The organism is Aliiglaciecola sp. NS0011-25, assembly GCF_040370605.1.
GTDB classification, from domain to species: Bacteria; Pseudomonadota; Gammaproteobacteria; order Enterobacterales; family Alteromonadaceae; genus Aliiglaciecola; species Aliiglaciecola lipolytica_A.
On the sequence record NZ_BAABWR010000018.1, the window covers coordinates 1 to 109,125 of the forward strand.

Consider the following 109,125-nt stretch of genomic DNA (forward strand, 5'->3'; position numbering starts at 1 on the left):
ACATTAAATTTTATACTTTACGCAGAATTGAGGCCGCAATCTGGTATTATTTGTAAATCTACTATTAAATGGCATTAAATCAGCGTGTTAAGTACGATTCTTAAGGTTTTCTTTTCCATCGCCATCATTTTTTTGTTTTTGTGGGTAGGAATAACCCTTCAAGCTTTGTCTGGCATTTCCTTACCGGGCAGTATCATCGGAATGTTGTTATTATTTTTTTGCTTATCAGTTGGCGTTATTCCGGTTCGATTGATGGAAGACGGTGCTAAATTAATGCTAAAACACATGTTGTTGTTTTTCATTCCTATTGCTGTCGGATTAATGAATTACTTTGAGCTAATGTACCAGCAAATAGGATTAATATTGGCCTGTACAATAGCGTCTAATATTGTTGTCGCGGTAATATTGAGTTTGCTATTTAAACAACTCAAGGCTAAGGAACATCAATAATGTGGATAGCACTAACCCTAGTGGTTTATTTACTATCGGTGTACTTTTTACATCGAATCAAAATTCCTTTTTTAAATTCTTTATTGATCAGTATGATTGCCATTATTGCTATTCTTTTAGTGTTGGACGTTCCCTTTGAAACTTATTACGCGCAAACCAATTGGATAAACTACTTTATGCAAGCCGCAGTGGTAGCCTTTGCTTATCCGTTGTATGAACAGCTACCGCAGATTCGCTCCAACATGAAGTTTATTTTACTGTCGTGTTTAGCAAGCTGTTCATTGGCAGTGCTATTTACCGGCTTTGTTGCTTGGTTGTTTGATGCTCCTGCACCTCTTTTAGCATCCCTTTTAGTTAAATCCATCACCACACCCATTGCCCTTGAGATTAGCGGGAGTCTAAACGGACAAACTTCAATCGTGATTGTTTTAGGGTTATTCGCAGGATTAACAGGCGCTATTCTTTTCTACCCAATCTTCAAATTGTTGGGCGTAAACGAGTCTGTGCAAAGAGGAATTATCGTAGGAAGTCTCTCACATGCTATTGGCACTTCCGCCACTGTAAAACACTCTTCTGAGGATACCGCATTTAGTTCAGTTGCATTGATCATTGCTGCGATATTCTCATCATTTCTAGCGCCAATGGCGTATCAATTTTTCACCTGGATTTAATCAGCCTGCCAATGAAATAGGTTTTTTCGGAATCGCATTTTAAGAAAAAGCAAAGAAGCGCTCTGGTATAAATTTCGTTATTACTTCATTCTTCCATATCTTGTTTTAGGAAAGCCAAAATGCCAACGATTTGTATTTAGGCTTTAATTGCGGTTGATTCATTTTTTGAAGAGGCTTGAATAAAACCTTTTTACTTGTAATGAATTTATTTTATCGCCTATTAATTAAGGGGACTAAATGCTTAAATTTAATCAAAAAACACTGTTGTCTAGTTTAATCTGTTACACCGTAACTTCGGTTTTAATTGGCTGTAAAACAGCCGATATCCCCCCTCAGCCCGCCAATGCAATAGCAACACAGCAGCCCGACCAAGTAATTCAGATTAATCAACTGGGATATTTTGTAAAGGGTGAAAAAGGTGCAATTGTGCCAAACACCCAAGAGACATCGTTCAGGTTACAAAATTTGCGTGGTGACACTGTGTTTGATGGCCCATTGAGCGAGTCCAAAACCTGGTCAGCGCAAGGGCCTGATAAGTTTAAATTTGCTGATTTTTCGGAATTTTCTCAACCCGGTACTTATAGCTTAACGATTAAGCAAGTTGGTGAAGGCGTTGAACTCTCACGGCAAATAAAAATTGATAGCCAGATTAATCAACTGGCACATAAGGCAGCATTGAAATATTTTTATTTTAATCGCGCTGGAATGGCCTTAACAGAACCCTATGCAGGCAAATTTCAACGCCAAGCAGGTCACCTTGATCAAAACGTCATTGTGCATCCTTCTGCTGCCAGTCCTAGTCAACCCGCCTTCAGTACCATCAGTTCACCGAAGGGGTGGTATGACGCAGGTGACTACGGTAAATATACCGTGAATGCCAGTATCGCAACTTATACTTTGTTAGCCGCCTATGCTGATAATCCTAATTATTACCACAATCTTGCTTTGGCGATTCCTGAGTCTAATAATCAGCTTCCCGATATTGTTGATGAACTTATGTGGAACCTTGAGTGGCTGCATACTATGCAAAATGATGAAGGTGCGGTTTATCATAAACTCACTACCTTGCAGTGGCCGGGTAAAGATATGCCGGCAGATGACAACGCAGATCGTTATGTAATTGGTTTCTCAACATCCGCAGCATTGGATTACGCAGCCACGCTTGCAGCAGCGAGTCGAATTTTACGTCCGTTGTTTTCAGAGAATCCAGAACAGTTGGATACATGGTTAGCAAGTGCGCAAAAAGCATGGCGTTGGGCGATGGCCCATCCGAATTACGTATATCAACAACCTGCAGATGTCAGCAGCGGTGAATATGGTGATAATGATTTTTCAGATGAATTTGCATGGGCTGGAGCAGAGTTGTTTTTAGCCACAAAGAATGCAAAGTATTTGCACGCATTTCAACAATACAACAAACCTCTTAAAGAGCCCGATTGGAGCAATGTGGCAGCCTTGGGTTACTTTAGCCTTGTCAGAGAAGGGAAGCCGTCTTTAACGTCTATCGATTTTCAAAAGCTGCAATCTCAGCTGATTGACTACGCTGAAGCAAGTTTACAAATATATGAAAATAATGGTTACGGTGTGGCGATGAACTCAGACGATTATGTTTGGGGAAGTAATTCGGTTGTTTTAAATAAAGCGATTATGTTGCTGAACGCATTTCGAATTACCGGCGACGAAAAGTATCGTCAAGTTGCCCAAGGTAATCTCAATTTTGTATTCGGTCGCAATCCCACAGGCTATTCTTTTTTAACCGGGTTTGGTGACATCAGCCCACAAAATCCTCATCACCGTATTTCTGCCGGTGACAAAATCGACGAACCTGTACCCGGCATGCTTGCGGGAGGGCCACAACCAGGACAACAAGATAAATGCGATTATGCAAACAACTTTGCTGCTGGTAGCTATGTTGATGACTGGTGCAGCTACGCAAGTAATGAAGTAGCAATTAACTGGAATGCGCCTCTGGTTTACGTGCTTGGTAGCCTTCTCGCGGCGGAGTAAATAAAGGATATGACAAACTGAGTTTTGCGCGATTTAAACTACACAATTTTCAACAATCCCAATGAAATGCTTTGGCTTTATTAGTGTTAATTTAATTGTTTCGTTCTACTATTAGGGGAAAGCTGTGTAATTGGGAATATTCGCGAAAATGAGTTCAAACAAAACAGGCAAAATAAGCAAAACATTGTCTCATCAATATGAGCTCAATGATCCGCTTCACCAATTGTTTGACGCCGTTAAAGTGATTTCTGTGCAAGGCTATGATGATGATCGCAGAGTTATCTATTGGAATGAAGGCAGTGAGGTACTTTATGGTTATTCCAAGCAAGAAGCGACCGGACAAAAATTAGAAGACTTAATCATTCCACCCTATATGCGAGAAGGAGTGGTTGAGGCCCATGGAAATTGGCTCAATCAAGGTGTCGAGATTCCGGCGGCCGAGATTACCTTGCAGCATAAAAGTGGCGCCGAAGTATCGGTGTTTTCAAGCCATGTAATGTTCACCAATCAATACGGTAATAAACAAATGTACTGTGTTGATATTGATCTGACGGATATCAGAAAAGCTGAAGCCCAGGCATTGTTCAAAGAACACATGCTAGAAACCATTTTTGAAGCTATTCCAGATCTATTCTTTTTGATGCAAAAAGACGGGACCATTATTGATTATCATGCCAGTAAACAAGAAAATCTCTACGTTTCTCCTCAGCAATTTATTGGCAAAAACATGGCGGATGTTATGCCTGAGGAAGTTACCAGCAAGTTTCAGACGTACATTGAAAAAGTCATAGAACAGCGGGAGATGATTAGCTTTGAATATGATCTCACTATGCCACAGGGCATTTCATATTTTGAAGCAAGGTTGGCCTATCTGAGCGAATATAAACAGGTAATGGTTGTTATACGCGATATTACTGAACAGCATAAATCGGCAGAATTAATTCGTCATCAAGCCTATTTTGATAGCCTTACTTTATTGCCTAATCGTTTTTTAGCCCTCGACCGTTTGTCTCAAATTCTCATTGAAGCTAAACGAAACGATCAAAAAGCCGTGGTCATTTTTATTGACTTAGACGACTTTAAAAAAGTAAACGACTCTTTGGGTCATGAAATCGGTGACAAACTATTAATCAGTGCTGCCAACCGATTAAAACAAGTTGTACGAAAAGAAGACACCGTTGGGCGTTTAGGTGGTGATGAATTTATCGTTTTATTGAAAGGTTTAGCTGAACCAAATGATGCGTTAGCCATTGCTGAGAACTTACTAAAAACCTTTAGAAAGCCATTCCAGTTAGCTGGAAGAGAATTAATTTTAACGTTAAGTATTGGCATAGCCGTTTACCCAGAAAACGGCAATAGCGCATCTGATTTATTGCGCAACGCCGATACGGCAATGTACCAAGCTAAAGCATTAGGAAGGAATACTTTTTCATTTTTTACCAGCGAAATGAATAAGGTTATGCAACGCCGTTTTGCAATCGAAGAGCAGATGCATGTTGCTCTCGAGCGTGGTGAGTTTGAAGTGTATTATCAGCCTAAATTCGAGATAAACAATAATGCAATTGTGGGTGCAGAAGCATTGCTGCGCTGGCATAACCCGTCATTGGGCGAGGTCACACCCGACGAGTTTATTCCAATTGCCGAACATACTGGATTAATTGTGCCTGTCGGTGAGTTTGTGATCAATCAAGCTCTAGCTTTTTTAAAACATTGGCAAATTTGCGATCAACAGTTTTATACAATGGCAATTAATTTGTCACCTCGTCAATTTCGAGAGCAGGGGTTACTCTCGAGCCTTAAAAAGGCATTAGAGGTTACGCAAATTAGTGCAGAATGTTTAGAGCTTGAAATTACCGAAGGGGTGTTAATGAATGGTCAATCTTACATTCATGAATCCATTGCTGAAATCAGTGCTTTAGGAATTAAATTATCTCAAGACGATTTCGGGACGGGATATTCATCATTAAGTTATTTAAGGCAGTATCCTTTTAATGTTCTTAAAATAGACCGCAGTTTTATTCATGGGATCACATTAAACAAGTCAGATTGTGACTTAGTTAAAGCGACCATTGCCATGGCAAATAGCCTCGGGCTAACTGTGGTTGCCGAAGGTGTAGAAACGGAGCCACAACTTACTATTTTGAAAGATTTAGGTTGTGATTTGGTGCAAGGATTTTATTTTAGTAAACCATTAACTGCTAAACAGCTACTTAAATTTTCTAGCCAACATTAAAAAATTAAATCTACATTCCAACGATTATTCATAACGTGTTTTTGACCACCGGCAATGCTTGATATGAAAAAGTGTTTTTTCTACTGCTTTCTATAAAGTCCCGCCATCAATAACAGGAACACACCAAAAGCGGATATGGCTGTTAGCACAAACTTGTTTAATATGTGCTAACAGTTCTTGGTAGTGGGCTGGGTTATGCAATAGTTCAAATCGATAGAAATCCCTATAGCCTTCAACTTGTTCTTGAATATTGTATTGATGATTCTCACGACTATAGCCTTGAATTTTGCTTAAGCTAAAACCTGATAAGGCCTCTAAACCAATTAAAGTATCTACTAAATTATCCTTTAATTGTTGTGGCACAATCGCTATAAGCAATTGAATATTATTTTGTTTTTGCATTTCGACGCTCCATCCAATTATACAACACAGGTAATAAATACAAAGTGGTTAGGGTAGAGGTAAATAAGCCTCCAATCACAACAATGGCTAGTGGTTTTTGAATTTCTGCGCCAGGACCTGATGCGAAGACTAGTGGAGCTAGCCCAAACATGGCAGTCATCGCTGTCATCAATACTGGTCTTAAACGTCGAGTTGCTCCATCAATAATGCGGATGAGAGTGTCGCTAATCTCCATTTTTGTTTGTTCAAAGTAGCTTACCATTACCACCCCATTTAATACGGCAATTCCCAATAAAGCGATAAAGCCCACCGATGCGGGAACTGACAAATATTGGCCACTAATAAATAAAGCGAAAATTCCGCCCATCACGGCAAAGGGGATATTTACTAAAATAAGTGCAGATTTTGCTAACGAACCAAAAGTAGTAAACAGGATGATTAAAATCAGCAATAATGAAATGGGCACAACCATCATAAGGTTATTGGTGGCTCGTTGTTGGTTTTCGAACTCACCACCAAAACTAAGTACGTAACCAGACGGCAGTTCCAGTGTGTTGGCAAGGGTCTTTTTTAACTCTTCGACAAAACCCACTATATCGCGCCCAGACACGTTGGTGGTTACCACTGAAAAACGATTACTGTTTTCTCGTTCAACTAAAATAGGTCCTTGCTTAAAGCTTATTTCAGCGATTTCATGCAGAGGTACTAAGCTAGCATCTGGTAACAAAATTAGATTGTTTTTGATCTCGTGTAATGTGCCTGGACGCATTGCAGAGCTAGCAGAAGTAGCGAATACGACAGGGGTTTTACGTTTGCCCTGAATTATTTCTGATATTGCAACAGTTTCGAATTGTGAACGTAAATAACTCGACAATTCGGTAATGCTCATGGCATAGCGCTGCGCAATTTCTGGTTTGAGACGAATATTTAAAAACTCACCTCCTTCGGTGACCGCAGTATTGACATCAACACTCCCCGCAGTGGACTTAGTTATTTCGGAGATACGTGAGGCCAATTTAGCTAACTCGGTTAAATCCTGTCCAAACACCTTAATGGTTACATCTCCTGTGCTGCCAGTAAGCATTTCTGAAACTCGCATTTGAATAGGTTGGGTGAATCCAAAGTTAATACCGGGAAACTGTTTTAGCACATCTCGAATGGCGTCGACTAACTTTGATTTAGAACTGAATCGCCATTGTGCTGGTGGGATTAATTCCATAAAAACATCTGTTTCATTCAAGCTCATTGGATCCAAACCTATTTCGTCGGCACCGACTCTGGCGACGATTTGGCTTATTTCAGGCACCTGTTCAAGCAATGCATTTTGAATTTGTATATCCAGTTCCGTGGAAGCCGTTAACGTTATGTTTGGCGTTTTTTCAAGCTGTACAATTATGTCGCCTTCATCGAGCACAGGCATAAAGGTTTTACCTAAATATACGAACTGCACGGCACTAGCGATTAATGCTAACAGTATGCCGATAATTAGCGGAGCAGGGCGGGCTAACGTTTTAGATAAGGTGGTGCGATAATTGGCTTTGAGTGTGGTTACAAAACTAGGCTCAGCGGAATCATGTTGTTTAATTAATATTGAGGCCAGTGCTGGAATAACGGTTAGTGATAACAGCAGTGCACAAAACATCGCAAATACAATCGTCATCGCCACGGGCTTAAACAATTTACCTTCCAAACCGGTCAGTGTCAGTAAAGGCGAAAACACTATTATCACTATGATTGTGCCGGAAACCACGGGTACGGCAACATCTTTACAGGCTCGAAAAACCAGATGTAACTTGGGTAAGTGGTTTTTTTTACTTAGCTGATTAACAACATTTTCGACGACGACTACGGAAGCATCTACAAGCATACCGATTGCGATAACCAGACCGCCTAGGCTCATTAAATTGGCCGACATATTGACACTATTCATCAGCCAAAATGTGCTCAACGCGGCAAGGGGTAAGATCATGGATACAACTAGTGCGGCTCGAATATTTCCTAAAAACAAAGTTAACACAATAATCACCAATATCACGGCAATCAATAATGCTTCTTGAATGGTTCCTATTGCTGTGTCGATTAAGTTCTTACGATTATAAAAAACGTTTATTTGTGAGCCAGTAGGTAGGCTCGTTTCAATTTGTTTTAACTTTTCACTAACGCCTTCTATTACTCTTGCCGTATTGGCATTTTTCAGCGATATAACGATGGCTTCAGTGGTTTCTTCACCATTGCGGGTAACAGAACCATAACGGGTTAAATGACCCACGCTAACATCCGCCACATCAGATAATCTAATAGACTGTTGAAGACGGTTACTGATTCCCATGTCTCGAAGTTGATCTAAGGTATCTATGCGTCCTTCACCACGAATAATTAGCGCGTCGTTACCTATATCTAAACGACCAATATTCCCGTTCAAATTGTTTGCTTGAATCTGTTGAGCTAATTGGTTTAAGGTTAAGCCTAAAGTTGCTAGCTTTACCGGATCTGGTGTGATCTGATAAGTTTTCGCAAAGCCACCCAATATATTTACGTCGGCGACACCATCTATGGTTCTAAGTAAGGGCCGAATCTCCCACTCCAGTATTTGTCTGCGTTCAAGTAAACTTAGCTGCGGATTTTCCAGTGAAAACATAAACATTTCACTCAAAGGTGTACTCATCGGTGCAATACCGCCTTCAAGATCTGCGGGCAGCGAAGTCCAAATATTGTTTAGGCGTTCCGCCACTTGTTGTCTAGCCCAGTAAATATCAGTGCCCTCAACAAAATCAAGGGTAATGTCGGTAATTGCGTACTTGGTGGTCGATCGCAATACTTGTTGGTCAGGGATCCCCAATAACTCTGTCTCTACGGGGAGAGTCACCTGCGCTTCTATTTCCTCAGCTGTCATTCCTGGCGCTTTCAGTATTACTTTAACTTGGGTAGGCGAAATGTCAGGGAACGCGTCTATAGGGATATTCATCCACGAGACAATGCCGGTGAGCATGACTCCTACCGCCATTAGTAGAATGAAAATCCGCTGGCTAAGGGATAATCGAATCAAATTAGATAACATTATTCATTCCCCCAGCCCGAGCAGTATACCTTGAGCAGCGCTCACGGAGCTGATGAGTAGATGACTGTTAATAAGTGATTCTTGACTAGTGACTGTATAATTTTCAGCAGCACTGCTAACGAGCGTGACTTTAACTGCGGTTAATTGATTACCTGATTTCACAAATACAAACTGGGCTCCGTTCATCGAAAAAACCGATTGTTTGGGAACTAAATAAGCGTGCTGCTTAAAAAATGGCGTGACTGACAAGTTCTGCCCTAAATTGTAAGGACATTCAGTGTTCAAGGGGTCGCTCCAAACCTTGCTAGAAAGTCCCGCGGTAACAAGTTCGATACTACTTATGTTTAACTTACACTGAGAGTTTGATGCGGATAAGTAAGCCAGGTTTTTTGCTTCCTTGTTAGTAATATTAAAACTCAACCTGATGCTTTCTAAAGGAGTGACCTTAGCAATTACGCTGCCTTCTGTCAGCGATTCAAATCTAGTGTATTGCACTACGCCCTTGATTGGTGTTTTTAAGGTTAACGTTTCTGTTTCGTCATTAAAGCGGGCAACTAACTCAAAAAAGTGCTGCACTTCATCATACTCTAGCTTAGCTGCGAAATAGGCGTGAGTGATGTCAAGCCAGGCCTGTTGAGAGATAGCAGACTGAGCAAATAATTTTCTATTTTTTTCATACTGTTGCTGAGTAAGTTCAAACAACGATTTTTTTACCTGATACTGGCTATAATAGTGATGTACTTCCGGACCACTTAGTTCAACAAAATCCACTCCAATATTGAGCTTAGTGCCTACAGGGTGCAGAAATCGTACTTGCTGAGCCGTTAAAGGTGAACGGACAGTGTAAGCTTGCCCCGGCAATTCTGACACTTCACCCAGAGTAGGGCGACCTGCATATTCATTTATTTGTTCTACCCGTTTTGTCTGCAGCGCTAAATTGTTGAGATCTTTTACATCAAGACTAAACTGTTCTGCCGAAGTGGAAGTGATAACCAGTAAACTGGTGGCAATAAAGATAGATTTTACGAAACCTTTCATAAAGATTTTCCTGCTGCTTGATTAAGGGTGGCTATATTTTTGGCCAAATTAATTTGATTTATGGCGTATTGCCCTTGAATTTCGACAATCTCTAGCGTCCTTCTTAAGATCCACTCTTGATCGGTTATATTGGATGTCAGCAATTTATCTAAGGTTGGCTGTAGTTTCTGGGTTATCTGCAAAGATTGATTAAGCAGTGTTTGCCGTGCTTTACTAATTTCCAGCTGGGCGGCTGCATCGCTGATGGATTGCCGAATTAGTTGCTGCGTCTGTTTCTTTTCCATCGCGTATTGAGATTGAGCGGCTATAAATTCGTTATACTGAGTAGCTGTATAGTTGTTGCCTACCGACAAAGGGATTTCAACGCCTAGGCCTATTTGCTTGTCAGTGATCCCTGCGGTTTCGTTCTGCTTAGCAAAAATTGAAAGGTTCCAAGGTTTAGCATGATTTGAAGCCCCATTAAGTAGGGCAATATTTAACTGCCAAATTGCATCTAATGCCTGCACGTCAGGATGCATGTTAAGCACATCTAGATTTTTATTGTAGACGGTTTCATTGGTATTATCGGGTAGTGCATGTAAACCAGTAAGCTCAGTGTATTGTGCCAATAAGGTTTGGGTTCTATTTTGATGTGTTAACAAAGCGAGTTGAACCTGAATACGTTCTTGTTTTACGAGTAAGGTTAGGTATGAAGGGGTGTTACCAGCTTGTTCGAGTTGTTCGTAATGGCTTAGTAACCTATTTAGCACTTTGAGTTTTTGCTGCGCTTGTTCACGGTAAACATATTCGAGTTTATATTCCCAAATTGTGAAGCGGATCAGCCCAGATAAGAATAGCGCTTGTTGTTGCAACGCATGGCGCTGAATTAAGGGAGCAGTACTTTTTAATTGCTGGTCAATGTCAGTCTGTAAACGTGATTTAATTGCTAAGTTTAAACTGATTTCTGTTTCTTTAGAACCTAGGCTTTGCTGGTTGTGCATATATAAAAGTCCAACCGTAGGAGGACTAGCAAACCAAGAATCAGAAGGTTGTTCAATTTTACCCTTTAACAGATTTTGTTTGTTATCCTGTTGGTGAATCTCTAACGCAGCATTTAATACATCATTGAGTGTCAACTGCGCGGCAAAAATAGATGAAGGCCAAATAAAAAATAATATGAAAAGTGGTTTTGGGATTGCTGATAGATAAAACATTATTTTGCGCTGCTTACTGGTTAGGTCAGTGCGCAAATTATTGATGTTAATCGGTTATGGAACAATAAACACATGTAGGACTTGGCATCGAACATATGTTCGATATAACCGGAATTGGTATTAAATTTAGAGAGTTGGAGAGTAAATGAAAGATCGAATTATCATTTTAGTGCTAATTACCATCATGATACTCAATGCGATGGATGTCTTTGTTGATATACAATTAAATGTGCCTATTTGGCATGTGTTAGGGGAAAGCATAATTGTTATTGTTTCGGCCATTGCAGCTTTACTTCTCATCCATGATTTGCGGTTACGTTCTAGATCATTAAACCGCTTAGCGACAAAACTTAAAGATGCCAATATACAAATTCAGACGCTCAGCGGAGAAATCGCTAGCGAACGTAAACATTATGCTCAGGTTATTCAGGCGCAGTTTAATGACTGGGGTTTGACAGTTGGAGAGCAGCAGGTAGCGATACTTATTTTAAAAGGTTTAAGCTTAAAAGAAATTGCCTCCGTTAGGGACACGAAAGAGGCCACTGTTAGGCAACAAGCCTCTAGCTTATATTCGAAAAGCAACTTACAAGGTCGACATGAATTGTCAGCGTGGTTTTTAGAAGACTTTCTTAATTAACCGTATTTTCGTTAGGTTTTAGCGCATGTTTCCGGTTACTGAAACATGCGCTTGCCCCACTGCACCTTGTGCACCGCGGAGGTAACTATTGGACTCACTCTCGTTTAACGGGCTTCCGGTGAACTTAATGTCAGCTTACTAAAAGTCACTTGGGTATAGTCACCATTCATTTTGTCCGTTTGCCAATCCCCAGTTCCTAAACATCCTGCATACCAAAGAGTGCCTGCTTGGTCTTTTGTGCTGCATTGGTTATACGCTCCGGCTTTAAAGTAATGAGAGTCACCAGCATAACCTAGTGGATTATCTTTCGGGTCAATCTTTCCGTAAGCGTCAATATTATTAGCGAGGTTTATCTCGTATTTAACATCGTCTTTGCCTTCTGCGCTAAAGGTTAGGTACATGGTATTTTCGTACACATTGATGCTATAGCTAAATTCTTCTCCTAATGCGATGCCAGTATTTCCAGGTTCATTTGGGTTTTCCCAAGTATTTCCCCATACTGGATAGGCAATATCGGTGCGATTCGGATCAGTTTTTGCCAAGTTGCGCTCATAATTCCAAAAAACAGAGCCTTTTTGATGATTTGGCCACTTTTTAAAATAGATTTTTATCGGTTCATTACCCCAGCCAAAACCTTGATTTTTAGCGATTACCTTGTCATCTTTCACCGCATGAATTTGACCCACTACCACTGAAAATGCAGCAGGTGTGTCGGGGTTTTTGGCCCGCAGGGCTACATGATCTACTTTTAGTGTTGCATCTACTTTACTGCCAATAGCAGCAAATTTAGAGGCTAAAGGATGGGCTGCCAAAGCAAAGTTATTTCCCGGAGCTTTAGTCTTAATTTTTTTATTTACACCTCGGAAGGTTTGGCGTAGTTCGCTACGCGTATTACTTGATGAAGCAGTGGTGATTGCTTTATTCGGAGTCGCGAAAACCATGCCGCCATTTTCATCTAAATAGAAAAAATCAGGGTGAACATAGGTTTGCATTTCAGCCACGTCGATTTCATCAATTTTGCCATTGTTGTCGATGTCCACCGGCACGGTAATTTTCCAATTAGATAAATCAAATTTGGTTGCAGGAACATTAGCAACGGATGAGACAGGACTACTAGAATCATCTTGCATACTATTGTTTGAACAAGCTAAAACAAAAGATATCGACAAAGGTAATATGACACTTGCTTGCGCAATTTTTTTAATTCGCGGTTTATTCATTTAGTTCTCTTATTAAAGTTCTCAATAATTTGCCTACTATTTTAGACAAATCCATAACAAATACTTAATCAATTGATTATGTATTAATTTAACTGGGAATTAGCTGGAATGCATTAATTGTTTACAAGCAGCATTGTTGTAATTAGTTAACCGTATAATTATGTTAATCTGTGGGTTTGTTTTCAGAATATTTTTTTAAGGGCAATTCATGATCCCATGGACCCAGTTAGGCACTGCCAATATCCCTAATGGTGGCGGTGAAATGAAACTATCGCAACGAGGTGATGAATTTTCAATACGTTTGTCAGGTATTCGTGGCGAACTGATGAATAGTCGAGTCTATAATTCAGAGAAAGAGCTTTCTAAGCTAGGCTGTGCTTATTTAAAGTCAGTTGATGATGCTCAAGTATTAGTGGGTGGGTTAGGCATGGGGTACACACTCGCAGAAGCCCTAAAAGCTGTACCCTTGTCAGCACAAGTTACGGTAGCTGAATTAGTTCCTGAAGTGGTTGTCTGGAATCAGGGGCCATTAGGAGAATGTGCTAAGCGTCCACTCGATGATCCTCGCACTAAAGTGGTAGTGGGCGATGTTAAAGCGCTGTTATCAACTAATAAACCGACCTTTGATGCTATTTTACTGGATGTTGATAATGGTCCTGAAGGGCTTACTCATGCCAATAATAATTGGATTTATTCAATACAGGGAATTCAAGATATCTATCAGGTATTACGACCTAAGGGGATGCTAGCGGTTTGGTCGGCAGGTCCTGATTATCTGTTCAGCGTGCGTTTAAAAGATGCTGGTTTTGATGTTGATACCCGTGTAGTGAGAGCGCGGCAAGGTAAGGGAAGCAGGCATACTATTTTTCTGGCTAGAAAACCCTAAGAACCAGCTAAATCTACCAGTAGAGCTAAAATCGAGTTTCGATTTTAGCTCTACTGAAGTCTTTGTTAGCTTTTATTGTCAGTAACCCATGTTTGCCATATTTGCTCAGTATTCCATTGCGCCGTCCATGCAACTATATCCTGAGCTGGCATTGGTCGGGCAATACCATAACCTTGTGCTAGGTCACAACCAAGTTGAAGTAACGTAACGCCGTGGGCAACAGTCTCTACTCCTTCGGCAATAACATTCCGATTGAAAGATTTAGCCAGGGCGACTATACCCGCGACTATGGCTCTGTCGTCAGGATCGATTAACATGTCTCGCACAAAGATTTGATCTATTTTGATTAAGTTGGCAGGTAATCTTCTTAAATAAGTGAGTGAAGAATAACCGGTTCCAAAGTCATCAATCGCAAAACTCACCCCTAAATTTATACAGTTTTTCATTGTCTCTGACGCATCTAACAGATCTTCTAAAGCACTGGTCTCTAAGACTTCTAGTTGTAATAAGTTGGGTGCAATATCAGGATAGGCAAGTAGTAGCTTTCCTAGCCGCTCAGCAAAATTATTCTGCTGAATCTGCAGTGCACCAATGTTGACGCTAACAGGGATCACAAGATCATCTTTTTGCCATTTACCTATTTGCTGTAACGCTTCCTCAATTACCCATTCGCCAACGTCTATGCTCAGCTGATGGTTCTCAATGAAAGGTAAAAACTCCGCCGGAGACAGTAGTCCTAGCTCAGGATGCTGCCAACGAATTAATGCTTCGGCGCCAATAACTTCTCCGGTTCTCATATTTACTTTAGGCTGGTAAAACAGCACAAACTCGCGGTTGTCTAACGCGGTTCGAATATTTTGTAACCTTTCATGACGCACCTTGATAGCATCTTCAGATTTGATATCAAATAGGTGGTAGCAGTTTTTGCCTTTTTGCTTGGCCAAATACATTGCTTGGTCAGCATGACGAATAAGTTGGTCGGCGTCGGTCTGGTCGGCAGGGTACAAAGTAACACCTATACTTGCTGAGACTTTTAGGGTGATATTGCCTAAAGTTACTGGTACGCAAGCGGCTTTTAACATCCGGTTTATGATCGGTTGGAAATCTTGTAATTGCTCCAAATCTGCTAATACGGCAACAAATTCATCACCACCGAAGCGTGATAATGTGTCGCAATCTCGCATGGCCTCTTTTAGTCGAGATGCAATAACCACTAACAAGTCATCACCTAAACTGTGCCCATGGGTATCGTTTACTTCTTTAAACCCATCTAAATCCAAAAATACGACAGCCAATAATCTCTGATTGCGTTTGCTTTGGGAAATTGCCTGCCTTAACCGGTCTGCCAATAGTGTGCGATTGGGGAGGTTAGTTAAAACATCGTAATGGGCCATGTGCTCAAGTTTATTTTGCTGCTCTTTAAACTCGGAAATATCGGTAAATATAGCCACATAATTTTTTACATTACCATTGGCATCATTTACGGCGCTAATGGTTAGCAGTTGGGCATAAACATCATTATTCTTACGTTTATTCCAGATTTCTCCGCACCAAAAACCGTATTCTGAAATTGCTTTCCACAGCTTTTGATAGAAATCTGTAGATTGTTTATCTGATTTTAGAATGCTTGGATTTTTACCTAAAACTTCTTCTCGTGAATACCCTGTTATATTGACGAAGGTTTGATTGACGTCGATTATATCTCCCTTAATATCGGTGATGATGATGCCTTCGCGGGCATGGGAGAAAACACTGGCAGCTAACTTGAGCTGTTCTTCAATCTGCTTATTTTTGGTCACATCTTGGACCAGCGAAGTTACGCCAATAACAGTACCGAATTCATTTAAGATTGGTGTACTGTGCCATTCACAAATTATAACGTTGCGGTTTTTAGTGAAGTTCTCATTGGTATTACATCTGCCTCCTTTTTGATCTAGCAGTAACTGATAAACATTGATGAGTTCTTCTTCTAATTCGGGTAGCAAAATAAGATCTGAGGCATGTCTACCTATTGCCTCATTCGCAGTATAACCAAATATATTTTCTGCAAATTTGTTCCACTTAGTACAAATAAGGTTTTTATCCCAAGAAATGCAGCCAAGTGAGGTATTCTTTATGTGTTCAGAAAACTCTTTTTCACTTTTTAATAGGGATTGTTGACTTTCTTGCAGTTGTCTTTCAGCGTTTAAGCGAGTTTTGGCCATCAGCATAAAGCGGTGTTGCAATTCTATAAGCTCAGATGAACCTTGCTCAGGTATATCTGCGATATCTTTACCCAACTCTAAATCTTTTGTTGATTGCAACAGGTTTCTTAAAGGGATAACTAAAGTCTTTTGAATACCCCAACTGGCGATGATAATCATTAAAAATACAATCAGAAGTAGCACAATACCAGTGATGATTAAACGTGAATTGATCGCGTTAAGCTCTTCTCCGAAAGGAATACCGACGAGAATATTAATAACTTCACTATCATTGAATAGTGGCTTTTCAACAAAAATTCGCTGTTGGTTATCGACCTTAAAAGTAGAATCGTATTTTTGAAGATTACCTTGAATAATTGAAATGTCCGAACCCAGTAAGTTAGCATCAGCAGGAAAGGCGGCCAGTATTTTTTGTTCATGATCCGTTATGTACGCTACTGAATTTGGCGGTAAACGAGAATCGGAAAGTTGTTTACTCCACCAATCAAGCGAGAGCACGGCTACCGCAGCTCCAATGACATCATTATTTTGCGGATTTAAGACGGGATACGCAAAGTTAATACTGGCTACTTTCGCTGCTCTATCTACTTGATATTCACCAATCGAAAATTGTTTATTTGCCATCGCTTGTTGGATATAAGCACGGTCAGCGACATTTATCGGTTGCTTGAGTGGTTTAGCGTTACATACCAACTCCCCACTAGCGTTTGGTACACCAATGTTTATGTAGGTATCTTTAATTTTTACTATATCGGCTAACAACGCGCTACATTCAGCTGAATCTGGCGTTAACACCGCGCTAAATGTCGCTAGGTGCTTTAAAAATTTCTCAGTTCTTTTAATCAACAAAGATTGAAAATTTGTGGTGATATCTATCGTTTTTAGTGCTTCCTCTTGGGCCTCATGAATTGCATGCTCGCGCTCAAGGATTGACATATAAACAAGAGCCAATATCCCCGGAAGAGCAACCAAAAAAATGAGTAACACTAACCTCGATTGTATTGACTTTAAAAATCGTCTCATGTTTATCTAATTAAATCCAAAATAGGTAACCACAGCGCAAGGTTTCAAACCTTATATACATAGAATTGTACAGCATATAAGAAAGAATATATTTTTCTTTGGTTTTAGTGGAATCTTGGTCGTCACAAAAAGCCTCAATATTTTATCTAAATGAAATATTGAGGGCTTAATTTGTTTTATAGATGACTCTTGATTGTAGCGATGAGTTGTTCAATTCGCTCAGCATTTTTGCCGAGATCACTTCTACCAACACGGGATTTGCTGCGGATATCAACAATGGTGTCTGGTCCTTTACTAGCAATGCGAACAACCACATCATCTTTGAAGCCAAACCAGGCTGTAGTATCTGTTGCTTCAATAATACCTAATGTTTTGTCAGCATTAACCAATTCCCAACCTAAATCTTTAATGGCAGCTTCTGTAGCACTGAAGACTTGCAAACTAGGCTGAGAGAATGTTTGAGGGGTTAATTGCGGGTAGGCTTCTCGTTGTTGTTTAGCCGTTTCTTCACCGGCGTACTCAACTGGATTAGGCGCATCTGCACGTAAGTCTGCTATGGCGATAAATTGAGGAGGATTGCTAAGATCAGTTGAAATATCATGAATCGGAGGTACAGATTTAGCTTTATTCATAATGCTAAGGGGTAAACCAACGGCAACTAATGCCAAAACAGCAGATACTGTTACACTTGCCCAACTGATGTTTTTACGTAAAAAAATCACTTGAATTAAAATCAGAATAATTGCCCCAACACCGGCGAAAACTCCGTAGCGCAATGCTGTAAAAGCTGGACCGAGCTCTAAAATTCCATATTTGTATAACGGGCCAGGTAGTGCAACAAGTAAAATAGCGAGAAAGCTAATGAGGCTAACCAAGGTCTTCATAGTGAGTACTCCGATCTTATTGTAATATCCATGTTTTATAGCCTTATGATATATGAACAAATAGGTACGGTCAGTAATTGTTTTAGACTTAGTTTTGAAATCTGTTTAACAATGGTATTGAATCAATATGCAAAATGAAGCATGGCTGCGAATGGGTAGCTTTTTAACGGTCTTAGTGATCATGATGTTGTGGGAGGCGATATTGCCCAATCGGGTATCTCCTGTAGCGCGATCGAAAAGATGGCTCAGCAACTTTTTTTTGGTGTTCTGTGGTGCACTTGTGGGGCGGCTATTCGTTCCTGCCGGGCTGGCATTTGTCGCTATTTTCGCTGATAACATGCAATTTGGTTTACTTAATATTCTAAGTATGCCCGATTGGTTGGTGATTTCGCTGGCCGTGATTATACTAGATTGTTTGATTTACTGGCAGCACCGTTTATTCCATCGTGTGCCTATTTTATGGCGTTTACACAAAGTTCACCATGCCGATCCCCATTTAGATGCTTCTACTGGATTGCGTTTTCACCCGATTGAAATAGCCCTAAGTTTATTGGTTAAGGCTCTGGGGATTTTAATCTTAGGCGTGCCGGTTGAGGCGATTTTAATCTTTGAGATATTGCTCAATGGAAGTGCGATTTTTAATCACAGCAATATTAAATTGCCCAGTTGGTTAGAATGGCCTTTGCGTAAATTGGTGGTTACCCAAGCCATGCATCGTATTCATCATAGCCAGGTAGTGAAAGAGACTGATAGCAACTATGGCTTCTGTTTGTCTATCTGGGACCGTCTTTTTAATAGTTACACTAAACAAGCCGAAGCAGGAGACGATGGGCTAAAATTGGGATTAAAAGACTACCCCAATGAGTCTAGCAATACAGGTATTGGAACTGTGCTGTTAATGCCTTTTCGGGATAAACCTAGCAACCATAGTGATTAATCTTTGGTTGCTAGCAAAGTGTTATAACCTACCCAGATGCGAATAATTGCCGTTAACCAGCAAATGACCGCAAACACACTGGCGATCAGTACAAAATGAGTGGGCAACAAACAAAATAGACACAAGACTAAAATCGTTTCAAAACCCTCTGCTAGGCCACCCATATAATGTAAGCTTTTTTGTGGATAGTTAGGACTGTCTATACCATGTTTGCTGGCCATAATGGCAAAGGCTAAAAAGCTCCCCCCAGTGGCCATAAAAGACAACATTAGAAAACTGCCAGCAATTGCATTTTCCAGTGGATTGACACATACAAATGCAAAAACAATGGCAGAATAAAAAATAAAATCTAGGGTAATATCTAAAAAACCACCGGCGTCAGAAGGGGCCGTTTCTCTGGCGATAGCGCCGTCCAATCCATCTCCTAATCGGTTTAACAAAATTAAACTTAATGCCACATAATAGTGCTCGAACATAATCGCCGGTATCGCTAACATTCCAACTATAAAACCCACAAAGGTTATTGAGTCTGCAGTAATACCCCATTTAATTAGCCGTTTCGCTAGGCAACAAAGAGGTTTTTTCAAAAGCCGATTTAATAGAGGGTCAATCATGGTTTACCTTGTTATTAGTGGTTTTCACTTATGAATGGCTTATCATTTTTTTAAAAGTGAATTTATTATTATAGACTGCGATAAAAATCAGCTAAGTCTAAGTGTTGGGCTTGTGCAGGAATATTATCTAGGTCGTGACTGACCATAATAGTTGGCACTCCTCGAGTTTGAAGTTGCGCAAATGCCCATTGACTCACTTGGGCGCTGGTTTTCGGATCCAGTGCTGCAAAAGGTTCGTCCATTAGCAGTGCTTTCGGCTCATTTGCCAGTGCTCTTACTAACCCCACTCTTGAGCGTTCGCCACCACTTAGTTGTTCAACGTAATGCTTGGCGACGTAACCCATATCAATCTTATTTAGCATGGCTAAAGCTAGATCACGACGTTGATGCTTATTTAATTTATTAGGGGGTTGGTTTGTTAGATGCTTAGGTAGTGCAAAACAAATGTTATCTAGCACGGTTAAGTGAGGGAATAGATGTACATCTTGCATCAACAAACCTATACGGCGCTGTTCTATCTTGACAGCGTTAAGCTGCACATCGTTCAAGGTTATATCACCACTGACTTTAGCATGCTCTGGTGTGTCTCCTAACAGCCAGTGCAAAAAAGTAGATTTTCCCATACCACTTGGGCCAGTCAATACCAACAACTCGCCGTTTTTAAGGCGTATTTCTGGAAGTTCGATGCATCCGTTTTCCATAAAAATTTTACAGTGGCTAATGTGTAACATCGAAACTTCCCCGGACACGTTGTGCCATTATACTGGCGGTAAAAAAGGCAATAAAAGGCAATGAAGCTTGAACTAACATATAGATCGCAGTGATATTTTGTTCGTTACCAGAGGCTATCGCAACCGCTTCAGTAGTGATTGTGGTCACGCGGCCGGCTCCGATCATTAAAGTTGGAATATATTGGGCAACACTGACGGAAAAAGCGATCGCTAGAGCACTTAACATTGCGGGTCGCAGCAACATCATGCGAATTTTCCAAAATTGTTGCCAGTAATTGTATCCAAAGCTGGCGGCGACTAATTCAAAATGGCGATCCAGACTCTGAAACGGGCCGCGCAACACAAGGTAGCTATAAGCAAAGGTGAAGGGCAGGTGTGACAGGATTATCCAACCGCTATGATAACCGCCATTCAAAGCTGTATGTGATATTTGCCAACCATATACCATGCTCAGTTGCGGTAAAAGAATCGCCATTAACCAAATATAATCGGGTAAATAAACTGTGCTTTGACGTTGTAGCTCTAAGGCTAAAATTGCCATGAACACACCTATGACACCACTTAATAAAGCAATGTAGAGGCTGTTCAATAACGGCCCTTGCATAAAAAACCATTCGTCTTGCCATAATCTGAAAGACCAATTTACGCTGCTTAAGGTGTTAATTGTTCCTTGATTGTTCCAGCCTAACGACCAGACCAAAAAAGTCACTAAAATAGCAAGGGTTAACAGGCTAAAAAAACCTAACCAATGGGTAAATAGACGGCTAATTCGAACGATTTTTAAATTAGTTCCTTTTACTGCGCGATTGCGTAAACGTTTGACTGCCCACCATTCATGCAGATAAATGCCGACAATTAAAAGGGCTAACAAAACTAAAAGTACAAGATTACCAACAAAAGCCAAGGTTTGTTGTTCAGCAGTAAAACCGGTCTGCCAGTTATATAGCACGACAGCATAAAGTTCCGGAATATTAGGGCCTACCAATAAACTTATATCTAACACGGACAAGGAATAGGCCATAGCGGCGAGCAACGCTAAACGTGATTGTTTTAAGATGATAGGAAATACCAACAGCCACCAACTAGCACTTTCGCTGTGTCCTAGTGCTCTGCCTTGTAACAACCAATTTTTAATCGCTAACTGACGACCTAAGGCACTGAATATTAATAAAAAGAATGGAACTTCTTTAATACTGATTGCGAGCAACATTGTGACTAAGCTTTTGTGTGGTAAACCTAGCCATTGTGGTGGGGAATAGCCAAATACTCCCCAAAGGGATGACCACAGCATACCACCAGAACTAAATAAATAAACTAAACCCAAGGCAACGGCTAAATGAGGTAACGATAATAGCGGGGCGAGTCGCTTTTCTAGCGCTTGCCAACGAGGGTTAAAACGATATTGACTGTACACCATAAACGCAATGTAAAGCGCCAATAAAGGAGCAAGTAACGATAACGCCAGTGTGCTTAACACCGTAGATGCTAAGCCGTTGTATGCAAAAAAACGCGCTATATCACTCCAAGATATAGCGACTGAAGGCCATATACCGACGATGATTCCAAATAGGGGAAGTCCTGCCACTAATGTAACAATCAACCAGCCGGTACTAAGCGTTAAGCGCCGTATTTTTGTTGCCATTGATCTTCAATAACTTGTTGCCATGAGCTATGCAGTTCTTGTTGCGAGGGGAGCGTTGATGCGGGATCTAATAACGGCCTAATCACCGCAGGATCACCCCAACTGCCATGTAATTTTTGATTCTGTGCTTCTTCACTTAATAAGAAGTTGATCACAACCTTTGCCCCTGATGGGCTTTGTGCGCCCTTTGGAATAGCCAAATTGTGGCTGTTAGTAATAGCGCCTTGAGTGAAATATAAACGTTGTGCCGAGACCGATATGCGCTTTTCCTGCTGCTCTTTGTTTAATTGATTTGGATTGAAACTGACGGCCATATCCAATTTGTTTTGTTGAAACAGCGAAAGTTGCTCGGTGTTTGAACTCGGAAAGGCACGACCTTGTTGCCAGATTAATGGATGCAATTGGTCTAAATATTCCCACAGCAAGGGGAGTAGTTTTGTTTGGGCTTCTGGGGTTGCGAATTCAAACAATCGTTTATCGTTGTTGCTAAGAGCCACTATAAGTTGCTTCAAAAATGTTGTGCCATGGAACTCTGGCGGTCTTGGATAACTAAGTCGGCCAGGGTGTTGTTTAGCAGCTTGCAGAATACTTGCCGGTGTGAAGTTTAAGTTCTGTTTGTCAGCACTGTTAAGTGCAAAGATATTCTGATTGGCAATAATGTTGTACTGGCCTACGCCCCAAGGTACTTCAAATTCTTCTATGGCTACACCAAAATCACTCTGTAACGAAAGTTGTTCGGTGGCCAGCATTGCACTATTGGGAATGGTTGACCACAAATTACCGAGTAACAACTGTTGTTGTTTTAAGTAGCTGAAATTTTCGCCGTTTATCCAAAGCAAGTCGATGGCACTTTGGTTGCCTGACTCGGCTTTTAAACGGCTCACGGCTTCGCTAATATCCGCAACTTTAACGTGGCGCAGACGGATCTTGTAACGACTGGCAATTTCCCGCGCTGCCCAGCGCAGATAGTCATTGATTGGCTTTGAGCCACCCCATGCGTAAAAATACACGGTCTGGCCTTTAGCTTCAGTTAAGGTTTTTTGCCATTCTGGGCTAGTGGTCACTATGGTCGCGGTTGCACGCTGAGTTTCTTGCCCATGGGCAAACGGCATTACGCTACTCAACACAAGCAATAGCATTGTTATTGGCAGGGTAGCTCTGCTCATCATAGACGTTGTTACTGCCACGTTAAAAGTTCGCCACATCATTCAATCGCCAGTCATAATCTTTAAATGTGATGGGATAGTTTCCTTTTTTAATGATATCACGCTGGATTTGTGCGTTGCTATCACTGTCCACTAATGCGTCACTATACATATTAAGCACGTCGTATAATGAGCTAAATCCTTGCTGTCCTTTTTCAAAATCTTCACGGTACCATTGGAAAATTGAAGAAAGCGATGCTTCACCTTGTTGTCCTTTTACGATGATTTCGTTACGACTATTATCCGCTAAAAATAAGTGCATTTGACTATCAAGTTGAGCGTTGAGGTTATCTGCTGTAAAAGCTTCATTGCGAAGGGGAGGGCATGATACTGCAGCACAAACTAATGCCGCATGAATACGGGGCTCTTTAAACCACTGACGAATCATTTCATGCTCAATGTCGTCTAAATTGTGCTTTTTATCCAACAGATTAAAAAATTTCTTACTCCAGGGGGAGCTAAAAAATGAACCTAAGTCACGAATGGATTGAGCGTCGCCTTGTTTAAATTGCTCCCAGTTATCAACAATTAACTTTAAAGTGTAACCGTTGTAAGCGTTGATTAAAAAACTCAGTTGTTGTTGCTCATTCCAACCATCATATTGGCTCTTAGTTACACTTGAAAACGCACTTAAAGCTCGTTCTAACGCATCTTTTTTGAGAACCAATTGTTGGTATTTTACTCGGGTTTGCTTTTTGTCATCGGAGACTTGCACAACGTGCGCTAATAATTGGTTGTAGTTGTCAAAACCATGATCGAAGTCAGCAGCGTAGGATTTTGCACACACTAAAACAGCAAATAATACACTTGCCATAACACTGTTGATAACGATGCTTTTAATTTTACTTAAAGACGTGAACATATTATTTTCCGTTAAACTATCATTCATAAAAATGCGTCAAAAAGAACAAATTCGCAGCGATTAACCACTAGGTTAATCGCAACGTTATTATTACCTTAAAACATTGGTAGGGCGCAGGCATGCTAACTAGCAAGTTAGATATTTGCTTTGCAACAATTCAAAAACGCCGGATACCCATTTATTTACGTCGCCAAGCGTGAAAACGCTCAACAAATGCCAATAGTTTTTGCGGTGCGTTATTTTTCTTCCAGTTGCCGGCCACGTTTTTATTGGCTTCAGCCATCGTTGGGTAAATATGGATCGTACCTAATAGTTTATTCAATCCTAAACCATGTTTCATGGCTAAAACGAATTCGGCTAATAGTTCGCCTGCATTTGCCCCTACTATGGTTGCACCGAGTATTTTGTCTTTCCCAGGTTTGGTTAACACTTTAACAAAACCGCGGGCGTGATCATCAGCCAGTGCCCGATCTAGCCCACCAATGTCATACCGAGTCACTTCTACTTGAATACCTTTTTGCTTAGCGGCTACTTCATTTAGACCTACTGTGGCAATTTCTGGCTCAGCGAAGGTCGCCCAAGGGATAACGCTGTAATCCACTTTAAAGATTTTAAAAGGTCTGAACAACGCATTCACTGCTGCATACCAAGCTTGATGGCTCGCAGTGTGAGTGAATTGATAAGGACCTGCAACATCACCAGCGGCCAGAATATTAGGGTACTTGGTTTGTAAAAAGTCATTGGTGATTATAGTACGGTCTGTTTCGATACCAAGTTTCTCTAAACCAAAACCGGTTAAGTTCGCTTGGCGACCAACAGCGACTAAAATTTTATCAAACGGAATACGTTCTTCTTTACCTTCGTACTCAACAACTAACACATTGCCTTCGCTGGTGGTTTCCACCGCCATTGCGCTCGTGTTGAGGCGTAAATCGATACCGTCTTTTTCAAGCTGAATTTGTAAATGCTTGGCTGCATCTGGATCTTCTTTACTTAATACCTGCTCGCCACGTTCTATTTGTGTCACATGGGTGCCTAAGCGACCAAACGCTTGTGATAATTCACAACCAATTGGACCTCCACCAAGCACTATCATGCGTTTAGGCTGTTCTTGAATCTCCCAAAGATTATCTGCAGTTAAGTAGTCAATATCTTTTAAACCTGGGATATCAGGCACAAATGCACGAGCTCCGGTAGCAATAACAATATTGCGGGTGGTCAGGGATTGCACGCCATCTTCGGTTTGAATATCAACCTGCCACGGAGAAACAATGGTGGCATTACCAATGGCCACATTCACGCCCAAGGATTCGTAGCGTTCAACAGAATCATGAGGCTCAATAGATTTAATCACGCTATGTACTTTGTTCATCACCGCTTTAAAATCTACTTTTGGCGCATCATAGGTTACGCCTGCATTTTGCGAGGTGTGGTGAATGTGGGCTAATTTACTAGCATGTAATAAACTTTTAGATGGCACACAACCGGTATTCAGACAGTCACCACCCATTTTATGACGCTCAACTAAGGTTACTTTTGCTTTGATTGCTGCAGCAATATAAGCGGTAACCAAACCGGCTGAACCTGCTCCAATAACAACTAGGTTGCGATCGAATTTTTTGGGTTTTTTCCAGCCCTTATAGACACGACGTTGTTGCAATGCACTGAGCATGAATTTAGCGAGAATAGGGAAGATACCCAATAGCACGAAGGATAAAATCAAATCACCAGAAATGATGTCAGACAATTGATTAATTTCGACTAACTGGGTACCTGCGTTAACGTAGACCGCGGTTCCAATCAACATGCCTATTTGGCTAACCCAATAATAAGTCCAGGTTTTGATACTGGTAACACCCATTACTAAATTAATGATAAAGAAAGGAAATATGGGAACTAAGCGCAAACTAAGTAGGTAAAACGCACCGTCTTTTTCGATCCCTTTGTCGATTGACTCAAGCTTTTTCGAAAAGGTACTTTTAACCCAATCACGCAATAAAAAGCGAGATGCTAAAAATGCTAAGGTTGCGCCAATACTTGACGCGAATGAGGCAAGTAACAAACCCCAACCAAACCCAAATAATGCGCCTGCACCTAGCGTCAGAATGGCTGCGCCTGGTACACTCAAGGCCGTTGCTACAGCGTATATAATTAAGTAGCCAAAAAATGCCACTAACCAGTTAGCTTCAATGTATCCAGCCAATGATTGTTGATTGCTCTTTAAGCTTTCTAGGGTTAGGTATTGGTTAAGATCAAAGATAAAAAAGCTGGCGATTAATGCTGCAATTACTATGACCAATATTAAACGTTTACTGTTCATGTTGGGTTTAAGCCTTAAAATTGTATGTGTAGGTTAACTGAACATTTCTCGGAAGTTCAGGGAAAACTAGAGTTGATCCAAAATAGCCGCCCTCAAATACCGGACGCCAATTCTTTTCGTTGGTTAAATTACGCACTTCGAAGCGCAAATTCGATTGCTCAGAAAGAGCAATATTAGTGTTAATGTTAATGGTTATTTGATCCCGTATAAGTACGCTAGCAAGGTAATCCAGAGGGTAACTTTTAGTGTAAATCGCCGAACCTGAGACATCCCAATTATCCAATATCTGATAGCCTGCACTGGCCGAAATTGTCTGCTGTGGAATACCTTGTACTCGTTGGTTTGAAGCTGCAAAACCGGCAAAGTTAGGTGCACCTATACCCGTGCCTTGAATGATGTCAGGACGAGAGTTGTCAAATGCATCAGCCACTTGCTGAGAATCTTGTGCACTGGCAGAATTATCATATCGAGCATCTAAATAGCTATATCCTAGGTTGGCCCATAACGCACGTCCTTGATAAAATACTTGGGCTTCGAAGCCGTCAGCGATAATGCCTGTGTTGCTGCCGTCGCGATTGCGTAAACTGCGAGTTTGTTCGAAGATTGACGCATCTGCATACCAAGGAGTGTCGGCAGGAGAGTATTTCATACCCAATTCGTACAACGTGTTTTCGGTTGTAAAGTTCAGTGGACTGATTTTGTTATCTGCACCTAATACTGTGCCGCCGCCCATGCTGTTTGAGGTTGCTTCGTTATAACTGTATGTCGCATAGGTCACCACAGAATCGGTTAATTTGAAACGCGCAGAAGCTGATCCTGAGTATAACCATTTAGAGAATGTATCTTGAGCTGCAATTTGTTCTTGTGGCGGCAAAGCATCTCTGGCCTCAACATTGTAATGATCGGCGCGAATACCAAGGGTAGTGCTAAAGCGGTCGTTCCAGTCACTTTCCTGTTCAGCAAACAACCCTGTTTGCCAAGTTGTGGAGTCTGTGGTGTCAGATAATGAAAAGTCATTTACGCCATCTCCATCTACATCGTAGTTGGCGCCGGGAGACACAAATACCCCTGGTCGTAACTCAACTAATCGAGATTTTTGCGCATCTGTCAGCGGAATTCGACGCTGTTCAATCGTGCCCAACAAATCAATCGGCAAGTCAGCTTCAGTGGTAAATTGACTGTATCCCAAAACATCGTTGTAACGAATATCAATGCCCCAAGTTGTTTGTTGTTCAGCCTGCCAAATTGAATTTATTTCAAGTCGGTTTTGAGCTGTTTTGGCACCATCGATAATTTCGACAAAACTGTTTTGTGCGATTTCTTCGCGCTCTAAATATTGAAAATAACTACGGTTAGTTAAGCTATGAATTGAATTTAACTCTCGCTGGTAAGTGCTATGAAAAACATAGGTTTGTGCCGTATTGATATTATCTGGATCGGTTAGTACAGTGCTGCGGGGAATCTCCACTTCGCCGGTTGGCGATACAACCGCAAATGCACCGGGAATTAGTGAGCCGTTTGGTTGCACCCCTTGACCGGTAATATACAGGCCATTGTCGATTAAGTTCTGAGTAGGCCGGTTAATTCCTGCATTATCAGTGAAATCCACGTCATAATATTCGAAACTGATATCCCAGCTCGATTTGTCATCGGGGAGCAGGCGTAATGTCACGAATAAATCTTCACTCTGAAATCCGCTATAGTCGAAGTAGCTATCGTTATCGATATACTCGGCACTCACGCGAATCCCACTTTTGCCTTCTTCAATGGCGGTATTTATATCTAACTTAGCGCGATAGTGTTGCCAACTGCCTGCATTGGCCTGAAATTTGATATCCGTCCCTGATAAAGAAGCGACTTTGTTGTTTAGGTTAACAAAACCACCGTTTCGTTGACTTGTCCCTAAAATGACAGAGGGAGCTCCTTTTACTACATCAATTTGTCCCACGCTGTTAAAAGACAGTGGAATACCAAAGCCGTTGTTACCTGCTTGACGTCGCATTCCTTGTTGGAATAATTCCCCTAATTGACCACGAATTGTGGGTAGACTCGGTGCGCCAAAGCCACTTGCTGAGTAGGTGTTTGGCACTAACGTCAGCACGTCTTGCAAATCATCAATAGACAGTTGCTCTAGCATATCAGCAGAAATTGAAGACACTGAGCGAGCGATTTCCGTTAAGTTTTTATCTTTCCCAAATGGGCCATCGATGACTGCATTTTTAGGCGATAAAACAAGGGCGGGCTGCACTTCGCCTGTCACTATTACATGTTCAATATTATTTTCTTGAGCTGCAACGGGATAGGTCATAATCAAACTAACACCGACTAACAACTGCTGTGATTTGGTTACCATTGCTGTTCCTATAATTAATCACTCTGAGCCTAGAGACCTAGCGCCGCCGATTTTTATTGCACACTTATTCCAAATAATTGGAAATTTAGTCATATATATGAAAAATAATTATGCCTTAGGTTGCCCTATAAGAGACTAATTTCCTAATCCCATTGGCAAATACCCATTTATAAATTGGCGTTATACAAAATCCAATTGCCGTTATTGGTCTCTAAAAATCCACTACTTAGCGTGAAAGCTATATTGAATTTAAAAAACCTGAAAGAAAAATTAGAAAACTCGGTCTGATGTTATTCCTGTTCTCAGGTCGATGGCAGTAGAGGGGGCTTAAATCTTACCTACGCCAATAACTGCGTCGATAAAAGACGTTTAACAATATCAAAATCAACTGTGCTACTAAGGAATTTAAATGAGTGAAGTACTTCCTAACGAAATTCGGAGCCGCTTACAGTGGTCTCTTTTATCACTAAGACTAGGGGTTTTCCTCGTCATGTTTGTTTGGACATTAGATAAATTTGTCAATCCAGGACACAGTATCAAAATTTTTGAGCATTTTTATTCTATACCGGGGATGGGAGAAACTATGGCTTATGTGCTAGGCGCATTACAGCTTATTTTAGTGTTCGCTTTTTTAGCCGGTGTGAAAAAACGTTTGACGTACGGACTTATTTTCTTACTCCATGGCGGCTCAACTTTATCTGCAATGGGTCAGTATTTTGATGCCTTCAATAACTTATTGTTTTTTGCTGCATGGCCTATGTGGGCAGCGTGTTTCGCCCTTTATTTACTGCGCTCAGAAGATACTAAGTTTACCCTCGCCAAATTATCATAATAACGCAATATTTTTTGATTCAAGTAAAGTCGCTACTCCAGCGACTTTATTTTAATTTAGTTGTGTCGTTGCCAAAACAGCTATGTAATAAAAGTTCGCTTGGATGAGGCCCTTTGCCGGCAGCTTGATAAATTAAACCTGACATTTTTTTGCCGTCAGATTCAAAGATTAATTCTTTACAGCTCGCTGCATCATTACTAAGTGACTTTGCATAAGTGAGGTGGGACAAAGCTCAATAAAACTAACATGCAGAGCAGAGGTGTTTGTGTAAAGTGTTTCATGAACTTCCCTTGTTGATATTGAAGTGGCCAATATCATATGCTGGATAATAACGAATTATCTTATTCAATATTTACACATATTAGAATGAACCAAAAAACAATTGATCGCGGCTATTGTCTTGATTGTGATAAGTTGATGGCGTTGGCTAATGTGAGTTTCAAAGAATCCCATTCACATCTACTTAGAAAGTTGAGGCTCTGGCTGACTTTGATTACGGCCGTTTTGTTTGGCAAGATAGAGTTGTTTATCAGCTCGACTAATTAACATTTCCAAATTGTCCTCAGCTGCTGGAACCATAGATGCGTAGCCCACACTTAAAGTAATATACGGATGGTCCTGTAGATCATCGCGCGGAATGTTTTCTGTAATTACTGCTTGGCGAATTTTTTCTGCTATTTCCCACGCGCCTTTTTCATCAGTTTGCGGCAATACCAATATAAATTCTTCGCCACCGTAACGGGCAAGTAAGTCGGTAGGACGTTGAATTTGCTTTAGAATACAAGTTGCCACTCGAATCAGAGCGGCATCACCCTGTTGATGACCATAGTTATCGTTGAACGCTTTAAACTGATCAACATCACATAAAATAATTGCCAAAGGGGTTTGTTGACGCAACGCCAAGGCCCATTGAAGTGCATAGGTTTCATCGAAAACTCTTCGATTAGCAATGCCGGTCAGGGGATCTCGCTGAGAAAGCGCGAGTAATCTTGCATTTGCGTTTTCTAGTTCTATGGTGCGTTCAGCCACCCGTTGTTCAAGCTCAGCTATCGATTGGAGTTGAGCTCCTGCCAAACGAGCTAAGCTTGCCGACAAGCCTCGAACTTCCGGTATAAAACTATGTTGAAAAGGCGCTTTTTGTAACTCACTCAAGGCTCCGTCTAGCGCCATATTACTGATATTTTCTATTGGTTTGGCAATCAGTTTAGTGAGTGCTGCTCCTAGCGCAACCATGGACAATAAGGTCACTATCATCAGAATAATCGTGTTTGAGGTCTTACCTTGAATCACTGAAATGGTCACATCAAGAGGTTGTAAAACAGCTAATTGCCATACTTTTCCATAACCTAGTTGAATATCTTTCAGCGTTAAAAGGTAATCGCGACCTTGTATCTCGATAAGTTGTTCTGAAGATTGGTAATGCTGATATGTCGCCAACTTTTTTAAAACAGTGCTAGGGTGGTTACTCAGCGTAAAACGTGTATTTTTTTGCGGATCGGCTAGCAAATAATGCTGGCTAGAAGAGGCAAGTAGAGTGCCGTCTTGTTCAAACAAGATGGCGATACTGTCGTTATTTAATTTGAGTTTATTTATATATTCATTTAGGCGCTCTAAGCTAAAGTCAACGGCGGCAACGGCAATTACCTCGCCTTGTTTATTGGTAACTGCTTGCGAGAAACTAATCGCGTATTTTTCCCCTTCGAGATACTGATAAACATTGCCCCAACAAGGTATTTTGGTTTGGGTTACCGCACAACGCATAAACGGCCGTAGTCGCGGGTCGTAGGGACCAATGTCTTTAGTCTGTTTATTTGGCAAGTCTTGATCATTTATTGAAAAGCCTTGCAGGTGGCCATCACTATTCAATATGTTTGTGGCAATTTCTAAGGAGTTGCTATTTAGAGGTGGTCTGGAGGCCGCGATGTAACGTCCATCATTAAAAGCTAAGGTAACAAAGTTAAGCTGATCAGACTGGCGTAATTGACTAAGTAGCCAAGGAGAATTGTGAATTGGTTTATCGCTGGAAAGAACCCCCTTTTTTAATGCTTGTGCATTATTTAATACCAAAGCAGGCATCATTTCTGTCATATTATTAATATAATTTTCGACATGTTGAGTAATTAATTCATTGAAGGCATGGGCCATTTCCAACGCAACTGCGCGATTATTGTTGTATGACACCGCAGCGAAAACAACAGTTGCAATGATAAGCAAACATGTAAAGGGCACTATGATTAAAATGCGTAACGGTAATGAGCGCGGTATTTTCATAAAAATTTTTATCTTTGTGCAACTAAGGTAAATCTAAAAGGTTGGCTATGATATGAATTCCCTGTATTTACGAATAAGTATGGGGATTCTCGACAGCATTAATTTTGTGCTCAATAATTATACTATTACTTAAGGGCAAATATGTTATGGGGTATTAAGTGTAAGTATGAATGCGGCGATTTTATCACTACATAAATAAGAATGGACAGCACAACATGGTTTTTATTAAATTAACAACAACGGAAACATGAACACAGTAAAAAAGCGTTTGCGGCTGATAAGAACTCCATACACGTTAACTTTCAACGTTAGGTACTTGTTTTTAATCCAGACAGAATAGCGAAATTCCAGACAAAGAATATTATACATTAGTTGAATAGCGTTGCTTTGCAACAGTACATTCGCTATTAAATAAATCGTTTGTTATCGACAATACATATATTTGAGGATCGATAATACGTATGACGGGTTTTGAGTTGATTGATGATGTTGTTGGGTTTCAATCACTAAATTAATCAATAAATTTAGTTTAAGCCTGCTCAAGTTTTTTTGCTGCTAACAGCATTTCTTATTAAGGGGAGCAGCAATAATATAAGCAAGCCTATATTTATCGCACCACTTCCAGAGCTTGTATCTGTTTCGACATCATCGGCATCCTGAGTTACCACTAATTCTAGCTTAGAGGCCGTTTGGTTGATGGAAATTTGTAAGCCTTGTTCGCTTAAATCAGCAACGACTAGGTTATCAAACTCACCTGAAATCTGTTCTGCCAACAGCAATTCGAAGGTGTCGCCACTATTTAAACTGAGGTTATCCGACAAGCTTACTTGCAGTGTTCCTGCCAACGTGGCAATTGCACCAACATCTATTGATGTATAACTTACTCCTCGTTCTGCTCCTTCAATTTCTATGTGAAGTGAACTATTTTCAGTTAAATTCATGTTGCCTTGAATGGTCAATAGGCTTGGCTCATCAGCTAACTGTATATCGCCATTAAAAGTGACGGTGCCATCACCTTGAATCGTTTCTTTACCTATAAAACTCGAGAGAAAATGTAAATTACTTGCCCCATTAACGGTAATCATGCCTTCGTTGGTCGTCTCAGCGGATATCGTCAACGATTGATTTGCTAATACCTCTATTAGACCTTCATTTAACACCGCTGAATCTAAGCTGCCTTGTCCAAAAATGCTTGAACCAAAATGCACTGTCAAACCTTCAGTCACGCTCAAAATACTATCTTGCAGGGTAAGATGAACACTGCCGGCACTGCCACCTAAAGTAAGTGATTTGATTGTTGTGTCGGCAATGGGACCTAGCATGTCGATATTTTGCTCAGGATTGATAATCACATCGGTAAATTGGTCAGGCAAGCCTCCAAAATGCCAACGTGACACATCATCCCAGTCTCCTTCTTGTGCATCGGTTCGCCAACCAAAATCCGGTGTCCAAGCAAGAATCCCTTGATGACCATCCTCATATCTTACTTTGTATGCCACTGTACCTGTATCGCTTAAACCATTCGCTGGACCAACAGGATTATTATTAAAAAAAATCTCACTGATAACTTTACCGTTATGTTCTCGTCCTTCACGTTCTATGGTTTCATAATGAATACCATCAGTGATAATCAAAATATCTTCGGTGCGTAAATAAGGGCCTTCATCATCGAACACTTCTTCTAAAGCTAAATCGGCCTGAAATACCACTAAGCCATTATTGTTTATTGCCGGATCTTTAAAGTTTCGCAAAGTGCCGTCTTCATAGCTCATGTGTTTTCTTGCTATTTCGATCACCTCTGTTTCTGATGCTCTAAACACTCCGTCAATTTGCGAAGTTTCTGTTAATAAATCGACGATTAGCGCAAATTGCCCTAAATCGTTCAAAGCGGCACGTGGTTTAGCTGAAAAGCGGCTGAGTAAGTCGCCGTATGTGGCAGTGCCATCGGGGGTTGTTTGCCCTTTTAGTAAAATCATTTTGGTTGATAAGGTGTCGGCTAAGAATAATCCTGAGCCGTTGGCTAAACCGTTTTCATCTCGTAACAACGCCTTAAAGCCTATTTGCTGATGATTATTAATGCGAGCATCATATAATTCAGAAAAATAGCGATTTTCTATTTCACCGGTGGGAGCTATGTCACCTTCATGGACAACAAGGGAGTAGCTGGTGCCGGAAACTTTATATAAACCTGAATTGTTATAATCGTCTTCTGAGTCATTTAAACCAGAAAATACTCCGTCGCCATAATCGTTAGTTTGTAGCCCGGCAGGGTGGGTTAAAACCCCACCATTTGCGGGATCACCTTTACGGACAAGTTCGACAATTGAGTTGTCGTTAAAACGTTTAAAGTACGCTGTATTGTCTAGTGTGTCATTTTCAGTGTTGTTTAATGCGGAAAAAAATATGACGTTATTGTTGCTACTAATCCCAGCTAAACTAGCGATATTAAATTCACGGTATTCTCCATTAGATGATGGGACAGTAGCGCCTGCCTCGGCAACAAGAACAAAGGCGTTTACTGATTCAACAGCAATAATTGAGTTACCCAGGTCGTTAGAACCCGGCACCAAAGGTAACACCAAGGCCAAATTCGTAAAATCGCCAGCTGCTGAGTGATTTGGAGCTGGCGTATTGGTAATTTTAAAAGCGCTCGAAATATACAGATCGTTGAGATGAAACGAGCGATCAGCAACGGTCAGAAATTGATTTTCTCTTACAACCTCTTCAAGCGTCAGCACCACTGGACCAAGGGGTCGGGGCACAAACATTCGATAAATTCCAGTATCATCGTTTTCACCTTCGCTGGTATTAATTAAACGACTAGTAAATACCACCTCGTTGAAAGAATTAATTGTCGCACCTAAAAAGATATTAAATTGGCCATTATCCCCTGGCACAGTCTGTTCGGTTTGCGCAATTGTCTGTGTGGAACTTGCTAAACTAGATTGGCTTAGCATGATGCTCAAAAGGCTGGCTATACTGAATATCGAACAAGCTTGATGTTTAAAATTCCATTTCTGCATAATTTTATCTAACGTGATATTGGCTTACTTAAAAGTGTAATAGATAGCTGCGTGTATTGATTGAATGTATCCACGGATTTTTAGTATTCCCAACACTCAATTTTCAATTTTCACTACGCAGTTTAGGGTAAGTTGAATCTAATCAAAGTGACTGGATATTGATTATGTGAGCAATAGAGTTACGAATCAGATACGCTAGCTGATTTTATTTGTCTATTGAACAGGCTTTATTTATCCTAAATCAATGTTAAATTTCCGCGCGATTAGGATTCATTGGACATTCTTTTTCTACCCCATTAGATTAAAACCATTGGCTAATATTTATGGATTATAATTAGTAAATCGGCGAACCTAAGGAGAGGGGGATGATCTATCAATTTAATAACTATCAATTAGATACTGAAAAAGTAGAACTCAGGTGCAGAGACGTTGTGATTGCCGTTGAGCCACAGGTATTCTGTTTACTACAAGTGTTAATCGAAAATCGCCATAGAGTTTTAAGTAAAGATCAACTTATTGACTTAATTTGGCAAGGTAAACCACTGTCAGACTCGGTGGTATCAAGCCGCATTAAATCTACCAGAAAGGCCATCGGTGATGATGGTTCCGCCCAAAAACTGATAAAAACAATACACGGTCGCGGATTTCGTTTTGTCGGGGATATTTCCACCTTAGATTTTCAAACTGAACTAGCGACTGATTCTGTAAAGCCACATCAGCAAGAAATAGACACTGCCTCCATTCAAGACCGTAAACCATCGATTATCGTGTTGCCCTTTACCTGTATTCAATCTTCAAATGAATTCGCCATATTGCCTGAAGGATTTGTAATCGACATCATTTTAGGTTTATCACGTTTGCGTTGGTTGAAAGTTATCTCCAGAGCAAGTTCATTTCAATTTAGTTCCGATGTTCAAAGTGACACCATAGTTTCACATACGGGGGCAAAATATTGTCTTTCAGGTTGCATAGAAAGGGTGAACAAAAAACTGACGTTGACCATAGAGCTGAGTAATTTGCTAAGCCAAGACGTGATTTGGATTGAGCGAATAGAAGGCAAGCTAGATGATATTCATCAAATGCGTACAGATATTGTCAATAAAGCAGTGGCAACATTAGAAGTACAAATATCGACTAATGAAGCGCAAATTGCACAACTTTCACCGATTGAAAATTTGGATGCTTGGGCGGCGTATCATTTAGGCATGGCTCACCTCTATCGTTTTACCCAGCTAGATAATGAGAAAGCCATTAGCTTGTTTACTCGGGCAATTAAATTAGAACCTATGTTCTCTAGGGCTTACGCAGGTTTGTCGAGTTGTCAGTATCAAAATGTATTTAATCGATATTCTGGATGCGATCCAGTTCTTGAAGCCGTTGAGGCGAAAAGAAGTGCGCAGCGAAGCATTGAACTTGATCCTCTAGATGCATTTGCTAATTTTGCCATGGGCCGTTGTTTTTGGTTGAGTGAGGGGCCTGAAGATAGTTTGCCTTGGCTAGAACGTTCGCTTTCAATTAACCCCAATTTTGCGCAAGCGTATTATTCCCATGGCTTAGCTTCTGTGATGTCTAATAATGCTAACGATGCAAAGCAAGATGCTTCCCAAGCTATAGAGCTCAGCCCATTAGATCCGTTTTTATATGGATTTTATGGTGTTAGGGCATTCTCATATATTTCTTCTGGAGATTATGAAAATGCGCGAATCTGGGCTAATCATGCGGTTAGGCAACCCGGCGCTTTATTTTTGATGGATATTTTAGCAACTGTAGCTAACTCGTTAGCTGGACATGAAAAAGAAGCCGCTTTCTGGGCAGCTAGAGCCAAAAAGAAAAGGCCAGATCTGGCCCATGATTATTTTTTTAGGGTACTTCCATTTACCCAAGGAGTCACTCGCGAACGGATAAATCAGGCACTGAACAAGCATAACCTATAAAATGTTAATTGCGATGAATTCCCTCAACATGCTGCATAATTGCTTGGTTGACTGCAGCCGGATTTTGGATAGGCCCCATATGCCCTAAACCATTTAACTTAAGCAGAGAAGCATTTGGCAGTTTCCCCGCCAGTAGATGACTCATGTGTTTTGCTATCTCCACTGTTTTATCACCAAATATCAGTCTTACAGGACCTGAGTAAGGTTGATATTCAGAAGGATATTCAACTTCAAATAAGCCATCTTTAAAGTCTTGGGCGGTAATTGTTGCATATTGAGCAAGCTGTTGTTGAGCTTCACTTCGTAACCTTTGCCAATGTTCCTTACCCATCCAAAAGTTAATGAATAATGCCATGGCCTGCAAATGTGAGGCCTTGGAAACCTTGGTTGCCAGTGTCTGTATTTCATTTAACAATTGAACCCCCTTTTGATCTGTTGCTTGGCGAAATACGTCAAGTGATGTTGGTTCATAGACTGTGACACTCAAACACTTACTGGGGAAGATTTCAGCTAGTCGCAACGCGAGTGCACCACCAAACGAATGCCCTACTAAATGGACAGGGTGATTTAACTGAATAAAGTCGTTCAACATAGGTTGCAAACGGGCCGTCAACCCCACACTAGGTGGGCTGAACTGACAGCCGTAACCCGGTAGATTAGGCGAGATAACCTCACGATAGCCAGAATACGCTTTTCGCAAGGACTGCCACTGCTGTCCTGTGCTCGCCGTCCCATGCAGCGCAATAATGGGACGGGAGTTAAGGTTTTTGGGAATTTTAGTTTTCGCCATTTTTACTGTTTAATCCGGACGATTTGCTTGAATAACAATATTAAATGGCGTGTCAGCGATTTTTTTCACATTCACAAAACCGGCTTCTTCAAGGACTTCTGACAAACGTTTTTGGCCAGCTTGCGCACCTAAAGCCAGCCCAACATCTTGAGAAAGTGAACAGGGAGTGCACACTGCCGTTGATGCGGCGTAGTACAAGCGACTGACTGGATTAATATTTTCTTCTACAGCATCACCTGCAGCCGGTTCAACTAACAACAAACTGGCCCCAGGTTTTAGTGATTTTAATGCGTGTTGAGCCGCGCCAACAGGGTCACCCATATCATGTAAACAATCCATGAAACAAATCAAATCAAACCCGATTGATGGATATGACTGAGCATCGATAGTTTCAAAAAACGTATTGGACTGAGCAGGCTCAGATGAAGCTCTATCCGTTGCTGTTTTGATAGATTCCAAATGGTTATCAAAGCCATAGAACTTCGATTGACGAAATGCATTCGCCATGACTATTGTTGATGCACCATGGCCACAGCCAACATCAGCAACCAAAGCACCTTCTTGCAACTTGGTAATGACGCCATCCATTGCCGACAACCAATCATTTATTAAAAAAGACTTATAACCTGGTCGGAAAAGTGATTCGCTGCCACAGAATAAACGATGATGATGAGCACCCCATGAAATGCCTTCACCTGTTTTAAATACATTTTTAAGTAAGTCTTCGTCATGCCAAAGAGACGCTGCAACTTCAAGGGCAGGTACTAAAAAAACAGGACTCTCAGGGTCTGCGAGAACTGGTACATGTGCATCGGGAAGTTGATAGGTTTTATTCGTCTTGTCATAAACAATATATTGTCCAGCCACTTGGTTATTAAGCCACTCCCGAACATAACGTTCTGCCAATCCAAGTTTTTCTGAAAGGCTTATGGAAGTATATGGCCCTGAGTAAGCCATAGCTTCATATAATCCCAATTTATGACCTAAACTTGTCATTACACCCGACAAAGTGGCGCTCACATCGGTAACCACTTGACCTGCAAATTCTTCAGTAGTTTGCATTTTTGCTTTCCTTATTTGGTTAAGTTAAAAATTTTATTGTGTTGAAATCACCTAACTAGATTAGGTTAATGGCAATTGGCAAACTTGAAGATCAGCTGATCATTTTATGAAGAATCGATGGAAAGGGCAGTTAACAGTGTTTTGGGGTTGATAAACAGTATAAATACTGTTGAACACAGCTTCAGCTTTAGTACTAAGAGGTTATACTGAAATTATCCGCTATGTAGATATTAAGGTGCCAAACAATGGACTATCTAATCTGGTTCGGAATTATTTTTTGCTTGGTACAATCGGCTATTTTTTCAGGTTTAAACCTTGCCTACTTTAGCATCAGTCGTTTGCGTCTTGAGATTGAGGTAGCTAACGGTAATACCGCTGCGGCAACAATTTTGTGCTTACGTAAAGATTCCAATTTTTTGCTAACAACGATTCTGTGGGGGAATGTTGGTATCAACGTATTGCTAACACTTCTGTCTAATTCTGTGATGGCAGGTCTTGTCGCCTTTCTGTTTAGCACTGTTGTCATTACAATTGGGGGAGAAATAGCACCGCAGGCGTATTTTTCCAGAAATGCATTACGAATGGCATCGATGTTGACGCCCGTTTTACGTGTTTACCAGTTCGTTTTATATATTATTGCTAAGCCAAGCGCGTTGATTCTTGATTTATGGCTCGGTAAAGAAAGTGTTCAGTACTTTCGTGAACGTGAACTGCGTCAATTATTGCATAAACATATTGATGCAGAGGATTCAGACGTTGATGTTATCGAAGGAATTGGCGCACTTAATTTTCTTGCCCTTGATGATGTGCCGGTATCTGAAGAAGGGGAAGTGCTATCTGAACAAAGTATTATTTGTGCTGATATTGTCGAGCATAAGCCTGTTTTTTTCGCAGGTGACCTCGCTCCTGAACTGATGCAAAAACAGTTTGCCCATAAATTGTCATCCATTGCACATCAGTGGATTGTGGTCACCAATAGTGATAACTATCCTGTTTTTGTACTTGATTCCGATGCCTATTTACGCAGTGTATTTTGTGCGGATGGCAAGGTAATTGACCCATTTTTGTATTGTTATAAACCGGTGATTCTAAAAGATCCTAAAACACGGCTTGGTGCGGTACTAACATTAATGAAAGCCGAAGAAGATCTACACTCAGATGCGCCCCTTAAGCAAGATCTTATACTTCTTTGGGCAGATCAAAAGAGAATAGTGACAGGTGCTGACATTTTAGGACGACTGCTCAAAGGTATCGGACTTTACGACTCTCTCGATTTACAACAGCAAAAAGCAATGTGATTGTCACTCGTCGGCCTGTTTATTTGACTCATTTTGTGTTTTTTAATGATCAAATAACAATTATAAAGAAGCTAGAACCATATTGTTTACCAAAGGCTAGGATCAACACGATAGAACAATCTTAATTGTTGATAAAGCTTTGGATGTTCATGCTTAAGTTGCTTGGATTTTTCAAAAAACACTTCGCTTGCCACTGCAAAAAATTCGGCGGGATTGGTGGCCCCATAGTAATCAAAAATTGAATGGGTTCCAGTTTTAGCATGCTGTTTCAATTGTTCAAATTGATCAGAAAAAACATCGGCCCAACTTGCATAATTTTGATCTTTACCTAAAATTGGCGCGCCGTCGGCTAAACCGTCCTCTTGGTCTAGTTGATGTGCAAATTCATGAATCACCACATTGTGGCCATCATCAGGTAAATATGCTCCATCAAGGGTATCTTGCCACGACAATACAATTTTCCCAAATCCCCAAGATTCTCCGGACATAGCGACATTTTGAGTGAAGTGCACGCCGTCTGAACTTCTACTTTGCTGTTGTTTAGCGAAAGCACTTGGATAGACTAAAATAGTTCGCAGTTTCGGATAATAGTCAGTTTTCCGGTTGAGTAAAAGTAAACAGGCTTGGGCAGCAATAGTAACTCTAATTTCATCGGTAATAACAACACCATTGCAACCGACAAAGTTTTTTTCCGATAAAAACACTTGGATGTGCTGTTTTAGCTGCAATTGTAAGTCCGCAGGCATTTTTCTGAAATAGGGCATTCGTTGCTGCAGGACTTTTCGCCATGCCTTTGGGAATGGCACACGATTCATTCTTTTTCGTTTGAATTCACGCCAATAGGGTTTGCCTATGATGAAGGCAATGATTACAGCACCGACTAACAACGGTAATAAAATAGGCAGCATGAGTATCTTTTAAAAATCGTATTGATTGTTAAATAGGTATTAGCTAAGCGCTTTTCAAGCATTGACTAAACTTCTATTCTTTTCAAAACCTGAGGTGACGGTATATTGTGAGACTTTTTATTGAATAGTTTTTTTGACTGACAGGCTCGCGCTTAATTCATTTAGACATAAATTTTAAATCTATTTTTGCAATGTGGTTCTTCGCGGTGTCAGTGAGTTCCAAGGTATTTTAATAAAACCTAATGGTGCCATTATCATTGCTTAAAACAAACAGCATTAAAAAGGCCAAACAATTTTCACCTTGTTTGGCCTTAGAGCAGTTCGCGTTTATTAGGTGGACTATTACGCGGGTTGTAACTTTAAGACGTTATCTATATCTTCAGCATTGTGACGGTTTTCAAGCTGTTCCCAAGCTTCCCCCCAGTTACGATTTACAATACGGCCACGCTGAACGGAAGGGCGCGTTAACATAGCCTTTGCCCAACGTTGTACGTGCTTATAATCGTCGACTTGTAGGAAATCTTTGGCATCGTAGAGGTTGCCTAATACAAGATTGCCATACCAAGGCCAAGTCGCTATATCGGCAATACTTAATTCATCTCCAGCGAGAAACTCATTGTTTGCGAGTTGTTTATCTAACACATCTAATTGTCGTTTGATTTCCATCGTAAAACGATTGATCGGATATTCGTATCTCTCTGGAGCATAGCTATAGAAATGTCCAAAACCGCCACCTAAATAGGGCGCAGAGCCATGCAACCATAATAACCAATTCATCACATGGGTACGTTTAACAATTTCTTTAGGCAGTAAAACGTCAAATTTTTCTGCTAAGTACACTAAAATGGAAGCTGATTCAAAAATTGGCAAGGCTTCATCATAGGAGTGATCTACCAACACTGGTATTTTGGAGTTAGGGTTGAGTGCCACAAAACCAGATGAAAATTGATCACCCTCACCGATCTTGATCATATGCGCATCGTATTCGGCATCTTTGCCTAATGCTAACAACTCTTCCAACATGATAGTGATTTTTTGACCATTGGGTGTACCCATTGAGTATAGCTGTAATGGATGTTTACCAAGGGGCAGTGCTTTTTCGTGTGTCGCGCCTGACACTGGGCGATTGATACTTGCCCATTTACCGCCACTTTCAGCATCATGAGTCCAAATGTCCGGTGGTGTGTATTGTTTGTCCATTGTCATCACTCCTATCGTGAAATCTACTATTTTAAATTACGCTTTTTTAGACCAAGCAAATTTTTCAAAAGGTTTGTCTACTGGCGTGCTTGCGATATGGTTAGTGTAATTACTAATCACTTTTTGAGACAAAGCCAATATAATTTCTAACACTTGCTGTTCACCGTAACCCGCGGCGTAGAATTTGTCTAAATCTGCTTGAGATACAATTCCACGATTACGCACAATGGTGATGGTTGTATCAAACAACGCTTGTAACTTAGCAGTAGGCATAGGTTCTTGATTACGCAAAGCTTCAGTTAAAACAGATGATACTTTCATTGAGTTTGCAATAAAGGTGTGGGCAGGTACGCAATAGCTACAACCGTGCTCTACATTAATAGCCTGCCAAACAACAGTCAGTTCTTCAGCATCAAAAGAAGTGTCCATGAATAATTGATGTAAACGCTGGTAAGCCTCTAGTGTTTGCGGAGAACTTGCTAATACAGCGTGCAGGTTAGGCAACATGCCAAATCCTTTTACCGAATTTTCCAATAATGGTTTACTGTCTGCTGGCGCGGATTCAATTGTATGGATAGTTAATGTAGTCATGTTATTTCCTTCAATTATGGTTAATTTTAGTGCTCATTCATCTCAGCTTTAGTGATTAAATGAATGCTAATCTAGAATGTTTCTACCTATCAGTACTTTTTGTACCGATTGGTACAATTCAATTGGTTTGCATTGTACCGACCGGTACGATAAAGTCAACACAGATTCGTAGATTGTTTATTTATGGGTTTTACCTTGTAGTCCTAAATAGATTTAAGTGGCTAAATCATTCACTAAAAAACTGGCAGGAAAGAATGAAAATTAATATCGCATTTGATGTTTACGGTACTTTGATAGACACCCAAGGTGTGCTGGATTTACTAACTGATTTGGTTGGAAATCAAGCTCAGATATTTTCTGATACTTGGCGATCGAAGCAATTAGAGTATTCATTTAGACGAGGACTGATGCAGCGTTATGTGCACTTTTCTGTTTGTACCAAAGATGCATTGAATTTCACTTGTGATTCATTGAAAGTCAGTTTGACAGAAACCCAAAAACAGCAACTTTTAGATAGTTATAGTTTTTTACCAGCGTTCAGTGATGTTGAAACTGCATTACCCAAATTGGCCCAAAAATATCGATTAATTGCATTTTCCAATGGTGAGTCAAATTCGGTTCATGGGCTGCTTAACAATGCCAATATTTCCGATTATTTCAGCGAGGTGGTAACTGCCGATGAAATAAATACCTTTAAACCCAATCCAGCAATATACCAACATTTATTAGATAGAATTGACGCTAAATCTGAGTGTACGTGGTTAATCTCAAGCAATCCATTTGACGTAATAGGAGCTAAATCACATGGTCTAAAGGCAGCGTGGGTAAAACGCAGTGAAAGTGCGGTCTTTGACCCTTGGGGAATTGAACCTGACGTTGAAATAAACCACCTAGATGAATTAATGGGTCGCTTAGACTTATCTGATTAATGCAGACCTATTCCCGTAAGAATGTTATCTATTGAGCGTTCAAGCTCTGCCTTGCTGATGCCTGAACGTGCCATTGAAGCTGTTCCTTTTAACATTGTATACAGGCTAAGACTGTTGGTGTGTGCACTGTGATTTAAACCTAATTTGATGGCTTCTGGATCGTTGTTAAACAAATCAGTGTAAAGTTGCATTGGCATTGCTTCGGCTTCAATCAGGATTTGTTCTGCCTCTTTAGGGATCACGCCACTTACCAATTCAGATTGGCATAACACTAAATAGCAACCCTTGGCCTGTTCGGAACTGCACTGCATATCCACAATAGACATCATGTGGTTTTTAAGTCGTTGTTTCAGCGGAATACCTTCCTCAAATAATAGTTTGAGGTGTGTTTTCATCTTCGTTTCAATATAACGTTGAGTGGTTTTGACGAACAATGATTCCTTATTGCCAAATGCACGATACATGCTTGGTTTGCTGATGCCCATACTATCAATTAAGTCCATTAGTGATGCACCAACGTAACCTTTTTGCCAAAAAACATGCATGGCGGCATCTAGCGCTTTGTCAGCGTCAAATTCTCGTTTACGACCGCTTGTCATGATAACCACCTAGGAAAATTATTGGAGGCTTATTATACCACTCGGTACGGAAAATTGAAGAGTTAAACAACATTAGTGATTATTAAGGGGATTATTAGCCTAATCTATAAGAATAAATTGCTCCCTCAGTTATCAAGTCTAATAGACTTTTTGCTGAACTTGTCGATTAACCTAAGATCGTGAAAATCTTACAAAGGTTGTCTAATAATCGACAGAAATAACCTGCTTGTGATTCTCTGCTAGCTGTTATTGTTTCTCCAACCCATTGTTTTTACTAGGATAGGCAGAACGTTTTGTTTTGGTATGGCTGTTGCACCTTCATGCTTTTATTCGGCAGAGCTTCTGTGTTAACGGCGGAATCTTTGTTTGATAATTAGACAAAGTAATTGGAGGAAATATGTCAAACAATACAATGTTAAACACCAAAACACTTGCCATTATTGCAACTGATGGTTTTGAACAAAGTGAATTGCTAGACCCCAAAAACGAGCTCGAAGCAAGGGGAGCAATAACCCACGTCATTTCAATTAACGGTAATCAGACAATACGCGGGTGGAACGAAAAAGATTGGGGCGAAACGATTAAAGTCGACAAACAAATTGAGCAAGCCAATCTTGAAGACTATGACGCAGTTATTATTCCGGGCGGGCAAATCAATCCAGATATTCTTCGTACCGATGCTAAAGTCGTTGATTTCATTAAATCAGCCAATGATGAAATTCAAATTAAGGCAATTGCTGCTATTTGCCACGGACCTTGGCTACTGGCTGAGGCTGATATTATTAAAGGCAAAAAAGTCACTTCTTATCCCAGCATTAAAACCGATCTAAAAAATGCACAAGCAAACTGGCAAGATGGCAAGGTTGTGGTGGATGGTAAACTAATCACCAGTCGAAACCCGAATGATATCCCTGCTTTCATCGAAGCGATTACTGAACAATTAGTAAGTTAAGGTTGACTGAAATTAAGGAGTAACTGTATGAGCGAAGAAAAAGTGGTATTGATTACCGGAGCGTCTAGTGGCATCGGTGCTGCAACCACTGAAAAAGTGGTTAAAGCTGGTCATAAGGCAGTGATAACCGCGCGAAGTATCGATAAATTAAATGATATTGCTGAAAACTTGGGAAAAGAACGAGTTTTGCCTGTTAAAGCCGATGTCACTAATCTTTCAGAAATTGAAGTTGTGGTTTCCCAAGCAATTGAAAAATTTGGTCGCTTAGATGTGGTTTTTGCCAATGCAGGCACTGGCTCTAAGGCCGCGGGCATTGAAAAAGGCGATCCACAGGACTGGAAAACAATGTTGGATGTAAATATTAATGCCTTATTATTTACAGCCAAAACAAGTTTACCTTATTTACGAAAAACTCAAGGACACTTTATCATTACTAGTTCGATTGCAGGTAAAATCACCCTCAAAGGCTCAGTATACGGTGCTTCTAAATGGTTTGCTTACGGATTTGGGCAAAATCTAGCGGCGGAAATGGCTGAATGGAACGGGCGCTGTACGACTATTTGCCCAGGTATGGTTAATACGCCATTCTTTGATGAAGCCAAGCCTGATAAATTAGCTCCTAGTGATGTTGCAGATGCGGTACTTTATGCTATTTCAGCAAACCCCCGTTGTGACATAAGAGAAGTTTGCTTGATGCCAACCAAGTAAAAAAAAGGTAGCCCAAGGGGGCTACCTTTTTTATGATCAAATGAGACGAATTAATTGCCCTGAAACGAAGTAATATCCAAGGTTACATCACAGGCTAATAATTTTGATATCGGGCAGTTTAACTTTGCCTCAACCGCCGCCTTTTCAAAATCTGCTCCGCTCATGCCAGGTACTTGAGCATCTAAAGTTATTTCTGATTTGGTGACAGAAAATCCGTCATCGTCTTTTACTAAGGTGATAGCGGCCTTAGTTTCCAATCTACCTTTCTTGTATCCTTGTTCTGATAACCCCATAGAAAGTGCCATGGTGAAGCATGATGCGTGGGCCGCTGCGATCTGTTCTTCTGGATTAGTACCGTTCTTATCCTCAAATCGAGTATTAAATCCGTAGGGATGATCATGTAAAGCACCTGATTCCATTGAAACGTGGCCTTTACCGTCTTTTCCAAGCCCGTCGTATTTTGCTGTAGCCCATTTAACAATCGCCATCTAATTCTCCTTAATTGGTGTTTATTTATGATTTCCTCATAAGCGTTTTTGCACTCAGTATCTTTATACTGGTGTGACACCCATAGAACTAAGCAAGCCTTATTCCAGTTAATGGATAGCGATATATAAGGGGGCACGGGCATTTTTCTGTTAATTACCTGCAATATATTCACGACATAGAGTAAAAGTTGCAGAAACTGTGTTTAGTTTGTGCCATGGGTTGTCAGTCAGCTTTTATCGTGTCTCAGTTCGCTGCTAAGTCCTCACATTCTTATGAGGCAATTTCAAATAAATAATCGATTAGACTAGGGTTTTTAAATTGGCTTGCTAGTGATTTTTTACGCCTTCATTTCTGACGCTTAGCGGTATGTTTAGTAATAAAAAATCTAGGTAATTTGTTAATTGTTGAAAAGAATCGTAACTATTAAGGTGAAATATAACGTGAAATTTAATGTTTATTTATTTTCCAAGATCAGGTAGCTTGACGTATTGAGAACATCTGATTTTGCTTGATAAAAATAATAAGGATAAATATATGCAACAATTTAACATGACGATAAATGGGAAAAGCTACACATCTGGGAAGACTTTCGATGTTATTAACCCTGCTTTAGGCGTGCCGTTTGCAACTTGTGCTTTAGGCGATGAAAGCACAGTTAATGAGGCTGTTGTTGCAGCAAAAAATGCGTTTCCTAGTTGGAGTCAGCTACCAGAAGAAGCCAGAATTGAAAAAATGAATGCTTTGGTTGGCTTACTTGAAAGTCATATGCCGGAAATTATGGCATTGATTACGCAGGAAAATGGCAAGCCGTTTAATGGTTTTGGTGGGATAGGATCAGGCATGGAAGTGGGTGGTTCTATGGCCTGGATTCAAGCTACCTGCAGTTTTTCTTCGCCGCTGCAAGTGATACAAGATAATGACGAGGCCAGAATCGAAGTACATAGAAAACCATTAGGTGTAGTGGCATCCATCACACCGTGGAACTGGCCATTACTGATCGCTATTTGGCATGTGATCCCTGCGTTAAAAACCGGTAATACGGTGATAATCAAACCCTCACCTCTAACGCCTGTTGCTACTATGCGATTTGTGGAATTAGCCAATACGGTTTTGCCGCCGGGTGTGCTCAACGTTATTACCGGTGATGCAGATGTTGGCAATGCCATTTCAGCTCATCCAGACATCAATAAAATAGTATTCACTGGTTCTACACCTACAGGTAAAAAAATAATGAGTTTAGCTTCTAGCAACCTAAAGCGTTTAACGCTGGAATTAGGGGGCAATGACGCCGGTATTGTTTTACCTGACGTGGATGTTAACGCTATTGCGCATAACTTGTTTTTGTCCTGTTTCCATAATAATGGTCAAACCTGTGCCTGTCTAAAACGTCTATATGTGCATGAATCTATTTACGAAGATGTTTGCAATGCACTAGTTGAGCTGGCTAATAAGGTGAAAGTTGGTAACGGCATGGAAGAAGGGATTGAATTTGGTCCTGTACAAAATAAAGCACAATTAGATAAAGTGATTGAGCTTACCGAAGATGCCATTGCCAATGGCGCCACACTTTTGGCTGGTGGCAAGGTAAGAGAAGGAGAGGGGTACTTTTTCCCACCTACCATTATTGCTGATATATCTAATGGTTCTCGTTTAGTTGATGAAGAACAATTTGGACCAGTGATCCCCGTTATTAAGTATTCAAATATTGATGAGGCGATCAAAATGGCCAACGATAATCAATTTGGTCTTGGTGGCTCAATTTGGTCATCTGACACTGAATTAGCCCATTCTCTTGCATCACGCTTGGAGACTGGTTCGGTATGGATTAACGAACACGGCAACGTTCAACCTGATGCTCCTTTTGGTGGTGTCAAACAATCGGGTCTTGGAGTTGAATTTGGCCAGCTGGGGCTAGAAGAGTACACATCAGTGCAAACCATAAAAGTGAGTAAACTCTAGGCATCGCCTAAAGCACAACACAGTCATTTAATAGTCGTTGTAAGGATAGCTTAAGTTTCTTAGGCTATCCTTATTCTGTTGCCTATCGGCATTTTATCCAGTATTCCATTACCCGCAGAAATAAGGGTCGTTACAATCTTATCCCTTAGACTTATTCAAAGTGTCTGAGGGCCGTTCGCCAAATCGTAATTTATAATAATGGGCGAATCTGCCTAAATGGTTAAAACCATATTTAATGGCTACATCAGTCACATTTACATCCTGATCCGAAGAGCGTAATACCTCATGTACCGCTAATAATTTTTGTCCACGTACATATTTCATCGGTGACTGTCCAATGAAATGGCTAAAATGTTTGTTCAAGGTAGAGGGCACAACCCCAGTCACCATGGCCAGTTGTTCAAGAGAAATATCAAGATGGATGTTGTCGTGTATGTAGTCTCTAGCACGTTTGACTGACCTTGGTGTCACGTTATCGCTCCCACCGCGCAATCTATCCCGATAGTTATGATGCGGCAGTTGCAGTAACATTAAACATAGGGTGTCTTCAATTTGCTGTAATAAGGGAGCAGCAACCATAGGGGACAGCGGAAGTTCTAACTGACGTCTGGCAAAATTGACGGCATTCATCCAACTTTTACCTTCATATGTATTTAGATCAAATTTAGCATCAAAGATTAATGGCGCTTGCAGTTCATGACCTAATAATTGAGTCAGTGTTTGTTCGACTTTTTGCTTGTCTAATCGAACAGTAAAGAAGCTACAATCATTTGACCAACGCATGTTCATGGCTTGGTTTGGTGACACAACACTGGCAATACCTGGTTGAACAAGGGTTTTCTGGTCTTTCACCGCTACCTCAGCACGGCCTTGCCACGGAACTTGAATGAGAAAACAACTGCCTAATTGCTCAGTTTTAATGGTGACTGCGGTACCATAGGTAATATAGACAAGTGCTGAATGTGCAAATTTAGCCTCATTAACTTGCGCTGAAAATGAACCAGCATTGCCTAATAGCTCAAACTGGTGAGGACAAAAAATATTAGTCACATCTCTTAGGGTTTCATCTACATTTTTCGACGAAAACCGAGAAAACTGATTCAAGGGCAAAATTGGCTTCATATGTTTTCTTCTTTTATTCGTCCTGTTTTTTTTACGCCATTGTTTCTTTGCTGTCAATTGTTATCAAAATCGGATAGTTGAGCGCGAATTGGGATAGTGGGTAGTAAATTAATCATTTACTGTTTTGCTACTAATAATAAGAATCTCATTTAAAGGGGCCTATATGAGTAGCGTATTACTTAAAAAATACTCATCAACAATAAAAATATGTTTACTAATGATCAGCACTATTAGCATTTACGGTTGCGATAGTCCAAAACAAGAAATTCAACCAACACCCCAGCGCAAAGCAGAGTCTCAAAGTCAGTTAACGGTTGGGTTAACAGATGAGAGATTAGTCAATGCCGATTCTGAACCACAGAATTGGTTGTCCCATGGCGGCACCTACAAAGAACAACGTTACAGTTCTTTAGCCGAGATAAACCTTAACAATATTGCGAAATTAGGACTTCAATGGGATTTTGATTTAGATGGGACTCGCGGTTTAGAAGCCACCCCCATAGTTGTCGATGGCGTTATGTATATTACCGGAAACTGGAGTCGTATATACGCTCTAGATGCTAAAACTGGTAGTTTATTGTGGAAATATGACCCTAAAGTGCCACCTGAGTGGGCAGTAAACTTATGTTGTGACGTGGTTAATCGTGGCGTAGCAGTATATGGTGATAAAGTTTACGCGGGCACACTTGATGGCAGGCTTGTGGCGGTAAATGCCAAAGACGGAACGCTTGTTTGGGAAGTACAAACCACGCCAACCGACATACCTTACTCCATTACTGGAGCTCCTCGAGTAGTGAAAGGCAATGTCATTATTGGCAATGGTGGTGGCGAGTTTGGCGTACGTGGATTTGTGTCGGCCTATGACGCACAAACCGGTGCACAGAATTGGCGATTCTACACTGTACCCGGTGATCCAGCGAAGCCATTTGAAAACCCTATTTTAGAAATGGCGGCAAAAACCTGGACAGGTGAATGGTGGAAGCTAGGTGGTGGTGGAACAGTTTGGGATTCTATGTCGTATGATCCTGAACTCGATTTACTGTACATAGGTGTAGGTAATGGCTCTCCTTGGAATCAAAATATTCGCAGTCCACAAGGAGGCGATAATCTTTTTCTATCGTCGATAGTCGCGGTTCGTCCAGACACCGGTGAGTATGTTTGGCACTACCAAACAACACCTGGTGACAGTTGGGATTACACCGCAGCACAACAAATGGTATTGGCTGATATAGAAATTGAAGGCAAATTACGTAAAGTGATTATGCAAGCGCCTAAAAATGGCTTTTTCTATGTATTGGATCGGCAAACCGGTGAGCTGTTGTCTGCAGAGCCTTTTGTTAACGTCAGTTGGGCAACCCACGTCGATAAGGAAACAGGAAGGCCGGCAGTGGTGGAAGGTGCTCACTATAAACAACAAAACTTTATGGGCTTACCAAGTCCATTTGGTGGACATAGCTGGCATTCGATGAGTTACAGTCCTGATACGGGGTTAGTGTACATTCCAGCCATGGATCTGCCGTTTAATTTTCAAAGCGATCCAAATTTTCAGCATAATCCTATTGGGGTGAACCTTGGTATTGATGGGGTCGCCGGAGCAATGCCAGAGGACGTGAATATTCGCAAAGCCATTAAAGCCATGTTAAAGGGCTATTTATTGGCATGGGATCCGGTTAAACAACAAGCTGCTTGGTCTGTTGAGCATACCGTTTCTTGGAATGGTGGCGCGTTGTCTACAGCGGGTGGGTTACTATTTCAAGGTAACGGAATAGGCAATTTTAATGCGTACAATGCCAAAACTGGTGAACAGTTATGGTCGTTCAATGCACAAACCGGGATTGTTGCAGCACCCGTCACCTACGCAATAGACGGCCAACAATATGTTGCGATATTGGCAGGGTGGGGTGGTATTATGCCATTATTGCTTGGTGAAGCTGTGGCAGACTCTGCTGCCAATAAAGTAAATAGGGTATTAGTATTTAAGCTTGGAGGAGACCAACAACTTCCTCCCTTAACCGTGGTAAAACGGGAGCTTAATCCTCCGCCACAAACCGCTTCAAAAGATATCGTGGATCACGGTAGAGCAACCTATCAACAATTTTGTTTCAATTGTCATGGAGATACAGTAGTGTCTGGTGGTGTTTTGCCGGATTTACGTTACAGCCCTTTCAACTTGAACAAAGAAGCTTGGAAAAGTGTCGTGCTCGGTGGTGCATTATCATCGAAAGGCATGGTGTCATTTAAGCAAGTTCTGGAAGAAAGTGATGCTGAAGCGATACGCGCGTACGTCATCAAACGAGCCCATGATAAGTTGGCCGAAGAAAGTGTGAATTAGCCTAAGAAGTGAACCAGTTAACCCGTTGGTTAACTGCACATTGATATGTGCGGTTAACCGACAGTGTAATGGTAAAAGCGAGTTTAACTAAGCTTCGTCTAGATTGAGGAAGAGTTTCTGAAGAGTGCTGTTAAACGTCTCGATTTGTTGAGCTGTGAAACCATCATAAATGTTGTCGAATAGTTTTTGTGAGTTTTCGATGATATTGGCAATGACGGTTTTACCTTTTTCAGTTAACTCAACAATAGAGACTCTTCCGTCATTTTTGCTAGTGCGGATAATAACAAGCTCTTTTTCTTGGAGATTATAAGTGGCTCTGGTAATCGTCGGTGTTTTTGCTACAGCGTGGGTAGCAACTTCACTAACACTCAAGGTTCCCATTTCTCGCAATATCATAAGTATACGCCAGGCGGTAAGGTTAATACCCTGTTTCTTAAGGGATTTTTCCATTCGCATGGAATAAGCACTGCCTACTCGCATTAGCCAATAAAATGGGTATTGCTGGAATTCAAAACTCTCTGAAGCAGGTTTGAATTTATTTAATTTATCCGTATTTTTTTTCATATTTTCAACAAGTTATAAACAAATTTAACACAATAATGCTCGCAATATTACTTGATAAAAAACGTAAAATACAATCATATTTTTTAAAAAATCAAAGATCCGTTTAAAATTAAAACAAGTATCGTTGAATTTTTACTTGATATGTAACGTAATAACTCATACAAATTATAAGCAGAATAACTAGAACATAATCAACGGAGCACAAATATGTCACTTAATTGCAAGCTAAATAAAATAACTCGATCGATATTTAATGCGCGCCTCCCTGTTTCTTTAGCTGTAGTATCTGCTATTGCTATCACCCCCGTACATGCCCAAGAAGACGAAACTGCTGCCGACAATAAGTCTGGTATTGGTGCAATGATGGAAAAGATTCAAGTTACAGCCAGAAAGCGTGAAGAAAGTTTGCAAGAAGCTCCTTTGTCATTGACCGCTTTTTCAGGTGACGGCCTAGAAGCTCGAGGAATTGAGAATGTATCGGAAATAGGCGGTGTTACTCCTAACCTGACTTATCAGAATAGTCCTGGTGCTGGTGGTTCATCATCTGTTGCCACGGTTTATATTCGTGGTGTTGGTCAACGTGATTTTTTAGGCACTATCGATAACGGTGTTGGATTTTATGTAGACGGCGTTTACATCGCTCGTACTGTTGGCGCTACCGTGGACTTACTCGATGTTGACCGAGTTGAAGTGCTTCGTGGCCCACAAGGAACTCTTTTTGGTCGAAACAGTGTGGGTGGAGCTGTTGCCTTATACAGTAAGAAGCCAACAGAAGATTTTGAAGGTTATGTTGATGCCACTATTGGTACTGATTCGTTAGCGAAACTGAAAGTATCAGTTAACGGTGCACTTACTGATAATTTGTTCGGTAATTTTTCGGCATTAAGTGCAACCCAAGATGGCTACGTTAGTCGTCCAGCCGGCGGTGATCTGGGTGACGATGACATGTTGGCATTTCGTGGTTCGCTTCTGTGGGAAGCATCGGATGATGTAGAAGTGAGTTTGATTCTTGACCACAGCACAGAAAACGAGAATGGTCCCGCATTCGAAATTGCTGATGCAGGTACCTTAGTTGATGGTTCTTTCGCAGGTTTTTACAACAATGTATTACAAGCTGAAAGTTGTGGTTACCCAGCGGGTATCACTTCTACCGATCCTATTTGTTACAACAACCAATATGCTACTGAAGGTGTCAATCTTGGCACCGCACCAACCTACTCAGACACCACCTCTTGGGGAGCGAATTTACAAGTAACCTGGGACATCAATGACAACCTACAGTTAAAATCCATTACCGCTTATCGTGATTTAGATGCTGAGTTTGCTAGAGATGCGGATGCATCGCCGTTAACAGTGGTACATTTTTATGATTCATTTGAAGCCTCGCAGTTTACCCAAGAAATTCAATTAATGGGTTCAACTGAAGACGAGAAATTGAACTGGATAACGGGTTTGTATTATTTTGATGAGGAAGGTAATAACCGTAATATCAACGATTTCGCGATTGCTAACTTTGACAGTGATAATGACTTCACCACAACAAGTTCCGCGATTTATGCCCAGGCAACTTATAGTTTTACTGAAAAGTTAGACTTAACCGTGGGTGTCAGATACTCCGATGAAGAAAAAACCTTCGATCCCACTCAAGTTGTATTGAGCAGCAATATTGGTCTTGAGCCTGGTTTTCTACTTTTACCTCTTGGCCTAAATTCAATCGATGTGCAAGAAACCACGCCTATGGTAAACCTAGCGTACAAAGCAACAGACGAGCTAATGGTGTATACATCTTACACTGAAGGTTTCCGTTCGGGTGGTTTTGTACAACGTATATTCCCAGCGTTAGATACGGTTCCGTCGTTCGGTCCAGAGTATGTAGAATCATATGAACTTGGTTTCAAATATGACAGCAGTGACAAACCTTTCTCAGTCAATGGTGCTGTTTTCCAAATGGATTACACTGATATTCAAGTAAGAACCCAAAACCCTGGTTTTGTCGGTTTCTTTGAAGCGAATGTGGGTAGCGCTGAGATTTCAGGATTTGAACTTGAATCTAAATTAGCTTTTGCTGACTACTGGTTTATTGAAGCCGCGGTAGGATACACAGACGCTAAATTTACAAATATTGACGTTGAGCCTCCGTTGGCAGCTGTTGTGACGGTTGATAGTAAGTTTGATCATGTTCCAGAATGGTCAGGTAACATTAGTTTGGCTCGCGATGTTGAATTTGAAAATGGTTCTCTTGTCACTGCGAGACTGAGTGCAAATTACCATACTGAATATTTCAATAACCCAGACAACACTGATGGCATCATTACACCAGAAGTCACCATTGTTGATTTGACAGTTTTATGGCGTTCACCAGATGAAACTTACGGTGTGGACTTTGGGCTTAAGAACTTAACCGATGAAAAATATATCACCGCAGGTTATGAGTCTAATGTAGGTACTACTGAGATCATCAGAGATCGCGGCCGTCAATGGTATGCCTCTTTCAGATATAGCTTTTACTAAGCAAATTAAGCAACTTCAATAAAACAAGAGAAGCATTTGACCCTGTCAAATACTTCTCTTTGCTTACTGCGCCTCTACTTACTGCAAGTTTAATTGCTGTACCGATAATAGCGTAGTTAGTAAAAAGTGAACTCAATTGCCAATAAAGAGCAACGTATGAAAGAAGGTCAATCTATACAAACATTTGAGCACATTTTGGATGATGGAAAGTTATCTTTAACTCAAATTCTCGTCGTGTTCATTTCATTTTTGTTGATGATATTAGACGGATTCGATATCACCTCAATGTCCTTTGTCGCACAGCGTGTTAGTGAACAACTGAATATTAATCCTACTAATTTAGGCTTGGTGTTTAGTGTGACACTCGCAGGTATGATGTTAGGCGCAATGATAATTGCGCCATACGCGGATAAAATTGGCAGACGAAAAATGTTGATTGCCAGTGTTATTGCAATTGGCATATCTATGTTTTTAACAGGGTTAGTCAGTGCATTTTGGCAATTAGTTGTTTTGCGCACAATTACAGGTCTTGGGGTCGGGGCCATGCTGGCCAATGTTACCGCCCTTACATCTGAATATACGCCTACTAAATATCGCAGTTTTAGTGTCGCAATTATTTCCGCTGGCTTCCCTTTGGGGGCCACTATTGGCGGGATTATTGTCGTTCCAATTCTACCTACCTATGGTTGGGAAATTGTGTTTTTTAGTCTTGGTTTGGTTACCTTAGTAATGGCCGTTGTAGTGTATTGTTTGGTACCTGAGTCACTACAGTTTTTAAAAACCCAAGGGACTGACAGTGCGTTAAACAAAGTTAATCTGTTATTAACCAAAATGAACCGCAGCACCATAAGTGAATTTGTCGTTGATAATAACTATGCAATTAACAAAGCCAGCGTTTTAAGTTTATTGAGTCCTACCTTTCGAACTAAAACCATACAGTTATGGTTAACCTTTTTGTGCGTTTTTATCTCCTTATATTTTTTACTAAGTTGGTTACCAAAGTTGGTGATTAACGAAGGCTTAAGCGAATCTGATAGTGTATTTTCGGCAGTGGCGTTAAATGGAGGAGGGGTTATAGGCTCGCTTCTTCTGGGTTGGTTTGCCGCTAATTTCGGTTTAACTAAATTGATTACGATTTTTCTCTCAATATCTGGCCTAGCGATGCTCTCGTTTGGGTTCTTGTTTGAGTTTATGAATTTATTCATCTTATTGTTTATTATCGGGTTTTTATTGCTTGGCGCGTACGTTGGCCTCTATTCCACATCGGCAAAGATGTATCCAACTGAAGTCAGGGCAACTGGGATCGGGTGGGCTTTGGGTCTAGGACGATTTGGTGCTGTCATTGGCCCATACGTAGGCGGTTTATTAATAACCTATGGTTTTAGTATGGAGCTCAACTTTGCGGTCTTTGCTATACCTCTATTGATAGCAGCGGCGATCGTTTTCCAATTAAAGGTTCGCTGATAGTAACTATCCTAGCCAGTAAATATCTACTGGCTAGTCATCTGTTTTTTATTCTGTATTCGCTCGAAAAAAGTAACGAAGCTGTTTTACAAATGATTATTTTTTGCTTAATTATTAATAGAATAATTACATTAATATTTACTTGAATAATCATGTAATTTAAATTAGTCTTTAAACATTAGTATTCGAAACCAAGGCAATATTTACGATGTGTGTATTTACCAAAAAATTTGAAATTGGCACAAATACCCAATTGGTTGCGGGTATCAAAGATAATATCGATGTAGCTGGTTTTGTGACTGAGGCCGGCAGCAAAGCATTTAGTCACAATACTAGCGCCACTAAACATGCTGATGTTGTGGCGACTATGTTGGCATCTGGTGTGAAATTAGTCGGAAAACTAAATATGCACGAGTTGGCATATGGCATGACGGGTGTTAACTCTTATTTGGGGACTCCGGTTAACTATCTGTATCCAGAATATATCCCTGGCGGATCATCGAGTGGATGTGCCGTTGCAGTTGCTGAAATGACAGTGGATTTCAGTATCGGCACTGATACCGGTGGTTCAATTAGAGTGCCAGCCGCGTGTTGCGGTGTATTTGGTTTTAAACCTACCTTTGGTCGAGTTAGTCGTAAGGGGGTAGTGCCTGCTGAGTCAACCTTAGATTGTGTTGGTCCTTTGGCGTTTTCAGCAGAAGATTTGATTAAAGGAATGCAGTGCATAGACCCAACTTTTGCGCCAATTTCTATTGATAGACCAATTAAATTGGCGCGGTTGGATGTTGCGCCTGACAGCCTAATAAACCAGTTAGTCGATAAGGCTTTAAACCAGAGTTTTATTGAATTACGCACGACTACTTTAGCGGGCTTAAATGATGCCTTTGATGCCGCATTGAAATTAATGAATTTTGAGATGTGGCAAACCTTCGGTCATTTACTCAATACCGGAAAACTGGGTAGTGATATTGAATCGAGATTACTAGCGGCAAGTCAGATAAATCCCAATATCGCCTCAGAAGCTGAAGTTGTCAGAGCGCATTTCAGTCAACAAGTGGATGACGCTTTAAAAGGAGTTGATGCCCTTGTACTGCCAACACTTCCTTCATTTCCTCTCAAACGAGTGGATGGGTTAGAAGGTAAAAACGATCTTAATATCAGCTTTTTAACTAGACCATTCAATTTATCTGGGCATCCAGCCATTACCATCCCACTTAAAAATGAGTTGGGAAAGCCTGTAGGTATGCAGCTTGTAGGAGCCAAGGGAAATGATGAACTCATATGCGAAATTGCTAAAAAATTAAGCTGTTCGAATAACATTAACACTGAATGTGTGGAGAAAAACGATGTATAAAAATTCAATGGATATGACCCAGTGGGGCGGAGAAGAAAAAGTAAATGCACTGCTAAGTGATATTCGCTCACGTAGAGCTGAGTTCGAAGAGCAACGTTTTATTTCAAATGATGTTGTTGAACAATTCAAAGATATTGGAATTTACCGCTCCTTCGTACCAGAAAGTTTTGGTGGCAGTGGTAAAACCCCAAGCGAGTTTTTAAAAGCAATTGAAACTATCTCAACAGCAGATGGTTCTGCAGGTTGGGTTGCCAGCTTTGGAATGAACCCTGCGTATCTTGCGGCTTTACCAATGGATACACTCAAAGAGGTGTGGAAGGATTCCGCTGATATAGTTTTTGCTGGTGGCATCTTCCCGCCACAAAAAGCCAAAAAAGTAAAAGGTGGTTACATTGTAAATGGCCGTTGGCAATTTGCTAGCGGTTGTATGGGCGCATCTCTACTCGGCGTCGGTGTGATGCCTGATGATGGCAGTAAATTACCAAAAATGGCGGTAATGCCGGCTGATAAAGTCAAAATCGAAAAAACCTGGAATGTGCACGGCATGATTGGAACGGGTAGTTTTGATCTGATTGTAGAAGACGTGTTTGTTCCTGAGGAATGGACCTTTGTACGTGGCGGCACACCCACAGTCGACACGCCGTTTTTCAAATATCCTTCATTGTCATTTGCCGCGCAGGTGTTATCGGTAACCGCGTTAGGTATTGCTCGAGATGCCATCGATGTGGTTGTTAACTCGGCCAAAAATAGAAAATCAGTTACTGGCGCCCCTAATTTAGGGGAGCGTCATTATGCACAAATAGATATTGCTAAAGCGGAAGCCAAAGTGCGTTCTTCTCGTGCGTTCTTTTATGAAGCAACTGATGAAGTGTGGGATGTGATTATGCAGGGGGACGAACCAAGCAAAGATCAAATCAGTCTAATTCGCTTAGCAACCACTAATGTGGCTAGAGAGTGTGCTGAAGCCACACGCATTGCTTATCAATTATCTGGTATGCAGGGCGCTTATTTAGATCATCCGTTATCTCGTTGTTTAAGAGATGCTCATTTGGTAACACAACATGCCTTTATGGGTGAGGTTACCTATCAAAATGCTGGGGCTATTATGTTTGGACACCCACCATTTCCTGGTTATTTGTAAATTCAGAATTTAAAAAATTAATTATTAAAAAATGTTAAACCCTATTGGAGGAAAACGTTATGAGTGAATCAACTTCCCATCGAGTATTGTTTTGTATCGGTGTTAATCAAAATTTCATGGACTCTACAAAAGAGGTCATGGGTGATGTTTGGCAAGCTTTTAGTGCAATGATGAAGGGCATATCTGATCTGCCTGGCGTCAACGTGCTTGGTATTATGGATGATGATCGAATTCAAGTCGGTCCTTCCGCTTCCGCCCCTTGGACTGCCTATATTATGGCAGATGTTCCAGACCTCGAAACTGTTATTGCTGGTTGTGATTTCTTCCGCTCAACACCTGTGGGTGACGGCACTTACAGCTTGTGGAAATACTGCAAAGTAGAAGCACGTATTGGTCGTGAACTTGTTGTTCCAAGCTAAATTTTTGGAATACAAAATATGATTTCATTACAACAATTAGAAGCATTGCAGCAACGACTCTCTGTTTTAGAAAGCGAAAAACGAGTGAGTGCCTGCATGAATCAATACATGCGACTTTGCGATGATTTAGCGCCTGGTTTTGAACTTAAAAATCTGATGGCTTTGTTTACAGACGATGCCATTTGGGAAGGTAAGGGCCAGCGCTATGCCAAAACATTTGGGCGCTATGAGGGCATTGATGCAATCGAAAACATGTTTGCAAAATATGCTACCTCACCAGGTCATTTTAACCTGAACGTGCATTTTTTGGGTAATGAAACCATCACGATTGACGGTGACAAAGCTACTGGGACTTGGCTGTTGGTGCAGCCTTCAGATTTTATTGATGGTCGTTCACAATTAAGTTGCGCGCAAATTAAAGCAACTTTCGTTTTATCCGAACAGGCTTGTCAAATTTCTCACTTTGTTACTGAAAATAAATTCAGCCGTCCTATGGCTCAGCCATGGGATAACAGCGCGGCATTGCCAGTGCCAGAATAGGACTTCTCATGAATACAGAAATTAAAGTAAAAAACCTAAACAGTACTGCTGATTTGGTACTGGAAGATAGACTGCATAAGTCTTTGTACTCTAATCCAGAAATTTTCGATGAAGAATTAGACAAGATATTTAATAACACTTGGGTTTGGGTTGCTCACGAAAGTGAAGTACCAGAATCGGGTTCATATAAGACAGCTTCAATAGGTCGCCAACCGGTTATCGTAGTACGTGATCGTAAAAACAATATTCACGTGATGTTGAATCGTTGTCGTCACCGTGGCGCAACTGTGTGCGAAGGTAAAACCGGTAAAACCAAAGCTTTCACCTGTCCATATCATGGTTGGGGATACGGTTTAGATGGTAGTCTACGTGCATTGCCTAAACCTGAAGAATACGAAAATATCCTTGATAAAGCTGAATTTGGTTTAGTTAAAGTACGTTCCGAATCCTATAACGGGATGGTTTTTGCAACCTTAAAAGATGATTTGGAATCGCTAGATGAGCATTTAGGCGGCGCTAAAAAATGGATCGACTTATTTGTTAAACAAGGCGGCGGTTATCCACTTAAAACCCTTGGTGATCATCGATTCAGATTCCCTGGAAACTGGAAGATTCAACTAGAAAACACCACTGATGCCTATCACTTCCCCATAGTACATAAGTCATTTATAGCATCTGTTGATGAAGAGGCTGCTGAAGTTTTTGATTTCCTAGACGGTGAAGGTTATGTCGAAGATTTAGGAAATGGTCATAGCGTGATGGTGATGATCCCTGAGTTGGTCGATCTAGAAGAAAATTTAGATGAGCCGATTCCCGAGCGTTACGCAGACTTGGCTAAGAGTTTAGCTGATGAAGGTCATTCTGACGAAGAAGTACGTCGTCTAGTTAGAGCGGTCGGTGGTAGCGGGTTTAATTTGAATCTGTTCCCGAATATTGCTTGTTCAATGGCGTTTTTCCGTAATCTTGTGCCAATTAGTGCTAATGAAACTGAAATTCACCATATCGCCATAGGTGGCAAAGGTGCTCCTGAAGCCTTTAATCAGAAGCGCATGCGTTTACATGAGCATTTCCAAGGGCCAATGGGGTTCGGTACACCTGATGATGGTGAAGCATGGGAACGTGTTCAAGCTGGTTCCATTGCTGGAACAGATGGCTGGATCATGATTAATCGCGGTTTGTCCAAATTATCTACCTCGGCTGATGGCAATGTTAAAGGGGCTGTTTGTTCTGAAACTGGCATGCGTGCTGCGTATCAGAAATATAAGAAGATGATGTCTGTGGAAAGCGGAAAATAAGGATCGATAAAATGAAATTAGATACCCAATTATTAGCCGATGTAACTGCCTTCTTGAATATTGAAGCAGACATGCTCGATAACAAAGAATACCAACAGTGGTTAGATTTATGGCTTGAGTCCGGTTTGTATATTGTTCCGGTAGATCATAACGCTACAGATTACGCGAATACCCTCAATGTAGCATACGACGATGATGAAATGCGTAAGTTGCGTATTGAACGTTTAACTAGCGGTGATGCTATTTCAACGCAATTAGGTGAAAAAACCGTACGTACTATGTCACGCTTCCGCATACTTGACGATATTGATGGCTTTGTGAGAGTGCGTTGTGCCTATAGTTTGTATGAAAACAACAAAAACGGCGTACGTTGCTATCCGGCTAATTTGCAATTCAAATTAGTCCGTGACGGCGGCAGTTTCAAAATTGCTGAAAAGATCGTTAAAGTCATGAAATCAAGCCAGCATCTGACGACTGTCAGTTACTTGTTTTAAGGGGACATTATGAGTTCCAATAAAAAAGTGGCTTTGGTCACCGGTGCTGCGCAAGGGTTAGGCTATGTGATTTGCGAGTCTCTCATCAAAGCGGGTTATTCGGTGGTGGTCAGTGACGTTAATGGGTCGCTGGCGGCCCAAGCTGCTAAGGTACTCGACCCCACAGGCGAAGTGGCAGTTGCGACTAAGCTTGATGTCATGAGCAAACAAGATTTTTGTGAAGGTTTAGCCTTTACCCTTGACACTTTTGGGCATTGCGATGTGTTAGTTAATAATGCAGCGATGACACCAACTACGCCGTTGATGGAGATCAGTCCAGAAGAATTTAGCCAAGTGCTAGACATTAATTTACGTGGCAACTTTATTGGTAGCCAAGTGTTTGGGCAATATTTTGCAGACCAAAGTTTTGGCCGAATTATCAATTTAGCCTCTTTGGCTGGACAAATGGGGGGCACCGCATCCGGTGCCCATTACGCCGCATCAAAGGCTGGAATTACAACGTTAACCAAAATCTTTGCCAGACAATTTGCTGACAAAGGTGTGACGGTAAATGCAATTGCACCAGGTCCGGTAGATGTGCCATCTGTTAGAGACAAAGTACCCGCAGATAAACTTGAACATATTATTAATAACATGATCCCCGTTAAGGCCATGAGTAACCCTGAATTTATCGGTTCAGTGGTTGTGATGTTGGCAGCCGATGAAGCGAATACAGTCACTGGCGCGACTTGGGATATTAACGGCGGCATATACATGCGTTAAGCATGAAGAGGAGAATCTTGTGGATAATGAATTAATCGACGTTGTAATAACGTCACGCACTGAACAAGGTGCGGGTATTGCGGTGATGGATTTGGCAAGTGCCAATGGACAGCCGCTACCTGCGTTTTCGGCTGGCGCTCATATTGATGTTCACTGTGGTGATGATCTGATACGTCAATACTCTTTATGTAATGATCCAGCATCGAGCGAGTCTTATCGAATTGGCGTGTTAAATGACCCTAATTCTAGAGGTGGTTCGGCTAAAATTCATGCTGAATTTAGCGAGCAACAACATATAAAAATTAGCCCACCCCGTAATCATTTTCCACTTAATAAAGATGCTAAGAAAAGCATTCTTGCCGGTGGCGGAATTGGTATTACACCAATGATTGCGATGGCGTACGAACTGTTGAAAGAAAACAAAGAATTCGAACTTCATTATTGCACGCGCACTAAAGGGGCTGGTGCATTCGAAGATGAGCTAGTATCGGCTTTTGGTGATCGGGTTTGTTTTCATTACGATGACCAAGATAAATCTCAATTGTTTTCTCCAAAAGATACCTTTGGCGATTTCCAGCCAGGCACGCACATCTATGTTTGTGGGCCAACGGGCTTTATGGATTGGGTGATAAATAGTGCAAAAGAACAAAATTATCCAAGCGAGCATGTTCACTTTGAGTACTTCAGTGCAGATGTTGATACATCCGGTGACAGCTTCGAAGTCTACTGTGAACAAAGTAATATTACCGTCACTGTAGGTAGCGAAGAAACGATCGCCAAAGCCCTTCGAAAAGTAGGTGTAAAAGTCGCCATGTCTTGTGAAGAAGGTGTCTGCGGCACATGCATTACTGATGTTATCGAGGGCATTCCAGATCATCGAGATCACTTTTTAACTGACGAAGAAAAAGAAGACAACGACCAGATTGCTTTATGTTGTTCCCGCGCCAAGTGTGAGCGATTAGTTATTGATATTTAAAACCTTTTAGTTTTCTAAAACAGGTAAAAGTGTTGAGTAAGGCACAATTGAAAACAGGTTTTAGAATGGAATAGGTTATAGAGGACGGAGAGAACTATGCCAATTGTAAATGTAAATATGATGGAAGGTCGCTCAGTAGAGCAAAAAGAAGCATTAATCAAAGCGGTTGCTGAAGCTGTAATGGATTCTATCGGTGCGCCTGAAGAAAATATTCGTGTGATAATTAGTGAATATCCGAAAGCTCACTGGGGTATAGGTACTCTACCTGCACATAAAGCTGGCCGTTAAAGCCTAATAAGAACAAAATGCTAGGATAAAAATATGAGTAATACTAAGTTTGATAAAAGAGATTTTCGAACGGCGCTAGGTCAATTCCCAACAGGGGTGACAGTGATAACTACGGTTGATGAAAACGGCGCTCCGATTGGTTGCACTGCAAGCAGTTTTAACAGTGTATCAATTGACCCTGCATTAGTATTGTGGAGCATTGATAAAGGCGCGTTTAGTAAAACAATTTTTGAAAAAGCCGAATATTTTGCGATTAACGTATTAAGTGAAAATCAAGTTGAAACTTCGAATCGGTTTGCCGGAAGAGGAGAAGATAAATTTAAAGATGTATCTTTTTCCAAAGGTTTAGGTGGAGCACCTCTGCTGGCCGGTTGTGGTGCCCAGTTTGAGTGTAAAACCTGGAATGTTTACGAAGGTGGCGATCACCTGATCATCGTTGGTGAAGTAATCCAATACAATCATGATGATTCGTTAACACCTTTAGCATTTTCTAGGGGTAGTTATGCAATCACCTCCCAGCATCCCAGCGGCAATGTTCAAAAGAATGAAGCAGAGACAGGTAACGAATTTTTAGATAACTATTTGTTATATTTACTAAATTCTGCTATTTCTAAATACCGTCAAGATTTATATCCAAAACTAATTGATGGCTGTGATGTGACACCAGAGCAATGGCGAGTTATGACCATATTATCTAGTGCTCCAGTACATACCCTGAAAACACTGTCTATTTTAGCAATGCAGCCACTGAATGATTTAAGTGAATCAGTAGATACACTAATTGAAAAAGGTGCTCTGACGATAGTGGAAGATAAGCTTGCTCTTACTGATGAGGGCATGGCTCTGCAAAAGTCTTTGTTGGCTGTAGCAGCAGAACATGAAGACCATATGCTAAGTAAGTTAAATCCAGAACAAACTAGTGTACTTAAAAATGCTCTCAAAAGCATAATTGAAATGGACAACTAGTAAACAGTAGGAGAGTTGATTTTAGGTACCATTTGATTGGTTAATAATCGTATAAAGCTTTAACGAGCAAATGTTTCAATATATTTAATAGCTTCACTTAATAATAATAAAAGAGAAAGTAAATATGAAAGGTAAATCAAGCTCGTTTTTTAGCGTGTTGGGGCCGGGTATTTTATACGCGGCTGCTGCAGTGGGAGTCTCTCACTTAGTTCAGTCCACTCGGGCTGGAGCTGATTATGGCTTAGGTCTAACATTTATCATTATTTTAGCCTGTTTGGTGAAATATCCAGCCCTGCGCTTTGGTGGTGAATTCGCGGCATCTACGGGCAAAAATCTGATTACTAGCTATCGAACCGCTGGCTGGTGGATTTTTGGTATTTATGCGTTTGCAGAAATCTTCAGCATGGTTTTTGTGGTGGGGGCCATAGCGCTTTTCACCCTAGGTTTATTCCAAGCCGCTTTTAGTTTTTCAGTAAATCCGGTTTTGGGTGTAAGTGTACTTTTATCAGTTATCGCTTTATTTTTATGTAGCGGACATTACAGCTTATTGGAAAAGCTAACCAAGTATGTTGTTTCTTGTTTTACCCTGTTGATTATTATCACCGTGGTACTGGTTTCACAAAAAATCGATTGGTCTCCTTCAGAGTTTGCCATTCCGGCGATTGATTCCTCAGTTGTACTTTATGTTGTTGCTTTGATTGGCTTTATGCCATCACCAACGGATGGTTCGGTGACACAATCCCTTTGGACCTGTGCTCGAGCAGAAGATACCGGTAAATTACCAACCCCCAAAGAAGCCCGTTTAGATTTTAATGTGGGTTATGTGATGAGCGTGTTATTGGCGCTTTGCTTTTTGGTGTTAGGTACCGGCTTGATGCACAACAGTGATGTTGCAATTGAAGTGAGTAATTCAGGTTTTTCTAGACAACTTATGGAGCTATTTACGCAAACAATAGGTCCGTGGAGTTTTCCACTAATTGCAACTATCGCGATTTTCGTGATGTTTTCAACGCTGTTTGCGGTTGTCGATGGTATGACGCGGGTGTTAGTTGGAATACTTGATAGCGGGGTTGGGCGTCCAGAGTTAAAGCTTGATTCAAAACGCAATTATAACATCGCCATGATTCTGCTTTGTATCGCAGCGATCCTTATATTGGCGACGATGCTGAAGTCCTTCGCAACATTTATCGATATCACTTCTGTGATTGTCTTTGTTATTAGCCCTATTTTGGCTTACTTAAACCACCGCGCTATGTGGAGTGATCAAGTACCTAAAGCGCTACAGCCCAGCCTCTTTATGAAAATTTGGAGTCTGTGCGGGGTAGTTATATTAACTACCTTTACGCTTATCTATTTTTACCATCGCTTATCGGCATAAAGCTCAGTTTTAACATCCCCTGTCCTGCTGTGCAGGGCGGGACCAAAGCTGATGGAAATAAGTGTAAAAAAATATGAAAGATGGATATAAAACCATCTCAATTATCCCTTAATGATTCATTTTTAGACCATAAACATCAACGGAATTTATTTGACTATGACACAGATTACTTGCTCAGACGCGATTATCCAATATTTGATAAAAAACGGTGTGGATACAATTTTTGGTATTCCTGGCGCGCAAACCTATGCTTTTTTTGATGCCCTAAGCCGTTATCAAGACAAAATTAAATTGGTTGTAACTCGCCACGAACAGGGCGCTGGTTACATGGCTTATGGCTATGCAAAATCCACTGGCAAAGTTGGGGTTTACTGTGTGGTTCCTGGGCCAGGGGTGCTCAATTCCACCGCCGCGTTATGTACTGCACATAACACTCCTGTGTTGTGTATTACCGGAGAAGTTCCCAGCGAATTTGTCGGCATAGGACACGGCATGCTACATGAGCTTGATGACCAACTTGGGATCTTAAAAGTACTGACCAAATGGGCTGCTCGCATCAATCATTCAGTCGATGCACCTGCAACCATGTCTAATGCTTTTACACAACTGACGTCGGGACGCCAACGTCCAGTCGCAATTGAAGTGCCTATGGATATTTTTGGACAAAAAGCCACTGTCGATGTGAACTTTCCTGCTATACCTAGCCCTGCTTATGAGCCCCTTGAAAGTAAAATTAAAGCCGCGGCTGAAATGTTAGGTAAAGCAAAAAATCCTATGATTATGGTCGGTAGTGGTGCTGTTGATGCAAAAGATGAAATTCTGCAACTAGCAAAGTTGTTACAAGCTCCTGTGGTCTCATTCCGCGGAGGGCGAGGCATCGTTAGTGATGATTCTCCTTATGGTTTTAATTGTGCGGCAGGCTATAAACTCTATCCAGAAGTTGATGTGATGATTGGCATTGGATCGAGAATGGAATTACCAGCGTTTCGTTGGCAAACTGGGGTAGCAACCTGCAAATTAGTACGGATAGATATAGATCCTACTCAACTTACTCGGTTACGGGGAGATGTTTCGATTGTTGCCGATGCGACCCTTGCAACCCAGGCATTGCTAAATGTGCTTGAAAAAGATATCACTCCACGAGCATCGAAAGAAGCACACTTCGAACAGGTTAAAGCCCAGAGTTGGCAAGAAATCCAAAAAGTGCAACCGCAAATGACCTATCTAAACATCATTCGTGAGGTTATGCCCAGAGATGGTTATATTGTTGAAGAGATTTCACAGGTTGGTTTTACCTCTTGGTTAGGATTTCCAGTATATGAGCCTCGTCACCTTGTCACTTGTGGGTATCAAGGCAACCTTGGGCATGGTATTCAAACGGGAATGGGGGTAAAGGTAGCGAATCCAGATAAAGTGGTCATGTCTATTGCCGGTGATGGTGGTTTCATGTTTGGGGTGCAAGAATTAGCAACGGCTGTACAGTTTAAAATTGGACTCATTATTCTACTGTTTAATAACAATGCATACGGCAACGTAAGACGAGATCAGATCAACTTCTTCGATGGTAATGTGGTTGGCTCAGAGTTAACTAACCCTGATTTTGTGAAGTTGGTGGAAAGCTTCGGTGCAAAGGCTTATAAGTCCGATTCACCAGAGCACTTCGCAGCATTGCTTGAACAAGCCGTGATTGATTCCAAAGAAGGTCCTGTTGTGATTGAAATACCATGCGAACGAGGCAGCGAAAGCTCTGTATGGGAATTCTTGATGCCAGCTGGCTACGGTAACTAAATTATATGGTTTAGATTGCAACATCTACTAGATGGTTGCTGGTGGTGATTAAGCCGTTAGTTGTTAAGCAACTAACGGCTTTTTTGTTTATTGGCTGCGCTGAAAAACGCTACCTACGGCTATTTAATATCTTCTAATGCAACATAGTCTAAATCAAAACCGAAGCAGCGAGGCGACACCGCTTTAAGGGCCTTTTCAGAACGATAGAACTGGGGGCAACCTACTGCAAATACCGCCACTCGTTGACCGTAGCGTAAACGTTCTGCGTTGATTGGTGTCGAGGTTTCATAATCAACAATGACAATTAAATCAGGCACGCTCGCAACCACTTTTTCGCCTTTGCGAGCCAATAAGTATTCATTCTTAATACTAACTGTAAGCGGTAAGTCGTTATTATCAAAAGATTCAATGGTGGCTTCACCAATATCGTAGCCGCCAACAATTCGAGTGGCTTTATCAATCACTTTTCCAGTAAAAATTAAGCGACATTCACCGTAGATTGAATCGTTAAACAGTGCCTGTAAAGGAGCAAGCATCTCGGTGGCTAAACCGCGATTTTCCCGCAGAGTTTGACCAAGTTTAATGGAAAAAGACAAGGTCCCTGGAATAATTGAATCTTTTAACTGACGACCGGTCATTGGATGTTCAGCTGCGGTAATCATGCCGCCAGCAGCCATAGCTAGACTGCGGATATGGCGTTCATACACCTCGGTGCTATTGGTCGAGAATGTCGCCACATTGCCGGCGTAGTCATAAGCAACTGATGGCGTGGGTTTCACACCAGCAATAGCATAACTCATCATTTGCGCTTCTGGTAAGGCTCGGCCCATACCGTCGCCGTCGATAACCGCTAAGCCTCTACCAGCTGCGGCAACAATAGGAATCAATGAATTGCCGCCACCGATTTCAAAAGAAGCAACCGCATCAACGGTTCTGCCAACGTGCTTTTCAAAAGCAGCTAAGGTGTTTGCTGCATCTTCAACCGAAGGAAGTAACTCAAGGCTAACCGTAGGCGCGCCTACAGCACCTATCGCTACCACATAGGCATCGTCGCCGAGTTCGCTCGGCTGAATTACCTCAACCGCGCCAAATTGCTTAATTGCCTGCTCAGCGATTAAACGGGGAACATAGGGATCACCGCCGCCTCCTGTTGCTAAAAAAACAGAACCTAGGGCTAAATCTTCTAAATGTTTTTGTTCAATTTTCATAATGTGGACTCTTGTATACGTTCAGAAGTATTGGTCGGTAAGGCAGCTAATTCACCTATTACTTTAACCCGAATACAGGTACTAGACTCATCCATATAAGGTACGGGGGTTTCTTCGATATCAACGGTGCGTAACGTATCTGCTGCCGCGCCTGCATCTATTGCACGTTGCATGGCATCTTTAGTCACTTGTTTTATCGCCTCTTCACGTGGCAAGGTGCGATAAGACACCATCTGTTCTGCTTCACCACCAATTTGCGCAATTGCGGCTCCAATGGCATTAGCCACACCAGCATGTTCAGGTCGATGAATATCGGACGCAGCTTCTAATCCCTCGGTCACCAAGATAGCGCCACCACCGACCAGTATCACTGGCATAGATTTTCCACCGGGTTTCATCATGTCGATATTGTTATCAAGCATCGAATGTAAGGTCTTCTTGGCCTGACGAATAGTTTGCGGTGAGATATGCGCTACTTTTGTTTTGTCGCCAATATTTGCACCACCACTAGCCACTAAAATATCACTGGTAGTGAGCGTGTTGCCCCCGAAAACTAACGCTTCGGTAACCAGTTTGTGACCAACTGAATGGGGGCCAATAGCAGTGCCGTCGTCGGATACTATGCTGCCGCCGCCTAAGCCAATCGCTAAAATATCGGGCATTCTAAAATTAGTCCGCACGCCGCCAACTTTAATAATGACGTTTGATTCTCGGGGGAATCCATTCTGTAAAACACCAATATCAGAAGTGGTACCGCCAATATCAACTACAATGGCATCTTTTAAACCGGTTAATTTATAAGCGCCCCGTAGCGAGTTAGTCGGCCCTGATGCAAATGTTAGGGCAGGGTAGGAACGCACGAAATCAGCGCTCATTAAGGTGCCGTCGTTTTGGCTAATGTATACCGGACAATGCAGGTCGCGTTTTTTCAGAGCTCCTAAAAATGAGCTAACCACTTTGTCGGCGAAAGGCAATAACGTGGTATTTAAAATTGCTGCATTTTCTCTTTCCATTAAACCCAAACGACCAAAACTATGAGATAGGGTTATTTTCGCATCGGGTATCGCTTTACGAATTTCGTTGGCGACTTGTTCTTCTGGGGCCGAATTTATCGGTGAAAACGCAGACGCTATGGCAATATTTTTAACGCCGCTTTTGAGCATGCTGTTAATCATGTTGCTGATTTCTTGTTGATCGATATCGGCCAACGACCAACCATCATATAAATAGCCACCATGTAGCATATAATATTCGCTATCAAGGGCGTCTTTTAGATCTTGAGGCCAGTCCAACATGGGGGGCATGCCGTTACCTGAGGGTAAGCCAATTCTTACGGCCGCTACCTGTGCTAGTTCACGTCGTTCAATAATGGCATTGGTAAATTGGGTTGTGCCAATCATGACGGTTTCGATTTCATTCTGCGAAATACCGCTGTCGTTTAAAATAACATCCAGCGCATTGGTAATTCCAGAAATCACGTCTGCTGAAGTCAGGGCTTTAGTGGATGCCAGTACATTGTCACCTTGCATAATTACGGCATCAGTATGAGTGCCGCCTACATCTATTCCAATTCTCATTGTGTTTGCCTCTAGCTTTGTGTTCGATGATTGGAACGACGTTCATTCCAAGATAATGTGGTGTATACAATGCCAGCAAGAAAAATAGCATCAATGGCTGCTATTCCTGACGGGGAGGGAATTAAACTTTCCGTGCTTAAAATAGCGAAAACGGCGCTAATCAACCAAGCAATAAATCCTTTGGGCGCTATCGTTCGATTGTTGCTAAGAGAGTCAATGTTGTATGCATGGGGGCGAATGACCAAGTAATCCATAATGATGATCCCAGCTACAGGCACAAAAATAATCGATAGGTAAAAGATAAAGGTAATAAAGTTGTCGAGCAGGTTTAACAAAGCAACAAAAACGCCAACTAAGCCTAAGCCAATAGTCACCCAAGTTGCGTTTAACCTAGGGAAGGTCGCGGTTGTGCTAAGCACAGCACTGTACAAATTCAAAGAATTGAGCACCCAACTTCCAGCAATGACGATAATGGATGCGCCAATGCCTAAGCCCAAATCAATCATAATATCCAATATGTTTGCATGTCCCGAAGATGCGCCGGCTAGTCCCGCTGCACCCATTACCGCCATTTGCACAACAACATAGGCGATAAACGCGATATAAATCGCATTAGACCAGTGTTTAACAAAACGGGTGATATCCGGCAAAATAATAGCGCCAATGATGATTGCACCTACTACCGCTGAAATGCCATCACCGAGTGACAAGGTGGCGGCTTTTTCGGTTGCTAAAATTTGTTCAAATGATTTTTCGCTCAGCGCGGAATACGCCAGTAGGAAGGTCACACCGGCCAACACAGGAACCATTATTGTGGCTAGCCAATTAATCGCTCTAAACCCAATTACCGTAGTCAACGTCATACAAAAACTGGCAATAATCGCGAGGGTTAAAGGTGCGATATTGAGCGCAAAGACATCTAACGCAAGACGCGAGACCGCATCGCCAAACAAATTAATATTCACCCCAAACCAACCCAGCAGTGATATGGCAAAAGCGATATTAACTATGCTTGCGCCTTTGTCTCCAAACGCGATACGCACCAGTAAATAAGAACTCATACGAGTTTTAGCGCCAATGACCCCCATTACGCCACCAATGGCGAAGATAATCAGTGAGCCTATAAACAATGCAAGCAGTGTTTGTATTGGTTCAAGGGCCTGATAGACCTCTAGACCTGTAATAAAAGTAGGTAATGAGAACGCGACCATTGCACCAACGGCAGCAACGCGGGGCCAGGGGACAAGTTGGCTATCCGTAATCCTTACCGCGGAAAATTCATTTAATTCCGGCTTCATAGTGAAAACTCATAGTTGTGTAGACTATCTAACAACGAGCCCTTAAATAAGGGCTCACGAAAATTGAATCATTTAGAAGTTATAGTCGAGTTGAACACCAAAACTAGAGCCTATGTTGGGGAAACGCCCCATGGACACAACACTATTGTCTAACAAGACTAAATCTTCTATTTGACGCTCATCGGTTAGGTTATCTGCATAAGCCGTTACCGACCACACATCGGCTTCGAAGGTCGCTCTTAAATTGATAAAGGTTTGTTTGGATGATTCAATATCGGGGATATCAAAAGTAAATATTCTCGGACCGTTATGGTTCAATTCGGCGCGTAAAATTAAATCTATGTCTGACGACATTTCATATTGATACTCAGTGACCAAGTTGAGGTTGTAATCAGCTACGTGTGGCAGTGAAGAGCCTACTAATTCAGGGCGTTCAACAAACGTTTTTATGTCAGAGTCAATAATTCCGCCATTGGCCATAAAGGTTAAATTTTCGCTGGCCTGAACTGATAACTCAAACTCAATACCTTGAGTGGTCACATCGTCAACAGAGATGTTTTCTAAGGTAAAGGTCTCACCATTGAATCGGGTAATTTGCGCATCTTGTTGATCAATGCGAAACAATGCAAAGTTAAAGGTACCGTTGCCGTCTAGTACACTCGTTTTAAAGCCGACTTCAAAACTATCAGATATTTCTTTATCGAATGTACGGCTAATATCAGGATGGGGTTCGTTAAAACCGCCACTACGAAAGCCCCGTGAGTAACCACCATAAACAAGGGTATCAGGGGTCATTTGGTAGGCTGCAGAGAATTTTGGTTGCAGCTCAGAAAAGGTTTTTTTCTCGAAGGTATCTTCAACGTAGCGAGGATCAAAGGATTCTCTGTCGTCGGTGTCATAACGCATTGCCGCTGTTAATTCCAACTTATCGGTTAAATCGTAATTTAACTGGGTAGATAAAGCCCAAGCGCTACTGGTGTTATCATCTAAAATACTAAAAACGATTAGACTCTCGTCAAAATCTGCGCGGGTTTGTGGTTGATTGCCGGCTAAATCGTCATAGCTATTAAATTCGCTGTTGCGGGTGCGCTCTTGGGCAAACGCGGCTACAGCCCAACGCAGTCGGGTGTCACCATTAGATTTTAGACGTGCTTCAAAGGTAGTGGATTCTACTTTCAATATATTTTCTTGGGCGCCGGCAAAGTAAAAGCCGTCAAAATCACTTTCTTTATTGGAATAGTCGCCATCAGAAAATCCGTTTTGATCCGATTCACTATAACCGGCAACTAATTCAAGGGTTGAAGCTTCAAATTCATGTGAAAAGCGCGCGCTAAACTCGGCTAAATCACGGGTATCTAAGCCGGGCACATTGTGTTCAACCTGTATTGAGAAATCTTCCACAGTGTTGGCATCAACTGCTTGATAGTAACCAATACCGGATTCTGTGTTCGTCAAACGAGCATTTAAATCTAAAGTTGAGTCGTCGGAAACATCGATACTCAATTTACCAAAAACCGAATTCTCTTCATGAAAATCCACTTTTTGGTTCAAGAAAGTATTCTCTAGTTGTCCATCATAATCTCGTCTATAAGCGCCGACTCTAAAGTAAACTTGATCTTCGACTACGGCTCCTGAGGCAACACCAGAAACGCGGAAATCGTTACCGCTGGCGATAGATGTAGTGACTTTCGCCTCAAAATCGTTGGTTGGTCTGCGAGTAGTAATGTTTACTGCACCGCCAATCGCACCTCGTCCATAGAGCGCACCTTGGGCGCCGCGCAGTACTTCGATTCGTTCAATATCAAACAATTGTTGATTCATGAACTCTAAATCTGAGGCTGTAATACCATCAACGACAAAAGCTAACGGGGCATCACCAACCTGAGGAGTAATCAATCCTCGAATTTGAATGCGAGCCAAACCCGGCCGAAAGTTGTCTAGCTGGCTAAGGTTTGGAGTGAGATCGGCAACATCACGAAAGTTTTTTATGCCAGCCCGTTCAATTTGTTCAGCATTAAATGAGGTAATCGACTCAGGGATATTTTGGATGTTTTCAACACGCCCACGGGCGGTAACAACCATTTTTTCGATATCGGTTTCAAGCATTTCTTGTTCTTGCGCTGTAACAACAGAGGAAGACATTGCAAGCATCAAGGAGCTTGGCAACATTATAGCGGCTGCAATTTTACTTAGACGTTGATTATTGACGGGGGTACTTTTTACAAACTCAGTAGTTGTGCGCTTAGACATGGTGTTGGTTCCCATTATGCTTCGGTTGGCAATTTTCTTATTTATTTGAATTCATAGTATATTACTTAACGATGAAAATTTTCTGTTGAAGACACAGCACACAAGCGGATAATCTTTAGCATAAGGCCGCTTTCACAAAACAATCGTTTTTTTAACTTAATATGGGCTACCAATGAGCAGTAAGAAAAGCATCAAGCTAGATCAGATCAATAGAAAAATAATAACGATTGTTCACACGCAGGCGGATATTTCTAATCAAGAGCTCAGTGAGCGTGTGGGGTTGTCGAACAGCGCCTGTTTTCAGCGCACCAAAGCACTTAAGGAAGCAGGATACTTTAATGGCTTTTATACTGATTTGGATTTAAATCGCATTGCTAAAAACGTATTGGCTTATATTGAATTCACCTTAGAATCTAATAATCCTAAGGCCAGACAAAGGTTTGAAGAGGCTATAAACGAGATACCCGAATTTATGGATTGCCTACGAATTACCGGGGACATCGATTACATCTGTTTTACGTGCTGCTCTGACACTCAAAAATTGAATGAGATATGCGATAAGGTGAACGGCAACCCCGAATTGGGCATACAAAAACTCAAAACAAATATTATTTTAGAGCGCGCAAAGTGGTATTTAGGTTATCCCTTACAGAAGTTAGAGTGGTTGGAATAACCCTCAATCCTTTTTAGGTGCGAAAAGATTTTTGCTCTTAACCAATCCGTAAAACTTTATTCTATATGATAATTTGATAGTTCAGTAGGAGAGAGGGGATAGATTTCCCCTCACGTTTTCGTCGCTATCCAAAGAGTTAATTGTCTTCGATAACACAATACAGCAGGCTTGTTATCAACAATTATAATAAGCGCTAAGTCGTTTTTAAGGCACAACTTACTGCTAACAATCGATAGCAGTGTGGGCTAATCACACAACAAAGACTATGTATTTAAATAGGTTGCATGAAAGCGCAGGTGCTCTTCAATGAAAGTTGAGATAAAGTAATAGCTATGGTCATAACCATCATGAAGTCTCAAATCCAGTGGATAATCATTAACCTTCGCGGATGCTTCTAACATTTCGGGCTTTAATTGCTCATTTAAAAAATCATCAGCGCGGCCTTGATCAACTTTTGCTGGTACCTTATAAACAGCTTGTCGCATCAACTCACTGGCATCATGATTTTTCCATGTGTTTTTATCTTTACCCAAATAAGCAGTAAAGGCTTTTTGCCCCCAAGGTGCAGCGATAGGGTTACAAATAGGGCTAAATGCCGACATTGAGCTATAACGTGTTGGGTTTAACATGGCTATGCTAAGTGCACCATGGCCACCCATAGAATGACCACTAATTGCACGCTTATCTGATACAGGAAAGGTCGCTTCAATCAGGTTCGGTAATTCTTTAACCACGTAATCGTACATCTGATAATGACGGTTCCATGGGGCTTGTGTCGCATTGACGTAAAAGCCTGCACCTTGTCCTAAATCGTAACCTTCATCATCTGCCACATCTTCACCGCGAGGGCTAGTGTCTGGTGCCACAATAGCGATACCTAATTCGGCGGCGATGCGTTGAGCGCCAGCTTTTTGCATGAAATTTTCATCGCTACAGGTTAAGCCCGATAGCCAATATAATACCGGCACTTTTAGTCCACTTGATACTTGTGGCGGTAAGTAGATAGCAAATCGCATAGTGCAATTTAATGCCTGCGATTGGTGACTATATTGTTTGTGCCAACCACCAAAGCTTTTATTGGCACTTATATTTTCTATTGTCATTGGAATACCTATATAGACGGCCCAAAATCAATGTGATTTTGGGCAATAGAATGGAGTTTACTGATCAAAAAGAATGACGGTTCGAATACTCTTGCCTTGATGCATCAAGTCAAATGCGTCATTAATGTTTTCCAGAGGCATAGTGTGGGTAATAAAGTCACTCAATTTAAACTCACCCGCTAGATAACGTTCAACGTAGTCGGGTAATTCAGAGCGACCTTTAACTCCACCAAACGCAGAACCACGCCAAACACGTCCAGTCACAAGTTGGAATGGGCGAGTGGATATCTCTTGTCCTGCACCGGCCACACCAATGACTACCGATTCACCCCAACCTTTGTGGCAACACTCTAAAGCAGAGCGCATTAGGTTTACGTTACCAACGCACTCAAATGAGTAATCCACACCACCATCGGTTAGTTCTACAATGACATCTTGAATAGGTTTATCGTAGTTCTTTGGATTAATACAATCTGTTGCGCCCAGTTTTTTCGCTAGTTCAAACTTACTTTCGTTAATATCAATGGCAATAATGCGACCCGCTTTTGCCATAGTCGCGCCAATAACTGCAGACAATCCAATACCTCCTAAACCAAAGATGGCAACAGTAGCCCCTTCTTCAACTTTAGCGGTGTTCATGACCGCCCCGATACCCGTTGTCACCCCACAACCGAGTAAACAAACTTCGTCCAGTGCTGCGCTTTTGTTGACTTTTGCCAAGGATATTTCAGGTAATACCGTGTATTCAGAAAATGTTGAGCAGCCCATGTAATGGAAAATTGGATTGCCATCTTTGTAAAAGCGAGTGGTGCCATCGGGCATCAAACCTTTACCTTGGGTTTCACGAATCTTTTGGCATAGATTTGTTTTTCCGGACAGACAGAATTTACATTCACCACACTCTGGTGTGTAAAGGGGGATAACATGGTCTCCCACTTCTACACTAGTTACCCCTTCACCGATTTGTTCTACAATACCGCCACCTTCGTGACCTAAAATCGCTGGGAAAATACCTTCTGGATCATCGCCTGATAAGGTAAATGCATCGGTATGGCAGACCCCAGAAGCGATAACCCTGATGAGTACTTCACCTTTGCGTGGCAGCATGACATCTACCTCTTCGATGGATAGTGGCTGATTTGGCCCCCAAGCAACGGCGGCTTTGGACTTAATAAATTTATCTGACATAGTTATTCTCACTTTGTGGTTGTTCACCCTGTATGTAGGTTATGAGGTTATTATAGTTATTCCTAATAAGATGATAATATGCTGTTTTATGAATTCACTTTTACGAGGTGGTAATAATTATGCAGTGGGAAGGGATTAGCGAGTTCGTCTACGTTGCGGAAAGCGAGAGCTTTACCCAAGCGTCAAAAAAAATGGCTATTTCTACTGCCCAAGTAAGCCGACAAATAAGCGCATTAGAAAAGCGACTGAATATAAAATTGTTTTATCGTACGACACGCAAAGTGTCCTTAACGGAAGAAGGGCGAGTTTTTTATCAACATTGCCGCAGCGTGCTTGATGGGTTAGAGGCCGCCGAACGCGCCATAACAAACTTGCAATCGAAACCGCAAGGTAAGGTAAAGCTAACTGCCCCGGTTACTTATGGTGAACAACAAATATTACCGCTGGTGAATAGTTTCATGGAGCAATACAGTGGCATTGAGGTAAATGCATTTCTAACCAATCAAAACTTGGATTTGGTTGAAGGTGGATATGATTTAGCTATTCGTATTGGTAAATTAAGTGATTCATCGATGATGGCGAAAAGACTAGGAACGCGGACTAACTATGTTTGCGCTTCATCATCCTACCTTGATAAAAACGGCATACCTCATTCCTTGTCAGAATTGAGTAAACACAATTGTCTTTTAGGAACCTTGGATTATTGGCGTTTTAAACAATCAGACAAAGAAAAGAACATTCGAGTGACTGGTAAAATCCGCTACAACAGCGGCTTCGGACTTGTTGATGCGGCATTAAAAGGCTTGGGCATAGTACAATTACCCGATTATTATGTGCAAGAACACCTGCAAAGTGGAGAATTGATCACCTTATTGGACCATTATCGAGAGCCAGATGAGGGAATTTGGGCTATTTATCCTCAAAACCGCCATTTATCGCCAAAAGTGAGGCTATTAGTGGATTATTTGGCAGAGCAATTACAGTAAAAATGCTGCTCTGAGTGATATATACCAATTTACTTGTCGTGGTTTTATTCGTTTTCTAGCGTTGTTGATCCCCATCATAAATTTTTAGATATGACACTCCCCCAACGCTGGAAAAATGAAGCCATCAAGGCTGAAAACCTGTCAATATAATTAGTAGAGCATAGGAATTGTGAGCTGAAAGATTAAGTGTGCAACCATTTATAAAATACTGAATATTCCACATTCAATGGTTTATTGAGCCGTACACTTATTATAAAGCTAAACGAGAATTGAAGCTTTCTAATGATAATACTCTACCAATGTTATGGTTCCTATTCATACTATTTTATACAGCTGCAAAAATAATGATCCGTTTAAACCTCGAGCCAAAAAAACAACAACGCCAATAAACTACTACCATTTTTAACAATCCTGTTGGTATAAAGAGCAGAAAATAACTATAATTTCATCAATAGTATGAATATTTCATATTTCCGGAGGGGGCATGTCAACAATACGCAAAACTATTACCGTTACAGAGCAACAGGATGAGTGGATTAAAAACCAAATCCAGTCTGGACGTTTTACAAATGATAGCGAATACATCCGGACATTACTGCGTCAAGACCAAGAGCTTAATAGCTACAATGATGCGATACGAAAAGCGCTTATAGAAGGGGAGGAAAGCGGAGAAGCCAAGCCTCTCAACGCTAACGAGTTTAAAGCGAAAATGGCCGCCAAGTATGCCTGAGTTTTGGCTTTCTCCAAAAGCAGAGCAAGATTTGGAATCAATTTGGGTTTACTCTTTTGAGCATTGGGGTCTCGTTAAAGCCGATCAATATATTGATAGTTTATTCTCAGCTTTTAATGAGCTTGCGAACTCTTCTAAACTGGCAATTTCATGTGACCATATTAGGGTGGGGTATCGATTTTGTAGGGAAGGAAAACACGTTATTTATTTTAAAATAACCGATTATGGCATTACGATTACCCGAATTCTGCATGAGCGCATGCTGCCTAGTATTCATCTTTAATTTTTAACCAACACTGGAACGCTTTCTTGAATATATCTGAACTACTTTCTCCAATTAATTCTTTCCTTAGATGTGAAACCCCTCAATCATGGATAGACGAGGCCATCAAGGCCGAGAATCTGCCAATTTTATTAGTGGATCATGCAAATTGTGAGCTTAAAGCCGCGCAAACTGCAATGCTGTTGTTGCGTCGTTATGCAGTGGATAAAGAAAGTGGAGACGCGTTGTTGGCTTGGTTAAAGCCATTCGAAGACTTTGTTTATCGCAAAGTGGGTGATGGAAACTTTAAAGACCATGTTAACTTGTCAAAAAAATTGATCAGCAAATCCAACTTTGCCCACGGTGATGAGCTGATAAATAAAATGGTTATGTTGATCAAAGAAGAACTGCACCATTTTCAGCAGGTGTGGGACATTATGCAAAGCCGTGGTATTGAATATAGTAATTTAACGGCTTCTCGGTATGCCCGTGGCATGATGAAAGGTGTCCGTACCCATGAACCTGCCAAGCTAACAGATACCCTAATTTGTGGCGCATTCATTGAGGCTAGAAGTTGTGAACGTTTTGCTAAGTTAGCGCCATTTTTAGACGCAGAACTAGAGACCTTTTATATCTCTTTATTGCGCTCCGAAGCTCGGCACTTTCAGGATTACCTGAGCTTAGCGGATAAAATTTCACTACAAGGCATTGAACAAAGAGTGGAGTGGTTTAAACAAAAAGAAGCGGAATTAATTTTATCTGATGATAGTGAATTCCGCTTCCATAGTGGCGTGCTTGTGGCGTAATGAATAGTCGTTTAATTTATTGACTGCGCAGAGTTCGATTTCGCGCCGCAAATTTGATCACCGTAGTAATTATTTGAATAATTACAATTTTTAGTGCTGTTGATGGTCGCTTTTGTAGTAAAGATTGATTTAACGTTATTTATTAAAGTTTTCATGTTTATCACCTTGTTTGGACTAGGTCGTTATCTTGACCTATTCATTGGATTCTTTAAATTTGATTAAATTAATAAACTAATTCTATTATTTTGAATCACACTTCTGTGTAAGCTGCTGTTGAAAAATGTCCTTTAAAATACTTAACTCAGAAGTTCTCACATAGTTTGGTCTGATGATTAGCGCTATGGTGCGATGGGGCCCTGGCTCGTTTAAGTGGATCGCGCGTAGTTCTGATTGGTTGTGAATAAGCTGGTCTAATGCCATTTGCGGCACTAAGGTTGTACCTAGTTTTCCGGCGACCATTTGAACTATGGTATGCAGGCTGGCCGAGTCAAAATCCGACTGTTGCTTTTTATTCTGCAGGCTACAAGCCACTAATGCGTGATCCTTTAAACAGTGCCCATCTTTTAACAACATTAATTTCTCTATTTCCATTTCTTCACTGGTTATTTCATTCATTTGACTCGGGCTTTCATCTTTGTGACTGACCCAGTAAAAATCTTCTTCCCAAAATGGAAAGGTCATCAAGCCATCGACGGGGTAGGGTAGAGCAAGCACAGCAGCATCGATGTCACCATTACGCACTAAATCCACAAGTACATGGGATTGCTCTTCTACGATTTGTAGCTTGAAGTCGGGATATTGCTTGCGCACCTCTGGAAGTACTTTGGGTAACATATAAGGCCCAATGGTAGGGATTACGCCCAAGGTCATGGAACGAGATAGAGGTATTTTGTTGGTTTGCGCTAATTGCATTAGCTCATCCATCTCTAGCTTAATACGTTTTGCTTTGGCAAGTATGATCTCGCCATCGGCGGTCACTAATACTTGTTTATTGTTGCGTTCAAAAACTTGCAAGCCGAGTTGCTTTTCCAATTCATTAATAGCCGTACTTAATGCCGACTGTGAAACGTTGCAGGCTTCTGCCGCTTTTTTAAAATGGCGGGTTTTATCAATTGCCAGTGCGTATTTTAATTGTTTTAAAGAAACCATAATCATTGTTCCAAAAAATTGAACATAAATTCAAATTAATTCTAATTAGCTTGATTGTATCAGTAGCAAACAGAAAACACGCTACTTTCATAGTTCTAAAAAATAGAAGATAAGTATAGATTTAATTAAATTTAACTGCACGTTGATTCGAACTATTATTCTCCCCGTCGAAAGCAAACACGCTTTTTAAACAAACCAATTTAAAGCAAATTTTTATTAAAGAGGAATACAAACATGGCTCAGATCGGCAAAACTATCCCAGAATTTAAAGCACAAGCATTTCATAACGGCGAGTTCGTTGAAGTAACGTCTGAAAGTGTTAAAGGAAAGTGGGGCATCTTCTTGTTCTATCCTGCTGACTTTACTTTCGTATGTCCTACTGAACTTGAAGATATGGCTTCACATTACGAAGAGCTTCAAGGTCTTGGTGTAGAAGTATATGCAGTATCAACTGACACGCATTTCTCTCACAAAGCATGGCACGATTCTTCAGACGCCATTGGTAAAATCAACTTCCCAATGATTGGCGACCAAACTGGCACCATTACTCGCGGATTTGATGTGATGATCGAAGAAGATCATATGGCACATCGTGGCACATTCTTGGTTGACCCTGATGGCGTTATCCAAGTAGCGCACATTCACGCTGGCGGCATCGGCCGTAACGCAAAAGATATGGTTCGTAACGTTAAAGCCGCTCAATACGTACGTGAAAACGACGGTGAAGTATGTCCAGCCGCTTGGGAACAAGGTCAAGCAACCTTAACTCCTAGCTTGGATTTAGTGGGTAAAATCTAGATTTAAAACAATCCACGTAAATTGGCGGGTTATAGGAGGTTAATGCTTCTACCCGCCATTTTTTTCACCAGTTTATTTGCAGTAAAAAGGTAACACTATGTTAAATAACGATATTTTAAATGCTCTAAAATCGTATACCAAAAATATGACTAACAGCGTGGCACTAGTTCTACAAACTGGTGAGCACGAAAAACGTCAAGAATTAGTCCAATTTTTAACATCATTATGCTCAGTTTCAGACAATCTGACATTGATTGAGCGGGATGTTAATTTACGTAGCCCAATTACATTCTATTTAGAAGTAAACGGTAAAAACAACGGTATCTCGTTTTCAGGCATTCCCAGTGGGCATGAGTTTAACTCACTTATATTAGCCATTTTACAATCTTCTGGAACGGATCTTAAACTCGATAAAACCTTGCAAAGCATGGTACAGAAAGTGAAAGACGATTTGCACTTTGAAGTCTTTATTTCGTTAAGTTGCCACAACTGTCCGGATGTTGTGCAATCGTTAAATCAATTTGCATTATTGAATGACACTATAAGTACTGAAATGCTAGACGGCGGCTTGTTTCCAGAATTGATTGAGCAGCGCAACATTCAAGGTGTTCCTAGTGTTTATTTAAATGGCGAGTTATTTGCCAATGGTAAAATTGATACCGCACAGTTGGTCGACAAATTAATCCAACGTTACCCTTATATTGTGGGTGGCGATGATAACGAAGCCTTACCACTTCAAGATGTGACTGTTATTGGTGGCGGACCTGCTGGGGTTGCCGCAGCGATTTATTCTGCTCGAAAAGGCTTGAACGTCACTATGATTGCCGATCGAATAGGTGGTCAGGTTAAAGATACTGTGGGAATCGAAAATTTAATTTCTGTTCCTAAAACAACGGGTACAGAATTAACTGGTAATTTATTGGCGCACCTGAACGATTACGAAGTCAATATCAAAGAATTTTTACGTGTTGATAAAATTGAGAAAGGGAAAACCAAGAAAATACATTTATCCAGTGGTGAAATTATTGAAACTAAAACAGTGATTGTCGCAACTGGAGCAAAATGGCGCGAGCTAGGTGTACCAGGTGAGAAAGAAAATGTGGGTTCCGGCGTAGCCTATTGCCCACACTGTGATGGACCTTTCTTTAAGGGCAAAGATGTTGCGGTTGTTGGTGGCGGTAATTCCGGTATTGAAGCGGCAATAGATTTAGCGGGTATGGTTGATCATGTCACTGTTTTCGAATTTTTACCTGAGTTAAAAGCAGACAAAGTGTTGGTGGAAAAAGCCGAAGCTAATAGTAAAATAACGATTATCAAAAACGTCGCTACTAAACAGATATTGTCAGAAAATGGCAAAGTAGTCGGCCTTGAATATGAAGACAGAGTTAGCGGGGAAATAAAGCAACAAGCTTTAGCCGGTGTATTTGTTCAAATTGGTTTAGTGCCTAATAGCGCATTCTTAAAAGATGTGGTTGAACTTAGTAAATTTGGTGAAGTGGTGATAGATCACAAGTGTGCAACCTCTGAGCCTGGTATTTTTGCTGCTGGGGATGTGACAACCGTGCCTTATAAGCAAATTGTCATCGCAATGGGAGAGGGGGCAAAAGCCTCTTTATCAGCCTTTGATTATCTAATCAGAGAAAGCTAAACGCCTATATAAATTCAAAGGGCAAAAGACAAAGACAAGCTTCGGCTTGTCTTTTTTGTATTAAATTATCCAATTAATTGGGTAATAGATTGGTGACTTACGCCGATAACATTCAAAGTCAGTCTATACTTGGAGCACTAACATATTGTTCTAAATGCAGTGAGCTATTAGCAAAAGTAATTTATAATTATAATTATCTTGTATTTCAACATCTTGTTTTGTTGAATTTAATGGAATAAATGGAGTCGAGTTAATGGGTAAACGCAATCAGAATATTGTCGACCAAGAAGTCACTTTTGGGGTAGATGAAGAGTTGGTATCTGTTACAGATCTTCGCGGCGTAGTAACCTACTCAAACGACAAGTTTTGTGAGGTAGCTGGGTTTACCAGAGACGAAATCGTTGGCAAAAATCACAATATCGTAAGACATCCTGATATGCCTAAAGCGGCATTTGCAGATTTATGGGAAAAACTAAAAGCCAAGCAACCTTGGCGTGGGGCGGTGAAAAATCGTTGCCAAGATGGTCGCTATTATTGGGTTGATGCTTATGTCACTCCGGTCTATGAAAATGGCGATTTAAAAGGTTTTCAATCGGTCCGTCGTTTTCTGCAACCTGAATATCGTAAACGTGCAGAAGCTCTTTACTCTAAATTGAATAAAGGCGAGAAGGCCGAACGTAAATGGGCGTTAAGTTGGGGGATTAAACACGCTATATTTTTACTCTTAGCGGCCGCTATTTTAGGTGCAACAATGTTTATGCCTTATTTTGCTGTGTTACTGGTGGGCTTACCTTATTTGGTATTCAAAAGTGAAATCTTAAGTTTGCCAAACTATCTTAAAAAATCTCAGCAAGATTATGACAGTGTCTCTCGATTCGTTTTTTCAGGTACGGGCATTGTCAGTGTTGCTGATTTCCCCGCAAAAATGCATCAGGGTGCAATTCGAACTATCATCGGACGGGTAATAGATAGTTCTGCATCTTTATACAACGTTGTCGTCGAGCTAAAATCTGCAGCTGAGCGAGCGACCGAAGGTGTTGAAAAAGAAACGGCTGAAGTACATCAAGTATCCGCTGCAATCGAGCAAATGGGCGCTTCGATTAGCGAGGTGGCAAACAACATTACCTTAACTTCACAAAAAATTGAAAGTGCTAATCAAGGTTGTGAAAATGCCACTAAAGCAATGACCGAAACAATGCACAAAGTGTCGCAGTTGGCTGAAGATGTGGAAAGCTCTGCAAATGCTTCGGGCCAACTGGCTGAAGAGGCGCAGCGCATTGGCAACGTGATGAGTGAAATTCAAGGTATTGCCGATCAAACCAATTTACTCGCGCTAAATGCGGCTATTGAAGCGGCAAGAGCTGGTGAGCATGGTCGCGGTTTTGCGGTAGTTGCCGATGAAGTGCGTGCATTATCGAGTCGAACCCATTCGGCTACCGAACAAATTCAAACTTCAATTAATGAAATTCAATCCACTTTACTTACTTGGGCTAAATCCATGAATGAAGGTAAAGATGCTGCAATTGAATGTGTTGCTGATACTAGGCAGTCGCGAGAGTTAATTGAGGGCGTTTATCAGCAAATTTCTGAGATATCAGGGCTCGCATTTCAGATTTCCACAGCTGCTGAACAGCAAAGATTGGTCTCTCAGGAAGTTAACGATAGTATTTTAAATGTGAGTAATATTTCGCAAGAAAATTTAGAGCAAGTTAATTTTGTGAAAGAAGCTTCAAACGATATCAATACTAAAGCAAAAGTGCTGGCATCGCTGGGTTTAACATTTGGATAATTTGAATTAAATAAAAACAGCAAGCGCTAATGCTTGCGCTTGCTGTTTTAATCATTATTACCAGATACGTACGCGTTCTTCAGGTGCCAAATAAAGTGCATCACCCGGTTGAACGTTAAATGCTTTGTACCAAGCGTCATGGTTACGAGGGGCAACAGTTCTGTATCGCGCCGGAGCATGGGGATCAGATTTAAGCTGTGACATCAGACTTTGTTCAGTACGTTTTTCACGCCAGACTTGAGCCCAAGCTAAGAAGAAACGCTGATCGCCAGTAACACCATCAATTACCGGTGCTTCTTTGCCATTTAAACTTAATTTATATGCATGATAGGCCATTGCTAAACCGCCTACGTCACCGATATTTTCACCCAGAGTCAGACGACCATTTACATGACTGCCTTCAATTGGCTCATAACCATCATATTGGGCAGCTAACGCATCGGTTCTAGCTTCAAATGCGGCACGATCTTCATCGGTCCACCAATTACGCTGAATACCATTTTCATCCGATTTAGAGCCCTGATCATCAAACCCATGACCCATTTCGTGGCCTATTACTGCCCCTATGCCGCCATAATTTACCGCTGGATCAGCATTGGGATCAAAAAATGGTGGTTGCAGAATTGCCGCAGGGAAAACAATTTCGTTGAACGAACTATTGTAATACGCGTTTACTTGTTGAGGTGACATGCCCCAGCGTTCACGATCTGTTTTTTCAAGTTCTTGAGCTGCGCTATCATCCCTAAAAAACTTACGAATACGTTGTACATTGCCAATTAGGTCATCAGGCTTAATTTCTAGACCATTGAAACTTTGCCATTCATCAGGGTAGCCAATTTTGGGACGAAAAGACGCTAACTTAGCGTGTGCGTTTTTCTTGGTTTCATCCCCCATCCATTGCAAACTATCGATACGTTCGCCCAAGGCGGTTCTGAGGTTTTCAACCAGTTCGGCCATTTGTGCTTTAGAACTGGCTGGAAAATGCTTTTCGACGTAAGTTTTACCAATAGCAAATCCAAGGGATTGGGTACCTGACATTTGCGCTATAGCACGTTTCCAACGAGGACGAGGTTCTTGCTGACCATTTAATGTTTTGCCATAAAACTCAAAGTTAGCACTGAAAATTTCGTCAGATAGCAACTCAGCTTGGTTGGTGATCGTATGATAAGTCATATAATCTTTCCAAACAGAGAGGGGTTCACTATTGACTAATTCAATGGCTTTTTTGATCGGTTCAGGCTGTGACATATTTAAATGCGGAACCTTGTATTCAGTTTCTGCAAAATAGGTATCCCAGTCAAAGCCAGGGTAATCGGTTGACAGTTGTTGCCGTTCAATTTGGTTGAGTGTCAAATCTCGATCGCGACGTTTTTCGCGAGGCCATTGCGCTTCAGCGATTTTGGTTTCTAAGGCTAAGATGCCTTTGGCTTTTTGTGCTGCATCTTGGACTTTTGCAAAATTCAACATCTCTTCAATGTGCGCAACGTATGCTTCACGTATTTCTATAAAACGTTCGCTATCTTCTAAATAGTATGAACGGTCAGGAAGTCCCAAGCCACCAACACCCACAGACATTTGGTATTGATCTGGATTGAGGCGATTAAACCACATTCCACCATAGATCGGGCTTGCCGAACCGTCGAGCCAAGCACGGCCAAACATGGCGGTTAGTTGGGTTTTATCTGAAATACTACTGATACTTTCTAGCACTGGAGAAATGGCTGCGATGCCTTTGGCATTTGCCGCTTCAGTGTCCATGTAAGCTTTATAGAAATTGGCAATTAATTGTTCTTCCGACGTCAATTCTTCGCTATTGCTAGTATTTGCTAATTCATCAATGATAGTTTTAATTTGCTTTTCACTGCGCTCAACTAATTTTGTAAAGGCACCATAGCGAACTTTGTCACTAGGGATTACAAAGTTATCGTACCAAGTACCACCTGCGTAACGGAAAAAGTCGTCACCGGGTTTAACTGATTCATCTCTTGCATCCAGCTCAATACCAAAGTCGCCTAATTCAGCCTTTGTTGTTTGCGTTGTGGCTGCCACATCTTGTTTTGGGGCAGGTGTATCTGCAGACTTATTACATGCGCTTAAAATAAATACGCTCGCTATGCTGGCCGCTATAAGTGTTTTTTTCATAAATCCTCAATTTTTCGCTTTATGATGTATACATCAAAATCCAAAGCTACATGAAACGCTGTATTCAGTACTCTCATGTCTATGAAACCAGTACTGAAATGTTATAAAATAATTTAATCAATATTAACCGCGTTACTCTACCTATAATTGAATCTAAATTACATAGTTGTTAGATAAACGGTACATAATTTAAGAGTAACAAGCTCAAAACAAATAATTTTGTGCTTTAGTCATGAATAATATTGCCAACGTTGTAGGGGATAAATCCCCCAGCTACAGGAAGGGAATTTGTAGCATGGCCTTCAGGCCATGAATGCCGATGCCAGCGTTGTAGGGGATAAATCCCCCACCTAGAGGAGGGGAATTTGTAGCATGGCCTTCAGGCCATGAATGGTGTTGCCAACGTTGTAGGGGATAAATCCCCCAGCTACAGGAAGGGAATTTGTAGCATGGCCTTTAGGCCATAAATGCCGATGCCAGCGTTGTAGGGGATAAATCCCCCACCTACAGGAGGGGAATTTGTAGCATGGCCTTCAGGCCATAAATGGTGTTGCCAACGTTGTAGGGGATAAATCCCCCAGCTACAGGAGGGGAATTTGTAGCATGGCCTTCAGGCCATAAATGATGCCGCCAGTGTTGTAGGGGATAAATCCCCCACCTACAGGAGGGGAGTTTGTAGCATGGCCTTTAGGCCATAAATGCCGATGCCAGCGTTGTAGGGGATAAATCCGTCACCTACGGTGGAGTTGTTAAATCTGCGCTGATCAAATCAATGGATTTAGGAGTGATTTTTAGCATACTACCTTGATCGTACCAATCACCTAACACAATTCGAAGAGCTGGCTTACTATTGACTTCTAATTGATGAATGGCGGGACGATGGGTATGACCGTGGATCAATTGCTGGACATTATATTCCTGCATATAGTTAACCACCTCTGCGGAAGTCACATCCATTATTTCCATGCTAAGTTTTTGCTGATTCTGTTGGCTGGTTTTTCGTCCTTTTTCGGCAATTTTTCTGCGAACCCATAACGGCAAGTTTAAAATCATTCTTGGCCACCACCAACCACGGGCCTTTTTCCGAAATTTTTGGTAGGCGAGATCTAACGTACAGAGTTCGTCACCATGCATCAACAGAGTCGGGGTTCCATACAGATCGATGACATGTTGTTGGTTTAAAATTGTCATGCCTGCTCTGCGCGCAAACTTCTCTCGAATTAAGAAATCACGGTTTCCGTGTATAAAATAGATGGGTACGCCGGTTTGTGAAAACTGCTTAAATAAGCTTGCTACATGTTCGCTAAATTCATTGCGATCGTCATCGCCAATCCAATATTCGAACAAATCCCCAAGGACATATAAAGCATCAGCCCCTAAGGCTTGGTCACTTAAAAAAGATGCCAAACACGCGGTAATGTCAGGACGCTGAGCACTTAAATGCAAGTCTGAAATAAAGTAAGTATATGGTTTCATAAGGAAAACAAAAAAGGCTGATTAAAATCAGCCTTTTTAATGTTATTAATCGGTTATCTCAGCTTTTTGAATAACGACGTCTTCAACAGGTACGTCATCATGCATTCCGTGACGGGATGTTTTAACCCCTTTAATTTTGTTCACGATATCCATGCCTTCAACAACTTCACCAAATGCACAGTATCCCCAACCTTCCATTGATTCACTGCGAAAGTTTAGGAAGCTATTGTCTTTAAGGTTTATGAAGAATTGCGCAGTCGCTGAATGTGGATCATTGGTGCGAGCCATAGCAATAGTACCAGTGTTATTTGCTACACCGTTATTCGCTTCATTTTGTATAGGCTCGTTTGGATCTTTTTGGTCCATTCCTGGCTCAAATCCACCGCCTTGGATCATAAATCCATCTATGACGCGATGAAATATTGTGTTGTCGTAAAATCCATCTTTTACATAGCTTAAAAAGTTCTCAACCGTCTTCGGTGCTTTATCTTCAAAAAGGTTAAGTACGATTACGCCATAGTTTGTATGTAGTTTTACCATCAAGGGTTCCTGTGGATAAAGTAGTGAATTTAAATTTGTTCAGCTAAGTAGTGTATCGCAATCATAAAAATATTTCAGCTGTTGCTGTCACTTTGGAATAATAATTTGTGTTAATTTTTGCTAACACGCTGGTTTATGTCGACATGAGACGGTGCTAGAATCGCGCAATTATTTATTAAGATAACCAATGGAACCAATATAATGCAACAAATATACAATACCCTCACTCGACAAAAAGAGACTTTTAAGCCATTAGTGGCTGGCAAAGTGGGTTTGTATGTCTGTGGGATTACGGTTTATGACGTTTGCCATATGGGACATGCTCGTACTTATCTGAGTTTCGATCTAATGGTGCGCTACCTGCGCCACAAAGGCTACGAGGTGAATTATGTTCGAAACATTACAGATGTGGATGACAAAATTATCCAAAGAGCCAATCAAAACGGCGAAACCCCTGAGCAGTTAACTCAGCGCACCATTGCTTTGATGCATGAAGATTTTGCTGCAATTAATTTGCTAGAGCCTGATGTCGAGCCGCGTGTTACCACTCATATTCCTGAAATTATCGACGTAATTGAACGATTAATTGCTAAAGGACATGCATATCAAGCGCCTAGTGGTGATGTGTTGTTTGATGTGAGTACCTACGAGCAATATGGCAAATTGAGTCGACAAGATTTAGATCAGCTTAATGCCGGTGAGCGAGTAGAGGTGTCAGCTGATAAAACTGACCCTCTAGACTTCGTATTGTGGAAAACAGTTAAACCCGGTGAACCTTATTGGGATTCTCCTTGGGGGCAAGGTCGTCCTGGTTGGCACATTGAATGTTCGGCCATGAATAGCAAACATTTAGGCACGCACTTTGATATTCACGGTGGTGGTTCTGATTTGATCTTCCCTCACCATGAAAATGAAGTGGCACAATCTTGCTGTGCATTTGACACTCCTTATGTGAATTACTGGATGCATACAGGAATGGTACAGGTGGATTCAGAAAAAATGTCTAAATCCCTAGGCAACTTTTTCACCTTGCGAGATGTTTTAAAAGATTATGATGCTGAAACCCTGCGTTATTTCTTGATGTCTGCCCATTATCGCAGTCAGCTAAGTTATTCTGAGGACAACATCAAGCAAGCTAAATCGGCGTTGGAACGTCTATATACTGCTTTGCGTGATAGTCAGCCTAACCATGACGTGGATATGCAAAAAGGTACTTATTTACAGCGTTTTGAAGCGGCCATGGATGATGATTTCAATACACCAGAAGCCTTCGCTGTGATGTTTGACTTGGTGAAAGATATCAACAAAAGCAAGGGCCAAGAAAAATCAGATCTAGCCGGTATTTTGTTGAAATTAGGAGACATCTTAGGATTTTTACAAATGGATCCTGTGGCCTATTTGCAAGGTGGCGCCGCTCAAGGCGATGAGGTTTCGGTAATCGAAGGATTAATTAAAGCCCGTAACGACGCCAGAGCCGAAAAAGATTGGGCTGCGGCCGATACTGCTCGTGATGCGCTAACGGCGATGGGGGTGGTGTTAGAAGACAGCGCCAACGGCACCATATGGCGAAAAATCTAATCCCCTAGCATGGCCTTTAGGCCATGGATGATGTTGCCAGTGTTGTAGGGGATAAATCCCCCACCTACAGAGGGTTTGATTAATCTGTAGCATGGCCCTTAGGCCATGAGCACCGAACAACAACCGCGGGGCTAAAGCCACCGCCTACACGAATCACCGAATAAAATGCATCACCGTTTTTTTGTAGCATGGCCTTTAGGCTATGGATGATGTTGCCAGTGTTGTAGGGGATAAATCCCCCACCTACAGGAGGGGAATTTGTAGCATGGCCCTTAGGCCATGAGCACCGAACAACAACCGCGGGGCTAAAGCCACCGCCTACACGAATCACCGAATAAAATGCATCACCGCTTTTTTGTAGCATGGCCTTTAGGCCATGAGCACCGAACAATAACCGCGGGGCTAAAGCCACCGCCTACACGAATCACCGAATAAAATGCATCACCGCTTTTTTGTAGCATGGCCTTCAGGCCATGAAAAATATCAAAAAAGCGCAGGATAAACCTCCCCGCTAGATTTGCGGAGGATTTTGTGGATTGTTTTGTTCAACAACTGCAGCTGTGACAGTTGATTCTTGCTCAAATTCGGTTTTCCAGCGCTGCTGCGAAACATGACTTTTTATCAGCTCGATACATTCATTTACCACGGCTAATACCTCATCATCTAACGCTTCATCTTCACTTGAAAATCGACCAATCCCATGCTTTACAAAATCGTCGATTTTTTCTGGGGTCATGTCTTTGAGCAGATTAACGATTGATTGGGTGACAATGTCTGTCACCGCGGACTCTAAGGTGCGCTCAATGGTTGAACCTAACACTGGAACCAGTTTTAAGGTTGAAATATGCGGATTGCCTCTAACTGCTTTACCAACACTTTTGTTCACATGTTGTCTTACGGACTGGCCATGTTCGTTATGTTCAATAGACTCACCAATATGACTCAATACTGATGCTGTCCATCTGGATATCACCGGCAGTCGAGATGCGATTACATTTTGAGTAATATCTTCTACTAGGGGAGAACCTGCAGCGATATCTTTTTGTGCATCCGATAATACTTTGACAACAATGCGATCAGACAGCTCTTCTACAAAAACTTCATAATAAAATGCGATAAAGCGAAACAAAGCTGTGCGCCTAAGGTCAATAATTTCATATTTATGCAGGCGATGAAGAATTGAAAATATCCGTAAAAAACGGAATATTCGAGCAGCACCAAGTGGGATACAGCCAACCAAATCGTAAAAGTGAATAAATGGGAAAAAATACCATCTCAAGTAGGTCTTTTTTACCACTGCAACTATCCAGCGTAAGCAAAATTCACTAAGGAATACCGCGACAAAGGCTAAATCTATCAACAGGAAGTTATTGTGCACAGGGGCATAACCAGTGACTAAGGATTCCGATACATAAGCTAATGATTGTTTGACGATTTCGGTGCTGTATAAGGAGTCAAAAATAATCCAGATAAGATTAATGAATAATAATCCTAGCATAAATAAATCGAGCAAAAGCCAAGGACCCTCATGGCTTTTGCTTAGATTTTTGCGATTAAACCCCAGCATCGATCATTCCTTTACCTTAGTTAACTTTGACTTGTTAGGTACGAGTAACGTCAACATAGACTTTTATCTTCTGTCCAGGCTGCAAATATTTACGCAGTTTATCTTGATTCCAACGTTTTAAATCGACCAGATTCACTTTAAATTTATTCGCAATTCGAGCTAATGAATCACCTTTTTTAACGGTGTAGGTTAACGTGCGCATTACCGCATCTTTACGTTGCGATTCAGACGCTTGTTTAACCCAAATAACCAAGTTTTTACCTGGCATTAAGGGATCGGTGGGAGCCATACCGTTCCATTTGGCCAAACTACGCATGTCGACCTTATATTCGCGGCTTAAATCCCAAAAGGTATCACCACTTTTCACTTTGTGATTTAAAGAGTAACTTCCGCGAGGTTTAGATTGAGTAGTTGCCAGCCGCTGCTCTTGTGAAAGGGAATATGAATCCAGAGATTTTAGTGAAACCGGCACCAAAATATAATCTCCGACCCGGATCAGATTGCCTTGCATATCATTCACACCTTGGATCACGCCAACGGTGGTATGATATTGTTTGGCTAATTTTAATAAACTGTCACCACTTTTGATTTTATGCCGAACCCAGTTAAGACGTTCATTTTCTTCTATTTTATTTAGCGCAATCTCAAAATTGTCAACGCTTTCAACAGGCAATAATAATCTGTGAGGGCCATCAGGATCCGTTGCCCAACGATTGAAGCCAGCATTCAGGGAATGAAGTTCTTTGAGGGTTAATCCCGCAAGGTCTGCCGCTAACGCAAGATCGATTTGTGACTCCACGTCTACCACTTCAACAAAAGGTTTATTTGGAATGGCTGTCCACGCAATATTGTCATCATCTGCATCTTTTAAAATGCTGCTAAGAGCTAATAATTTAGGCACATATGCTCGGGTTTCGCGAGGTAAATCTAACGACCAGAAGTCAGTAGGTTTTCCGGCTTTTTTATTCCGTCTAATCGCACTTCTGACTCTACCTTCACCTGAATTGTATGCTGCCAACGCATGTAGCCAGTCGCCATCAAACATATTATTTAAGTAGGTCAGATAGGCAATTGCGCCCTCAGTTGATGCAACTACATCGCGTCTTCCGTCATACCACCAAGTTTGTTTCATGCCAAAACGTTTTCCAGTACCTGGAATAAACTGCCACATGCCTGCAGCACGTCCATGGGAATAGGCAAAAGGATCAAATGCGCTTTCTACTATGGGCAAAAAAGCTAACTCAAGGGGAAGTTGATTCTTTTCAATTTGCTCAACAATGTAGTGCATGAAAGGCTTGGCTCGAGTTGCGACTCGCTGCATATATTCAGGGTGCTTCAGATACCAATTTTTTTGTGCCTTTAAACGATCATTATCTGGGATCGGGAAAGTTAACTGTTGTTTAATTCTAAGCCAAAGGTTTTCAGGGCTCTGAGTTGACTCGTTGATATCAGCAATTTCATCATCAGGTAATTCTACGTAATTGTCTGGTTCAACTGTAATTTCTACTATTTCTGTAGGGTGAGTAACAGGAATAGTGCCCTGAGATGCGGAGGTGCAATCAAAAAGCTCATCAGCTAAAGCGTGTTTCTGTTCACAGCTGTTATTGATTTGTTCGGCAATCAGTTGTTCTTGATGAGTTTCGCTTTGGGCATGGGAGTCCGCCATATATGTTTGGCAACCCGTTAATACCATTAGCAACGAAAAAGAGGTGATTTTCATTGCGGTGTTGAAAAACCCTGTTTGACCCTTATCATTGGCTCCACTAAAAATTGTCTTTCCACTGCCTGATTGCAGCGAAAACGTCTGTTTCGTTGGATAACTTCTTGCCAACAAATTGTTCTGCATTATGTTTTATTTCATCCTGTTGCGCACGTAAAAACGGATTTATCGCTTTTTGTTGTTCGATATTTGAAGGCAGAGTAGGTAGCCCCTGACTTCTTTGATGTTTTGCCCAATCTGAATAGGCGTGTAGAGCTTGGTTTTCAGGTTCTACATTTAGCGCAAAATTCACATTAGCTAAAGTATATTCGTGGGTACAATAGACCTTAGTTTGTGCTGGGAGTTTCATTAATTTCTCTAAAGATTCATGCATTTGTTGTGGTGTGCCTTCGAAAAGTCTGCCGCAACCCGCTGAAAATAAGGTATCTCCACAAAACAGCATATTTTGACCATAAAACGCGATATGGTCCAAGGTGTGCCCTGGTACCTCTAAAATCGCCAATTCAAGATCCAAGGAATCGAGCACTACTGAATCGCCTTCCTTCAATCTTTTGGTCAAGCCTTGAATATTACCATAGTCTGGTCCCAACACGGGAATCTCTGGTGCGTGTTTTAAAAGGGACAAAATGCCACCGGTATGATCATTGTGATGGTGGGTCACCAATATCCCTTTTAGGGTTAAATTTGTCGATTGAATATAATCTAAAACTGGTGATGCATCTCCAGGATCAACCACCCAGCAATTCACGCCATTGTGTACACACCAAATATAGTTATCTGTGAACGCCGGGATAGGAAATACCGATAGGATTGACTGAGTTTGTTTTGTTTGAGACATAATTACCTTGCTTGTGTCACTTCGCTAGTGTTGTACTATATGAAGTTGTTGGTAGCTGCGCAATTGTTTGGACAATATGAAGCCTGCTTTAATCTCTAAAAAACCGATTTATCCCACTTCCTGGCAAGCTTTGCCTGTTGGGGAGCCCATGAAAGAACATGTGGAAACCAGCTTAGAAGCATGTAGCAGGCGTTTTTTTGGCTATCATTTAGTTAAGGTGGGCTGTTTGAGCAGCCAAATCGATTTATCAGAATGTGCAATCAAACATATTGTTAATGTGGTGAATCGAAAATGCGTGGAGCAACATCAACCTATAAAAGGTAACCAAGTTATCGCAGATAGCCATGAGCTGCCTTTTAGCGAAAACAGCGTCGACGCTTTTTTGCTAGCCCATGAACTGGACTTTTCCAGAGATCCCCATCAAATTTTAAGAGAAATTGATCGAACATTAATTCCCAATGGCCACGTGGTGATAGTGGGCTTCAATCCATTTAGTTTGGCTGGGATTTTGCGTTATCTTCCGTTTAAATCAAATAAGATTTTACGGGAAGCTCGCTTTTTTAGCAGTATGCGAATAAATGACTGGCTGCATTTGCTTGGTTTTGAAACCATTGAGCAACATCAGTTGGTATTTTCGAGTTTGATGTTTAAGCGTAAATCACGGCTTTTTTCAGGAATAGAATCGTTCTGTCGTAAATATTTGCCAATATTTTCGAGTATTTACGTGATAGTCGCCAAAAAGCGTGTGATTCCACTTTCCTTAATTAAACCAAAATGGAAACCCTCACCAAAGTTCTCAACGGTAGGTGCTAGCGTTCGCACCTCAATGCAAAAAAATAGTCGTTAACTGCAATAGGTGAAGTACTGTTGTTAAGTCTGTTTTAGGCAAATAAAAAGGCGTTCATAATATGAACGCCTAATAGTGGATCAGTTGTTAGGTTAGTGAAGCTATTATTTAACTTTCATACCAGGTTGTGCTCCTTCATGGGGTTCCATGATCCACAGATCTTTTCCACCCGGTCCAGCCGCTAAAACCATTCCCTCTGACAAACCAAAACGCATTTTACGGGGGGCTAAATTTGCCACCATTACGGTTAACTTACCTTCAAGGTCTTCCGGTTGATAGGCTGATTTAATGCCGGCGAACACCTGTTTAGTTTCTCCGCCTAGATCCAATTGCAGACGCAGTAATTTATCTGCACCTTCAACGTGTTCAGCTTTGGCTATTTTAGCTATACGTAGGTCGACTTTTGCAAAGTCATCAAAGCTAATCGTTTCACCAATTGGATCTTTGCTAAGTGGGCCATCGGTGGCCGATTCCGACGCGGGAGCTGCGACCTTCTTAGGTTCAAGGTTTTCTTTTGAGTCTTCTATAATCGCGTTAACCTTGTCCATATCAACACGTTGCATCAAGGCTTTAAACTTGTTTATTTTATGTTTACCCAAGTCACGTTGCGCACTGTCCCAATCAAGTTCATCGTTTAGGAAGGCTTCAGCTTGCTCAGCCAGTTTTGGTAATACAGGTTTAAGATAAACAACCAATATACGGAACAAGTTGATTCCCAATGAACAAACATCGTGAGTATATTGCTCTTTACCTTCTTCTTTGATGGTCACCCAAGGAGCTTGCGCATCAATGAATTGATTGGCTTTATCTGCCAAAGCCATTATTTCACGGATAGCTCTGTTGTATTGGCGCTTTTCATACATGTTGGCAATGTCATCAGAGGCTTGTTTAAATTGTGCAAGCAATTCAGGCTCAATGACGTTATCCGATAATGTAGCGTCAAAACGTTTGGTGATGAATCCGGCGCAACGACTGGCAATATTCACTACTTTACCGACTAAGTCAGAATTTACTTTCTGCGCAAAATCTTCCAAATTTAAATCGATATCAGTGACGCCGTCACTTAATTTAGAGGCGTAGTAATAACGTAAATACTCTGGATTCAAATGATCTAAATAGGTGCGTCCTTTAATAAAGGTACCCGTGGATTTAGACATTTTTGCGCCATTTACCGTGACAAAACCGTGGACGTTAACACCCGTTGGTTTGCGTAGACCTGCACCTTCAAGCATGGCGGGCCAGAACAAACAATGGAAATATGTAATGTCTTTGCCGATGAAATGATATAGCTCAGCATCTGAGTCTGCATTCCAGAAACTATCAAAATCAATATCATGTTGATTACAATAATTTTTGAAGCTCGCCATGTAACCTACTGGAGCATCAACCCAAACATAGAAAAACTTGTTCGGTGCGCCAGGTATCTCAAAACCGAAATAAGGCGCGTCTCGACTGATATCCCACTGTTGCAATCCTTCGTCAAACCACTCTTTGAGTTTATTGGCGATTTCTTCTTGCAGCGCACCACTGACGAGCCACTCTTTGAGCATATCTTCAAATTTTGGCAAATCGAAAAAATAATGCTCTGAATCTTTCAAGATAGGAGTTGCACCGGATACTACAGAGCGCGGATTGATAACTTCCGTGGGGCTGTAGGTCGCACTGCATACGTCGCAGCTATCGCCATTTTGATTTTCGGCTTTACACGAAGGGCAAGTACCTTTGATGAAACGATCTGGCAAGAACATTTTCTTTTCCGGATCATACAATTGGCTGATAGTACGTTTGCTGATGTAGCCGGCAGAATTCAAGCGATTATAGATTTCTTCACATAATTCTTTGTTTTCTTCAGAGTGGGTCACATAGTAATTATCGTATTCGATGTGAAAATCAAGCAGATCTTGGTGATGTTCTGCTCGAGTTTGCGCGACCATTTGTTCAGGGGTAATCCCTAACTCCTGAGCTTTTAACATTACCGGCGTACCGTGTGCATCATCTGCACAAACACTGTAGCATTGGTTGCCTCGCATTCGTTGATAACGTGTCCATATATCAGTTTGAATGTGTTCCAGTAAATGGCCTAGATGGATAGAACCATTGGCATAAGGTAAGGCACTGGTGACGAGTATTTTACGTGGCTGATTTGGCATGTTTGATTACGAGTCTTGATTAGTTGAAAAAAGGACGCAAATGGTAACGAAAATGCAGCGTTATTGCATTAGTAAAACAGCATAAAATCACATAAATTGCATCAAAAGGAGTCACCTTTGTCGAATACCCTGTTTAATCAACCCCAGATAACGCAAATTTGTCAGCTTATTGGCCAAATGTTGAGCTTGTCTGAATCGCAAATAACGGATTGTTTGTCTCAGCAAGGACAAAAATTGCAATTTTGTTTCCCATTTGCCTGTGAACAGGATTTTTCACTCATTATGGGCGCTATCGACGAACTTGGGTTAGATTCCAATCACGTGCAATTAAGCTGCGATATTGCGGCCAAAAAAACCAAAGTCAAACGCCTACAAAAGATTAAAAATATTATTGCAGTGGCCTCTGGTAAAGGTGGCGTTGGTAAGTCTACAACGGCAGTGAACCTGGCCTTTGCGTTACAAGCGCAAGGTGCAACGGTTGGCATATTAGATGCCGATATTTATGGTCCATCTGTGCCGATTATGTTGGGTAATCCTGAGCAAAGACCGCAAAGCGAAGATAATAAACATATGATCCCAATCAACTGTAACGGGGTGGTGGCCAATTCGATTGGTTATCTAGTGCCCAGTGATGATGCGACGGTTTGGCGTGGTCCTATGGCAAGTAAAGCGTTACAGCAAATCCTTAACGAAACCCTATGGCCTGAACTGGATTATTTGATTGTTGATATGCCTCCAGGCACCGGCGATATTCAGTTGACTATGGCGCAAATGGTGCCTTTAACTGCTGCAATAGTGGTTACGACACCACAGGACATAGCCTTGGCTGACGCCAAAAAAGGTATCGCGATGTTTAACAAAGTGAGTATTCCTGTTTTAGGTATTATTGAGAATATGAGCTATTACCAATGCCGTAAATGCGGCAATAAAGAGTTTGTGTTCGCCAGTGGTGGCGGGCAAAAATTAGCTGAACAGCAAAGCTTGGAATTACTTGGTCAGTTACCATTAGATATTCAAATCCGAGAGCATGCTGACAACGGTTTACCGTTAATACTTGAACAACCTAATGGTGATTTGGCACAGGCGTATTTGCATGCCGCTAAAAAAATGTCACAACAATTAGCCTACAGCCAAATTTTAAAAAGTGATGATTCAATCCCAATTGTTGAAAAACATTGAACAACCGCACCTAGGCGATCATAATGTGCGCGAATTGAGCTTTAAATTAAAAGCCGCGGATCAAGCGGTACACTTACAGAGAAAATTTCATGCGGTTATGTGATAAAGATATTTTTCAATACATAAAAGAAGGCAAAATTTCGATTTCTCCTGAACCTGATTATTCTGAAATCAGTGGTGTAACCGTGGATATCCGATTAGGTAATAAATTTCGGGTTTTTGAAGATCACACAGCACCTTTTATTGATCTCAGTGGTCCTAAAGCTGAAGTTCAAGAAGCCATGAACACAGTTATGAGCGATGAAATTATTGTCCCTGATGATAAGTCCTTTTTCCTGCACCCGGGTGAATTGGCATTAGCGGTGACGTATGAATCTGTGACGCTACCGGCCAATATTGTTGGCTGGTTAGATGGACGTTCTTCCCTTGCACGCTTGGGATTGATGGTTCACGTTACCGCACATCGCATAGATCCGGGCTGGTCAGGCAATATCGTATTGGAGTTTTTCAATAGCGGTAAACTACCATTGGCGTTAAAACCAAAAATGAAAATTGGTGCCATCAGTTTTGAAGTGTTGTCTGATTTTGCAGAAAAACCCTATAGCAGTAGAGCTGATGCGAAATATCGCAATCAAGATGGAGCTATTGCTAGTCGCATTAGTGCAGACGACAAGTCTTAGAGGTTGGGGTTACTAAACTCAGTAGAGTGGATTTTCAGTCGCTGTTCTGAGTTGGCTAGGCGTTAACCCAGTCCAACGTTTGACTGAACGCCGGAAATTAGGAATATCACTAAACTGCATCAAGTGAGCCGTTTCTTCGTTACTGAGTTGTTGAACTTGGAGTAGGTAGATTGCTTCTTGTTTGCCTACTTCATCATGAATTTGCTGAAAGGTGTAACCATGCTGTTTGAGCTTGCGTTTAAACGTTGCAGGACTCATACAAAATTTCTCGGCTGCTTTTTGTAAGCCACAATCAGAATGTTTTGATATTGTGGTACGCACCGCTTCTATAAATCCTTTGCTTGGCATCGAAACCATCTTGCACTGACGCAAAGCATGGCGTTTTAAGCTATCGCTGCGATTTATACACAAGCTCGCCAGCCATTTTTTATCGAAGCTAATACTCATCGCGGGTTGAGAAAAGTTCAGTCTATGGCCTAAATGAACCTCGTACTCTTGAATATATTTAGGCCGTGGAAATGGAAAGTTAAACTGAAATGGGATGCGCTGACCGAGAATTAATTTAACGGCTGAAACCAGTGCCGTGCAATACAGTTCTGCGATAAATTGAAAGCGCTCTCCACATCCAATCGCATCGGTAATCAATACGTAGTGACGTTGCTGCGAAGCATAGTGTTTAGTGTCTAAAAAAGGGCAAATCTGACTTCTAAGTACGGCCAACACAGTGAATGCATCAGCTAAATTACGACTGTGCATCAATGCATTGGAAATTGCCCCATAATTGCCCGGAAACATACGTTTGCCTAATAAAAAACCACAATCGTGTCCTGGAGTTAATGATTGCGCATTGCCCATAAGTTGCAGCAATTGTTGCGCACTGAGCTTTCTATCTGACACTAAATCTTGATTAAATATGCCTGTGCCGCGCAATAGCTTGTGTTTATTAACGTCTCTGGAACGACTGAAGTCCAAAATGCTAGCTGCCAATTGGTGGGCAGGTATGACTTTATCATCAACATAAAAAAAGCGGTTTTCATCCATGTGCCTGTCCACCCTGATTCAGCCCGCTTTGTTTCGGTGTACTCCTTTGATCTTGCTTGAACCTTTCCAACCGTTGGTTAAGCCGCCGCAGTAGGCTTTCTGTTACGTCGCCTAAAATTGCCGACTCTGCAACAAAACTGAGCTGGTGGTAAACTGACTCCCCTGACTCCCCTGACTGACATGGCTTAAACGCGATACTCGCAATGGCTTTTTTGATTTGGCCGGCTATTTTTTCTGCACTCTGCAAATTAGTGTTAGGCAACAATAATATAAATCGGTCACCTGCATAGCGACAGGCTAGGTCAGTAGCACGCAAGTTCATTAAGATTAAATCTGCTAGCTCACGCAGAAGTTGGTCACCTTGAATATGGCCAAATTGGCGATTAAATACATCGAAGTTGTCGATATCTAGCATCACAACTGAAAACTCAGGATTGTGATTGTTTTGCAATTGTGAGTCGATTTGCGTGCGCATATAGTCTGCGCTATACAGCGCTGTAATGAAATCCACTTGGTGATGTTGACGTAACGCTGATTCGCGTTTTTGCAATTGTTTATTGAGGACTAACTGTTCTTTATGCCATTGGAATAACGCGTAACTCATAATAAACATGCCAATTCCAGCTGGAACCGATTCCACCATACTTAATATGCTTGCGGCATTTTGATAGGACATAAACTCGTCTATTAAGTCCAAGTTGGCAGAAAATAGAAAACAGCTCAGTCCTAATACCAATGCCGAAGTGACTCTACCCGGCGGGCGGCTGACTAACAGGAAAAAAATCCATAACAAGGAAAGCAGCGCGACACTGCCTTCGCCAATAATATCTAGCCATGAAATATCGGCAATGGGTTTGGCTTGCCCTAAACCAATGCTCAAGGTTAACGAAAGTGTCAATGATGCACATGTGACAGAGAACAATCGTTGATGGCGGGCTAGTAAAGAAAAGTTCATGGTAATACTCGGTTGATGCTGTTGGTTTTTATGCTGACATAGTTTCAAACCAGCATAGGGGTCATATTGGCTCAATAAAATGACAAATTAATGAAGGTGGTTAGCTTTGTTTTCAGTTAATTTCAAAACAGACCGTTTAAAACCGGAGGTCGCTGGGAGGTCAAATAAGCTCATGGAGCTTATAAGTGCTAGGTAAATTGGTGGTTTTAGCAAGCAACCGCTGAAACTATTTGGTTGCCTGTCATAAAAATGTCATTGCTGCTAATTAGGTTGTCGCGCCAACACATTTAAACCTTAGTTTGCAACCAGAGACCTTACAATGAAAATGATAAAAACCACTTTAGCCTTGGCGTGCTTCGCTGCACTTTCCTGTCAAACTGCTTTAGCTGATGAAGGCGGAATTCAAGGTTTACTCACTGACAAAAGCCAGACTAGCTATATTCAAGGGGCTGAAGTCAATATCAAAGAATTGGGACAAAATACCGTTTCCAAGCGAGACGGAAGTTTTCGTTTCGCAAATTTACCTGAAGGTAACTACACCTTAGTTGTGAAATACCTAGGTACTCCAACAATTGAAGTGCCAGTGATTATCAGTGGTGGAAAAATTCTACAGCAAGATATTAGCTTGGCTGCGCCAGCTAAAGAGTTAGAAAACGTGATTGTCTATGGACAGCGAGCAGGGCAGGCAAGCGCGATCAATTTGCAGCGCGTCGCTGACAGCATTAAGTCGATTGTATCGGCAGATGCGATTGGCCAATTCCCAGACCAGAACGCCGCTGAAGCATTGCAACGTTTACCAGGTTTATCCATTGAACGTGATCAAGGGGAGGGACGTTTTGTCGGTATTCGAGGTATTGATCCCAATCTTAATAATGTGACCATCAATGGTGTCAATGTGCCTTCTCCTGAAGGTGGTGTGCGCTCTGTTGCGTTGGATGTGATCCCCTCTGAGCTTATTCAAGGATTAGAGGTGTCAAAATCAGTTACCTCTGATATGGATGCAGACGCTATCGGTGGGTCAATTGAAGTGAAAAGCTTAAGCGCTTTTGACCGCCAAGGCACGAGCGCCAGTATTAATGTACAGGCCAGTCAAAACCAGTTGCGAGACGAAACAAGTCCAAAAATATCAGGCAGTGTGACCAATGTATTTGATGACGTATTTGGTGTTGCTGCGGCACTGTCATATGCAAAGCGTGATTTTGGCTCTGACAACATTGAATCCAACGGTGATGATGAGATAGAACAACGTTACTACAGCATTTCAAGGGAGCGCATCGGTGCTGCTGTCAACTTGGATTTCCGTCCTGATTTCAACAATCGTTACTATTTACGCACTCTTTATAGCCGTTTCGCTGATGACGAATACCGGATGGCGAATACCTTTACGTTCGATGGAGAAGACTCCGAGATAGAACGAGGGAGCAAAGACCGTGAAGAAACCCAAACGATTTTATCTATTTCAGCCGGTGCAGAACATCATCTAGATGATTGGTTGGTTGAATATCAACTGGGTTATTCAAAAGCAGATGAGGATGATCCGCAAGCGTTGTATTACACCTTTGTGGGTGAAAATATGGCAATCGATTCGGATATGCAAGGACAGATCCCGCAAATAACTCAAGATGCTGCAGCGATGGATTTGGCTAATTATGAGCTAGATGAAGTGAGTTTGGAAAAGAGCCTGGCAGAAGACACTGAAACTATGCTCAAAGCGGATTTCACCCGCATGTTTGACTTGCAAGAGGGGTCATTTGAATTGAAGTTTGGCGCAAAATATCGTGCTCGTGAAAAAACCACAGAAGCTGATATTTTCATCTATGACGGTGATTTTGATGGCATAGATCCCACTATGTTCGCAGCCGCGCAGCCTGATTGGGGATTAGGCAGTTTTGGACCAGGTTTAGACCGTGCAGGGCTACGTAACTACTTTAACCAAAATGGTGCGGGCTTCGAATTAGCGGAACTTGATTCAGAAGTTGAGTCCAATGGGGCGTCATATGTGAGTAACGAAGATATTTTTGCGGCTTATATTATGGGTCGTTATGAATGGCAAAAATTGACCCTAGTGGCTGGGGTCAGATACGAGGATACGGATTTCAATACCTCAGGTATGCGCGTAGAGTTAATCGAAAATGAGCAAACTGACGTTGAAGAAGTCGTTAATACACCTTGGAATAGTGAAAGAAGTTACGATCATCTTTTGCCAAGTTTGAATATGCGTTATGAATTTACCGAAAAACTAATTGCTCGAGCGGCTTTTACACAAACCATTTCTCGGCCTAAATTTGAAGATGCAGCTGCGTACCAAATCATTGAATCTAAAACAGAAGAAGATGAAGGCGTGTTCATTACTGAGCGCGAAGCTGAAGTTGGTAATCCAGAACTTAATCCGTTTGAATCGGATAACTTTGATTTAACCTTAGAGTATTACCCTGGTGATATTGGGGTGCTGTCAGCAGGGTATTTTTATAAAAATATCGATAATTTTGTGATCGTTGCCGACGTTGCTGATTTACCTGAATGGGATGGGTTTGACGAAGTCATGCAACCCATTAATGGTGAGTCTGCTAAGGTCAGCGGTGTTGAACTTTCTTGGGTAAAAGCCTTCGATAATGGCCTCTTGCTATCCGCCAATGGGACGTTCTCAAGCTCCGAAGCAATAACCTTATTAGACGGTGAACGCTTTGAAACATCATTGCCTAATCAGTCTGACAAAATTGGTAATTTCACAGTAGGTTATGAAAGCAACTTGGTTAGTTTGCGCTTAACCATGACATACAAAAGTGAAAACTTAGAAGAAATTGACGGTGATCTGATTCGCATGGAAGACAATCATCAGCAATTAGACTTCACCAGTAAGTACTTTATTGAGCAAAATATGTATCTGTATTTTAACGCGATAAATATTACTGACGAAGGTTTCTACAACTATTTTGACCAACGCAGTGTTAATGCACAATACGAAGAGTACGGTCGTACCTTTGAACTTGGATTTAGTTGGATGTTATAGCCTTAAGGTAGCGAACATTTGTTAAATGTTCGCTACTGAGCTTTTATACCGTCGTATCACGACCTAAGTTAAACGAGCCTTAGTATTTTGTGCTGGTTTATCTCATCTCGTAGTTTGGAATAACAATGTTTATTAGATATGTAATATTAGTCGTTTTAAGTGTCACCTCGATTGCGGCCTTCAGTAAGCAGGTTCACGATCAAAACTTTTATAAGAAACACCATGTGCAAGCCTTAGCAACGCCAAAAGATAGCTTTAGCTTTTTGGTGTTAGGTGATTGGGGCCGCAATGGGCATTATCAGCAGCAACCTGTGGCTGATATGATGGATGTGGTCATGCAACAAATCGACGGCGAATTTATTGCCACCACCGGTGACAACTTTTACTCAAATGGTGTGGCTTCGGTTGATGATCCATATTGGCAAACCTCATTTGAACAGATATACCATGGACCTAATTTATTTGAAGATTGGTATCCTACGTTAGGCAATCATGATTACCGTGGAAATTGGCAAGCGCAAATTGATTACTCAAAACGCAGTCGACGTTGGGAGTTTCCATCTGCGTATTATGCTAAAACCTTTAAGGTAGGTAAAAACACTGAAATGTTAGTGTTATTTATTGATACCAATCCACTTAATCCGGAATACAAAAATCGCGCGAAATATGCCGAGACACAAAAACCAGATGGTGCAAAACAATTACGTTGGATTGAACAACAATTAGCTAACTCAACAGCCAAATGGAATATTGTGATTGGTCATCATCCTCTATATTCCAGCGGTAAACGATTTGGCAAAACAGAAGGGATTCAGCAGGTTTTAGAACCTATATTTGAAAAATATAAAGTAGATGCTTATTTCGCTGGTCACGAACATGATTTACAACATAATCGCCCAGCGGGAAAACTAGTTGAACATTTTGTATCTGGCGCGGGTTCTGAACTGCGTCCGGTTCAACAGCGAGTGTTTACACAGTACGCAAAAAGCGAAGCCGGATTTTTAACTGTTTCGGTGGGAGACAGCAACATGCTAATTCAATTCATCAGTGCCGCTGGCGAGCGTCTCTATCACTACAGCATGGATAAGGAATAAAGATGAAATCAATTTACCTGTGGATTGCCGCGTGTTGCATTCTAAGTGCCTGTCAAACAACGTCACAATCAAGTGCCCCGATAAATCAGATTACCCCTTTATTTAGCGATTCAGTTAATAATCTTGCGGGTAAATCTGCGCTGCCCATTATGCATGATGAAAAGCGATATTGGTTATTGACCAGTGAGACTAAAGGCATTCTATTACTTGATGACCAAGGTCAGTTGCTTAGTACTTTTTCCGGTAACATGGAAATGCTTGACTGGCGTGACAATATCCAGATAGACAATAAAGAATACGGATTAATTACCACTACAGATAATAACTTGCAACAAATCCTAGTGTTAGGTTTGGACTGGCAAACTCAGCAACTATCATTGATGTCTAGGTTATCGCAACCCGAAGGACAAGTAGAAGCTCTTTGCTGGTATCAAATGCCGCAAGGGCATTTGTCAGTTTTCATAGCTGATGCCAAAGGAGTAGTGGAACAACGAATAGTGGTTGATGCCAAAAATCAAACCTTGGTTGATGTGCCTGTCCATGAATTTATCGGCACTCTACAAACCAAAAGTTGTGCGGCTGATGACGAAGCCGGTATTGTATATTTGGCTGAAGAGAATATTGGTCTTTGGCGCTACCCAGCAGATCCTGAAGCTGAATTGGTTCGTGAACTTGTGATTGCGGTGAGTCCTTTTGGGCCAATGGAAGGGGAAGTAAGCCATGTTGATGTATTAGATAATGGCGATATTTTGGTTAGCGCTCCGGATCAACAAGGAGTCTGGCATGTCGAGGCAGGGAATAACGCAAATGCTCATTTTATTCCGTTAACCGGTGCCGATAAGCCAGAAACAAGCAATGGTGTATTGCAATCATCGAACTTGGTATTAGGGATTTTTGATGATCAAAGTTCAGCGTATTCTCGAGCACAACTGAATATCTCAACTACAAACAGAGAAATCCAAGCATCTGAATTTGGCAGCGTTACTCCATTTGCACAAACAGAACCTATGCAGGTATTTGGTGATGCCGCTGATGATCCGGCAATTTGGATAAACTCCGCCGCGCCAGAACAAAGTCGCATACTAGGTACCAATAAAAAGCAGGGCATGATGTTATATGACTTGCAAGGTAATTTACTCCAGGAACTCAATGTAGGCAGAGTGAATAATGTGGATATTCGGTATGGTTTTAAATTAGGTAACCGAACTTTCGATTTAGCCGCGGCCAGTAATCGCACCACTAACAGCATTAGCTTGTTTGCATTGCAACAAGATAGCGGTGAAATGTCATTTTTGTCTGATATTAAAACGGATTTAGCGGATGTTTATGGCCTGTGTATGTATCAGCAAGAAGACCAATACCATGTTTTTGTGAATGACACCGATGGACGTTTTCAGCAGTATTTATTAATGCCAAACAACAATGAGGTTGGAGCCAAATTAATCAGGGAATTTCGAGTACCAAGTCAACCTGAAGGCTGTGTTGCCGATGATACTAATCAGCAACTCTACTATGGTGAAGAATCCACTGGGGTTTGGCAGATTAGCGCACGTCCAACTAAAGCAGGAGCTAGGTTAATCGCTACCACCTCTAGTAACTTTGTTGCTGATGTTGAGGGAATGGGCATTTACAACATGGATGGGAAACGTTATTTAGTCGCATCTAGTCAAGGAAACAACAGCTTCGGCGTATTTGCCTTAGATGAGAGTGCTCGTTATTTAGGTAGCTTTCGCATTGATATGGATTTCGCCGCAGGATTAGATGGCGTTTCCGAAACCGATGGTTTGGAGCTTACGTCTGTCAGTTTAGGTTCCAAGCTGCCAGATGGTTTATTGGTGGTTCAAGATGGACGAAATCGCCTACCCAACGCCCCTCAGAATTTTAAGCTGGTGGATGGAAAGTTAATCAAGCAGCTTTTAAGGCAATGGTTATAAAGGCGAAAAAAAGCCCCGTTACATCGGGGCTGTTAGAATTTAGTCATAGTATCTTAATTAGTGTTTTTTAATTGGAGTCGACCTAACATAAGTAACCCTAAGGCAAAAATTGCAATTAAAGAGGGTTCTGGAATATCGTCAGGGTCGGGGTCAACAATATCTGCTTCACCGGCAACTCCAATCGTAAAACCGTGCCAAACTTCAGTTAGGTGTGTAAAACTAATTGAGGTATGGCTCCCAGCAGCAATTATAACACCATGTAATTCGCCACTAGCGGTAAACCCGTCACCACTGCTATTCATAGTAGCGGTGCCGTTACCCCAGTAGCCAGAGCCTGTGCTTTCAAACTCAATTGGTGTGCTAAATAACGCATCCTGCCCATTCCAACTATTAATTGCAATATACACGTTTTCAATTGCAGAGCTGAAAGAAATGGTAACGTCGCCTGCACTACCTAAAGCAATGAGTTCTGCAGCGGGAGGGGCATTATCAATACTACCATTGGTATATGCATCGCCGCTCCAATAATTCGTGCCTGCCCCCGTGGTTTGGGTAAAATAATGATTACTACTACTTGTATAAGATACATCAATAATAGTGCCGCCAATATCTAGTTGCCCAGTAGCCGAAGATGGAGAGTCTTCACTGAGCCAATCGGTCCAATACACCGGATAACTGTAGGCGTTTAAGCTAAAAAGGAAAAAAAGCAAAGTTGTACTAAATACCCGAGTGATTGATTTCATTGATTTGTCCTTTAATTTAATAAAATTACACAGGTGTACAAAAAATAAGCATAAATACTGCCAAGTTACTAACTATTTGTTTTTAAATTGTTTGTTAATTTTAATGAAGTATTAGTTTTTGTTAATGTTAAATAATCCGACACTTTTTCTATACTGCTTCCTTAAAATGCTAAATGAATAGAAAACTGGTTAATCTATCAACAATTAACGATAGCAATCGATATTTGCCGTTGCAAAGTGTCGAAAAATAAGTAAACTGCGCAGCTCGGTCGGTGTGTAGCGCAGCTTGGTAGCGCACTGTCATGGGGTGTCAGGGGTCGGAGGTTCAAATCCTCTCACACCGACCAATTAATCTGCTCCCCTTATCCTGCTTGACTCTCAGGCATTTTCCATCTAAAAATATCCTTACTCTATTGAACTGAAAGACACCGTTGGGTCACCTTTTAGGGCTCTACCCTATAAACGGGGGATCAGCATTCACCTTATTCGATTGATAACACTATTCCATCCACAATGGGTCATCACTCTTATTCTGTAATTTTCAAAATTTCTAAAACCAAACGCTCTTCTCGATATCATTTCCATTTTGTTGTTCGGTGTCCATGGCCTAAAGGCTGAGGGATCCCCACAAATAAAGAAGATAAGTGCCTGACAATA

88 protein-coding genes and 1 tRNA gene are annotated in these 109,125 nt (G+C 41.3%); 45 read left to right on the plus strand and 44 right to left on the minus strand.

Going from position 1 to position 109,125, the window contains the following annotated elements; translation table 11 throughout:
• Window positions 1–84: 84 nt before the first annotated feature.
• From ABWV72_RS15450 to ABWV72_RS15465, 4 genes are all read left to right on the plus strand, one after another.
• The gene (locus ABWV72_RS15450; protein ID WP_216050342.1) at window positions 85–450 is read left to right on the plus strand and encodes a CidA/LrgA family protein; all 366 of its coding nucleotides are present in this window, start codon (window positions 85–87) and stop codon (window positions 448–450) included.
• The gene (locus ABWV72_RS15455; RefSeq protein WP_303500181.1) at window positions 450–1,121 is read left to right on the plus strand and encodes an LrgB family protein; all 672 of its coding nucleotides are present in this window, start codon (window positions 450–452) and stop codon (window positions 1,119–1,121) included. Before ABWV72_RS15450 ends, ABWV72_RS15455 begins: the two co-directional genes overlap by 1 nt.
• 237 nt (window positions 1,122–1,358) lie before the next feature.
• A complete protein-coding gene (locus tag ABWV72_RS15460; protein WP_353371582.1) occupies window positions 1,359–3,128 on the plus strand; it encodes a glycoside hydrolase family 9 protein in 1,770 nt (589 codons plus the stop codon).
• A gap of 148 nt (window positions 3,129–3,276) precedes the next feature.
• Window positions 3,277–5,361 (plus strand): sensor domain-containing protein, encoded by a 2,085-nt coding sequence (locus ABWV72_RS15465; RefSeq protein WP_353371584.1) that lies wholly within the window; start codon window positions 3,277–3,279, stop codon window positions 5,359–5,361.
• 90 nt (window positions 5,362–5,451) lie between these two features.
• On the opposite strand, the gene ABWV72_RS15470 is transcribed toward ABWV72_RS15465, so the two are convergent.
• From ABWV72_RS15470 to ABWV72_RS15485, 4 genes are read right to left on the minus strand one after another with little or no spacing between them, the layout of a single operon-like run.
• Complete coding sequence (locus tag ABWV72_RS15470) at window positions 5,452–5,763, minus strand: DUF3240 family protein (protein WP_216050346.1); 312 nt, start codon at window positions 5,761–5,763, stop codon at window positions 5,452–5,454.
• Window positions 5,747–8,821: an efflux RND transporter permease subunit gene (locus ABWV72_RS15475; RefSeq protein ID WP_303500178.1), complete on the minus strand. Its 3,075-nt coding sequence runs from the start codon at window positions 8,819–8,821 to the stop codon at window positions 5,747–5,749. Before ABWV72_RS15475 ends, ABWV72_RS15470 begins: the two co-directional genes overlap by 17 nt.
• Before the next feature lie 3 nt (window positions 8,822–8,824).
• Complete coding sequence (locus ABWV72_RS15480; protein WP_216050348.1) at window positions 8,825–9,859, minus strand: efflux RND transporter periplasmic adaptor subunit; 1,035 nt, start codon at window positions 9,857–9,859, stop codon at window positions 8,825–8,827.
• Window positions 9,856–11,052, minus strand: a complete 1,197-nt coding sequence (locus ABWV72_RS15485) for a TolC family protein (RefSeq protein WP_303500177.1) — start codon at window positions 11,050–11,052, stop codon at window positions 9,856–9,858. The genes ABWV72_RS15480 and ABWV72_RS15485 overlap by 4 nt, the downstream gene beginning before the upstream one ends.
• Before the next feature lie 145 nt (window positions 11,053–11,197).
• Here ABWV72_RS15485 and ABWV72_RS15490 point away from each other — a divergent pair, with 145 nt between their 5' ends.
• Entirely contained in the window at window positions 11,198–11,689 is a 492-nt protein-coding gene (locus tag ABWV72_RS15490) for a helix-turn-helix transcriptional regulator (protein WP_216050350.1), read from the plus strand.
• A gap of 104 nt (window positions 11,690–11,793) precedes the next feature.
• Here the strand turns inward: ABWV72_RS15490 and ABWV72_RS15495 are convergent, their stop codons facing one another.
• The gene (locus ABWV72_RS15495) at window positions 11,794–12,909 is read right to left on the minus strand and encodes a polysaccharide lyase family 7 protein (RefSeq protein WP_216050351.1); all 1,116 of its coding nucleotides are present in this window, start codon (window positions 12,907–12,909) and stop codon (window positions 11,794–11,796) included.
• Between the two features lie 208 nt (window positions 12,910–13,117).
• Here ABWV72_RS15495 and ABWV72_RS15500 point away from each other — a divergent pair, with 208 nt between their 5' ends.
• Window positions 13,118–13,795, plus strand: coding sequence for a spermidine synthase (locus ABWV72_RS15500; protein ID WP_216050352.1), 678 nt, complete (start codon window positions 13,118–13,120; stop codon window positions 13,793–13,795).
• Window positions 13,796–13,860: 65 nt separating this feature from the next.
• Here the strand turns inward: ABWV72_RS15500 and ABWV72_RS15505 are convergent, their stop codons facing one another.
• Together ABWV72_RS15505 and ABWV72_RS15510 are read right to left on the minus strand one after the other, a co-directional pair.
• Window positions 13,861–16,935 (minus strand): EAL domain-containing protein, encoded by a 3,075-nt coding sequence (locus ABWV72_RS15505; RefSeq protein WP_353371588.1) that lies wholly within the window; start codon window positions 16,933–16,935, stop codon window positions 13,861–13,863.
• 263 nt (window positions 16,936–17,198) lie between these two features.
• Window positions 17,199–17,906, minus strand: coding sequence for a DUF1499 domain-containing protein (locus tag ABWV72_RS15510; RefSeq protein ID WP_342807516.1), 708 nt, complete (start codon window positions 17,904–17,906; stop codon window positions 17,199–17,201).
• A 127-nt stretch (window positions 17,907–18,033) separates the two neighbouring features.
• Here ABWV72_RS15510 and ABWV72_RS15515 point away from each other — a divergent pair, with 127 nt between their 5' ends.
• Window positions 18,034–18,843: a sterol desaturase family protein gene (locus ABWV72_RS15515; RefSeq protein ID WP_353371590.1), complete on the plus strand. Its 810-nt coding sequence runs from the start codon at window positions 18,034–18,036 to the stop codon at window positions 18,841–18,843.
• Here the strand turns inward: ABWV72_RS15515 and ABWV72_RS15520 are convergent.
• The 7 genes from ABWV72_RS15520 to ABWV72_RS15550 all read right to left on the minus strand — a co-directional run bounded on the left by ABWV72_RS15520 (window position 18,840) and on the right by ABWV72_RS15550 (window position 28,570).
• Window positions 18,840–19,457 (minus strand): CDP-alcohol phosphatidyltransferase family protein, encoded by a 618-nt coding sequence (locus ABWV72_RS15520; RefSeq protein ID WP_353371592.1) that lies wholly within the window; start codon window positions 19,455–19,457, stop codon window positions 18,840–18,842. The genes ABWV72_RS15515 and ABWV72_RS15520 overlap by 4 nt on opposite strands.
• 68 nt (window positions 19,458–19,525) lie before the next feature.
• Window positions 19,526–20,188, minus strand: coding sequence for an ATP-binding cassette domain-containing protein (locus tag ABWV72_RS15525; RefSeq protein WP_303500174.1), 663 nt, complete (start codon window positions 20,186–20,188; stop codon window positions 19,526–19,528).
• On the minus strand, window positions 20,175–21,830 hold the full coding sequence (locus tag ABWV72_RS15530; RefSeq protein ID WP_353371595.1) for an ABC transporter permease subunit: 1,656 nt from the start codon (window positions 21,828–21,830) through the stop codon (window positions 20,175–20,177). The genes ABWV72_RS15525 and ABWV72_RS15530 overlap by 14 nt, the downstream gene beginning before the upstream one ends.
• A complete protein-coding gene (locus tag ABWV72_RS15535; protein ID WP_216050358.1) occupies window positions 21,806–23,038 on the minus strand; it encodes an ABC transporter substrate-binding protein in 1,233 nt (410 codons plus the stop codon). The genes ABWV72_RS15530 and ABWV72_RS15535 overlap by 25 nt, the downstream gene beginning before the upstream one ends.
• Complete coding sequence (locus ABWV72_RS15540) at window positions 23,019–23,897, minus strand: DUF547 domain-containing protein (RefSeq protein ID WP_303500171.1); 879 nt, start codon at window positions 23,895–23,897, stop codon at window positions 23,019–23,021. Before ABWV72_RS15540 ends, ABWV72_RS15535 begins: the two co-directional genes overlap by 20 nt.
• Before the next feature lie 178 nt (window positions 23,898–24,075).
• The gene (locus tag ABWV72_RS15545; RefSeq protein WP_303500170.1) at window positions 24,076–26,217 is read right to left on the minus strand and encodes a dihydrolipoyl dehydrogenase family protein; all 2,142 of its coding nucleotides are present in this window, start codon (window positions 26,215–26,217) and stop codon (window positions 24,076–24,078) included.
• Between the two features lie 7 nt (window positions 26,218–26,224).
• Window positions 26,225–28,570 carry a TonB-dependent receptor gene (locus ABWV72_RS15550; RefSeq protein WP_353371598.1) on the minus strand — a complete coding sequence of 782 codons (2,346 nt, stop codon included), beginning with the start codon at window positions 28,568–28,570 and terminating at the stop codon, window positions 26,225–26,227.
• 409 nt (window positions 28,571–28,979) lie between these two features.
• Between ABWV72_RS15550 and ABWV72_RS15555 the strand changes: the two genes are divergently transcribed.
• Complete coding sequence (locus ABWV72_RS15555) at window positions 28,980–29,402, plus strand: hypothetical protein (RefSeq protein ID WP_303500168.1); 423 nt, start codon at window positions 28,980–28,982, stop codon at window positions 29,400–29,402.
• Window positions 29,403–29,861: 459 nt separating this feature from the next.
• On the opposite strand, the gene ABWV72_RS15560 is transcribed toward ABWV72_RS15555, so the two are convergent.
• A complete protein-coding gene (locus tag ABWV72_RS15560; RefSeq protein WP_353371600.1) occupies window positions 29,862–31,673 on the minus strand; it encodes a sensor domain-containing diguanylate cyclase in 1,812 nt (603 codons plus the stop codon).
• Between the two features lie 539 nt (window positions 31,674–32,212).
• Entirely contained in the window at window positions 32,213–34,696 is a 2,484-nt protein-coding gene (locus ABWV72_RS15565) for a DUF7453 family protein (protein WP_353371602.1), read from the minus strand.
• Window positions 34,697–35,061: 365 nt separating this feature from the next.
• Here ABWV72_RS15565 and ABWV72_RS15570 point away from each other — a divergent pair, with 365 nt between their 5' ends.
• Entirely contained in the window at window positions 35,062–36,630 is a 1,569-nt protein-coding gene (locus tag ABWV72_RS15570; protein ID WP_353371604.1) for a winged helix-turn-helix domain-containing tetratricopeptide repeat protein, read from the plus strand.
• Window positions 36,631–36,634: 4 nt separating this feature from the next.
• On the opposite strand, the gene ABWV72_RS15575 is transcribed toward ABWV72_RS15570, so the two are convergent.
• Together ABWV72_RS15575 and ABWV72_RS15580 are read right to left on the minus strand one after the other, a co-directional pair.
• Window positions 36,635–37,420: an alpha/beta fold hydrolase gene (locus ABWV72_RS15575; RefSeq protein WP_353371606.1), complete on the minus strand. Its 786-nt coding sequence runs from the start codon at window positions 37,418–37,420 to the stop codon at window positions 36,635–36,637.
• Window positions 37,421–37,429: 9 nt separating this feature from the next.
• Window positions 37,430–38,482 carry a class I SAM-dependent methyltransferase gene (locus tag ABWV72_RS15580; protein ID WP_342807534.1) on the minus strand — a complete coding sequence of 351 codons (1,053 nt, stop codon included), beginning with the start codon at window positions 38,480–38,482 and terminating at the stop codon, window positions 37,430–37,432.
• Between the two features lie 245 nt (window positions 38,483–38,727).
• Between ABWV72_RS15580 and ABWV72_RS15585 the strand changes: the two genes are divergently transcribed.
• Window positions 38,728–39,780, plus strand: a complete 1,053-nt coding sequence (locus ABWV72_RS15585) for a DUF21 domain-containing protein (protein WP_216050368.1) — start codon at window positions 38,728–38,730, stop codon at window positions 39,778–39,780.
• A gap of 86 nt (window positions 39,781–39,866) precedes the next feature.
• On the opposite strand, the gene ABWV72_RS15590 is transcribed toward ABWV72_RS15585, so the two are convergent.
• The 3 genes from ABWV72_RS15590 to ABWV72_RS15600 all read right to left on the minus strand — a co-directional run bounded on the left by ABWV72_RS15590 (window position 39,867) and on the right by ABWV72_RS15600 (window position 42,479).
• A complete protein-coding gene (locus tag ABWV72_RS15590; protein WP_216050369.1) occupies window positions 39,867–40,688 on the minus strand; it encodes a M90 family metallopeptidase in 822 nt (273 codons plus the stop codon).
• Between the two features lie 342 nt (window positions 40,689–41,030).
• Entirely contained in the window at window positions 41,031–41,888 is an 858-nt protein-coding gene (gene yghU / locus ABWV72_RS15595; protein ID WP_353371609.1) for a glutathione-dependent disulfide-bond oxidoreductase, read from the minus strand.
• 36 nt (window positions 41,889–41,924) lie between these two features.
• Window positions 41,925–42,479, minus strand: a complete 555-nt coding sequence (locus ABWV72_RS15600; RefSeq protein WP_303500160.1) for a carboxymuconolactone decarboxylase family protein — start codon at window positions 42,477–42,479, stop codon at window positions 41,925–41,927.
• Between the two features lie 254 nt (window positions 42,480–42,733).
• Here ABWV72_RS15600 and ABWV72_RS15605 point away from each other — a divergent pair, with 254 nt between their 5' ends.
• Entirely contained in the window at window positions 42,734–43,408 is a 675-nt protein-coding gene (locus tag ABWV72_RS15605) for a haloacid dehalogenase type II (protein ID WP_342807540.1), read from the plus strand.
• On the opposite strand, the gene ABWV72_RS15610 is transcribed toward ABWV72_RS15605, so the two are convergent.
• A complete protein-coding gene (locus ABWV72_RS15610) occupies window positions 43,405–44,007 on the minus strand; it encodes a TetR/AcrR family transcriptional regulator (protein WP_303500158.1) in 603 nt (200 codons plus the stop codon). The two genes, ABWV72_RS15605 and ABWV72_RS15610, sit on opposite strands and share 4 nt — an antisense overlap.
• A gap of 397 nt (window positions 44,008–44,404) precedes the next feature.
• Here ABWV72_RS15610 and ABWV72_RS15615 point away from each other — a divergent pair, with 397 nt between their 5' ends.
• Both ABWV72_RS15615 and ABWV72_RS15620 read left to right on the plus strand, forming a co-directional pair.
• Window positions 44,405–44,959 (plus strand): DJ-1/PfpI/YhbO family deglycase/protease, encoded by a 555-nt coding sequence (locus ABWV72_RS15615; RefSeq protein ID WP_216050376.1) that lies wholly within the window; start codon window positions 44,405–44,407, stop codon window positions 44,957–44,959.
• Between the two features lie 27 nt (window positions 44,960–44,986).
• Entirely contained in the window at window positions 44,987–45,667 is a 681-nt protein-coding gene (locus ABWV72_RS15620; protein WP_353371613.1) for an SDR family oxidoreductase, read from the plus strand.
• A 50-nt stretch (window positions 45,668–45,717) separates the two neighbouring features.
• Here the strand turns inward: ABWV72_RS15620 and ABWV72_RS15625 are convergent, their stop codons facing one another.
• A complete protein-coding gene (locus tag ABWV72_RS15625) occupies window positions 45,718–46,155 on the minus strand; it encodes an OsmC family protein (protein ID WP_342807545.1) in 438 nt (145 codons plus the stop codon).
• A 535-nt stretch (window positions 46,156–46,690) separates the two neighbouring features.
• On the opposite strand from ABWV72_RS15625, the gene ABWV72_RS15630 reads away from it, so the two are divergent.
• The gene (locus ABWV72_RS15630) at window positions 46,691–48,115 is read left to right on the plus strand and encodes an aldehyde dehydrogenase family protein (RefSeq protein ID WP_342807547.1); all 1,425 of its coding nucleotides are present in this window, start codon (window positions 46,691–46,693) and stop codon (window positions 48,113–48,115) included.
• Window positions 48,116–48,253: 138 nt separating this feature from the next.
• Here the strand turns inward: ABWV72_RS15630 and ABWV72_RS15635 are convergent, their stop codons facing one another.
• Window positions 48,254–49,237 carry an AraC family transcriptional regulator gene (locus tag ABWV72_RS15635; protein WP_216050380.1) on the minus strand — a complete coding sequence of 328 codons (984 nt, stop codon included), beginning with the start codon at window positions 49,235–49,237 and terminating at the stop codon, window positions 48,254–48,256.
• Window positions 49,238–49,400: 163 nt separating this feature from the next.
• On the opposite strand from ABWV72_RS15635, the gene ABWV72_RS15640 reads away from it, so the two are divergent.
• Entirely contained in the window at window positions 49,401–51,569 is a 2,169-nt protein-coding gene (locus tag ABWV72_RS15640; RefSeq protein ID WP_353371616.1) for a PQQ-dependent dehydrogenase, methanol/ethanol family, read from the plus strand.
• Window positions 51,570–51,656: 87 nt separating this feature from the next.
• Here ABWV72_RS15640 and ABWV72_RS15645 read toward each other — a convergent pair whose 3' ends face one another.
• Window positions 51,657–52,133 carry a MarR family winged helix-turn-helix transcriptional regulator gene (locus tag ABWV72_RS15645; protein ID WP_342807551.1) on the minus strand — a complete coding sequence of 159 codons (477 nt, stop codon included), beginning with the start codon at window positions 52,131–52,133 and terminating at the stop codon, window positions 51,657–51,659.
• Between the two features lie 207 nt (window positions 52,134–52,340).
• Here ABWV72_RS15645 and ABWV72_RS15650 point away from each other — a divergent pair, with 207 nt between their 5' ends.
• The 14 genes from ABWV72_RS15650 to ABWV72_RS15715 all read left to right on the plus strand — a co-directional run bounded on the left by ABWV72_RS15650 (window position 52,341) and on the right by ABWV72_RS15715 (window position 67,509).
• Entirely contained in the window at window positions 52,341–54,644 is a 2,304-nt protein-coding gene (locus tag ABWV72_RS15650) for a TonB-dependent receptor (RefSeq protein ID WP_216050382.1), read from the plus strand.
• A 156-nt stretch (window positions 54,645–54,800) separates the two neighbouring features.
• A complete protein-coding gene (locus tag ABWV72_RS15655; protein ID WP_216050383.1) occupies window positions 54,801–56,108 on the plus strand; it encodes an MFS transporter in 1,308 nt (435 codons plus the stop codon).
• Between the two features lie 208 nt (window positions 56,109–56,316).
• On the plus strand, window positions 56,317–57,462 hold the full coding sequence (locus ABWV72_RS15660) for an amidase (RefSeq protein WP_353371619.1): 1,146 nt from the start codon (window positions 56,317–56,319) through the stop codon (window positions 57,460–57,462).
• Window positions 57,455–58,603, plus strand: coding sequence for an acyl-CoA dehydrogenase family protein (locus ABWV72_RS15665; protein WP_216050385.1), 1,149 nt, complete (start codon window positions 57,455–57,457; stop codon window positions 58,601–58,603). The genes ABWV72_RS15660 and ABWV72_RS15665 overlap by 8 nt, the downstream gene beginning before the upstream one ends.
• A 59-nt stretch (window positions 58,604–58,662) precedes the next feature.
• Window positions 58,663–59,022, plus strand: coding sequence for an IacB protein (locus ABWV72_RS15670; RefSeq protein ID WP_216050386.1), 360 nt, complete (start codon window positions 58,663–58,665; stop codon window positions 59,020–59,022).
• An 18-nt stretch (window positions 59,023–59,040) separates the two neighbouring features.
• Complete coding sequence (locus tag ABWV72_RS15675; RefSeq protein ID WP_216050387.1) at window positions 59,041–59,562, plus strand: nuclear transport factor 2 family protein; 522 nt, start codon at window positions 59,041–59,043, stop codon at window positions 59,560–59,562.
• 8 nt (window positions 59,563–59,570) lie between these two features.
• On the plus strand, window positions 59,571–60,857 hold the full coding sequence (locus ABWV72_RS15680; RefSeq protein ID WP_353371622.1) for an aromatic ring-hydroxylating oxygenase subunit alpha: 1,287 nt from the start codon (window positions 59,571–59,573) through the stop codon (window positions 60,855–60,857).
• Between the two features lie 11 nt (window positions 60,858–60,868).
• Complete coding sequence (locus ABWV72_RS15685; RefSeq protein WP_216050389.1) at window positions 60,869–61,351, plus strand: aromatic-ring-hydroxylating dioxygenase subunit beta; 483 nt, start codon at window positions 60,869–60,871, stop codon at window positions 61,349–61,351.
• A gap of 9 nt (window positions 61,352–61,360) precedes the next feature.
• Window positions 61,361–62,113: an SDR family NAD(P)-dependent oxidoreductase gene (locus tag ABWV72_RS15690; RefSeq protein ID WP_216050390.1), complete on the plus strand. Its 753-nt coding sequence runs from the start codon at window positions 61,361–61,363 to the stop codon at window positions 62,111–62,113.
• A gap of 19 nt (window positions 62,114–62,132) precedes the next feature.
• Window positions 62,133–63,089, plus strand: coding sequence for a PDR/VanB family oxidoreductase (locus tag ABWV72_RS15695; protein ID WP_353371625.1), 957 nt, complete (start codon window positions 62,133–62,135; stop codon window positions 63,087–63,089).
• Window positions 63,090–63,185: 96 nt separating this feature from the next.
• A complete protein-coding gene (gene thmT, locus ABWV72_RS15700; RefSeq protein ID WP_216050392.1) occupies window positions 63,186–63,377 on the plus strand; it encodes a 2-hydroxymuconate tautomerase in 192 nt (63 codons plus the stop codon).
• Between the two features lie 33 nt (window positions 63,378–63,410).
• Window positions 63,411–64,343 carry a flavin reductase gene (locus ABWV72_RS15705; protein WP_353371627.1) on the plus strand — a complete coding sequence of 311 codons (933 nt, stop codon included), beginning with the start codon at window positions 63,411–63,413 and terminating at the stop codon, window positions 64,341–64,343.
• 124 nt (window positions 64,344–64,467) lie between these two features.
• Window positions 64,468–65,721: an NRAMP family divalent metal transporter gene (locus ABWV72_RS15710; RefSeq protein WP_216050394.1), complete on the plus strand. Its 1,254-nt coding sequence runs from the start codon at window positions 64,468–64,470 to the stop codon at window positions 65,719–65,721.
• A 156-nt stretch (window positions 65,722–65,877) separates the two neighbouring features.
• Window positions 65,878–67,509, plus strand: a complete 1,632-nt coding sequence (locus tag ABWV72_RS15715; protein ID WP_353371629.1) for a thiamine pyrophosphate-dependent enzyme — start codon at window positions 65,878–65,880, stop codon at window positions 67,507–67,509.
• 119 nt (window positions 67,510–67,628) lie between these two features.
• On the opposite strand, the gene ABWV72_RS15720 is transcribed toward ABWV72_RS15715, so the two are convergent.
• From ABWV72_RS15720 to ABWV72_RS15735, 4 genes are all read right to left on the minus strand, one after another.
• Window positions 67,629–68,717 (minus strand): S-methyl thiohydantoin desulfurase family protein, encoded by a 1,089-nt coding sequence (locus ABWV72_RS15720; protein ID WP_353371631.1) that lies wholly within the window; start codon window positions 68,715–68,717, stop codon window positions 67,629–67,631.
• Window positions 68,714–70,294: a hydantoinase/oxoprolinase family protein gene (locus tag ABWV72_RS15725; RefSeq protein ID WP_303500144.1), complete on the minus strand. Its 1,581-nt coding sequence runs from the start codon at window positions 70,292–70,294 to the stop codon at window positions 68,714–68,716. Before ABWV72_RS15725 ends, ABWV72_RS15720 begins: the two co-directional genes overlap by 4 nt.
• Before the next feature lie 11 nt (window positions 70,295–70,305).
• A complete protein-coding gene (locus ABWV72_RS15730; RefSeq protein WP_353371634.1) occupies window positions 70,306–71,592 on the minus strand; it encodes a purine-cytosine permease family protein in 1,287 nt (428 codons plus the stop codon).
• 72 nt (window positions 71,593–71,664) lie between these two features.
• Window positions 71,665–73,842: a TonB-dependent receptor gene (locus tag ABWV72_RS15735; RefSeq protein WP_353371636.1), complete on the minus strand. Its 2,178-nt coding sequence runs from the start codon at window positions 73,840–73,842 to the stop codon at window positions 71,665–71,667.
• A 172-nt stretch (window positions 73,843–74,014) separates the two neighbouring features.
• On the opposite strand from ABWV72_RS15735, the gene ABWV72_RS15740 reads away from it, so the two are divergent.
• Window positions 74,015–74,515: an Lrp/AsnC family transcriptional regulator gene (locus ABWV72_RS15740; protein WP_353371638.1), complete on the plus strand. Its 501-nt coding sequence runs from the start codon at window positions 74,015–74,017 to the stop codon at window positions 74,513–74,515.
• A gap of 263 nt (window positions 74,516–74,778) precedes the next feature.
• Here ABWV72_RS15740 and fghA read toward each other — a convergent pair whose 3' ends face one another.
• Together fghA and ABWV72_RS15750 are read right to left on the minus strand one after the other, a co-directional pair.
• Entirely contained in the window at window positions 74,779–75,618 is an 840-nt protein-coding gene (gene fghA, locus ABWV72_RS15745) for an S-formylglutathione hydrolase (RefSeq protein WP_353371640.1), read from the minus strand.
• Between the two features lie 57 nt (window positions 75,619–75,675).
• Window positions 75,676–76,806 carry an S-(hydroxymethyl)glutathione dehydrogenase/class III alcohol dehydrogenase gene (locus ABWV72_RS15750; RefSeq protein ID WP_353371642.1) on the minus strand — a complete coding sequence of 377 codons (1,131 nt, stop codon included), beginning with the start codon at window positions 76,804–76,806 and terminating at the stop codon, window positions 75,676–75,678.
• 119 nt (window positions 76,807–76,925) lie between these two features.
• On the opposite strand from ABWV72_RS15750, the gene ABWV72_RS15755 reads away from it, so the two are divergent.
• From ABWV72_RS15755 to miaE, 4 genes are all read left to right on the plus strand, one after another.
• Complete coding sequence (locus ABWV72_RS15755) at window positions 76,926–77,792, plus strand: LysR substrate-binding domain-containing protein (protein WP_342807569.1); 867 nt, start codon at window positions 76,926–76,928, stop codon at window positions 77,790–77,792.
• Between the two features lie 484 nt (window positions 77,793–78,276).
• A complete protein-coding gene (locus tag ABWV72_RS15760) occupies window positions 78,277–78,522 on the plus strand; it encodes a type II toxin-antitoxin system ParD family antitoxin (RefSeq protein ID WP_353371644.1) in 246 nt (81 codons plus the stop codon).
• Window positions 78,515–78,805 (plus strand): type II toxin-antitoxin system RelE/ParE family toxin, encoded by a 291-nt coding sequence (locus ABWV72_RS15765; RefSeq protein ID WP_342807573.1) that lies wholly within the window; start codon window positions 78,515–78,517, stop codon window positions 78,803–78,805. Before ABWV72_RS15760 ends, ABWV72_RS15765 begins: the two co-directional genes overlap by 8 nt.
• A 26-nt stretch (window positions 78,806–78,831) precedes the next feature.
• Entirely contained in the window at window positions 78,832–79,590 is a 759-nt protein-coding gene (gene miaE, locus ABWV72_RS15770; RefSeq protein WP_353371647.1) for a tRNA isopentenyl-2-thiomethyl-A-37 hydroxylase MiaE, read from the plus strand.
• A gap of 240 nt (window positions 79,591–79,830) precedes the next feature.
• Here the strand turns inward: miaE and ABWV72_RS15775 are convergent, their stop codons facing one another.
• Window positions 79,831–80,739, minus strand: a complete 909-nt coding sequence (locus tag ABWV72_RS15775; protein WP_353371649.1) for a hydrogen peroxide-inducible genes activator — start codon at window positions 80,737–80,739, stop codon at window positions 79,831–79,833.
• A gap of 234 nt (window positions 80,740–80,973) precedes the next feature.
• Here ABWV72_RS15775 and ahpC point away from each other — a divergent pair, with 234 nt between their 5' ends.
• The 3 genes from ahpC (at window position 80,974) to ABWV72_RS15790 (ending at window position 84,974) form a co-directional block, all read left to right on the plus strand.
• Window positions 80,974–81,537 (plus strand): alkyl hydroperoxide reductase subunit C, encoded by a 564-nt coding sequence (ahpC, locus tag ABWV72_RS15780; RefSeq protein WP_216050410.1) that lies wholly within the window; start codon window positions 80,974–80,976, stop codon window positions 81,535–81,537.
• Between the two features lie 97 nt (window positions 81,538–81,634).
• A complete protein-coding gene (gene ahpF / locus ABWV72_RS15785) occupies window positions 81,635–83,185 on the plus strand; it encodes an alkyl hydroperoxide reductase subunit F (RefSeq protein WP_353371651.1) in 1,551 nt (516 codons plus the stop codon).
• A 253-nt stretch (window positions 83,186–83,438) separates the two neighbouring features.
• Complete coding sequence (locus tag ABWV72_RS15790) at window positions 83,439–84,974, plus strand: methyl-accepting chemotaxis protein (protein WP_353371653.1); 1,536 nt, start codon at window positions 83,439–83,441, stop codon at window positions 84,972–84,974.
• Between the two features lie 57 nt (window positions 84,975–85,031).
• Here ABWV72_RS15790 and ABWV72_RS15795 read toward each other — a convergent pair whose 3' ends face one another.
• The 3 genes from ABWV72_RS15795 to ABWV72_RS15805 all read right to left on the minus strand — a co-directional run bounded on the left by ABWV72_RS15795 (window position 85,032) and on the right by ABWV72_RS15805 (window position 89,132).
• On the minus strand, window positions 85,032–87,116 hold the full coding sequence (locus ABWV72_RS15795; protein ID WP_353371655.1) for a M13 family metallopeptidase: 2,085 nt from the start codon (window positions 87,114–87,116) through the stop codon (window positions 85,032–85,034).
• A gap of 735 nt (window positions 87,117–87,851) precedes the next feature.
• The gene (gene lpxH, locus ABWV72_RS15800) at window positions 87,852–88,592 is read right to left on the minus strand and encodes a UDP-2,3-diacylglucosamine diphosphatase (protein WP_353371657.1); all 741 of its coding nucleotides are present in this window, start codon (window positions 88,590–88,592) and stop codon (window positions 87,852–87,854) included.
• Window positions 88,593–88,637: 45 nt separating this feature from the next.
• Entirely contained in the window at window positions 88,638–89,132 is a 495-nt protein-coding gene (locus ABWV72_RS15805; RefSeq protein ID WP_216047039.1) for a peptidylprolyl isomerase, read from the minus strand.
• Between the two features lie 201 nt (window positions 89,133–89,333).
• Between ABWV72_RS15805 and cysS the strand changes: the two genes are divergently transcribed.
• Window positions 89,334–90,710 carry a cysteine--tRNA ligase gene (gene cysS / locus ABWV72_RS15810; RefSeq protein WP_342807583.1) on the plus strand — a complete coding sequence of 459 codons (1,377 nt, stop codon included), beginning with the start codon at window positions 89,334–89,336 and terminating at the stop codon, window positions 90,708–90,710.
• A 79-nt stretch (window positions 90,711–90,789) separates the two neighbouring features.
• On the opposite strand, the gene ABWV72_RS15815 is transcribed toward cysS, so the two are convergent.
• From ABWV72_RS15815 to gloB, 4 genes are all read right to left on the minus strand, one after another.
• A complete protein-coding gene (locus ABWV72_RS15815; RefSeq protein ID WP_353371660.1) occupies window positions 90,790–91,074 on the minus strand; it encodes a hypothetical protein in 285 nt (94 codons plus the stop codon).
• A 147-nt stretch (window positions 91,075–91,221) separates the two neighbouring features.
• Window positions 91,222–92,277, minus strand: a complete 1,056-nt coding sequence (locus ABWV72_RS15820; protein ID WP_342807584.1) for an ion transporter — start codon at window positions 92,275–92,277, stop codon at window positions 91,222–91,224.
• 34 nt (window positions 92,278–92,311) lie between these two features.
• On the minus strand, window positions 92,312–93,997 hold the full coding sequence (locus tag ABWV72_RS15825) for a LysM peptidoglycan-binding domain-containing protein (protein ID WP_216047046.1): 1,686 nt from the start codon (window positions 93,995–93,997) through the stop codon (window positions 92,312–92,314).
• A gap of 43 nt (window positions 93,998–94,040) precedes the next feature.
• Window positions 94,041–94,835: a hydroxyacylglutathione hydrolase gene (gloB, locus tag ABWV72_RS15830; protein WP_353371662.1), complete on the minus strand. Its 795-nt coding sequence runs from the start codon at window positions 94,833–94,835 to the stop codon at window positions 94,041–94,043.
• Window positions 94,836–94,911: 76 nt separating this feature from the next.
• On the opposite strand from gloB, the gene ABWV72_RS15835 reads away from it, so the two are divergent.
• Window positions 94,912–95,682, plus strand: coding sequence for a class I SAM-dependent methyltransferase (locus tag ABWV72_RS15835; protein ID WP_216047035.1), 771 nt, complete (start codon window positions 94,912–94,914; stop codon window positions 95,680–95,682).
• Window positions 95,683–95,786: 104 nt separating this feature from the next.
• On the opposite strand, the gene metG is transcribed toward ABWV72_RS15835, so the two are convergent.
• Window positions 95,787–97,832 carry a methionine--tRNA ligase gene (metG, locus tag ABWV72_RS15840; protein WP_342807586.1) on the minus strand — a complete coding sequence of 682 codons (2,046 nt, stop codon included), beginning with the start codon at window positions 97,830–97,832 and terminating at the stop codon, window positions 95,787–95,789.
• A 117-nt stretch (window positions 97,833–97,949) separates the two neighbouring features.
• Between metG and apbC the strand changes: the two genes are divergently transcribed.
• Both apbC and dcd read left to right on the plus strand, forming a co-directional pair.
• Window positions 97,950–99,011 (plus strand): iron-sulfur cluster carrier protein ApbC, encoded by a 1,062-nt coding sequence (apbC, locus tag ABWV72_RS15845; protein ID WP_342807588.1) that lies wholly within the window; start codon window positions 97,950–97,952, stop codon window positions 99,009–99,011.
• Between the two features lie 89 nt (window positions 99,012–99,100).
• Entirely contained in the window at window positions 99,101–99,691 is a 591-nt protein-coding gene (gene dcd / locus ABWV72_RS15850; RefSeq protein ID WP_216047033.1) for a dCTP deaminase, read from the plus strand.
• A gap of 18 nt (window positions 99,692–99,709) precedes the next feature.
• Here dcd and ABWV72_RS15855 read toward each other — a convergent pair whose 3' ends face one another.
• Window positions 99,710–100,732, minus strand: a complete 1,023-nt coding sequence (locus ABWV72_RS15855; protein ID WP_353371666.1) for an AraC family transcriptional regulator — start codon at window positions 100,730–100,732, stop codon at window positions 99,710–99,712.
• The gene (locus tag ABWV72_RS15860) at window positions 100,725–101,687 is read right to left on the minus strand and encodes a GGDEF domain-containing protein (RefSeq protein WP_353371668.1); all 963 of its coding nucleotides are present in this window, start codon (window positions 101,685–101,687) and stop codon (window positions 100,725–100,727) included. Before ABWV72_RS15860 ends, ABWV72_RS15855 begins: the two co-directional genes overlap by 8 nt.
• Window positions 101,688–102,006: 319 nt before the next feature.
• On the opposite strand from ABWV72_RS15860, the gene ABWV72_RS15865 reads away from it, so the two are divergent.
• The 3 genes from ABWV72_RS15865 (at window position 102,007) to ABWV72_RS15875 (ending at window position 107,725) form a co-directional block, all read left to right on the plus strand.
• On the plus strand, window positions 102,007–104,697 hold the full coding sequence (locus ABWV72_RS15865) for a TonB-dependent receptor (RefSeq protein ID WP_353371670.1): 2,691 nt from the start codon (window positions 102,007–102,009) through the stop codon (window positions 104,695–104,697).
• A 125-nt stretch (window positions 104,698–104,822) separates the two neighbouring features.
• Window positions 104,823–105,791, plus strand: coding sequence for a purple acid phosphatase family protein (locus tag ABWV72_RS15870; protein WP_216047029.1), 969 nt, complete (start codon window positions 104,823–104,825; stop codon window positions 105,789–105,791).
• Between the two features lie 2 nt (window positions 105,792–105,793).
• Window positions 105,794–107,725 (plus strand): phytase, encoded by a 1,932-nt coding sequence (locus ABWV72_RS15875; RefSeq protein ID WP_353371672.1) that lies wholly within the window; start codon window positions 105,794–105,796, stop codon window positions 107,723–107,725.
• A gap of 53 nt (window positions 107,726–107,778) precedes the next feature.
• On the opposite strand, the gene ABWV72_RS15880 is transcribed toward ABWV72_RS15875, so the two are convergent.
• Window positions 107,779–108,468: a hypothetical protein gene (locus tag ABWV72_RS15880; RefSeq protein WP_353371674.1), complete on the minus strand. Its 690-nt coding sequence runs from the start codon at window positions 108,466–108,468 to the stop codon at window positions 107,779–107,781.
• Window positions 108,469–108,738: 270 nt separating this feature from the next.
• Here ABWV72_RS15880 and ABWV72_RS15885 point away from each other — a divergent pair.
• Window positions 108,739–108,815 (plus strand) — tRNA-Pro (locus tag ABWV72_RS15885).
• A 130-nt stretch (window positions 108,816–108,945) separates the two neighbouring features.
• On the opposite strand, the gene ABWV72_RS15890 is transcribed toward ABWV72_RS15885, so the two are convergent.
• Window positions 108,946–109,053, minus strand: coding sequence for a hypothetical protein (locus tag ABWV72_RS15890; RefSeq protein WP_353371677.1), 108 nt, complete (start codon window positions 109,051–109,053; stop codon window positions 108,946–108,948).
• Window positions 109,054–109,125 lie beyond the last annotated feature (72 nt).

Coding starts and splice junctions, on each gene's coding strand:
- ABWV72_RS15510 (WP_342807516.1), bottom strand. CDS start 17,906: ATGAAGACCTTGGTTAGCCTCATTAGCTTTCTCGCTATTTTACTTGTT.
- ABWV72_RS15645 (WP_342807551.1), bottom strand. CDS start 52,133: ATGAAAAAAAATACGGATAAATTAAATAAATTCAAACCTGCTTCAGAG.
- ABWV72_RS15765 (WP_342807573.1), top strand. CDS start 78,515: ATGCCTGAGTTTTGGCTTTCTCCAAAAGCAGAGCAAGATTTGGAATCA.
- ABWV72_RS15730 (WP_353371634.1), bottom strand. CDS start 71,592: ATGAAGCCGGAATTAAATGAATTTTCCGCGGTAAGGATTACGGATAGC.
- ABWV72_RS15545 (WP_303500170.1), bottom strand. CDS start 26,217: ATGAACAGTAAACGTTTAATATTGGTCATAGTAATTGCAGCATTAATC.
- ABWV72_RS15635 (WP_216050380.1), bottom strand. CDS start 49,237: ATGAAGCCAATTTTGCCCTTGAATCAGTTTTCTCGGTTTTCGTCGAAA.
- ABWV72_RS15735 (WP_353371636.1), bottom strand. CDS start 73,842: ATGTCTAAGCGCACAACTACTGAGTTTGTAAAAAGTACCCCCGTCAAT.
- dcd (WP_216047033.1), top strand. CDS start 99,101: ATGCGGTTATGTGATAAAGATATTTTTCAATACATAAAAGAAGGCAAA.
- metG (WP_342807586.1), bottom strand. CDS start 97,832: ATGCCAAATCAGCCACGTAAAATACTCGTCACCAGTGCCTTACCTTAT.
- lpxH (WP_353371657.1), bottom strand. CDS start 88,592: ATGAAACCATATACTTACTTTATTTCAGACTTGCATTTAAGTGCTCAG.
- ABWV72_RS15835 (WP_216047035.1), top strand. CDS start 94,912: ATGAAGCCTGCTTTAATCTCTAAAAAACCGATTTATCCCACTTCCTGG.
- ABWV72_RS15625 (WP_342807545.1), bottom strand. CDS start 46,155: ATGGCGATTGTTAAATGGGCTACAGCAAAATACGACGGGCTTGGAAAA.
- ABWV72_RS15480 (WP_216050348.1), bottom strand. CDS start 9,859: ATGAAAGGTTTCGTAAAATCTATCTTTATTGCCACCAGTTTACTGGTT.
- ABWV72_RS15535 (WP_216050358.1), bottom strand. CDS start 23,038: ATGATGTGGCGAACTTTTAACGTGGCAGTAACAACGTCTATGATGAGC.
- ABWV72_RS15820 (WP_342807584.1), bottom strand. CDS start 92,277: ATGCTGGGGTTTAATCGCAAAAATCTAAGCAAAAGCCATGAGGGTCCT.
- ABWV72_RS15875 (WP_353371672.1), top strand. CDS start 105,794: ATGAAATCAATTTACCTGTGGATTGCCGCGTGTTGCATTCTAAGTGCC.
- ABWV72_RS15475 (WP_303500178.1), bottom strand. CDS start 8,821: ATGTTATCTAATTTGATTCGATTATCCCTTAGCCAGCGGATTTTCATT.
- ABWV72_RS15655 (WP_216050383.1), top strand. CDS start 54,801: ATGAAAGAAGGTCAATCTATACAAACATTTGAGCACATTTTGGATGAT.
- ABWV72_RS15660 (WP_353371619.1), top strand. CDS start 56,317: ATGTGTGTATTTACCAAAAAATTTGAAATTGGCACAAATACCCAATTG.
- ABWV72_RS15570 (WP_353371604.1), top strand. CDS start 35,062: ATGATCTATCAATTTAATAACTATCAATTAGATACTGAAAAAGTAGAA.
- ABWV72_RS15870 (WP_216047029.1), top strand. CDS start 104,823: ATGTTTATTAGATATGTAATATTAGTCGTTTTAAGTGTCACCTCGATT.
- ABWV72_RS15860 (WP_353371668.1), bottom strand. CDS start 101,687: ATGAACTTTTCTTTACTAGCCCGCCATCAACGATTGTTCTCTGTCACA.
- ABWV72_RS15525 (WP_303500174.1), bottom strand. CDS start 20,188: ATGTTACACATTAGCCACTGTAAAATTTTTATGGAAAACGGATGCATC.
- ABWV72_RS15555 (WP_303500168.1), top strand. CDS start 28,980: ATGAGTGAAGTACTTCCTAACGAAATTCGGAGCCGCTTACAGTGGTCT.
- ABWV72_RS15740 (WP_353371638.1), top strand. CDS start 74,015: ATGAGCAGTAAGAAAAGCATCAAGCTAGATCAGATCAATAGAAAAATA.
- ABWV72_RS15550 (WP_353371598.1), bottom strand. CDS start 28,570: ATGGTAACCAAATCACAGCAGTTGTTAGTCGGTGTTAGTTTGATTATG.
- ABWV72_RS15615 (WP_216050376.1), top strand. CDS start 44,405: ATGTCAAACAATACAATGTTAAACACCAAAACACTTGCCATTATTGCA.
- ABWV72_RS15665 (WP_216050385.1), top strand. CDS start 57,455: ATGTATAAAAATTCAATGGATATGACCCAGTGGGGCGGAGAAGAAAAA.
- ABWV72_RS15750 (WP_353371642.1), bottom strand. CDS start 76,806: ATGTCAGATAAATTTATTAAGTCCAAAGCCGCCGTTGCTTGGGGGCCA.
- ABWV72_RS15565 (WP_353371602.1), bottom strand. CDS start 34,696: ATGCAGAAATGGAATTTTAAACATCAAGCTTGTTCGATATTCAGTATA.
- yghU (WP_353371609.1), bottom strand. CDS start 41,888: ATGGACAAACAATACACACCACCGGACATTTGGACTCATGATGCTGAA.
- ABWV72_RS15815 (WP_353371660.1), bottom strand. CDS start 91,074: ATGCTACAAAAAAGCGGTGATGCATTTTATTCGGTGATTCGTGTAGGC.
- ABWV72_RS15670 (WP_216050386.1), top strand. CDS start 58,663: ATGAGTGAATCAACTTCCCATCGAGTATTGTTTTGTATCGGTGTTAAT.
- ABWV72_RS15470 (WP_216050346.1), bottom strand. CDS start 5,763: ATGCAAAAACAAAATAATATTCAATTGCTTATAGCGATTGTGCCACAA.
- ABWV72_RS15590 (WP_216050369.1), bottom strand. CDS start 40,688: ATGCTGCCTATTTTATTACCGTTGTTAGTCGGTGCTGTAATCATTGCC.
- ABWV72_RS15805 (WP_216047039.1), bottom strand. CDS start 89,132: ATGGTAAAACTACATACAAACTATGGCGTAATCGTACTTAACCTTTTT.
- ABWV72_RS15455 (WP_303500181.1), top strand. CDS start 450: ATGTGGATAGCACTAACCCTAGTGGTTTATTTACTATCGGTGTACTTT.
- ABWV72_RS15465 (WP_353371584.1), top strand. CDS start 3,277: ATGAGTTCAAACAAAACAGGCAAAATAAGCAAAACATTGTCTCATCAA.
- ABWV72_RS15675 (WP_216050387.1), top strand. CDS start 59,041: ATGATTTCATTACAACAATTAGAAGCATTGCAGCAACGACTCTCTGTT.
- ABWV72_RS15575 (WP_353371606.1), bottom strand. CDS start 37,420: ATGGCGAAAACTAAAATTCCCAAAAACCTTAACTCCCGTCCCATTATT.
- ABWV72_RS15600 (WP_303500160.1), bottom strand. CDS start 42,479: ATGACTACATTAACTATCCATACAATTGAATCCGCGCCAGCAGACAGT.
- ABWV72_RS15680 (WP_353371622.1), top strand. CDS start 59,571: ATGAATACAGAAATTAAAGTAAAAAACCTAAACAGTACTGCTGATTTG.
- ABWV72_RS15485 (WP_303500177.1), bottom strand. CDS start 11,052: ATGTTTTATCTATCAGCAATCCCAAAACCACTTTTCATATTATTTTTT.
- ABWV72_RS15460 (WP_353371582.1), top strand. CDS start 1,359: ATGCTTAAATTTAATCAAAAAACACTGTTGTCTAGTTTAATCTGTTAC.
- ABWV72_RS15630 (WP_342807547.1), top strand. CDS start 46,691: ATGCAACAATTTAACATGACGATAAATGGGAAAAGCTACACATCTGGG.
- ABWV72_RS15640 (WP_353371616.1), top strand. CDS start 49,401: ATGAGTAGCGTATTACTTAAAAAATACTCATCAACAATAAAAATATGT.
- ABWV72_RS15500 (WP_216050352.1), top strand. CDS start 13,118: ATGATCCCATGGACCCAGTTAGGCACTGCCAATATCCCTAATGGTGGC.
- ABWV72_RS15775 (WP_353371649.1), bottom strand. CDS start 80,739: ATGGTTTCTTTAAAACAATTAAAATACGCACTGGCAATTGATAAAACC.
- ABWV72_RS15720 (WP_353371631.1), bottom strand. CDS start 68,717: ATGAAAATTGAACAAAAACATTTAGAAGATTTAGCCCTAGGTTCTGTT.
- fghA (WP_353371640.1), bottom strand. CDS start 75,618: ATGACAATAGAAAATATAAGTGCCAATAAAAGCTTTGGTGGTTGGCAC.
- gloB (WP_353371662.1), bottom strand. CDS start 94,835: ATGTCTCAAACAAAACAAACTCAGTCAATCCTATCGGTATTTCCTATC.
- ABWV72_RS15790 (WP_353371653.1), top strand. CDS start 83,439: ATGGGTAAACGCAATCAGAATATTGTCGACCAAGAAGTCACTTTTGGG.
- ABWV72_RS15725 (WP_303500144.1), bottom strand. CDS start 70,294: ATGAGAATTGGAATAGATGTAGGCGGCACTCATACTGATGCCGTAATT.
- ahpC (WP_216050410.1), top strand. CDS start 80,974: ATGGCTCAGATCGGCAAAACTATCCCAGAATTTAAAGCACAAGCATTT.
- ABWV72_RS15505 (WP_353371588.1), bottom strand. CDS start 16,935: ATGTCAATCCTTGAGCGCGAGCATGCAATTCATGAGGCCCAAGAGGAA.
- thmT (WP_216050392.1), top strand. CDS start 63,186: ATGCCAATTGTAAATGTAAATATGATGGAAGGTCGCTCAGTAGAGCAA.
- ABWV72_RS15515 (WP_353371590.1), top strand. CDS start 18,034: ATGCAAAATGAAGCATGGCTGCGAATGGGTAGCTTTTTAACGGTCTTA.
- ABWV72_RS15795 (WP_353371655.1), bottom strand. CDS start 87,116: ATGAAAAAAACACTTATAGCGGCCAGCATAGCGAGCGTATTTATTTTA.
- ABWV72_RS15825 (WP_216047046.1), bottom strand. CDS start 93,997: ATGAAAATCACCTCTTTTTCGTTGCTAATGGTATTAACGGGTTGCCAA.
- ABWV72_RS15890 (WP_353371677.1), bottom strand. CDS start 109,053: ATGGAAATGATATCGAGAAGAGCGTTTGGTTTTAGAAATTTTGAAAAT.
- cysS (WP_342807583.1), top strand. CDS start 89,334: ATGCAACAAATATACAATACCCTCACTCGACAAAAAGAGACTTTTAAG.
- ABWV72_RS15650 (WP_216050382.1), top strand. CDS start 52,341: ATGTCACTTAATTGCAAGCTAAATAAAATAACTCGATCGATATTTAAT.
- ABWV72_RS15880 (WP_353371674.1), bottom strand. CDS start 108,468: ATGAAATCAATCACTCGGGTATTTAGTACAACTTTGCTTTTTTTCCTT.
- ABWV72_RS15755 (WP_342807569.1), top strand. CDS start 76,926: ATGCAGTGGGAAGGGATTAGCGAGTTCGTCTACGTTGCGGAAAGCGAG.
- ABWV72_RS15865 (WP_353371670.1), top strand. CDS start 102,007: ATGAAAATGATAAAAACCACTTTAGCCTTGGCGTGCTTCGCTGCACTT.
- ABWV72_RS15705 (WP_353371627.1), top strand. CDS start 63,411: ATGAGTAATACTAAGTTTGATAAAAGAGATTTTCGAACGGCGCTAGGT.
- ABWV72_RS15685 (WP_216050389.1), top strand. CDS start 60,869: ATGAAATTAGATACCCAATTATTAGCCGATGTAACTGCCTTCTTGAAT.
- ABWV72_RS15760 (WP_353371644.1), top strand. CDS start 78,277: ATGTCAACAATACGCAAAACTATTACCGTTACAGAGCAACAGGATGAG.
- ahpF (WP_353371651.1), top strand. CDS start 81,635: ATGTTAAATAACGATATTTTAAATGCTCTAAAATCGTATACCAAAAAT.
- ABWV72_RS15540 (WP_303500171.1), bottom strand. CDS start 23,897: ATGTTCACGTCTTTAAGTAAAATTAAAAGCATCGTTATCAACAGTGTT.
- ABWV72_RS15490 (WP_216050350.1), top strand. CDS start 11,198: ATGAAAGATCGAATTATCATTTTAGTGCTAATTACCATCATGATACTC.
- ABWV72_RS15620 (WP_353371613.1), top strand. CDS start 44,987: ATGAGCGAAGAAAAAGTGGTATTGATTACCGGAGCGTCTAGTGGCATC.
- ABWV72_RS15855 (WP_353371666.1), bottom strand. CDS start 100,732: ATGGATGAAAACCGCTTTTTTTATGTTGATGATAAAGTCATACCTGCC.
- ABWV72_RS15690 (WP_216050390.1), top strand. CDS start 61,361: ATGAGTTCCAATAAAAAAGTGGCTTTGGTCACCGGTGCTGCGCAAGGG.
- ABWV72_RS15560 (WP_353371600.1), bottom strand. CDS start 31,673: ATGAAAATACCGCGCTCATTACCGTTACGCATTTTAATCATAGTGCCC.
- ABWV72_RS15605 (WP_342807540.1), top strand. CDS start 42,734: ATGAAAATTAATATCGCATTTGATGTTTACGGTACTTTGATAGACACC.
- ABWV72_RS15495 (WP_216050351.1), bottom strand. CDS start 12,909: ATGAATAAACCGCGAATTAAAAAAATTGCGCAAGCAAGTGTCATATTA.
- ABWV72_RS15610 (WP_303500158.1), bottom strand. CDS start 44,007: ATGACAAGCGGTCGTAAACGAGAATTTGACGCTGACAAAGCGCTAGAT.
- ABWV72_RS15715 (WP_353371629.1), top strand. CDS start 65,878: ATGACACAGATTACTTGCTCAGACGCGATTATCCAATATTTGATAAAA.
- ABWV72_RS15580 (WP_342807534.1), bottom strand. CDS start 38,482: ATGCAAACTACTGAAGAATTTGCAGGTCAAGTGGTTACCGATGTGAGC.
- ABWV72_RS15710 (WP_216050394.1), top strand. CDS start 64,468: ATGAAAGGTAAATCAAGCTCGTTTTTTAGCGTGTTGGGGCCGGGTATT.
- ABWV72_RS15530 (WP_353371595.1), bottom strand. CDS start 21,830: ATGGCAACAAAAATACGGCGCTTAACGCTTAGTACCGGCTGGTTGATT.
- ABWV72_RS15520 (WP_353371592.1), bottom strand. CDS start 19,457: ATGATTGACCCTCTATTAAATCGGCTTTTGAAAAAACCTCTTTGTTGC.
- ABWV72_RS15585 (WP_216050368.1), top strand. CDS start 38,728: ATGGACTATCTAATCTGGTTCGGAATTATTTTTTGCTTGGTACAATCG.